Below are 115,343 nucleotides of genomic sequence, written 5' to 3'. Positions count from 1 at the left end.
ATGTCGGGCGCCCGTCATTAACAGGAGCCGTATACAAAGGCGGCAGGTGTGCTGATGTGCCGCGCCGGACGGGGGGGGAATTCCGGCAATCCATCGCGCCGAATTCCTGTGGAACGGCCGCTGAGTGGTGGACCTGAATTCCGTGCGCTCATTTCCGTGCACCTGCTCTCCCCCCGGCACGGCGAAGCACTCCCTGGCCGGGCGGAGCGCAACGACGAAGCCGCGCCCCCGTCCGGACGGGGGCGCGGCTTCGTCGTCGTGGGGAGAACCCGGGGATCAGACCGTCTCGGGAAGCTCTTCGAGCCCCTCGGCGACGAGCTTCGCGAGACGGTCCAGGGCGACCTCGGCGCCCTCGGCGTCGGAGGCGAGGACGATCTCCTCGCCGCCCTGGGCGCCCAGGCCCAGCACCGCCAGCATGGAGGCGGCGTTGACGGGGTCGCCGCCGGACTTCGCGATGGTCACCGGGACGCCGGAAGCGGTCGTCGCACGGACGAAGATCGAGGCGGGACGAGCGTGCAGGCCCTCGGCCCAACCGACGTTGACGCGGCGCTCTGCCATGGTGATGCCCTTCAGGTTCTACGGTTGTCTAGACCAGTCTCTCACGGCGCCCTGAGTGCTCGCACCGGCCCTCGGTCACGATCCCGAGGTCCGCCGCCGTGCGAGCTTCCCCAGCTTGCACCGGTTCGTCCGGCTTGCCTACTGCGCCGCGCGAACGCTGTCCGGCCCGGTCCGGCCGTAAGGTATGCGCATGACCATAGAGTCGGACCCGTCCTACCCGGCCCACTGGGAAGCCGACGTCGTCCTGCGCGACGGCGGCACCGCCCGGATCAGGCCCATCACCACCGAGGACGCCGGCCGGCTCGTCAGCTTCTACGAGCAGGTCTCGGACGAGTCGAAGTACTACCGCTTCTTCGCCCCCTACCCCCGCCTCTCCGACCGCGACGTGCACCGCTTCACGCACCACGACTACGTGGACCGGGTGGGCCTGGCCGCGACCATCGGCGAGGAGTTCATCGGCACCGTCCGCTACGACCGCATCGGCCCCGACGGGCGGCCCGCCTCCGCTCCCGCCGACGAGGCCGAGGTCGCCTTCCTCGTCCAGGACGCCCACCAGGGGCGGGGGGTCGCCTCCGCCCTCCTCGAACACATCGGGGCGGTGGCCCGCGAGCGAGGCATCCGCCGGTTCGCTGCCGAGGTGCTGCCCGCCAACACCAAGATGATCAAGGTGTTCACGGACGTCGGCTACCAGCAGAAGCGCAGCTTCGAGGACGGCTCCGTCCACCTCACCCTCGACCTCGAACCCACCGCCGAGTCCCTGGCCGTCCAACGCGCCCGCGAGCAGCGCGCCGAAGCCCGGTCCGTGCAGCGCCTGCTGGCTCCCGGCTCGGTGGCCGTCGTCGGCGTCAGCCGCTCCGGCGCCGGCGTGGGGGCGGCCGCCCTGCGCAACCTGCGCGACAGCGGCTTCCACGGCCACCTCTACGCCGTCAACGAGGCCGTCACCCGCGACCTCCTCGACGGGGTCCGGGCCTACCGCACCGTCGAGGACATCGGCGCCCCCGTCGACCTCGCCGTGATCGCGGTCCCGGCCGAGCGGGTCCCCGACGCGGTGGCCGCGTGCGGCGAGCACGGCGTGCAGGGGCTCGTCGTGCTCTCTGCCGGATACGGGGACAGCGGCCCGGCCGGCCTCGCCCGCCAGCGCGAGCTGCTGCGACAGGTGCGCTCGTACGGGATGCGCCTCATCGGGCCCAACGCCTACGGGGTGATCAACACCGCTCCGGATGTGGAGCTCAACGCCTCCCTGACCCCGCCGCCGATGCCCGTGCGCGGCCGGACCGGCCTCTTCACGCAGTCCGGGGCGATCGGGATCGCCCTGCTCTCGGCGCTGGTGCGGCGCGGCGAGGGCCTGTCGTCCTTCGTCTCGGCGGGGAACCGGGCCGACGTCTCCGGCAACGACATCCTCCAGTACTGGTACGAGGACGAGGCGACCGACGTCGCCCTGATGTACCTGGAAACCCTCGGCAACCCGCGGAAGTTCACCCGCCTCGCCCGCCGCACGGCGGCCGTCAAGCCCGTGGTCGTCGCCAAGGGCGGCCGCCACACCCCCGCCGGGCACGTCGTGCCCGGCACCCGGCTGTCGGAGGACACCGTCTCCGCGCTGCTGCGGCAGGCCGGCGTCATCCGTGTCGACACGGTCACCGAGCTGGTGGACGTGGGCCTGCTGCTGGCGTCGCAGCCACTGCCCGCAGGACCCAGGATCGCGATCCTCGGCAACTCCGAGTCCCTCGGTGTCCTCACCTACGACGCCTGCCTGGCCCAGGGCCTGCGACCGCTGCCGCCCCTGGACCTGACGACCGCCGCCTCCCCGGAGGACTTCCGTACCGCCCTCGGGGCCGCCCTCGCCTCCGACGACTGCGACGCGGTGATCGTGACCGCCATCCCGTGGGTCAGCGAGCACGCCCTGGCCGACGACCTCGCCGACGCGTTGCGCGGGGCCGTCGCCGGGAGCCCCGGCAAGCCGGTGGCCGTCGTCCACGTGGAACTGGCCGAGCTGGTGCAGGCCCTGTCCGCGACGCGCCGCCCGGCCGCGACGCGCGAGCCCTCCGCCTCGGAGCCCGGCACGTGCGAGCCCGCCGCCCACGGGCAGACCGCTACCCGGGGGCCCGCCGGCGAGCCCCCCGTCCCTCCCGGCGCGGGCGCCGCCTCGACCCCGGCCGCCCCCGCGGCGAACGGCACCCCGGCCTCCATCCCCGGTCCGGACCGGATCCCCGGCTACCCCGCCGCCGAGCGCGCCGTCAAAGCCGTCGCGGAGGCGGTGCGCTACGGGCAGTGGCGCCGCGCCCTCGCCGACGCCGGGCAGGTGCCCGAGTACGAGGACATCGACGAGGCGGGCGCCGCGGCCCAGCTCGCCGGGCTGCTCGCCGACGTGGACACCGGCGCCGTCCTGACCCTCACCGACTGGGACGCCCGCGAGCTCCTCGCCCGCTACGGGATCCGCGTCCTGCCCACCCTCCCCGCGCCCAGCCCCGACGCCGCCGTCCGGGCCGCGGAGGTCCTCGGCTACCCGGTCGCCCTCAAGACCACCGCCCCCCACCTGCGCCACCGCGCGGACCTGGGCGGCGTACGGCTCGACCTCACGAACGAGGCCGAGCTGAGGCGCTCCTACGAGGAGCTCACCGACGCGCTGGGCAAGCCCGCCGAGCTCCAGCCGGTGGTGCAGCCCATGATGGCGCGGGGCGTCGACACCGTCGTCCGGTCCGTCATCGATCCGGCCGCCGGCGCCGTCCTCTCCTTCGGCCTCGCCGGGGTCGCCTCCGAGCTGCTCGGCGACACCGCCCACCGGCTCGTGCCCGCGACGGACCGGGACGCCGCCGCGCTGGTCCGCTCCATCCGGGCGGCCCCCCTCCTCTTCGGCTGGCGCGGCAGCGACCCCGTCGACACCCCCGCCCTGGAGCAGGTGCTCCTGCGGCTGTCCCGGCTCGTCGACGACCACCCCGAGGTGATCGGCGTCACCCTGGAGCCCGTCGTCGTCGCGGTCGAGGGCGTCTGCGCCCTCAGCGCGACCGTCCGCATCGCCCATCCGCCCGCCCGCGGCGACCTCGGGCCCCGCACCCTCCCCAGTTACTGAGCGGGTACGGCGCGGTAGGAGGGCACCCGGGGGGCCTTACCATTGACCCCATGGCGAAATCCGGTACGACGACCCAGGGGCTGCGCACGGCGATCGAGCGCAGCGGCTACTACCCGGCCCTCGTGGCCGAGGCGGTGGAGGCCGCGGTGGGCGGCGAGCCGATCTCGTCGTACCTGGTCCACCAGGAGACGACCTTCGACTCCAACGAGGTGCGCCGCCACGTCACCGTGCTGGTCCTGACGGGCAACCGCTTCATCGTCAGCCACACCGACGAGCAGGCCGCCGACGCCGGGTCCCCGTCCCCGTACGCGACGACCTCCACCGAGTCGGTCAAGCTCTCCAGCATCTCCTCCGTGGTGCTGAGCCGTGTCGTGGCCAACCCGGAGTCCTACACCCCGGGCACCCTGCCCCGCGAGGTCGTCCTGACCATCGGCTGGGGCGCGGTCTCGCGGATCGACCTGGAGCCGGCCGCCTGCGGCGACCCCAACTGCGACTCCGACCACGGGTACACCGGCAACTCCACCGCCGACGACCTCAGCCTGCGGGTCAGCGAGGCGGGCGACGGCCCGGAGGCGGTGCGCCAGACCCTGGTCTTCGCGCAGGCGCTCAGCGAGGCGACGGCCGCCACGTCCTCGGCGTCCGCCCGCTGATGGCGTACTCCGCGCCGCAGGACTGGACCGAGCCGGAGCTGCTGGACCTGGCGGGCGCCCCCGTCCCGGAGTACGGTTCCGGCTCCCTCGCCGACCTGCTGCCGACGCTCGTGGCCGGACAGGGAGTGCCCGGCTACAGCGCCGCGATCGCAGAGCTGACGCCGGCCGACCGCAACTGCGTGTTCCTCGTCGACGGCATGGGCTGGGAGCAGATCAAGGCCCACCCGGACGAGGCCCCGTACCTGGCCTCCCTCCTCGGCACCTCGCGCGGCGGCACCGGGCGCCCGATCACCTCGGGCTTCCCGGCGACCACCGCCACCTCCCTGGCCTCCGTCGGTACCGGCCTGCCGCCGGCCCGTCACGGGCTGCCCGGCTACGCCGTGCGCAACCCCGCCAGCGGTGAGCTGATGAACCAGCTCCGCTGGCACCCGTGGGCGCCGCCGAAACCGTGGCAGCCGTACCCGACGGTCTTCCAGGAGGCCGACCGGGCCGGGGTGGCGACCGCACAGGTCTCCTCGCCCGCCTTCCAGACCACCCCGCTCACCAAGGTCGCCCTGAGCGGCGGCACCTTCCTCGGCCGGATGACCGGCGAGGAGCGGATGGACGTGGCCGCCGAACGGCTCGCCGCCGGTGACCGCTCGCTCGTCTACACGTACTACAGCGAGCTCGACGGGGCCGGCCACCGGCACGGCGTGGACTCCGACGCCTGGCGCGGCCAGCTCATGTACGTCGACCGGCTCGTCCAGCGGCTCGCCGAGCAACTGCCGCCGCGCACCGCGCTGTACGTGACCGCCGACCACGGCATGGTCGACGTCCCCTTCGAGGAGGACGCGCGGATCGACTTCGACGACGACTGGGAGCTCGGCGCCGGCGTCGCCCTGCTGGGCGGTGAGGGCCGGGCCCGGCACGTGTACGCGGTGCCCGGCGCGGAGGCCGACGTACTGACCGTGTGGCGCGAGGTGCTCGGCGACCGCTTCTGGGTCGCCGGCCGCGAAGAGGCCCTGGAACTGGGCTGGTTCGGCCCGCCGGGGGAGTGCGACGAGCGCGTGCTCGGGCGCATCGGCGACGTGGTCGCCGCGGCCCAGGCCGATGTGGCGATCACCGCTTCGCGCAACGAGCCGAACGAATCGGCCCTCGCCGGAATGCACGGTTCCATGACCGCGGCGGAGCAGCTCGTCCCGCTGCTCGAAGTCCGCACCTGATCCCTCGCGCCGCCCCGGCCACCCACCCACTCCGAAAGGCCCCGTACCTCCCATGCCCGAGCTGGTGTTCTTCTCCGGAACGATGGACTGCGGAAAGAGCACTCTGGCGCTCCAGATCACGCACAACCGGTCGGCCCGGGGCCTGCAGGGCGTGATCTTCACCCGCCAGGACCGTGCCGGCGAGGGCAAGCTGTCCTCCCGCCTGGGCCTGGTCACGGAAGCGGTCGAGGTCGCCGACGGGATGGACCTCTACGCCCACCTCGTGGGCCAGCTCTCCCAGGGCGGCAGGGCGGACTACGTCATCGTCGACGAGGCCCAGTTCCTCACCCCGGAGCAGATCGACCAGCTCGCCCGGATCGTCGACGACCTCGACATGGACGTCTTCGCCTTCGGCATCACCACGGACTTCCGCACGAAGCTCTTCCCTGGCTCGCAGCGCCTGATCGAACTCGCCGACCGCATAGAGCAGCTCCAGGTGGAGGCCCTGTGCTGGTGCGGCGCCCGCGCCACGCACAACGCCCGCACGGTCGGCGGCGTGATGGTCGTCGACGGCGAGCAGGTGGTGGTCGGGGACGTGAACCGCCCGGCCGAGGAGATCGGCTACGAAGTCCTCTGCCGCCGCCACCACCGCCGCCGCCTGACCTCCGCCGCGGCCCACGCAGCCGCCCTCTCCCCGGACGTCCTCCCCGTCACCGGCCCCTGACGGACCAGCCGTTCCCACGGGCGCACGGCGAGCTGGAGGCGGTCCTCCCCGCCCTGCCACGGACCTCAGGGCCACCGGCGCCGACGGTGCCCGCAGCCGGTCGCCGTTGCCCGCGGGGCGGCTCCGAGCGTCGGTGCGGCACGGGGCGACCTCCCGTGCGCGGCGCGCGACGGCCTTCAGCGCCAGGGTAAGGCCGCTCACCGCCCTGCGCACGCCGCCGGCGGTCCGGCGCCGTACGCCGCCGACGGCCTCCGGGGCCGCCATCGCTCCGCAGGACCTTCCGGACATTCCTGCCTAAGCTGACCGTGTGACATCGGATCGGCCTTCTTCCGTCCGCATGCCGGCCGGGCCGTACCCGCGGACCGAAAGGTGTCCCCGATGGACGAGTACCCCCTGATCGAGAACCACGGCCTGATCGGCGACCTCCAGACCGCGGCCCTGGTGACCACCGACGGGACCATCGACTGGTTCTGCTGTCCGCGCTTCGACTCGCCGAGCGTGTTCGGTGCCCTGCTGGACCGGGAGAAGGGCGGGCACTTCAGCGTCGCCCCGCTCAACACCACCTACACCACCAAGCAGTTGTACCTTCCCGACACGGCCGTTCTCGTGACGCGCTTCATGACCGAATCGGGTGCCGGAGAGGTCATCGACTTCATGCCGCCCACCGGGAAGACGGCCACGGACCGGCACAGGATCGTCCGCATGCTGCGGTGCGTGCGCGGCAGTATGACCTTCGAGGTCGAGATCGCCCCGCGGTTCGACTACGGCCGGGCCTCCCACACGCTGCACACGACCGAGCACGGCGCGGTGTTCGCGTCGGACGGAATGCAGCTGACGGTCCACGCCGTGCGCGAGCAGCAGGACGAGCGGCTGTTGACCGGCCTGTGCGACGAGCACGACCTGCGCTTCTCGCTGACCCTCCCGGCAGGCCGCCAGCGCGGCCTGGTACTGGAGTCGGCGGGCGACGGGCCGCCGCGCGACATCCGGCCCGCCGACTTCGACCTGATGTTCGCCGACGCCGTGGAGCACTGGCGCAGGTGGCTGCACCAGTCCCGCTACACCGGCCGCTGGCGGGAGGCCGTCGAGCGTTCCGCCATCACCCTGAAGCTGATGACGTACGCGCCGAGCGGCGCCCTCGTCGCCGCGCCCACGGCCGGCCTGCCCGAGCAACTGGGCGGCGAGCGCAACTGGGACTACCGCTTCACCTGGATCCGGGACGCCTCCTTCTCCGTGTACGCCCTGCTGGGCCTGGGCTTCACGGAGGAGGCGACGGCGTTCATCGGCTGGCTGCGCGACCGGGTCAGGGAGAAGGCCGGCAGCGACGGGGACACCGGGCCGATGAACATCATGTACCGGGTCGACGGCTCGTCCGACCTCGGCGAGGAGACGCTGGAGCACTGGGAGGGCTATCAGGGCTCCCGCCCCGTCCGCATCGGCAACGGCGCGGCCACCCAGCTCCAACTGGACATCTACGGCGAGGCGCTGGACAGCATCTTCTTCGCCCACCAGCGCGGCATCCAGCTGGACCACCGGGCCTGGACCTCCCTGCGCACCCTCCTCGACTGGCTGACCGACCACTGGGACCAGCCCGACGAAGGCCTGTGGGAGACGAGGGGAGGCCGTCAGGACTTCACCTACGGCCGCGTGATGTCCTGGGTCGCCTTCGACCGCGCCCTGCGCCTGGCGGCCTCCAGCGGCCGGCCCGCGGCCGGCGTGCGCTGGGTCGAGGCCCGCGACGCGATCTACGAGCAGGTCCTGGAACGGGGCTGGGACCCGCGGCGCAAGGCGTTCGTGCAGCACTACGGCAGCGACGTCCTCGACTCGGCGCTGCTGCGGATGCCGACGGTGGGCATCATCACCCCCGACGACCCGATGTGGACGTCCACCCTGGAGGCGATGGACCGGGAACTGGTCACGGACAGCCTCGTCTACCGGTACAACCCCGAGGCATCGCCGGACGGGCTGCGCGGCTCCGAAGGGACCTTCTCCCTGTGCACCTTCATGTACGTCGACGCCCTCGCCCGGGCCGGGCGCATGGACCAGGCGCGGCTGGTGCTGGAGAAGATGCTCACCTACGCCAACCACCTGGGCCTGTACTCGGAGGAGATCGACCTGACCGGGCGCCAGCTGGGCAACTTCCCGCAGGCGTTCACCCACCTGGCGTTCATCGACGCGGCCATCACCCTGGACGCGAACCTCAACCGCGCCCGGGCGCGTGCGGCGTGAGCGGTACGGTACCGAGCAGGACGAGGACGTCGGTCAGCGCCCCCCGCGACGAAGCCGGCGGGCAGCAGCAGGAGCCGCACGGGCACATGCGGCCCGCTCGCATGATCTGCGGCCGTCACCCCCCGTCCGTGTCCCCGCCGGGTTCGGCGCCGGGCCGCAGGTCTGCGTCGGTGAGGGACTGCAGTTCGCCGTGCGTGTCCAGCCAGTACAGCAGGACCACGGCCGGGGCGACGATCACCAGGGCGACCAGCGTGACGAACGCCAGCCACGTCAGGCTGGAGGGCGCCCCCGCGGCCTCGGCGACGGTCAGCGAGGTGGGGATGAGGTACGGCCGCTGGGCCGTGCCCCAGGCGAGGACGGCCGCCGCGACGACCCCCACCGCGGTGACGCGCACCCAGGTGCCCGGCGGGCGCAGCAGCAGCCATGCGGTGGCGAAGGTGAACGCCAGGGCCAGGAGGACGAGGGCCAGCCCCGGGCCGCGGGTGAGGCCGTGCCACACGTGCTGGGCGTCCGCGCGCGTGACGAACAGGGCGACCACGGCGAGCACGGCGACCGCGGCCAGCGCGGCCAGTGCCCGCCCCCGGAAGTGGTCCACCAGGTCGGGCGCGTCGAAGCGGCGGGCGTCCCCGGAGAGGAACACCGCACCGAGGAAGGCCGTCGTCGCGATGGCCAGCAGCCCGAACACCAGTGAGGTCGGATTGGACCAGGCCCGCGCCGAGGCCTCCGTACCGAGTGCGACCCGGCCGCTGGCCACCCCGCCGACGGCCGCGCCGAGGAAGAAGGGCGTCACCAGCGAGGACAGGGCGAACAGCGCCCCGAACAGGCGCCGCGCGGCGGTCCGCCGGGAGGCCTTGCGGAAGGCGAAGCCGGCGCCGCGCAGGACCATGCCGACGGCGGCCAGGGCGAGCGGAACCCACATCGCGGAGAACACCGTCTGGAAGAAGACCGGGAAGCCGGTCCACATGGTGACGAAGATGAAGATCAGCCAGACGTTGTTGACCTCCCACACCGGGGCCATGGCGTGGTCGATGAGCCACCGCGGCCGCTTGCCCCGCTCCGCCCCTCCGGCGGTCAGATCCCAGAAGCCGGCGCCGTAGTCGGTGCCGCCGGCGCAGGTGTACGCGGTCACGGCGAGCAGCAGCACGAAGGCGATGAGGTCGGCGGTCACGGGCGGCCTTCCCCGGGCGCCGACGGGACGGACGAGCGCGGTCCGTACGGCGTGTCCGTCTCCGGCGCCTCGCCCGGACCTGCCGCATCCTGCCGGGCGTCGGCGAGCCGCCATCGGTTGCGCATCGTCAGGAGGACGGCGAGAAACGCCCCGAAGACGAACACGTACACCACGACCACCAGCACGAGCATGATCCACAGGGTCGTCGAGCGGGTCGCCGTGACCGCCTCGGCGACCCGCATGTTCTGGTAGACGATCCACGGCTGGCGCCCCACCTCGGTGGCGATCCAGCCGCACTCCACGGCCACGACGGACGCGACGCCCGCGCAGGCCGCGCTGCGCCAGAACCACTGGGAGGCGGGCAGGCTGCGACGGCGCCACCGGGCGAGTGCGTACCAGAGGGCGAGCAGGATCAGCGCCGAGCCGATCAGGACCATGATGTCGAAGGCCCAGTGGGCGATGGTCGCCTGGAGTGCGTTCGGCCGGTCGCCCGCCGGGACGGAGGACAGCCCGATCACCTTGGTGTCGGTGCTGAAACCGGCCAGCAGGGAGTCGAGCTGCGGGATCTTGATACCGCCGGACACCGTCCCGTCGGGATGCAGACGGCCGAACACGTATTCCGGCACGTGAGTGTCCGTCTCCCAGACGATCTCCATGGCGGCGAACTTCACCGGCTGCTCGCGGAACACCTTCCGGGCGATGCAGTCGCCCAGGAAGAACTGGATCGGGGTGGCCACGGCGGCGACGGTGAAGGGGACGGTGAAGCCGAGCCGGTGGTAGTGGTCCCGGCGCCCGCGCAGCCAGCCGACGGCGTAGACCCCGGCCACCACATAGCCGGCGGTCAGCAGCATCGCCACGACGAAGTGCCAGTACTGCGGCCCGAACATCGGGGTGAAGATCGCCTTCCAGATGTTCACGTCGACCGGGTTGCCGGCGGAGTCGAGGGAGAAGCCGCGCGGGGTGTTCATCCACGAGTTGGCGGCCAGGATGCCGAACGCCCCCATCAGCGCGGCCGCCGGGAGCGGCAGCCCGAGCAGGAAGTGCGTACGCGGGTCCAGGCGGCGCCAGCCGTACAGGTAGACGGCGATGAGCACCGCTTCGAGGAAGAAGGCCCACGCCTCGACCCCGAAGCCGATGCCGAACACGTCACCCCACTTGCCCATGAGTCCCGGCCAGAGCAGGCCGAACTCGAAGGAGAGCACGGTGCCGGTGACGACTCCGACGGCGAACTGCACCGCCATGACGGCCGACCAGCGCCGTGCCAGCAGCAGGGCGGTGGGGTCGTTGCGGCGGATCCCCCGGTAGTGCATCAGCAGGGTGATGAACGGCAGGGCCACGCCCATCGGCACGAGGATGATGTGCGAGGCGAGGGTGAAGGCCATGAGCTGCCGGGCCGGGAGCAGCTGGGCCGGGGCGTCCGCCGCCAGCAGGAGAACCGTGGTGTGCATGCGTGCCTTCGCTGCTAGGGGGCGTCTCGTCGATCGGGCCGGATCAGGGAGCGGGGTCCGGGGCCCAGGGCCCGGCGGGATCGGCGAGGCACCCCCTGGGAACGGCGGACGGGGTCAGCCGCCGGTGGCGAAGCCGGGGAAGAGGGTCATGCCGCCGTCGACGTAGAGGGTGGTGCCCACCACGTAGTCCATGAGGTCGGAGGCGAGGGCGACGACCGCGCCGGCGATGTCGTCGGGGTCGCCGATCCGGTCGTACGGGATCAGCTTCAGCAGCTCCTCGCGGGCCTGCGGGGTCTCCCAGGCACTGCGGTTGATCGGCGTTCTGATGGCGCCGGGGGCGACCGCGTTCACACGGATCTTCTGCGGTGCGAGCTCCTGGGCCAGGGTCTGCATCAGCATGTGCACGCCGCCCTTGGAGGAGGCGTAGTTGACGTGCCCCGCCCACGGAATGACCTGGTGCACCGAGCTCATGCAGATGATCTTGCCCGCCGCGCGGGACACCTCGGGCACGACGCCGCGGCGCAGGAACTCCTTGGTGGCTTCCCGGGCGCACAGGAACTGCCCGGTCAGATTGACGTCCAGGACCTTCTGCCACTGCGCGAGGGTCATGTCGGTGAACCGGGCGTCGCGCTGGAGGCCGGCGTTGGCGACCATGATGTCGATCGTCCCGAACTCCGCGACCATCCGGTCCACCATGGCGACGACCTGGTCCTCCTGGGACACGTCCGCCTCGTACGCCGCCGCGCGCACCCCGAAGGAGGCGATCTCCCGGACCACCTCGTCGGCGGACTCGCGGTCCGCCACGTAGTTCACGACCACGTCGGCACCCGCCCGGCCGAGCGCGAGGGCGGTCGCCCTGCCGATACCGGAGTTGGCGCCGGTGACGAGCGCCTTCTGGCCCTTCAGCAGGTGAGCCGTCATCACTCCCTGCGGTGCGCCCACGGTGGAATCCACGTTGTTGCTGCCTCCTCGACGAGCGGGCCCCCGGCGCGCCGGCCGCCGCCGGCCGGACCGACCGCCCACGTAATCACCGGCCGTGCCGGGGGGCGGGCCGGGCGGGTCCCGGTTGGGCCGTTCGGCGGACGATCTTCCTTCGGTCGGCGCAGATGACGCCGGCGGCGCAGGCGGTGTACGTCGCGCGGGGCCGCCACATCGCGCGGGTCGGGCGCGGCGGCCCCGGGGGTCAGGTCAGCCGGGACAGCAGGTGGTCGCCCACCCGCAGGGCGTTGGCCATGGCCGTCAGGGACGGGTTGACCGCTCCGATGCTCGGGAAGAAACTCGTGTCGACGACGTAGAGGTTGTCGAGGTCGTGGGCCTTGCAGTTGACGTCCAGGGCGGAGGTGGCCGGGTCCGTCCCGAAGCGGACGGTCCCCGCCTGGTGCGCCGTCGCCCCGATCGGCATCCCCTTGTGCAGGTAGATGCTGTGCGGCAACAGGTGGTGCTCGTGCATCCCCAAGTGGCCGAGCATGCCCTGGAGCTTGTGCCTGAGCCGCCCCAGGCCCTCGATGTTGTTCTTCTCGTCGAGGGCCAGGTGGATGGCACCGCCGGCGTCCACGGTGACCCGGTTGTCGGGCAGGGGCAGGTCCTCACCGCACAGCCAGAAGTCCACCGCGTGGTGCGCCAGCACCTCGAAGGGCATGTCCGGGGTGACCGCGCCGGCCCAGCGCGGGGCCTCCCCGTGGATCTGCTCGGCGTCCGACTTGCCCAGCATCTGGATGCCGCCCAGCGGGAAGTCCCAGTCGTCGGCGCCCAGGTACCAGTCGTGCAGCGCGAGGGTCTTCTGGAACTGCGTGGGGTTGGGCTCCTTCGAGACCGCCATCAGCGCCAGGTTGTTGTGCCGCATGTAGTGCCGGCCCACCACGTCCGAGCTGTTGGCCAGCCCCCGGGGATGGCGGTCGTCGGCCGAGGCCAGCAGCAGGGCCGCGGAGTTGACCGCCCCGCAGGAGACGACCACGACGTCCCCGCGGAAGCGGGTCTCGGAACCGTCCGCGAGCCGCACCACGGCGGCGGTGACGCTGCGCCCGGAGGCGTCCGTCTCCAGCCGGACCACGTGGGCGTGGGTGACCAGCTCGACGCCGGGGTGTTCCAGGGCGGGCTCCACGCAGACCACCTGCGCGTCGGACTTGCCGCGCACCAGGCAGGGGAAGCCGTCCACCCGGTTGCAGCGGATGCACACGCTGGAGGGGACGGCCCGCCCGTCGGCGTCCTGGACGAGGTCGACCCCGATGGGCAGGTGGAAGGGGTGCAGCCCTCTCTTCTCCAGGTCGTCGCTCAACTGCTGGATGCGCGGCTCGTGTTGCACGGGAGGGTGGGCGTACTGCGCGCTCACCGGGCCCTCGCCGGGGTCCTCGCCGTGCCGTCCATGGACCCGGTAGAGGTGCTCGGCCTGCGTGTAGTAGGGCTCCAGATCCTCGTACTGCAGGGGCCAGGCGGGGGAGATGCCGCCGTGGTGGCGGATCTCGCCGAAGTCCTCCGGCCGCAGCCGGAAGAGCGCGGCCCCGTAGAACTTGGTGTTGCCGCCGACGTAGTAGTTGACTTCGGGCGGGAAGGCGTTGCCGTGCTGGTCGAACCAGAACTCGGGCGCCCGGTACTTGCCCTTGACGAACACGGCGGTGGACTCCCAGTTGTCCCGCTCCCGCGGCAGGTGGCCGCCGCGCTCGAGGAGGAGTACGCGTTTGCCGGAGGGGGCCAGCCGGTGGGCGAGGGTGCCGCCCCCGGCGCCCGTGCCGATGATGATGACGTCGTAGTGGGAAGAGCCGCCCACGTCGACCACCGTCCTTGGGGTCGTGGCCCCGGCCCGCCGGGACCTGTCACTCCGCGCAGCGGAGGCCAAGCAGTGCCACCCATTCGAAGCTAACCGCCCCGCCGGCGCACGGCGACCCGGCAGGACAGCGCCCGGGCGCGGGCGCCCTTCACAGCACAGCGAGCGGGTTCACGGGGGAGCCGGTGGCGCCCGGCAGGCGCAGTGGTGCGACCGCGCACAGAAAGCTCCAGCGGCCGGTCTGCGCGCAGACCGCCGCCAGCTCCTCGAACTGCAGGTAGTCCATGAGGTGCACGCCCATTGCCTGCACCGCCAGCACGTGCACGGGAAAGGCGATGTCCGCCACCGCGCTGGGCGCGGTGTCGTTGTTCCCGTCACCGCCGAGGACGGCCACCTCCCGCTCGGCCAGGAACGGCATCGCCTCGGGGTGCAGTCCCGCCCTGCCCCGGGCCGCGTCCCACGCCCCGAACTCCCTGCGGCGGCGCCGGTGTCCCACCCGGACGAGCAGCACGTCGCCCGGGCCGACCCGGACCCCCTGGGCCGTCTCGGCGGCCGCCAGGTCCTCCGCCGTCACGTGCTCCCCCGGCTCCAGCCAGGGCACGCCCCGCAGCCCCGGGACGTCGAGCAGCACGCCCCGTCCGACGATGCCCTCCCGGACCAGGTCCACGGAGAGCGAGCGGACCTCCGCGGCGGTCGCGTCCCCGGCCGGGACGCCGCCGTGGAGCTCGCCGTCGTACAGCACGTGGTTCAGGGCGTCGAGGTGGCTGTCCGCGTCCCCGTGGACGTTCATGGCGAACCGGTCGCGCGCGAAGTGCAGCCCCTCGGCCCCGGCCTCCCCGGGTGCGGGCCCGGTCATCCGGTGCTGCGCCGGATCCTGGTTGTCCGGTCCCGGCCGGGTCTCGATCGGAGCGGCCAGGGACACCGTGCGGCCGAGCCGGACCTCGGCCGCGGCCGCCGCGACCCGGGCGGGCGTCAGATGGCGCAGCGCCCCGCGCCGGCCGCCGTCCGCGCCGCCCCCGGTCCGTGCACGCCGCAGCCGCCCGTACAGCGCCCGGAAGTCGTCCCCGCTCATGGGACGCGCGCCGGGCGCGGCCCCGGCGTGCCGGGTCACCGGACCGCCGTTCCGTCGCCGGCCGCCCACGGCCGCAGGCCCCACCGCAGCACATGGCCGCCGCCCGGTTCGAGCACGGTGAGGCCGGTGCCGGTGCGGAAGGCGTCCGCCGGGCAGGACATGGCCTCCACCGCCACACCGCGCCGGCGCCGGTCGGGCTGACTCAGGGTGTCGCCCGTGTAGACCTGCACGTACCGGGTGCCCTCGCCGAGCCAGAGGTCGGTGCCGCGCAGCCCCGACGGATGCGCCAGCCGGACCACGGCCCGGCCGGTTCCGTCCCGGTCGAGTCCCGTGAAGGCGGTGTCCAGTGCCTGCGTACCTATGGGACGCGCCCGGCGGAAGTCGTAGGCGGTGCCCTCCACCGGCACCTCGCCGGTCGGCAGGCCCTCGTCGTCGGTGGTCAGCCGGCGGCGGGCGGGCACCGTCAGCAGCGCCGTGTCGACGAAGCCCGTGCCGACCGTCAGGTAGGGGTGCTGCCCCACGCCGTACGGGGCCCTCGTACGGCCGGCGTTGACGGCGCGGACCAGCACCTCCAGGCCGTCGTCGGCCAGCCGGTACTCGGCGTGCACCTCCAGCAGGAAGGGGTACCCCGGCTGCGGGTGGAGGGTGGTTCCGACCCGCACGGCGTCGCCGGAGTGGGCCCGCAGCCGCCACGGGGTCCAGCGCAGCAGTCCGTGGATCGCGTTGTGCCTCTCCGGTTCGCTCAGGGGCAGTTGCAGCTCCGCGCCGTCGAAGCGGTAGCGGCCGCCACCGACCCGGTTGGGCCAGGGCACGAGCAACTGCCCGCGCCCCGAGGTGACGGGCTCGTCGGCGGCGAACCCGTCCAGCACGGGCACTGCGTCCACCTCGTACTGGCGCAGGGCGCCGCCGAGTTCGACCACGACGGCGCGCTGCCCACCGCGCCGCAGCTCCCACTGCTCACCCGTCGGGCCCGCGGACCGGGGCGTCTGCTCGGGCATGTCGGCCTCCTGGGTCGGTGGGCACGGGGCGGCGAGGCCCGGCGGACGACGCGGCCGCCGACGGCGGCGGACTCAGCCGTCCATGAGGCCGGGTGCCGTGCACAGCGCCCAGACGATCAGGCCGTCGATCGCCAGCAGCACCAGGGCCCAGAACGGCGTGTACGGCAGCCACATGAAGCTCGCCACCATGCTGAGGCCCGCCAGCGCCAGGCCGACGATGCGGGCCCACACCGCGCCCCTGATCACGGCCAGGCCGGCGACGAGGATCACGACGCCCAGGACGAGGTGGATCCATCCCCAGCCCGCCAGGTCGAACTCGTAGGCGTAGTGCGGCGTGGGGATGAAGACGTCGTCCCTGGCGATCGCGGAGATCCCGGAGAACAGCATCATCAGCCCGCCGAAGACCATCAGGAAGCCGGCGAAGACGAGCCAGCCGTTCCGGGCGGTGAATCCGCCCCTGCGTGCGGCCGCACCGTCCGGGCGGGCTCCGCCCACGTGACCGGTCATGACACGCTCCTTCCCCTCCGGATTCGGCCGGCGCGGGCGCCGGTCACTTGGCGGCCGTGGCCGGGACGCCGACGGCCCTGCCCACCGGCGGGACCTGCGGCCCCGGCGGCAGCAGTTCGGTGACCACGAAGGCCACCACGGCCGAGAGGACGACCACGGGGATCATGGCTCCGCTGCCCAGCAGCAGGACGACGAGCACCACGCTGCTGACCGGCAGCCGCAGCGCGCACACCGCCGCGGCGGCCATGCCGGCCGCGAGGCCGGGTACGACTCCCAGCCCGGGCAGCGGCGCGAACAGCAGGCCTGCGGCGGCGCCCAGGAACAGCGCCGGGAAGATGGGGCCACCGCGCAGGCTGCCCAGGCAGAGCGCGTAGGCGGCGCCCTTGCACAGCAGGACGGCGATCAGCGCCCCGATGCCCCACGCCTGCGGATCGGCGGCCATGCTGCCCATCACGGCCTGCCCCGACGAAGCCACGTCGACCGGGGAGTTGCCGGTGACCAGCGCGTACAGCGCCCCGAAGGCACCGGCCGCCACGGCGCAGACGGCCGTGTGCGCGACGGGCCGCCGGGCCACGTACACGGAGGCGTACCGGCCGCCGGCCAGCACCCCGTGCATGAAGACGCCCAACACGGCCGCCAGGACCACCGACCACAGCACGTCACCGGCGTCGAGGCGGGGGAAGGGGGCGTTCAGCTCCAGTGCCAGGCTGCCCGTCGACAGGCCCGTCCAGCGGCCGAAGCCGGTGAACACGAGCTCGCCGATCCCGCTGGAGAGCAGCGCCGGCAGCATGATCGCGAAGAGCTGCGGTCCGCCCACGCCGGCCACCTCCATCAGCAGCACGGCTCCGACCAGCGGATTGCCGAAGATCGCGGAGATGGCCGCGGCCGCTCCGGCCGCGGCCAGGATGACCGTGCTCTGCGGGGTCGCGGGCGCCTGCGCCAGGTCCCGGAACAGCAGCGCCAGGCCCCCGCCGAGGGCGATCAGCGGGGCCTCCGGGCCGAGGGTCGCCCCGAGCGGGAGGCTGAACACCGCCGCGAGGACGACGCCCGGCAGCGCGGCGGAGGTGGCTCCTCCGGCGTGCAGCCCGGAGGCGGGGATGTGGCCGCCCGCACCGGGCAGCCGGGTCACCACCAGCCCGACCAGGACGCCGGCCGCCAGCAGCAGCGGAAGCGGCCACCACCAGGGCGGGCCGCTCCAGCCGAACACCTCCGGCAGGTCCGTCCACACCAGGTGCTCCAGCTGGTGGAGTGCCACCAGGAACCAGAACGCCGCGAGGGAGACGGGGATGCCGACGAGGGCGCACAGGACGAGGAGCTTCAGGTAGCCCGGCGTGCGCAGCATGTCCCGCAACCGGTCGCCCTCCGCAGGCTCCTCGGCCGGTGGCGGTGCAGGGGTGCGCGGTGCCGTCATGGGGTCATCCCCTTCCGTCCGCCGTGACCGACCGGCCCCTCAGCCGAGGAGTTTGGCCTTCTGCGCCGCGAACTCCTCCTCGGTGAGCAGCCCCTGCGCCTTCAGCTCGCCCAGCTTCTGCAACTGGTCGAGCTTGCTGCCCATGTCGTCGGCCGCGGCCGGGGCGGCGGCCGGCGGGGGCGGCGGCGCCGCGGCCGCCTGCTGCTGTGCGTACGCCTGCTGCTGTTCGTATTCCTGCTGCGACCAGCGGCCCGCCTGGCGCCGTGACACGCGGTTGGACACCGCGGTGGCGGTTCCGGCCACGACGGCGGTACGGGCGACACCGCGAAGGAGTCCGGGCATGGAGCGTCATCTCCCAGGTTGCCGAGGGGCGGACGGCCGCAGCACGCGTCCGGTCCGCGGGTCTCGTGAGGTTGCAGGTGGGCGGGCGGCTGCCCGCAGCTCACGACGGGCTCACGCCTCCATCGCGTCGAGTGAGGCCAGCAGTGCCTGGACCGGGATCCGGCCGCCGGCCACCAGCTGTGCGCCGCCGCGCCGCAGGGCCCGGGCGAACGGCGCCGCCCAGACGTTCTCGTACACCAGGATCCCGGCGGAGCTGTTCGCCTCCAGGGCGGCACCGGCTTCGTCGAGGTCGTCCTGGCCGAGCAGGCCCGAGGCGGCGCCCTCGAAGACCGACAGGTCCATCTCACCGCCGCCGACGTCCTTGAGTTCCAGAGCGACCACCGACCCGTCGGCGTCCTTGCGGACGAACACCAGGTCGAGGATGCGGATGATGCCGCGGTCCACCAGATCGACGAGCAGGGGCAAACCCTCACCGGTCATCCTGTTGCCCGGGAACTCGACGACCAGGTAGTCGACAGGTCCCATCGCTTCGATGTCGTCGCTCATCACCACTCCTCTTGTGCGATGCGGCGTTCGGGCGGCCCACCAGCTCATTGCAGCACCGCCACGACGCCTTCGCACCTTCGGCCACCTGGCTGCGCACGCCCCGGGGAAGCGGTCCGTGAACGCCGTGTGGCAGTCGTGTTGCGGCCCGCGGCGATCCCTTCACCCCGGCCGGGCGGGGCCCTACGGTCGTACCCGAAGCGCCACCACGACCGTGTGCCCGAGTGGCCCAGGGGCCGGACTGCAAATCCGGTGACGCGGGTTCGAATCCCGCCACGGTCTCTACGCCGGAGGGTCCGCCCGGTTCCAGTCCATACGGGACCAGGGCAGGGCGAGTCCGTCCCGGTCCACGGCCTGCCGCGGCGCGAGCGAGTCGATCGGCACCGCCTCGCGGTGCCGCGCGAACACGGTGTCCACGTAGCGGTGGCCGGTGTCGGCCGCGACGAAGAGGACCGTGCGCCGCGGTGACCGGTCGCGCTCCCAGCGGGCGGCGAGGTAGCCCGCACCGGTGGACAGCCCCGCGAAGACCGCGTGCCGGCGCAGCAGGTCGACGCTGCCGGCCAGAGCCGCGTCGAACGAGATCCAGTGGAGCGTGTCGTACGCCGCGTGACGGACGTTGCCGAAGGGGATGGAGCTGCCGATCCCGGCGATGATGATCTCCGGGTCGGCGACGTGCTCCGCCCCGAAGGTGACGCTGCCGAAGGGCTGGACCCCGACCAGCCCGGTGCCGGGTGCGTCCGCGCGCAGGTAGTGGGCGAGGGCCCCGGTGGACGCGCCCGAGCCGACGCCGCCGACCAGGGTGAGGTGTTCCCCGGGCGTGCCGTCGCGGACCATGGCGGCCACGGCCCGGTAGCCGAGGTAGTGGACGTCGTCGTGGTACTGCCGCATCCAGTGGTGGCCGGGGTGCTCGGCGAGGATCTCGTGGACGCGTTCGACCCGCCGCTTCTGGTCCAGCTTCAGGTCGCTGCACGGCTCCATCTGCTCCAGCGTCGCCCCGAGCACGGCGAGTTGGGTGCGCAGGGTGTGGTCGACGGTGGTCGAGCCGACGATGTGGCAGCGCATGCCGTACCGGTGGCAGGCGAGGGCGAGGGCGTACGCGTAGATCCCGCTGGAGCTGTCCAGCAGGGTGTCGCCGCGCCGCACCACTCCCGTGTCGAGGAGGTGGCGGACCGCAGCCAGGGCGGAGACCACCTTCATGGTCTCAAAGCGCAGGCAGACGAGCCGGTCGTCGAGGCGTATCAGATCCGGTCGGCCGATGGCCTCGGCGATGTGCTGGTCCATGCGGCGGCTCCTTGGGTGTCGGGACGGGCGGAAGGATCGGAGGAGGCGGGACGGCGGTGAGGTCGGGGAGGCCGGGAAGGCCGGGGAGGCCGGGGGAGCCCGGGAGGGTCGTGAACGTGCGCGTGGCGGGAATGCCCTCCCTCTCCAGGGCCCGTACGCAGCCGCCGACCCGGTGGCCCAGCCCCGGTGCGGCCGGGTCCAGGAGCAGACCGGCCACCGCACCGCTGTGCGCGATCTGGACGCCCGCCGCCCCGAACCGCCGGGCTATGGCGACGAGCGCGTCGAACTCGGGGTGGCGCAGCACCCGCTGCCCGCGCCGGGCGCTGGCGGTCGCCACCCGGCCGAGCAGCCCGGCGTCGCCCGTGGCCACGGCGCGTCGCAGCAGCACGCGCAGCCGCTCGAAGACGCGCACGTCGTGGTCGCCGTGGCCGGGGGACGGGAGGGAGAGCGTGTCCACGGGCGCGCCCCCGCCCAGCGCGCAGCCCACGACGACCAGGGGCGGCAGGCGACGGCCGAGCACCTCCAGCACCCGGCCCTCGCGCTGGGCGAACAGCACCGGCCGGGCGTCGAGCATCAGCGGATCGCAGGCCAGCTCGGCACGGACGGCGAGCCGGGCGACGGCGTCCGGCGGGAGCCGCAGCCCGTACGAGTCCGCGACGGCGCGGACCACGGCGATGACGTCACTGGTGGAGCTGCCCATGCCCAGGCCGACCGGGATGTCGCCAAAGAGCCGCAGTTCCCCGCCGCAGGGCGGCTCCCCGCACCGCCGGGCGCACTCCGCGACGGCCAGGGCCGCCGCACGGGCGGCCTTCGTCCGGTCTCCCGGCCGTACGGTGAGCTGCTCCGGCGGGCTGCCGGGCCGCCGGGTGAACTCGGCGCGGCTGCCCGGGCCACCCATCGGCAGGGTGACCAGGCCGGCGCACCGGCGCCCGGCGGCATCGAGGAAGACGCCCTGGAGGATCTCGCCGTGGTGGCAGGGGGCGTGCCCGGAGCCGGGGCGGCCGGTGGCGGGGGAGTCCCCGCGGGCCGCCGCGATCACGCCGGCCCCGCCGTCCGGTACCGGTAGAGCATGGTCGGGTCGGCGCTGAACTGGGAGAAGGGGAAGGGCTCCGCGGACACGGCGGTCACCCCGGAGCCGAGGAAGGCGCGGGCCACGGCACTGCCGCTCTGCGCGTAGACGACGAGCGGGATCGCCCTGGCGCGGCAGCGGTCGAGGATGGTGTCGAAGGAGCCGTTGCTCAGGGTCATGCCGGTGGCGACGACGGCGTCGGCGCGCTCCAACACCTCGTGCATGTCGCTGGTGACGGGGTCGCCCCACTGGGTGGCCGTGAGGTTGAAGTCGCACGGCAGCGGTACGCCGCCGCGTTCGCGGATCGCTGCGACCAGCGGGTTCACCACGCCGATGAGGCCGACCTCGGCGCCGTCGGCGATGTCCAGCAGTCCGGCGATCGCGGCATCCCTGGCCCTGGCACGGACCTCGGGGGTGCCGGCGGGCAGGACGACCGGTTCGGCCCCCGCGTCGCGGTGCGGGAGCCGCCCGGCCAGGTAGGCGTCGAGGGCGGCGATCCGCAGCGGACGCGGCCCTTCGCGCAGCAGGTGGTCGAGGGGGGCGCCGGAGGACGTGCGGCAGATCGCGGGGTCGATCTCGCCGGCCTCGAAGGCGCAGCCGCCGAAGGAGTCGCCGAGGCGGACCAGGACGTACTGGTTGAGGTAGGTGGTGTCGCCGCCGGCCAGCCGGGTGCCGTGGTGGATCCAGAACACGCTGGTCGCCGTCAGCCCGGAGGGCGACGGGCCGTGCTCACCGGCCCGTACGGATGCGATCAGGGCGTCGACGGTCGCGGCGGGAGCCGTGGTGGCTCGGGTTCGGTGGGTCATCGGGTTCCTTGTCATGGAGCGGACCGGGGGTCGGGCCGGGTCGGGCAGGGGATCGGAGAGGGTGCGGGGGAGGAGACCGGTGACGGGGCCGGGGCGCTGCTGAGGGGCCCTCGGAAGGAGACCGCCGCCCGGCCCAGGGCATCGGTGGACAACTCGGCGTCCACCTCGAAGATCCGGGCGAGGTTCTCCCGGGTGAGGACCTCGGCAGGGGGGCCGGAGGCGACCAGCAGACCTTCGTGCATCAGCAGCAGCCGGTCGCAGTGGCGGGCGGCCAGGGTCAGGTCGTGCAGCGCGACGAGGACGGTCTGGTCGGCGCCGGCGAGGAGCTCCATCAGCTCCCACTGGTGCTTGACGTCGAGATGGTTGGTCGGCTCGTCGAGGAGCAGCCCGTACGGCTGCTGCGCGAACGCACGGGCGATGTGCGCGCGTTGGCGTTCGCCGCCGGACAGGTCGGACCAGGCCCGCCCCGCCAGCGCGGTGAGTCCGACCCGCTCCAGCGCCGCGGCGACGACCGCCCGGTCGTACGCGTCCGGGCCGCGCCAGCGATCGCGGAAGGGGGTCCGCCCCAGCCCGACGACGTCGGCGACGCGCAGGTCGGTGTCGAGGGCGGAGTCCTGTGCGACGAAGGCGACCCGGCGGGCGATCCCGCGGGCTCCCAGCTCCCGTACGGGCACGCCGTCGTAGCGCACCGTGCCGGTGTCGGGCACGCGCAGTCCGGCGAGGCAGCGCAGCAGGGAGGACTTGCCCGAACCGTTGGGACCGAGCAGCCCGACGGTCTCACCCGGTGCGATGTCCAGACGGACCCGGCGCACGACGGGAGTGCCCGCCGCCGACCAGGTCAACTCCTCGGCGGTGATCCTCACAGCTCCCCCCTCCTGCGCAGGACGAGGAGGAAGAGGGGAACGCCGATCAGTGCGGTGATGACACCGACGGGCACCTCCCGGGGTGCGAAGGCGACCCGCGCCAGGGCGTCGGTCCACACCAGGAACACCGCACCGGCGAGCGCCGCGAGGGGCAGCAGTGTCCGGTGCAGCGGGCCGGCGAGGAAGCGCACGCCGTGCGGGACGATCAGCCCGACGAACCCGATGGCGCCGACGGTGGCCACCGCCACGGAGGTCAGCACGGCGGTCACCACGAGCAGCAGCATCCGGGTCCGTCGTACGCCGATCCCCAGGGATGCGGCGGTGTCCGCGCCGAAGGCGAGCGCGTCGAGGGCGTTCGCGCACAGCAGGGCGGCGGCCAGCCCGAGGGGCGTGACGACCGCGCAGACCACGACGGCGTCCCAGCGCGCCGGGGCCATCGAACCCAGCAGCCAGTGCGTGACGGCCCGCGTGGTGTCCGCGTCGGCCGAGGCCATCAGGGCCAGGGAGGTCAGCGCGGTGAAGAGCTGGCCGACGACCACCCCGGTCAGCACGACGCGGACCGAGTCCAGCCCGGTGCGGCGCAGCAGGAGCAGCAGGACCGCGAAGGCGAGCAGCGCCCCGGCGAGCGCGCCGCCGGTGACGCCCACGGCGCCGGCGCCGGCGCCGAGGACGACCACGGCGACCGCGCCCGCCCCGGCGCCCGAGGAGACCCCGAGCAGATAGGGGTCGGCGAGGGCGTTGCGCGTGACGGCCTGCAGCACCGTGCCGCACACCGCGAGGGCTGCGCCGACCAGGGCGGCCATCAGGACCCTGGGCAGGCGCAGGTCCCAGACGAGCGAGTCGAGCAGCGGCGGCAGCGGTTCGGTGCCCAGTCCGAGCCGCGCCCCGGCCACCCGGCCGAGGTCGCTCCATCCGACGTCGGCGGTGCCGATCCGGGTGGCGGCCGCCACCGACGCGGCCAGGACGAGCACCAGGGCGACCAGCGTCCCGGCCCGCGCCCGGGGTGGCGCGGACGGAACGGGTGGAGCGGACGCCGCGGCGGCCGCCCCCGGGGCGCGCGCCGCGGGGTGCAGCAGGTCAGCGGACATGGCCGAGGTCCTTCATCCCGGCTGCCAGCAGTCCCAGCGCGTGCACGGAGCGCACCGAGGGGTCCAGCTCGATCCCGGGCACCTCGATGATCCGGTTGTCGCGCACCGCCGCCAGCCGGGAGACCACCGGGTCCTCGGCCATCGCCCGGCGCTTCTCCGCAGCGCTGTCGCCGGGCCGGCCGCGTTCGGAGAGGTCGCCGATCACGATGAAGTCCGGGTTCCGCCGCGCGACTTCCTCCCAGGACACCTCCGGCCAGTCCTCCTGCACGTCGTCGAAGGCGTTGCGCGCGCCGACGATCCGGCTCATCTCGCTGGGCAGCCCGGTCCGGCCGGCGACGTACGGCATGCCGTTGAAGACGGAGTAGAGGTAGACGACGGTGGGCTGCTCGCCGTCCCGGGCCGTGCGGGCCGCGCCCTCGCCGGCCTTGGCGACGGCGGCGCGCTGCTCCCGGGCGAGCGCGGCGGCCCGCTCGCCGGCGCCGAAGACCCGGCCCAGCTGTTCGTAGTCGGAGAAGAGCAGTTCGAAGGGGGACGTCCCGGCGGCGCTGTGCTCCGGGCAGTCCACGGCGCTGACGAAGGCGGGCACCTTGAGCGCCGCGAGTTCCTCGCGGGTGCCCGCCCGGTCCTTCGTGTAGAGGTCGGTGGAACCGGCCACCACGAAGTCGGGTGTGGCGCCGCGCAGTTGCTCGCCGGTCGCGATCTTCGGTGCGATCACCGGGACCTTCGCGTACGCGGCCTGGTACTGCGCCGGGATCTTCGTCTTCAGGTTGGCCGTCCCGGCCATCCGGTCCTGCAGGCCCAGCTCCAGCAGGGTTTCGGTCGAGGTCTGGTCCAGGGCGACGGCGCGCTGCGGGGGCCGGTCGAAGGAGAGCCGGCTGCCGCAGCTGGTGATCTCCGTGCGGGTGGCGGCGGTGCTCCGGGGTCCGCGGTCGGCGGGGGTCGAGCAGCCCGCGGCGGTCGCCGTGCAGGCGAGAACGAGGGTCAGGGCGAGGCCGGTTCGGACGCGAGGGCGCATGGGTTCTCCGGTCGGGGAGGGCGTGGGGCGGGCACGCGGGGGCGGATGGGCGTGGTCGAGCACGGGGCGGGAGTGCCGCGCCCACAGAGTACTGTAATGGTTATCGTTTTCATTAATAGAGTGAGGAGCACCCTTTCGTGGCGACCACACCTGCCCCCACGGACTCCATGTCCCGTCCGCCCGGCACGCGTTCCGTCCTGCGCGACAGCGCCTTCCTGCGTCTGTGGGCCGGCACCACCGCCTCCGGGCTCGCGACCTGGGCCCTGCCCTTCGTGCTCGGCCTCGCGGTCCTGCAACGCGAACTCGGCGCGGCGGGCCTCGGCCTCGTCCTCGCGGCGCGCACCGCCGGCTTCCTCGCCGCCGTGGCCGTCGGCGGAGTGCTGGCCGACCGCCATACCCGGCGGGCCGTCGTCCTGTGGTCCGCGCTCGCCGCCGCGGCCGCGGCACCCCTCCTCGCCGTCGGGCTCGGCCGCTCCCTCCTGCTGATGACGGCGGCCGCCGCCCTCGCCGGCGCGGGCCAGGGCGCCTGCCGCCCCGCCTTCCAGGCCCTGACGGCCGAGGTCGTCGACCCCGGCCGCAGGCAGCAGGCGAACGCCGCCACGACCCTCGCGGTACGCGGGTCGACCCTGGCCGGGCCCGCCCTGACCGCGCTGCTCGCGGCGTTCACCGACGTCGCGACCCTGCTGCTGGGGATCGGTCTGCTCTGGCTGGTCGCCGCACTCCTGCCGGGCCGGGGCGCCGCGGCCGGCGCCCAGGGTGCGCCGCGGCCGCAGCGCGCCTCGTTCCGCGCCGAGTTCGTCGACGGGATACGCGAGGCCCGCCGCCACCCCTGGTTCCTCGCCGGGCTCGGCGCCCTGACCGCCGTGATCGCGCTGGGCTACTCCGCCACCAGCGTCGCCCTGCCCCTGATCAGCCGGGACCGCTACGCCACCGAGTGGGTCCTGGCCGCCGCCATGACCGCGTACACCGTGGGCGCTCTCGGCGGCGCGCTGGTCACGGCGCGCCTGCGACCGCGCTCCCAGGGCTGGGCGGCCCTCGCCGGCCTGGCCGCCTACGGCTGCGCGCCGTTGAGCCTGATGCTCCCGGTGCACCCGGTCGTGGTGATCGGCGCCTACGTGGTCGCGGGCGTCGGGATCGAACTGTTCAACGTGCCGTGGTTCACCGCCACCCAGCGCGAGGTCGCCCCCGACAAGCTCGCCAGGGTCTCCTCACTGGACTTCCTCGTCTCCTACGGCCTCGCTCCCGTCGGCCTCGCCCTCATCGCCCCGGCCATCCAGGCCTTCGGGGTCACCCCGGTCCTCGCCGTCTGCGCCGCGGCCTGCTTCCTCGTTCCCGCGGCGGCCGCGCTCGTTCCCACCGCCCGGCACTTCGGGCGGCCGCCCGCGCCGCACGACGCCTGAACCCCTGCGGCGTTCAGCGTCGCGACCGTACGAGGGCGAACACCGCGCCCTCCGGGTCCGCCACGGTGGCCTGGCGTCCGCGCAGGCCCTCGCGGGGCGGATCGACGACGCGCCCGCCGAGTTCCCGGACCCGGAGCGCGGCCGCGTCGGTGTCCTCCACCTCGAAGTGGGTCAGCCAGTGCGGCCCGCGGTCGTGCGGCAGTGAACGGCCGACGCCGTGCACGGCGGCGACGGGGCGGTCCGCCAGGTTCAGGGTGAGGTGGTCGAAGTCGTCCGAGGCGGTGACGTGCGCCTGCGCCTCGTGGCCGAAAACGTGCTCGTAGAACTTGCCCACCGTCGAGGCCTCCTGGGTGACCAGCTCGTGCCAGACGGGGGCACCCGGCCCGTGCGGCCGGGTGCCCAGGCGCGTCTGCGCCTGCCACAAGCCGAAGACGGCTCCCAGAGGGTCGGAGCAGATCGCCACCCGCCCCGCCGCGCCGGCGTCCAGCGGTCCCACCGCGACCGTGCCGCCGCAGGCCCGGACCGACTCGGCCGTCGCGTCGGCGTCGTCCGTGGCCAGGTACGTGGTCCACGCCGTCGCCAGGTGTGCGTCGGGCGGCAGCTCGCCGATCCCGGCCACCTCGTGGCCGTCCAGCACGGCGCGGACGTAGCGCCCGAGCTGCTCGGGTCCCGGTACGTACTCCCATCCGAACAGGTCGGCGTAGAAGTCCTCGGTGCTCCCCAGGCCGTGCACCATGAGACTCACCCAGCAGGGGGTGCCGGGCGTGCACCGGGATGCTTCCGCTGCCTCGGTCATGTCAGCCGTCTCCTCCGTCGAGCCGTCACCGGTGCTGATGGTTCCACTCCGGCGGACGCGGCGCGCCCCGGCCGCGCCGCATTCCGGTGGTCCGGAACGGAGTTGACCGGAACCGGGTGCCCCGTCGCGGAGCACCCTGTGACGGGGGTGCCGGACGGGGAGGAAGATGGCCGCCATGAGTGCGAAAACTGCGATTCTCTCCGCCGCCGAACTCAGGGACGAGCTGGCGGGAGCCCGGCCGCCGGTCCTGCTGGACGTCCGCTGGCAGCTGGGCGGCCCCGACCAGCGGCCCGCCTACGAGGCCGGGCACCTGCCGGGCGCCGTGTACGTCGACCTCGACCGCGAACTGGCAGGTCCGGCCGGGTCCGGGGGACGCCACCCGCTGCCGGACCCGGAGGCCTTCGGTGCGGCCATGCGCGAGGCCGGGGTCCGGGCGGACGTACCGGTGGTCGTGTACGACGGCGGACAGGGCTGGGCGGCGGCCCGCGCGTGGTGGCTGTTGCGCTGGACAGGTCACCCGAACGTGCGAGTCCTGGACGGCGGACTGGCTGCGTGGACCGCGGCGGGCGGACCCGTCACGGCTGAACGAGTGGTTCCGGCTGAGGGTGATTTCAAGCCAAACCCGGGCGGGCGCGGGCTGCTCGACGCCGACGCGGCGGCCGCACGGGCGCGCGAGGGCGTCCTGCTGGACGCCCGGGCGGGGGAGCGGTACCGCGGCGAGGTGGAGCCGATCGACCCGGTGGGCGGCCACATCCCGGGCGCGCTGTCGGCCCCGACCACCGAGAACGTGGGGCCCGACGGCCGTTTCCTGCCGGCACACGCCCTGCGGGCCCGGTTCGAGGCGCTCGGCGCGTCGGAGGGCACCCCGGTCGGCGTGTACTGCGGATCCGGGGTGTCGGGAGCGCACGAGGTGCTGGCCCTGGAAGTGGCCGGTATCGCGTCCGACCTCTATGCGGGCAGTTGGTCGCACTGGTGCACGGACCCGGCCCGTCCGGTGGCCACCGGTCCGGACCCGCAGTAGGGGCGCGGCGACGGGGCGGGCGGCATGCCGGTGCGCTCCCCGAGGGGAGCCGACGCCGTGCCGCCCCGCGCTACTCCTGCTTCTTGCGGCGCGTGCCGAAGACGATCTCGTCCCAGCTGGGCACCGCCGCACGGCGCCCGGGGCGGACCCCGTCGGCCTCGGCCTGGCGATCGGTGGTGCCCGTCAACCGGTCGCGGTGGCCCCCCACCGTGCGGGGCATGAGCACGTCCGCGTACGCGGCGCCCGCGCCCGCCGACGCGGCGGGCGCCGGCGGCTCCTCCACCTCGGCTTCCGTCTCCGTCGCTTCGGTGCGCTCCGGCACGACCATGTCGCCGCGGAAGCTCGGTACCGCCTCCAGCAGGCTGGTCAGCGTGTCCCGTTCCTCCTCCGGCTCCGGTACGGGCGTGGGCCGGGGCTCGACCCGCTCCAGCTGCCGGTCCAGGGCGCGGTCCAGCGGCCGGTCGCGGGGCAGGCGCGCGATCCTCGGTACGAAGGGGAAGCTCGGCTCCGGTGCCGCCGGCAGGTCCTCGGACTCGCCGATGAGGGAGCGCGCCTCGTCGTCCACGGCCACGACCAGCCGGCGCGGCGGGTCGTAGGTCCAGCTCGCCGAGTGCGGCTCGCCGACGACCCGGTAGACCAGGAGGACTTCCCAGGTGCCGTCGTCGCGGCGCCACGAGTCCCACTGGACGGAGTCCTTCTCGGCCCCGCGCAGGGTCAGTCGTTCCTGTACGGCCTCGCCGAGCTGCGGCCCGGTGTTCTCGCCGGGTCGGCGCACCGGTGTCTTGCGGGCGCGCTCGGCCATGAAGGCGCGCTCGGCGAGCACGGGGCCCTCGAAGCGGCGGACGCGGTCGACGGGGATGCCGGCGAGTTGGGCGACCTCCTCCGCGGAGGCACCGGCTCGTATGCGCGCCTGGATGTCACGGGGGCGGAGGTGGCTCTCCACCTCGATCTCGATCTGGTTCAGGCGTGCGCGGTCGTTGCGTACCGCAGCCCGAAGCCGCTCGTCGATCGGAAGCGTGTACTCCGTGCTGTCCGCAGCCTTGAGCACCAGTCGTGTGCCGTCATTGGAGACGGCCACGACACGCAGTTCGGGCATGGGGACCTCCCGGGTGGTGCCTGCCGACGTCACGTGCGTCGCTGCTTCCGCTAGTCGAGTGTGGCCTGCCCGGGTGCAGCCTGCCACAACCTTGCCGAGTTAAACCGGCGTGTCGGGCATGCGCCCTTGATCGCCGTTATGGCACGGTTACCTGTTGAGCACGCATAGTGACCGGACGGTTACTGTGCGCAGCAGGACCCGTGCAATGCCGCGGCATCGCCGGTCTTCGAGTGCCGCTTTCCGTCAGCCGGCCCCCTCTCCCGGATCCGGACATCCGAAAGGAAGGACAGACCCAGGGCTCGCCACAGTACTCCATTCGGGCCACCTGGGTGGACCGCCGCGCCGCCGGAGTTTTGCCGGACGGCGGGAGTTGGCCTGCCCGCTGTCGGGTCCCACCTGCATCCGCGGCCCGAACGGCGGGTGTTGCGCTGCACGGAATCACCCGAAACGGAACTATCGCCTTCGCCGGGCTGTCACCAACTGCCGAAAGAGGACAAGCGCGAGAGGTGCGGCACACGTCGCGCCTGTCCACTTCCGGTTCGGCCGGCCTCAGGCCCCCAGGACGCGCCGGAGGTAGTCGTTGCCGAAGACCCGGTCGGGGTCGAGTCGGTCGCGCAGCGCGGTGAACTCGCCGAAGCGCGGGTAGACCCGGGAGAGGTACTCCGCGTCCCGCGTGTGCACCTTGCCCCAGTGCGGGCGCCCCCCGTGGGCGGTGAAGATGCGCTCCGCCGCGGTGAAGTAGGCCCGGTAGGGGGTGCCGCGGTACATGTGCACCGCGATGTAGGCCGTGTCGCGCCCCGAGGCCGTGGACAGCGGGATGTCGTCCGCCGGGGCGGTCCGCACCTCCACCGGGAAGCTGATCCGCAGCCGGGAGCGGTCGACCGTCGTCCGCAGCTCCCGCAGGGCCTCGACCACCGCCTCGCGGGGGAGGGCGTACTCCATCTCCACGAACCGCACCCGGCGGGGGCTGGTGAACACCCGGTACGGGATGTCGGTGTAGGTGCGGGCCGACAGCGCGCGACTGGCCACGCGGGCGATGGCGGGGATGGTGGCGGGCACCGCACGGCCCAGGGTGTTGACCGCCTGGAAGAGGCCGTTGGAGAGCAGCTCGTCCTCGATCCAGCCGCTGACCGGTCCGGGCGGGGCGGCGGGGCCCTGGCTGCGGTTGTTGCGCTTGGTGTTGCAGTTGCCGGTGTGCGGGAACCAGTAGAACTCGAAGTGCTCGTTCTCCGCGAAGTGCTCCTCGAACTCCGCGGTCACCCGCTCGAAGCCCATGGGCTCCTCACGGGCGGTCAGGAAGAAGAGCGGCTCCACGGCGAAGGTGATCGCGGTGACGATGCCGAGCGCACCGATGCCCACCCGGGCCGCCGAGAACACCTCGGAATTCTCCTTCTGCGAGCACGTCAGCAGCCGGCCGTCCGCCGTGACCAGCTCCAGGGCGCGGATCTGGGCGGCGATGGAGGCGGAGTCGCGGCCGGTGCCGTGGGTGCCGGTGCTGGTGGCGCCGGAGACCGTCTGCTCCATGATGTCGCCCATGTTGGTGAGCGAGAGCCCCTCGGCGGCGAGGGCCCGGTTGAGGTCCTTCAGGGCCGTGCCCGCCGCCACCGTCACGGTGCCGGCCGCACGGTCGATCGACCGGATCCCCGCCAGCGCCTGCGGCCGGACGAGGACGCCGTCGGTCGCGGCGGCCGCGGTGAAGGAGTGGCCGGTGCCGACCGCCTTCACCCGCAGCCCGTCCTCGGCGGCCCTGCGGACCGCCTCCTGGAGCTCCCCGACCGAGGCCGGGGTCACCACGCGGGTGGGCGTGGCGGTGACGTTGCCCGCCCAGTTACGCCACGCGGTCGCCGTGCTGCCGTTCCGTGCTGTCGCCGTCGCCATCGGATGCAGGCTCCTCCCCTTGCGCCGGCCTCGTCAGCCGGCGGTATCCCGCGAACGCCACCGCCGCCGCGGCCGCCCCCGCCGAGAGGGAGACGACGTACCCGCTCCGCGCGCCGGCCGCGTCCACGACCCAGCCGGTCACGGACGAGCCGAGCGCGATACCGACCGCGAGGCCGGTGCTGATCCAGGTCATGCCCTCGGTCAGCTTCGCGTGGGGTACGTGCGCCTCGATCAGGGCCATCGTGGTGATCATCGTGGGAGCGATGGCGAGGCCCGAGACGAAGAGCGCCACGGCCAGAAACGGAAGGTTCCCGGCCAGTAGGAGGGGGATCATACTCACGGCCATCGCACATACGCCCAGTACCCACCGCAGTTCGGTCCGGCCCTTGAGATGGAGCAGACCGAAGACGATGCCCGCCAGGCAGGATCCGGCCGCCCAGATGGCCAGGATGAAGCTTGCGGCGGACTTCTGCCCCTGCTCGTCGGCGAAGGCCAGCGTGGACACGTCGATGGAGCCGAAGATCGCGCCGGTCGCCACGAACGTGGCCGTCAGGACCTGCAGTCCCGGGGAGCGCAGGGCCGAGGCCCGGTCGCCGCCCTGCGTGCGCGGGTGCGGCGCGGGCTCGGTGGAGCGCTGGGCCGTGAGCAGCCACACGCCGACGAGCAGGCAGACGGCGGCGATCAGCGGGCCCGCCTCGGGGAACCAGGTGGTGGACAGCCCGATCGCGAGGATCGGGCCGAAGATGAAGCACACCTCGTCCACGACGGATTCGAAGGAGTACGCGGTGTGCAGTTCGCGCGGGGAGTCGCGGTAGATGACGGTCCACCGGGCGCGGACCATCGAGCCGACGCTGGGCACGCAACCCGCCACGGCCGCGCAGACGAAGAGGGTCCAGTCGGGCCAGCCGTTCGCCGCGGCCACCAGCAGGAGGGCGACGGCGCCCACGCAGATCAGGGTGGCGGGGCGCAGGACCGCCCGCTGCCCGTGCTGGTCGACCAGCCGGGACACCTGCGGGCCGACCACGGCCGCGGCGAGGGCGAGGGTGCCGGTCAGCGCGCTCGCCATGGCGTACCGGCCGGTGATCTCGGAGATCATCGTCAGGATGCCGACGCCGACCATGGATATCGGCAGGCGGCCTATCAGGCCGGCGGCACTGAACCCCTTGGTGCCGGGGGCCGCGAAGATCGCGCGGTAGGGACTGGGCAAGGGGGCCCTCCGTAAGGGACGATATCGGCCCGTACAGGTTACGACGGCCGACCGGGCACCGCACGGGAGGAGTTTCCGCGAATCAGAAGTTAGGTTCACCTTACCTGTTCCGCTGTCCGCCTCGCGGACGGGGCGGTTCTCTCCGGAGCGGCCCGAGTGGCAGGATTCGAGGCATGTCAGACCAGCTCCCCCCGCCCGCCGGCGGGCCCGCCGCCCCGTACGACGCCCTGCTGCTGCTCTCCTTCGGCGGCCCCGAGGGGCCCGAAGACGTCGTGCCCTTCCTGGAGAACGTCACGCGCGGGCGCGGGATCCCGCGCGAGCGTCTCAAGGAGGTCGGACAGCACTACTTCGGCTTCGGCGGGGTCAGCCCGATCAACGCGCAGAACCGCGCGCTGCTGGACGCGCTGCGCAAGGACTTCGCCGAGCACGGGGTGGACCTGCCCGTCTACTGGGGCAACCGCAACTGGGCCCCCTACCTGACCGACGTCGTGCGGGAGATGGCCGCCGACGGGCGCCGCCGCATCGCCGTCCTCGCGACCAGCGCCTACGCCTCGTACTCGGGCTGCCGGCAGTACCGGGAGAACCTCGCCGACGCGCTGGCCGCCCTGGCCGAGGAGGGCGTGGAGCCGCCGAGGGTCGACAAGCTGCGGCACTACTTCAACCACCCCGGTTTCGTCGAGCCCATGATCGACGGTGTGGTGGCCGCGCTCGACGCGCTGCCGGAGGAGGTGCGCGCCGGGGCGCACCTCGCCTTCACCACGCACTCCATTCCGACCGCCGCCGCGGACACCTCCGGCCCCGTCGAGGACCACACGGAGGGCGGGGAGGGCGGCGCGTACGTCAAGCAGCACCTCGACGTCGCCCGGGTGATCGCGGACGAGGTGGCGGTGCGGACCGGTGTCGCGCGCCCCTGGAAGCTCGTCTACCAGTCCCGCAGCGGCGCCCCGCACATCCCGTGGCTGGAGCCGGACATCTGCGACCACCTGGAGGCCCTGCACGCCGAGGGCGCGCCGGCCGCGGTCATGGTGCCCATCGGCTTCGTCTCCGACCACATGGAGGTCCTGTACGACCTCGACACCGAGGCGACCGCGAAGGCCGCGGAACTGGGCCTGCCGGTGGCGCGGTCGGCGACCGTCGGTGCCGACCCGGCGTTCGCCGGGGCCGTACGGGAACTCGTGCTGGAGCGCGCCGCCAAGGAGCGCGGCGAGGCGGCCGAGGAGTGCTGGGTGGGCCTGCTGGGCCAGAGCCACGACGTGTGCGCGGTGGGCTGCTGCCCGGCGCGCAGCCCCCGGCCGGCCGCCGCGGGCGCGGACAGCCCGTACTAGGAAGAGGAACCTGATGTCCGAAGAGCTGATGGCACACCTGCTGGACGTGGGCATGGAGGCCGCCCGGCAGGCCGGGGCTCTGCTGCGCGACGGCCGGCCGGCCGACCTGGCGGTGGCGGCGACGAAGACCAGCCCCATCGACGTGGTGACCGAGATGGACATCGCGGCGGAGAAGCTGATCACCGGCATCCTCGCCGAGCGGCGGCCCGAGGACGGGCTGCTCGGCGAGGAGGGTGCCGACACCCCGGGGACGAGCGGCGTGCGCTGGGTCGTCGACCCGCTGGACGGCACCGTCAACTACCTCTACGGGCTCCCCAGCTGGGGCGTGTCCATCGCCGCCGAGTACGAGGGCGAGACCGTGGTCGGCGTCGTCGCGGCGCCGATGCGCGGGGAGGTCTACCACGCGGTCCGCGGCGGCGGCGCCTGGCTGGGCACGGCCCGCCTCGCCTGCCGGCCGGCGGCCCCGCTGGACCAGGCCCTGGTCGGGACCGGATTCGCCTACGTCCAGGCCCGCCGGGCGCACCAGGCCGACGTCGCGCAGCGGATCATCCCGCTGGTGCGGGACATCCGGCGGGGCGGCTCGGCGGCGTTGGACCTGTGCGACGTGGCCGCGGGACGGCTGGACGGCTACTACGAGCGCGGGCTGAACCCGTGGGACCTGGCCGCCGGTGAGCTGATCGCCCGGGAGGCCGGGGCCGTGACCGGAGGCCGCCCGGGTCGGCCGGCCTCCGGGGAGCTGGCACTGGCCGCCACCCCGGCCGTCTTCGCCTCGCTCCAGCCGCTGCTGGAGGAGTCCGGGGCCTGGCACGACTGAGCGGGGCCGGGCGGACGTACGTGGACCCCGGCCGCCCCTTCGGGCGGCCGGGGTCCACGTACGTCCCGGATCGGCGCTCGGCAGCCGGTCAGCAGGCGGGAACGGCGGCCGTGACCGGCACGCCGTGCTCGGCGGCCAGGCGCTGGAGGTCCTCCAGCTCCGCCAGTTCCACTTCCGCGAGGAAGTCGTCGCCCGTCTCACGGGCGTGCCTGAGATCCGACTGCGTGGCCCTGATGCGCTGCAGGAGACCCGCGGTGAATGCGTCCATGATGGGTTCGCCCCCTCTTCGTGGGTCGGCGGCGGCACGTGGCGATACCGCCGTCAGGGAGTGGATGGGGTGTTCTCACGTCCTCCCCGGCACCCTGGGCCCAGAAACCTCCGGAAGCGAAGGAATCCCCACTTCCGCCCCGCGGGCCCCTCCCTGACCCGTCTTACAGCCGGTTTACGGCCGAAACGGGCAGGATGTACGACGCAATACACGTGTGCCCTTCTGGGCTCGGAGGAAGGAAACGACGTGCGCGTACTCGTCGTCGAGGACGAGCAGCTGCTCGCCGATGCGGTGGCCACCGGCCTGCGCCGGGAGGCCATGGCCGTGGACGTCGTGTACGACGGCGCCGCCGCCCTGGAGCGGGTCGGCGTGAACGACTACGACGTGGTCGTGCTCGACCGGGACCTCCCGCTGGTCCATGGTGACGACGTGTGCCGGAAGATCGTCGAGCTCGGCATGCCGACCCGCGTACTGATGCTGACCGCCTCCGGTGACGTGAGCGACCGCGTGGAGGGCCTGGAGCTCGGGGCGGACGACTACCTGCCCAAGCCGTTCGCCTTCACCGAGCTGACCGCCCGCGTGCGGGCGCTGGGCCGGCGCACCACCGTCGCGCTGCCGCCCGTGCTGGAGCGGGCCGGCATCAAGCTGGACCCCAACCGGCGCGAGGTGTTCCGCGAGGGCAAGGAGGTGCAGCTGGCCCCGAAGGAGTTCGCGGTGCTGGAGGTCCTCATGCGCAGCGAGGGGACCGTCGTCTCGGCCGAGCAGCTGCTGGAGAAGGCCTGGGACGAGAACACCGACCCGTTCACCAACGTGGTGCGCGTGACGGTGATGACCCTGCGCCGCAAGCTGGGCGAGCCGCCCGTCATCGTGACGGTGCCCGGCTCCGGATACCGGATCTGACCGCGTGGCGACCACCCCGGCGCCACCGGCGGCGCCCCCGAAACCGACCTGGGACCCCGGCCAGCCCGAGGGTCCCTTCCCGTGGCTGAGGCCGACCATCCGGATACGCCTCACCCTGCTCTACGGCGGCATGTTCCTGATCGCGGGCATCCTGCTGCTGTCGATCATCTACCTGCTGGCGGCCCAGGCCCTGCGCCAGGGCAACGCCCTGCCGTTCCAGATCGTCGGCGGCCAGGTCAAGGTCACGAGCAGTTCCTGCCCCGGAGTGGTGGGACTCGAACTGCCACCCGACCAGTTCAACGCCGCGATCGGCCAGTGCATCCTCGAACAGCGCCGACACGCCCTGGACGACCTGCTGAGCCGCTCGCTGATGGCCCTGCTGGGCCTGAGCATCATCGCCTTCGCCTTCGGCTACGCGATGGCCGGCCGGGTGCTCTCGCCCCTGGGCAAGATCACCCGTACCGCCCGCCGGGTGGTCGGCTCCGACCTGACCCGGCGGATCGAGCTGGACGGCCCGGACGACGAGCTCAAGGAGCTCGCCGACACCTTCGACGAGATGCTCGACCGGCTGGAGCGGGCCTTCACCGCCCAGCAGCGGTTCGTCGCCAACGCCTCGCACGAGCTGCGGACACCGCTGGCGATCAACCGGACCCTGCTGGAGGTGCACCTGTCCGACCCGGGTGCCCCGGTGGAGCTCCAGCAGCTCGGCAAGACCCTGCTCGCCACCAACGAGCGCAGCGAGCAGCTGGTCGAGGGCCTGCTGCTGCTGGCCCGCAGCGAGAACCAGATCGTCGAGCGCAAGCCCGTGGACATGGCGGAGGTCGCCTCGCGCGCCGTCGACCAGGTCCGTGGCGAGGCCGACGCCAAGGGCGTGGAGCTCCGCGGCGAGCGCGCTCCCGCGGTCGTCCAGGGCAACGGCGTCCTGCTGGAGCGGATCGCCCTCAACCTGGTGCAGAACGCCGTCCGGTACAACGTGCCGGAGGACGGCTGGGTGGAGGTCACCACCGAGGCGCAGCACGGCCAGGCGGTGCTTCTGGTGTCGAACACGGGTCCCGTGGTTCCCGCGTACGAGGTGGACAACCTCTTCGAGCCGTTCAGGCGGCTGCGTACGGAGCGCACGGGCAGCGACAAGGGTGTCGGGCTGGGGCTGTCGATCGCACGCTCCGTGGCGCGCGCCCACGGCGGCAGGATCCAGGCGATGCCCCGGGAGGGCGGTGGCCTCGTGATGCGTGTCACTCTGCCGTTGTGAGACGCCCCACCCGGTGTTCGCTGAAGGCTGAATGTGTGGCCGATGAAGGCATTCGCCCCTGTGTGATCGATCACAGTCGGCGGTGTCCGGCCCTGCGCGTTCGGTGACTCGGGGGCGGCCGGAACGCCCGGGAAGTCCGGGTTTCCGGCCCCCCGAATGGCGGGAAATACACCGGGTGGCGTTTGTGCAAGACGGCGCCCGGACCGTGTACGGTCCCGGTCGTCATCCCAGCCGATCGCCCCTTCAGGTGGGCGGCTGGGTGTCGATTGAGTAACAGACCTTGATGTGAGGCAAAATCTCCGCCTCAGGTCGGGCACAAGTCCGGCCTCTCGTGCGTTACGTGCGCTGAGACACCGCTAACACCCAGAGGGGGAGAGCGAACAATGGCAACGGACTACGACACCCCGCGCAAGACCGACGACGACGTCGACAACGACAGCATCGAGGAGCTGAAGGCTCGACGCAACGAGAAGTCGTCCTCGTCCGTCGACATGGACGAATTCGACTCGGCCGAGAGCCTGGAGCTTCCCGGCGCCGACCTCTCCAACGAGGAGCTGGCCGTCCGGGTCCTGCCCAAGCAGGCCGACGAGTTCACCTGCATGAGCTGCTTCCTGGTGCACCACCGCAGCCAGCTGGCGCGCGAGAAGAACGGCCAGCCGATCTGTCGCGACTGCGACTGAGAGGCGTCGGCCGTGGCTGGCTCGACACCCTTCCGGAAGCGCCCCTTCCGGAAGAAAGGTGATCCGGCGGAGACGCAGGTGGTGACCACGGGCCCGGAGACGGGTCCCGACGCCCCCGGCGGCTCCGCCAGTGCGGCGCCCGCCGTGCCCTCGGGCGCCGACGCGGCGGTGTCGGCCGCGGAGTCCGGCGAGGGATCCCGGCGCGGCCCCGGGGCCCGTGGGCTGCACGCCGTCAGGAACGGCGTGCGCAAGGGCGGCGAAGGCGTGCGCGGCGCCGCCCTGTACATCACCGACAGGATCATCGAGAACGCCCCGCGCATCCCGGTCCGGGACCTCGCGACCCTGCGGGCGCAGTTCCCCGGCCTCGGCCCCGAACAACTGGCCGACAAGCTGGTCTCCGGCGCCACCGCCGCCTCGGCGACCGTGGGGGCCGGCATCGGAGCGGCGGCCATGCTGCCCGTGCCGCCCGCGATGCCCGCCGAGCTCGCCGCGGAGATCACCGGCGTCGCGGCGATCGAGCTGAAGCTCATCGCGGAACTCCACGAGGTCTACGGCCAGCGGCCGCACGGCAACCTCAAGGAGCGCACCTTCGCCTACCTGACTGCGTGGACCGAGGAGCGCGGCGTCGACCTGACCAGGCCGACGACGCTCAACGCCGCCCTCGGCGGTCAGATGAAGCGCGAACTGCGCCAGCAGATCGTGAAGCGGATGATCCGCAGCCTGCCGAACCTCATGCCGTTCATGGTCGGCGCGGCGGTCGGCGCGGTCATGAACCGCCGCGACACCCGCAAGCTCGCCGAGAAGGTCCGTGCAGACCTGCGCAAGCAGGCGGTGGCCTGGGAGGCCCTGCGCACCCTGCCGCCCCTGGAACGGCCTGTGGAGCCCCTTCCCGAGGCCACCAGGGCCGCCCTGGAGGGGCCGGAGTACTTCACGCGCGACTGATGCCGCCCGCGGCCCCCGAGGAAGGAGCCGCGGGGCGCCGCGAGACCGCGCGTGCTCAGGCGGCCCGCGCCGCCCGCAGGGCCGAGACCAGTGCCTGCGGCTCGCGGGTGGAGACGTACACGTAGGGCGTCGGGTCGGCCGGATCGGTGACCTCGATGCGGACCGCCGTCGGCACGTAGCTGCGCATCAGCATGAAGGCCCGGGTGTCCGCCTTGTACGTCCGCCAGGCGCGGGCCTCCTCGGCGTCCAGGACTTCCGGCTCGCCCAGCGCCGACACCGGGATCCGCGCGTCACCGACGGCCAGCGCACCGTTCACCACGCGCACGCGCGCGGAGCCGTACGAACTCACCAGCAGACCGGCCAGCGCGGTGCCGCCGACGAGGCCGGCGAGCAGCGGCAGCGTGCCCAGGGGCAGCAGCATCAGTGCGCCCGCGAGGCCGGTCATGACGGCGATGGCCCACCAGGAGCGGGGGGCGGTCAGGCGTTCGTCGTGGTGCGCGGTGGAGAGCTGCATGCGCTCAAGCCTGCCACGAGGCGACCGGTGGGTAGCCGCGCGGGTAAGGTCTGCGGCTGTGAGTGGACGAAACACAGCGCTGACGCCGCCGGCCGATGCCGCCGCACCGGTCCGGCATCCCGACGCGCCGGCCCCCGGCGAACTCCTCGGTGCCCACTACGAGCACTGCTTCGGCTGCGGCGGTGGCCAGCCGCACGGCCTGCACCTGGAGGCCCGGGCCGGCGACGGCGTCCGCGTGAGCGCCGAGTTCACCGTCAGGCCCGCCCACCAGGGCGCTCCCGGCCTCGCCCACGGCGGGGTGCTCGCCACCGCACTCGACGAGACGCTGGGCTCGCTGAACTGGCTGCTGCGCGTCATCGCCGTGACGGGACGGCTGGAGACGGACTTCGTGCGCCCGGTGCCCGTGGGCACCCTGCTGCACCTGGAGGCCGAGGTCACCGCCGTCGCCGGCCGGAAGATCTTCTGCACGGCCGTCGGCCGGATAGGCGGGCCGCAGGGCCCGGTCGCGGTCCGCGCCGACGCGCTCTTCATCGAAGTGAAGGTCGACCACTTCATCGACAACGGACGGCCCGAGGAGATCCAGGCGGCCATGGCCGACCCGGACCAGGTCAGGCGCGCACGCGCCTTCGAGGTGAACCCCTGATGCCCCTGAACGACAACGCATCCCGCCACGGGGTCGACGTGCTGATCCGCCGCGTCGACCCGGAAGTCCCCATTCCGGCGTACGGGCACCCCGGGGACGCCGGCTGCGACCTGGTGACCACCGAGGCCGCCGAACTGGAGCCCGGCGAGCGTGCGGTACTGCCCACCGGGGTGTCCATCGCCCTGCCCGACGGGTACGCCGCCTTCGTGCACCCTCGGTCGGGTCTTGCCGCCCGCTGCGGGCTCGCGCTCGTGAATGCCCCGGGGACGGTGGATGCCGGGTACCGTGGAGAGATCAAGGTGATCGTGGTCAATCTCGACCCTCGCGAGAGCGTCCGGTTCGAGCGTTTCGACCGCATTGCCCAGCTGGTTGTCCAGCGGGTCGAGAAGGTGCGCTTCCACGAGGTGGCGGAACTTCCCGGCTCGGCCCGGGCCGAGGGGGGTTTCGGCTCCACCGGCGGTCATGCGGCCGTGGCCGGATCCGGGGCTGGTCAGCAGGGTGGGAATGGCTACGCTTCGGTCGTAACCGACCGGGAAGGACAGTGACGTGTTCGGACGTCGCAAGAAGAACGACTCCGCCAAGGACGGCGGCGCGGCCGAGCAGGTCGTAGACGGCGTCGCCGACGCCGAGCAGGACGACGCGGGCGAGCCGGAGGGCGCCGCCGCGCCGCGCCGGATCAACCTGCCCCCCGCCCCGCGGCCCGACGGCCCCTGGGACGTCTCCGAGGTGCTCGGCAACCCGGCCGACGGCCGGGTCGACCTGGGCGGCATCTTCGTACCCGGTGTCGACGGCATGGAACTGCGCGTCGAGGTCGCCGGGGACGCGATCGTCGCCGCCACCGTCGTCCTGGGCGACAGCGCCGTGCAGCTGCAGGCGTTCGCCGCGCCCAAGAAGGAGGGCATCTGGGGCGAGGTCCGCGACGAGATCGCCGCGGGCATCACCCAGCAGGGCGGCATCATCGAAGAGGTCCAGGGCGCGCTGGGCTGGGAGCTGCGCGCGCAGGTGCCCGTCCCGCTGCCGGACGGCCAGACCGGAGCCCAGCTGGTCCGCTTCGTCGGCGTCGACGGCCCGCGCTGGTTCCTGCGCGGCGTCATCTCCGGCCAGGGCGCGGTGCGCCCCGAGTCGGCGGGCGTGCTGGAGCAGATCTTCCGGGACACGGTCGTCGTCCGCGGTGACGGCCCGATGGCCCCCCGGGACCCGATCGTTCTGAAGCTGCCGAACGACGCCCAGATGGTGCCGGACGGCGTGCAGACGGACGATCAGGAGGGCTCCCGCTTCGGCGGCGGCATGGGTCAGCTGGAGCGCGGCCCGGAGATCACCGAGGTCCGCTGACCCGGACGGCCTCCGGCCGGCCCCCGCGCACCGGGGGACGCATCGTGAACCGCGGCCGGTGGGTCCCGCTCCCCCAGGGGCGGACCCGCCGGCTCCCGCATGCCCGGCCGCCCCGGCCCGGCGGCGTCAGGGATCCGTCAGGATCGGGCCCGGCGCTCCGATCGGTGCGTGCGCGACCCGCACGTCCCCGAGAATGAGCCCATGGGACGCGGCAGGCTCAGGATCTACCTCGGCGCGGCACCCGGTGTGGGCAAGACCTACGCGATGCTCTCCGAGGGCCACCGCAGGGTGGAGCGGGGCGCGGACTGCGTCGTCGGCTTCGCCGAGCACCACGGGCGGCCGCGCACGGAGGCCATGCTGCACGGCCTCGAACGGGTGGAGCGCCGGATCCTGACCCACCGTGGCGCCTCCTTCACCGAGATGGACGTGGACGCCGTCCTCGCCCGCGGGCCGGCCATAGCGCTCGTGGACGAGCTCGCGCACACCAACGTCCCCGGCTCGCGCAACGCCAAGCGCTGGCAGGACGTGGAGGAGCTGCTGCGGGCCGGCATCGACGTCGTGTCGACCGTCAACATCCAGCACCTGGAGTCCCTCGGCGACGTCGTCGAGTCGATCACCGGGGTGCGGCAGCGGGAGACCGTGCCCGACGAGGTCGTCCGCCGTGCCGACCAGGTGGAGCTGGTCGACATGTCCCCGCAGGCGCTGCGCCGGCGCATGGCGCACGGGAACATATACAAGCCCGAGAAGGTCGACGCGGCCCTCTCCAACTACTTCCGGCCCGGCAACCTCACGGCCCTGCGCGAGCTCGCGCTGCTGTGGGTGGCCGACCGCGCGGACGAGTACCTCCAGCAGTACCGCGGCGAGCACGGCATCCGCTCGACCTGGCAGGCGCGGGAGCGGATCGTCGTCGGGCTGACGGGCGGGCCCGAGGGGCGCACCCTCATCCGGCGCGCCTCGCGCATGGCGGCCAAGGGCTCCGGCAGCGAGATCCTCGCCGTCTACATCGCCCGCAGCGACGGCCTGACCGCAGCCTCGCCGAAAGAACTCGCGGTCCAGCGGACGCTGGTCGAGGACCTTGGCGGAACGTTTCACCATGTCATCGGCGACGACATCCCCGACGCCCTGCTCGCCTTCGCCCGCGGCGTCAACGCCACCCAGATCGTGCTCGGCTCCAGCCGCCGCCGCTCCTGGCAGTACGTCTTCGGCCCCGGCGTCGGCGCGAGCGTGGCCCGCGACTCCGGACCCGACCTCGACGTCCACATCGTGACGCACGAGGAGGTCGCCAAGGGCCGCGGCCTGCCCATGGCCCCCTCCGCCGCCCGCCTCGGGCGCAGTCGGATCCTCGCCGGGTGGGTCGTCGGGACCCTGCTCCCGGTCCTGCTGTGTCTCCTGCTCACGCACATCGCCGCGGACCTCGGCATCGCCAACGACATGCTGCTCTTCCTGGCCCTGACGGTGGCGGCCGCCCTGCTGGGCGGGCTCTGGCCGGCCCTGGCCTCCGCCGCCGTGGGCTCGCTGCTCCTGAACTACTACTTCGCGCCGCCGCTGCACCGGTTCACCGTCTCCGACCCCAGGAACATCGTCGCCATCGCCGTCTTCTTCGGCGTGGCCGTCGCCGTGGCCTCGGTGGTGGACCTGGCCGCCCGGCGCACCCACCAGGCGGCCAGGCTGCGCGCCGAGTCGGAGATCCTCTCCTTCCTCGCCGGGAGCGTGCTGCGCGGCCAGACCACCCTGGACGCGCTGTTGGAGCGCGTGCGCGAGACCTTCGCCATGGAGTCGGTGGCCCTGCTGGAACGGGCCGACGACCGGGATCCCTGGAAACGGGCCGGCAGCGTCGGCCCCCGCCCGGTCGCCCGGCCCGAGGACGCCGACGTCGACATGCCCATCGGCGACCACATGGCGCTGGCCCTGTCCGGACGGGTCCTGCCCGCCGAGGACCGCCGGGTGCTCGGCGCCTTCGCCGCCCAGGCCGCCGTGGTCCTGGACCGCCAGCGGCTGGTCGGCGAGGCCGAGGAGGCCCGCCGGCTGGCCGAGGGCAACCGGATCCGGACGGCCCTGCTGGCCGCCGTCAGCCATGACCTGCGTACGCCGCTGGCTTCCATCAAGGCATCCGTGAGCTCGCTGCGCTCCGACGACGTGCAGTGGTCCGAGGAGGACCGCGCCGAGCTGCTGGAGGGCATCGAGGACGGCGCCGACCGCCTCGACCACCTCGTGGGCAACCTGCTCGACATGTCCCGGCTGCAGACCGGGACCGTCACCCCGCTGATCCGGGAGATCGACCTCGACGAGGTGGTCCCGATGGCGCTGGGCGGCGTACCCGAGGACAGCGTGCTGCTGGACGTGCCCGAGTCGCTGCCGATGGTGGCGGTGGACCCCGGACTGCTGGAACGGGCCGTGGCCAACGTCGTGGAGAACGCCGTCAAGTACAGTCCGGCCGGCACGCCGGTGCTGGTGGCCGCCAGCACCCTCGGCGACCGCGTGGAGGTACGGGTCGTCGACCGCGGCCCGGGGGTGCCCGACGAGGCCAAGGACCGGATCTTCGCCCCCTTCCAGCGCTACGGGGACGCCCCGCGCGGCGCCGGGGTGGGCCTCGGGCTCGCCGTCGCCCGCGGATTCACCGAGTCCATGGACGGCACGCTCGCGGCCGAGGACACCCCGGGCGGCGGGCTGACCATGGTGCTGAGGCTGCGCGCGGTCCCCCGCGGCGGCGCGCCCACCCCCTCCGGCGCGGTGGACGCCGGCGCAGGCGGGGGCGACGACGATCTCGCAGCCACCGGCGCGGATGCACTGCAGCCCGGTCACGACCGTGACCGGCGGACGAAGACGCGACAGAAGGCAGGACCCCAATGACCCGGGTGCTCGTGGTGGACGACGAGCCGCAGATCGTCCGAGCCCTCGTGATCAATCTGAAGGCACGCAGGTACGAGGTCGACGCCGCCGCCGACGGTGCCGGCGCCCTGGAGCTCGCGGCGGCCCGCCACCCCGACGTGGTCGTCCTCGACCTCGGGCTGCCGGACATGGACGGGGTCGAGGTGATCAAGGGCCTGCGCGGCTGGACCCGCGTCCCCATCCTGGTCCTCTCCGCCCGGCACAGCTCCGACGAGAAGGTCGAGGCACTGGACGCCGGCGCCGACGACTACGTGACCAAGCCCTTCGGCATGGACGAACTGCTGGCCAGGCTGCGCGCCGCCGTCCGCCGCGCGGAGCCGGCCGCCGGCGCCGGCGGGGGCGAGGTCGTCGTCTCGACCGAGGGCTTCACCGTGGACCTGGCCGCGAAGAAGGCGGTGCGCGAGGGGCGCGACGTACGGCTCACGCCCACCGAGTGGCACCTGCTGGAGGTCCTGGTCCGCAACGGCGGCAAGCTGGTCAGCCAGAAGCAGCTGCTCCAGGAGGTCTGGGGGCCGTCGTACGGCACCGAGACCAACTACCTGCGGGTCTACATGGCCCAGTTGCGGCGCAAGCTGGAGGCCGACCCCTCGCATCCGCGGCACTTCATCACCGAACCGGGCATGGGATACCGCTTCGAGAGGTAGTGGGCGGGCCGGTAGGCTTTCTCGTATGAGTGCTGAACCGCGTCCCGAGAAGCCCGCGAAGCCGGCCAGGCCGGCGGGCCGGTTCCGCCGGATGATCGAGCGGCTGTCGACCTCGCAGGAGGACCTGCACTCCGCGGAGCTGCAGGAGGACGCAGAGGCCGCGGGGTGCACGCGGATCTGCGACTGCGACGACCGTCAGATAGTCAAGGTGACCGGCACCCTGCGTACGGTCACCCTCCGCCCGAGGGCCGGCGTCCCCGCCCTGGAGGCCGAGCTCTTCGACGGCTCCGGCGCGGTGGACGTGGTGTGGCTCGGGCGTCGCTCGATCGTGGGAATCGAGCCCGGGCGACGCATGATCGCCTCCGGGCGGATCTCGCTGAGCCACGGCCGTCGGGTGCTGTTCAACCCGAAGTACGAACTCCGACCGCTCGGACAGGAGCAGTAACCGGCGATGTCACTCGACGAACCGACCAACCCGGAGCCCGGCGCCGGGCCGCCCGCTTCCGCCGACCGGTCCGCGGATCGGGCCGCCGACCGGGCAGCGGACCCGTCCGCCGCCGCGTCCGCGGACCAGAAGGCCGTGACGCAGGCGGCACTCTTCGACGCGTTCGGAGGTGTCCGGGGCACGATCGAGACGATGCTCCCCGGGCTGCTCTTCGTCATGATCTACACGGTCAACAAGGACGTGAAGATGTCCGCCCTCGCGGCGGGCGCGGTCGCTGTGCTGCTGGTCATCGTGCGGCTGCTGCGCAAGGACACGGTGAAGCACGCCTTCAGCGGCGTCTTCGGCGTGGGCGTGGGCGTGGCCTTCGCCCTCTTCACGGGCAGCGCGAAGGGCTTCTACCTGCCGGGCATGATCTACGGCGTCGGCCTGGGCGTCGCCTTCACGGTCTCGGCGCTGGTTGGCTTCCCACTGCTGGGCGTGATCCTCGGCCCGGTGTTCAAGGAGAACCTCTCCTGGCGCACGCGCAACCCTGGGCGCAAGAAGGCGTACACCAAGGCCAGCCTGGCCTGGGGGCTGATCTTCCTCGCCAAGTACGCGATCCTCTTCCCGCTGTACTGGTGGGGCGACGCGACGCAGCTGGGCTGGGTCCTGATCGCGCTGAAGCTCCCGCCGATGGTGCTCGCGGTGTACTTCACCTGGGTGTTCCTGGCGAAGGCGCCGCCGCCGATCGACGTGATCGCGGAGTGGGAGGCGAAGGAAGCCGCCGAGGAGGCCCGTAAGGCACCGTCCCACCGCAAGGCGTAGCGCCGGGCGGACGGACGTGAGGGTGTGAGGACGTCACAAGGGGGCGGGGACGGCCGCGCGGCCGTCCCCGCCCCCTTGTCACGTCCCCGCGTCGTGAGCGCCCGGGCGGCCCCGTGCGGCGGCTCCTGCTGGGGCCGCCGCCCCGGGGGAGAGGGCGCCGGGGGCGCACCCCGCGCAGGGTGCCGCTCCCGGCGTCCGTCGTGCGTGCCCGCAGGGCGCCTAGCGGCGGGCCTGGAGGAGGTCCTCCAGCTGCTCCTCGCGGGCCTGGGCCGCCACGAAGAGCAGTTCGTCGCCCGGCTCCAGGGTCTCTTCCCCGTGCGGGGTGAGGACCCGGTTGCCCCGGATGATGGTGACCAGCGAGGTGTCCTCGGGCCAGCTGATCTCGCTGATCTGCGTACCCGCGACCGAGGAGTCCGGCGGCAGGGTCAGCTCGACGAGGTTCGCGTCGCCGTGGCTGAAGCGCAGCAGCCGTACCAGGTCGCCGACGCTCACGGCCTCCTCGACCAGGGCCGACATCAGGCGCGGCGTGGAGACGGCGACGTCCACGCCCCAGGACTCGTTGAAGAGCCACTCGTTCTTCGGGTTGTTGACGCGGGCCACCACGCGCGGCACCCCGTACTCGGTCTTCGCGAGCAGTGAGACGACCAGGTTCACCTTGTCGTCGCCGGTCGCCGCGATGACCACGTTGCAGCGCTGCAGCGCCGCCTCGTCCAGCGAGGTGATCTCGCAGGCGTCGGCCAGCAGCCACTCCGCCTGCGGCACCCGCTCCACCGAGATGGCGGTCGGGGCCTTGTCGACCAGGAGCACCTCGTGGCCGTTCTCCAGCAGCTCACCCGCGATGGAGCGGCCCACCGCGCCCGCCCCGGCGATCGCGACCCTCATGCGTGTGCCTCCTCGGGCCCCTCGGCGAAAGCCGCCTCGACCTTCTCGATCTCGTCCGTGCGCATCATCACGTGGACGAGGTCGCCCTCCTGCAGCACGGTCTGCGACGTCGGGAGCATCGCCTCGCCGAGCCGGGTGAGGAACGCGACACGCACGCCCGTCTCGTCCTGGATCTTGCTGACCTTGTGGCCGATCCAGGCGGGTGAGGTGTGCACCTCGGCGAGCTGGACGCCGCCGCTCGGGTCCCGCCACAGCGGCTCCGCACCCGAGGGCAGCAGCCGGCGCAGCATCTGGTCGGCGGTCCACCGCACGGTGGCGACGGTGGGGATGCCCAGGCGCTGGTAGACCTCGGCGCGCTTGGGGTCGTAGATGCGCGCGGCGACGTTCTCGACGCCGAACATCTCCCGGGCCACCCGCGCGGCGATGATGTTGGAATTGTCACCACTGCTGACGGCGGCGAACGCACCCGCGTCCTCGATTCCCGCCTCCCGCAGGGTGTCCTGGTCGAAGCCGACCCCGGTGACGCGGCGGCCGCCGAAACCGGCGCCGAGCCGGCGGAATGCGGTCGGGTCCTGGTCGACGACTGCGACCGTATGACCCTGCTGTTCCAGGGTTTGCGCAAGGGCGGAGCCCACTCTTCCGCAACCCATGATGACGATGTGCACGGCCGTCCTTCCGGCTGTCAGCGACTCGCTGGTTCCCAGCCTCATTGCATCTCTGGTTTAACAGGGTCTCAGACCATGGCCCAAGCTACACACGGGCGGTCACAGGTGAGGCCTCTTGTTCGCCACTCGGGACGGGCCGGGGTCCGGCCGGGCCACTCCGGGGCACACCTGCGGCATATCCACGGCGCGTTCGCGGCGCGTTCACGGCACATCCGCGGGGTGCGCGCGGCGCGCCCGTGACGCGTCCGTGGTGCGCTCGGGGAGGAAATGCGGCGGGATTGCGGTGTGCGGGGGTGGGGGTTCGTCAGTCCGTTTTCGAACGCTTACGATCCTGTGCGTGTCCAAACTGACCGACGTGCCCAAACGGATCCTGATCGGCCGGGCGCTACGCAGCGACCGCCTCGGGGAAACACTCCTTCCCAAGCGGATCGCCCTTCCCGTCTTCGCGTCCGACCCTCTCTCCTCGGTGGCCTACGCCCCGGGCGAGGTCCTGCTGGTCCTGTCGATCGCGGGCGTCTCCGCGTACCAGTACAGTCCCTGGATCGCCCTCGCGGTCGTCGTGCTGATGTTCACCGTGGTCGCCTCCTACCGGCAGAACGTCCACGCCTACCCCAGCGGTGGCGGCGACTACGAGGTGGCCAACACCAACCTCGGACCCCAGGCCGGCCTGACCGTGGCGAGCGCGCTGCTCGTCGACTACGTTCTCACCGTCGCCGTGTCGATCTCCTCCGGGGTCGAGAACCTCGGCGCCGCGGTGCATTTCGTGATCGAGCACAAGGTGCTCTCGGCGATCGTCATGATCCTTCTGCTGACGCTGATGAACCTGCGCGGCGTGAAGGAGTCCGGCAAGCTCTTCGCGATCCCGACCTACGTCTTCGTCGCCGCCGTCTTCATCATGATCGGCTGGGGTGCCTGGAAGGGCATCGTCCTCGGCGAGAGCATGTCGGCGCCGACGGCGGACTTCGAGATCGAACCCGAGCAGAAGGGCCTCGCCGGCTTCGCGATGGTCTTCCTGCTGCTGCGCGCCTTCTCCTCCGGCTGTGCCGCCCTGACCGGCGTCGAGGCCATCAGCAACGGCGTCCCCGCCTTCCGCAAGCCCAAGAGCAAGAACGCCGCGACCACCCTCGCCCTCATGGGCGGCCTGGCGGTCACCATGTTCTGCGGCATCATCGGCCTCGCCATGGCCACCGACGTGCGGATGGCGGAGAACCCCGCCGTGGACCTGCTGGACAACGGCGTCCCGGTCGGCCCCGAGTACGTCCAGGACCCGGTGATCTCCCAGGTCGGCGAAGCCGTCTTCGGCCACGGCAGCATCTTCTTCATCGTGCTCGCCACGGCCACCGCGCTCGTCCTCTTCCTGGCCGCGAACACCGCGTACAACGGCTTCCCGCTGCTCGGCTCGATCCTCGCGCAGGACCGCTACCTGCCGCGCCAGCTGCACACGCGCGGCGACCGGCTCGCCTTCTCCAACGGCATTGTGCTCCTCGCCGGCGCGGCCATACTGCTCGTCTGGATCTACGACGCCGACTCCACGAAACTGATCCAGCTCTACATCGTCGGCGTGTTCGTGTCCTTCACGCTCAGCCAGATCGGCATGGTCCGGCACTGGAACCGGCACCTGAAGACGGAACGCGACGTGGCCGCCCGCCGGCGCATGCACCGCTCCCGGGCGATCAACACCTTCGGCGCCTTCTTCACCGGCATGGTCCTGGTCGTCGTCCTGGCCACCAAGTTCACCCACGGCGCCTGGGTCGCGCTGCTCGGCATGGTGATCTTCTACGGCACGATGACCGCGATCCGGAAGCACTACGACCGGGTCTCCGCCGAGATCGCCGCCGCCGACGGCCCCAGCGACGACAGCGTGCGCCCCTCCCGGGTCCACTCCATCGTCCTGGTCTCCAAGGTGCACAAGCCCACCCTGCGCGCCCTCGCCTTCGCCAAGCTCACCCGCTCCGACACCCTGGAAGCGGTCAGCATCAGCGTCGACCCCGCCGAGACCAAGGCACTGCGCGCGGAGTGGGACCGGCGCGGGATCAACGTCCCGCTCAAGATCCTCGACTCGCCGTACCGGGAGATCACCCGCCCCGTGGTCGAGTACGTCAAGGGCCTGCGCAGCGAGAACCCGCGCGACGCCGTCAGCGTGTACATCCCCGAGTACGTCGTCGGCCGCTGGTGGGAGCACGTGCTGCACAACCAGAGCGCACTGCGCCTCAAGGGCCGGCTGCTCTTCACCCCCGGTGTGATGGTCACCTCGGTGCCCTACCAGCTGGAATCCTCGGAACTGGCCAAACGGCGGGCGAAGAAGCGCCAGGACTGGAACGCCCCCGGATCCGTCCGACGCGGCCCGGTGGACACCCCGCGACCGCCGAAGGCGCCGAGCGGCAAGGGCTGAACGGGGTGGTGAACGGCCGGACGGGATCCACGTAAACTGGTGGGTCGGTCGTCCGGCCGTTTCCCTTTTTTGGTCTTCCCCAATCCCTTGGAGCCTCCCCGCCATGACGGAGCAGAACGAGAAGCAGTCACTGGTCGGGGAGGAGTACGAGGTCGAGGTCGGCCCCGTCGCGCACGGCGGCCACTGCATCGCCCGCACCGCCGAGGGCCGCGTCCTGTTCGTGCGCCACACCCTGCCCGGCGAGAAGGTCGTCGCGAAGGTCACCGAGGGCGACACGGACTCCCGCTTCCTGCGCGCCGACGCGATCACCGTGCTCGACGTCTCCAAGGACCGCGTCGAGGCCCCCTGCCCGTACGCCGGCCCCGGCAAGTGCGGCGGCTGCGACTGGCAGCACGCCAAGCCGGGCGCGCAGCGCCGGCTCAAGGGCGAGGTCGTCGCCGAGCAGCTGAAGCGGCTCGCCGGCCTCACCGCGGAGGAGGCCGGCTGGGACGGCACCGTGATGCCGGCCGAGGGCGACAAGCTCCCGGCCGGGCAGGTGCCGCAGTGGCGCACCCGCGTCCAGTACGCCGTCGACGAGGACGGCACCGTCGGCCTGCGCAAGCACCGCTCGCACGACATCGAGCCGATCGACCACTGCATGATCGCGGCGCCGGGCGTCAGCGAACTGGGCATCGAGAAGCAGGACTGGCCCCAGATGGCCACCGTCGAGGCCATCGCCGCCTCCGGCTCCCAGGACCGCCAGGTCGTCCTCACGCCGCGCCCCGGCGGCCGCCTGCCGCTCGTCGAGCTCGACAAGCCCGTCTCCGTCCTGCGCGTGGAGGAGAAGGACGGCGGGGTCCACCGGGTCCACGGCCGCCCCTTCGTCCGCGAGCGCGCCGACGGCCGTACGTACCGCGTGGGCATGGGCGGCTTCTGGCAGGTCCACCCGCAGGCCGCGGACACCCTGATCAAGGCCGTCATGCAGGGCCTGATGCCGCGCAAGGGCGAGATGGCCCTCGACCTGTACTGCGGCGTCGGCATCTTCGCGGGCGCGCTGGCCGAACGCCTGGGCGAGACGGGCGCCGTCCTCGGCATCGAGTCCACGAAGCGCGCCGTGGAGGATGCCCGGCACAACCTGGCGGACTTCCCCCGGGTCCGCATCGAACAGGGCAAGGTCGAGACGGTCCTCCCGAAGACCGGCATCACGGAGTGCGACCTCGTCGTCCTGGACCCCCCGCGCGCCGGCGCCGGCAAGCAGACGGTCCGCCACGTCGCCGGCCTCTCGGCCCGCCGCATCGCGTACGTGGCCTGCGACCCGGCAGCCCTGGCCCGCGACCTGGCGTACTTCGCGGAGGCCGGCTACAAGCCCCGCACCCTCCGCGTCTTCGACCTCTTCCCGATGACCCATCATGTCGAGTGCGTGGCGATCCTTGAGCCGGTGCGGGAAGGGTCCTGACCTGCGGTTTCTTAGCCTTCACTCCTTGCTCGACGTGTTTCCAGCCAAGCAAGGAGTGAAGCGGTCCGCAGACTGCTGCAAGCCGCTTGACCTGCGGACTCAGCAGGAACGCGGTCGCCCTTCGCCGGCAGCACCCATGCAGTCTTCGGGATGCTGACGCTCAAACGACGCTCGTCCTGAAGACCCGTCACATCGACCCGGCCGTGTCCCCTGCCCACTGCTGCGGACGACGGCCTTCCAGGAGCAAGTGCGCCGCGAGTCGATCTGGATGACGCGGTCCAGGTCGCCCACGTCGATGCCCAGCTCCAGTATGGAGGTGGAGACGATGACGCAGTCGCGTGCTTCGGCGAAGGCCTGTTCCGAACGGGCTCTTTCCTCGGCCGAGAGGGAGGCGTGCGAGAGGAACACTGTCACTCCGCGTGCCCGCAGGGCTGCTCCTAGCTCCTCCACCTGGCGCCTGGACTCGCAGAACACCAGCCGCTTCTCCCCCCCGGTGCAGGGCCGCGATCAACTTGGACGCGTTGTCGAGGGACCCTACGTAGTCCAATTCCACCTCGCCCGGCGGCCGAAGACTCTCGCCCGTGGCGGCCGCGGTCGGGGCCGCAGCGGGCGTCAGGGTGAGGTCGGGGGCGACGACCCGCCCCGGACGCTTACCCGCACCGGACCCCTGGAGCCAGGTGAGCAGTTGCCGAGGGTTTCCGACCGTCGCAGAGAGGCCGATCCGCTGGATGGGGCGCCCCGTGACCGGCCATCCGGCGGAGGGGAAGCTCTCGGCAGATCCTAACGGCGGGCAGTGGCATCCGGGGCAGCTGCGACGAAGCGGGCAGGGAGCTGCAGGGCGGTGGCCAGGTGCGATCCGGCCACCATGGCCGTGGTTCCGGCCGCGGGCCGGGGCGGTGCCACGTCGCAGCCGACGCCTTCTCTAAGATCACCGAACAGATTGCGGCCCGACGGGCTTCCCCACGAGGACATGCCCCCACCCGCACGAGCTACTCGTGCCCTGGGGGAACCACCTCGTGTCCATGCTCCTGCTGAAGCTTTCGGCGCAGGATCTGCTCACCCTGCATGCGCGCCGCCACATGGTGCCGCACCTCGCTGCGCGCTGGCGGTACTTCCGCGGCGCAGACGCCTCGCTCACGGAGCGCTCGGCCTGGGCGGAGAGTCTGATCAGCCTTGCGAACGATCTGGTCGCCGCCGACCGCGGAAACGTGGAATTGGTCGTGGAGTGCGCCGCCACCATGGATGAGTCCGGCCGCCCGGAACCCCGGCTGATCGACGTCGTATTGGTCGGCCGCCACCCGCACGAGCACCGGCCCTCCGTGCAACTCGTCGAATTGAAGCGCTGGTCGACGGTGACCAGGATCGAACAGGCAACCGCGGACTGGGTGCACGTGTCGGGGATGGGGGCGAAGAAGCATCCCGCGCTGCAGTTGCGTGAGTACTACGAGGCGTTCACGAGCGACAGGGGACCCTTCAGGAACACCGAATTCGAGTGCGGGGGATTCGCCTACCTGCACAACGCCACGGACGACTCGGTGCGTCCGCTGATCGGTGTGGACTCGCCCACGGGCGCGTACGCACGCGTGTACACGGCTGATCGGCGGGCCCAGCTTCTCGATGACCTCAGGGCGAGCTTCGACGCCGAGGGCGGCGCGGCCGAGGCCGTGACCATGTTGGAGACTATGGGGTTGCGCAACACACCGCTGCTCGATGCGATGAACTGGTCCCGAGGCGATGACACCGTCTTCGTCCTCCGCGGGCGCCAGAAGGTGGTCGCGGACCAGATTCTCGAAGCAGCGGCCAAGGTGCTGCCCGACCCGGAGCATCCCGCGCTGGTCCCCGACGAGAGGCGTGTGGTCTTCCTGGTCACAGGCGGCGCCGGCACCGGCAAGAGTGCCATCGGCCTGCAGGTCAAGGCACAGCTCGAGGCGCATGGGCGCACCGTGAAGTACGCCAGCGGGAGCAGGGCCTTCAACGCGGCAATCCAGGAGCACGTCGGATACGGGGACAAGGAGTTCAGGGAGACCTTCACCTACTTCAGCAACTTCGTCGACACCTCGGCGCCCCCGGTGGACGTGCTGATCTGCGACGAGGCGCATCGACTGAGGGATCGCTCGACGAACCGGTTCTGGACGCCGGAGCAGCGGGAGATCTGGGGGAAGGGACCGCAGGTGGACGAGCTCCTCGACGCGTCACGCCTGACGGTGTTCTTCCTGGACGAAGGCCAGTCCGTGCGTCCGAAAGAGGTCGGAACCGTCGCGCTGATCAAGGATGCGGCCGTGCGCCGCGGTGCGGACCTGCTCGAATACGGACTGCGCGAGCAGTTCCGCTGTGGTGGCAGTGGCTCGTACATCAGCTGGGTGCGCGAAGTCCTGGGCGTGACGGACAAGAAGCCGGAGCCCTGGAGGCCGGACGGACTGATGCACGTCGAGGTGGTGGAGACCCCGGAGGAGCTCGAACGGATCATCCTGACGGAGGCCCGGGCCGGCGCGTCCGCGCGCATGGTTGCGGGGTACTGCTGGCCCTGGACGGAGCCCGCGGGCGAGGAGAAACGCCTGGAGGCCGATGTCCGCATCGGGGACTGGCACCGGCCGTGGAACGCGAAGAGCGAGAGCTACTGCGCGGACGGGGTGCCGCCGTCGGACATCTGGTCCGTACACCCCGAGGGCCTCGGCCAGATCGGCTGCGTCTACACGGCGCAGGGCCTGGAATGGGACTGGTGCGGGGTGATCATGGGCGACGACATGGTGCGCCGTGGCGATCAGTGGGTGTTCCAGCGCGGAAAGGAGCGGAAGGAAGGCCCGGATTCGGACATCAAGCGTGTTGATGTGGCGGGTTCGCTGGATCCGAAGGTCAGCGCGTCGAGCGTGGCCGACGACGACTTCGCGCGGCTGGTCCGACAGGCGTACCACGTGCTGTTGACCCGGGCGAGCCGTGCGACGGTGCTGTACTCCACGGACGAGGAAACCCGCAGGTATCTGAAGAAACTGGTCGGTCAGGTGGAGATCCACGGGCTTCGACCCACCTGGCTGAACCTTCCGAAGGAGGCTCGCACACCGCACCTGCCGCGCGCCAACGGGAGACGCAACAAGCGCAAGCGGGGGAAGTCGTCGGGCTCCGATCTCCGACTGTTCTGACAGCGGACCGGGCTGTGGGGTGGCGGGCTCTCCGGGCCCGCCACGTACCTGCTCAGAAGAACAGGTCTGCCACCGCGGTCAGTGCCGTCACCAGAAGACTGGAGACGGCTCCGGCAGCGATGTCGATCAGGATTCCGCGAATCCGCTCACGACGCGCAGGCTTGCACTCGACGGGGGTCATACGGCCACTCCAGGTTGTGAGTTCGGAATGGCAGGGGGCGCCCTACCGGGCAGCCACGCTCGCGTCGTGTGTCGCCACACGACGGGCGCAACCATTCGTCACCGACAGCCTGTTCGGCCTCTCGCATGAACCGCAGCCTCGTACCCTCCGGGAAGGTGCGCAGCGGGATCATGCTATCCGCTGAACGGGGTCGCGGCTCAGGGAATGAGCGAACGGAGCTTCTCGCGTGTTTCAGGGTCCGTCGAGTAGACGACCGTTCCGATCATGCCGCGGGTCAGGAGTACCTTGTACGTGTTGCGGATCAGGCGGTCGATGTCCTCGTCAGGCGTCGCCTTCGTGAAGGAGGGGTCCTTCGAGGCGGTGCGGTCGACCACCCAGCGGTCTGTCCGCCAGACCAGGTCCGGGCCCATGATCACGCCCGACCAGTCGTACTCGAAGCCCTGGGCGGTGTAGACACAGCCGACCTGGCCGAAGCCCGCGGGATCAGTTGCCCAGAGCGGAGCCGGCGGTGCGCCCAGCAGAGATCGGTCCCCGTACAGGTTCCACGGCTTCGACCAGTCGCCGATGACCACGTCCGCGGGCAGCGTCGTCATCGCCGGAGTGATCTTGGTGGTCCACTTCCAGCAGTAGCCGGCGGAAAGCCGGGCGCCGTACCCCTGGGCTCGTTTGTCGCCGAGGAAGTCCTCCAGTTCCTGCGGGGTGTCCACCGTCAGCAGTTGCACCTTGCCGTCCGGTTCCCACACGATCGGTTCCTCGCCCTCGAGGCTCAGGAGACTGGTCACCCAGAGCACGTACGCGTCGCTGCCTCCGCACCGGAACTGGCTGTCCAACTCCACCAGTGTGAAATCCACTTCCTGCTCGGCTGCGGCCCGCCTGATCTGCTCGACGGTGCCCATCTCGCCGGGACGCACCACCTGGTGCTGGTCGAGGAGGAACACCGGGACCCGGGCCGCGTCGATCAGCTCCGCCACCTGTGGGCGTCCGGTGCGCAGAGCGGCCTTCGTGTAGCGGTTGGCGGAGGTCTTGCGGAGCCGGTGTGCCTCGTCGCAGACGAGCACGTCGATGTCGTTGGGCTCGGCCTCCATGAAGCTGTTGAAGTAGCGGAACAGACGCTGGACCTCGGGCTTGCGGGCGCCCGCGACCTTGCGCATGGTCTTCGTGAACGACTGCGAGCCGGTGGCGTGGAGGGCAGACACACCGCGCCGGTACAGGTCGCCGAGTACGGACAGGGCGATCACGCTCTTGCCGGACCCGGGCCCGCCGGTCACAACGACCACCTGCTTGCGGTTGGACCGGCGGGCCTTGCGGACTGCTGCCATCACCGTCTCGTAGGCGAGCCGCTGCTCGTCCAGCAGCACGAACTGCTCCCGGTCGCGGACCTCGTCGGCGGCCACGGCCATCAGCTGCCTGGACGGCCGCACCCGGGCCTGCAGGAGGTCGTCGGCGGCGGCAGCGCCCGGCTTGGCGGCCAGCCGCGAGCGCAGGTAGTCGAGGAACGCACCGCGCTGATCGGCGGTGTACATGCGACCGCGGTGGTCCTCTTCGACCTCCCGCAGCCCGGCGACCCTGGCTTCAACGGCATTGTGCAGGAAGGCCACTCCGGTGACGGAGTCGGGATTCTGCTCGAGAGCCCCGTTGAACGAGACGAGGTAGTCGCAGTAGCCCCGTACCTGCTCGATGGGGTTCAGTACCGGCTCGCGGTAGGAGGGGACGCTGCACCGCAGCGGATCCTCGTCCACTGGCTGCGCCTCGGTCCACTGCTTGAGTTCCACGACGACGTACGAGGGCTCGCCGGAAACCGGATGCATTCCGGCCAGTATCACGTCCGCGCGCTTGCTCGTCAGCGGCAGCCCGTACTCCAGCAGCATCTCGACCTCACCGAGACCCGCTTCGACCAGAGCGTGGGTGAGCGTGGGGATGCTCCGCTCCCAGGAGCGGACCTCCGCAGCGTGCGGCTTGTGGCCGTTCCTGTGGAGGAAGTTCTCGCTCAGCAGCTCCGCCAGCCGCCCCTCGAGGCGGGTGCGGTTGGCCAAGGACGCCGCGGACTCACGGAACAGCAAGAAATCGCCCCCAGGCAGCACGGAGTAGCTCGTGCGGGTGGGGGCATGTCCTTCGGTTCCACATGACGTGGAGCGGAAGCCCGGCGGGCCGCTGAGATTGTCCCTTTCATCTTATGACAGCGCGTGATCAAGCAGGCAGGTCGAAAATCACGATACGGACCGAGGCTTCAGGGTTGCTCACGGCATTCCGGAAGGTTGGCACGCTGGATCAGGCACTTCTATGGCGGCAGCCTTTGGGGTTCTCGCGTCTTCTGAGCAGGTACGTGGCGGGCCCGGAGAGGAGAAGCGGCGGTGACCCGTGACGCTCGTATGACGCCCAGGGCCGGGGCGAGGCCGTTCGGGGAGTTGGTAAACCGCCTCTGACCAGCTGTTTCCCGAGGGTGCACCTCTCCGACGTATAGACGATGACCCATCATGTGGAGTGCGTCGCGATACTGGAGCCCATCGCGAAGGGGCTGATGGCCTGTCCCGGGCGGCTCCGGGGGGCTGTTGACGGGAGACGGCACGGGCGGCCGCGCAGCAGACCGGCGTTCCCGGTACACGCACCGAGCAGCTTGTCGGCCGAATGCGCGGCAATGGACGGCGAGGGGCGCGTTGACCGGCGCACCTCGTCGTCCGTTACTGGCCGAGGGATGACGTGTCCCGCCGGGACACCGTCCGCGGCCGAGGCAGGGAGTTCATCGGTTGGCCTCGTCGACTCGATTCCACCGGTGACTTCGTGGGCACGCGCACGCCTCGCGCCGGGCGGGCGACGGGTACGCGGTCTGCCCGGGTGGGGGGATTGCGGCTTATGATCGCCGCTCCGTGGATGAGGGGGGTCGGCATGGGTGAAGTGCGGCGGCAGGAGCGGTTACTGCGGGAGCAGTGGGAGGACGCTCGGCGGCAGGTAGGGGCGTGGGGCGGGGTCGGGGACGGGCAGCGGCGGGTGCTGGCGCAGTTGCTGGTGTTGACCGCGCGCGGGTGGCGGATGCTCGGCGGGCGTTACTGGAGCGGGGACGTGGTGTTGGTCGGGCCCGGTGGGGTGTCCGTCGTCGGCGTCGCCGTCGTCGACGAGGTGCGGGACGAGGACGCGGCCGGGTTGCTCACCGCCACGAAGGTTGCCGAGAGCGCCGTCGCGTCGCTCGGGATGTCGCCCGTGGCGGTCCAGCCGGTCCTCGTGGTGGCCGGGCGGAGCGCCGACCGCGGGCACGGGCGGATACGCGTGCTCGGGGAGCAGGAGGTCGGGCGGGTGCTGGTGGCGCAGCCGCGCCGGCTGCGGGCGGAGTCGGTACGGGCCATCGCGGACCATCTGGAGAGGGTGCTGCCGGATCGGGAGGGCCTGGCGCTGGAGGAGGGGGTCCGGCGGCCGGACCAGGGCTCTCCCGACGGGCTGTTCGATCTGGACGGGCTGCGGGAGGCGGCCCTGGAGGGGGCGCGGCAGGCGCCGATCGAGCAGTGGATGACCTTCCTCCACCCCGACCAGGTGGCACTCGTACGCCGCAACTGGGCGGGTCCGGCGAGGATCAGCGGGCCGGCCGGGACCGGCAAGACCGTCGTCGCCCTGCACCGGGCGGCCCACCTGGCCCGGCGTACGACCGGTCGCATCCTCTACGTCACCTTCGCCAACAACCTGCCCCGCGTGCAGAGCACCTTCCTGCGCACCATGGCTCCGGCCGTCGCCGACCGGGTCGACTTCCGCAGCCTGCACTCCTGGGCCCAGGAGTTCCTGCAGGCGCGGGGCGTACCGGTGCGGTTGAGCGGGGGCAAGGCCGAGACCGCTTTCAGCCTGGCCTGGAAGAACGTCGGACGCGAGAGCAGGCTGGCGCAGATCGACCCGGGGCCGGGCTACTGGCGGGAGGAGATCGACTACGTCATCAAGGGGCGCGGCCTCACGCGCTTCGAGGACTACGCGGTCGTCGTCAGGAAGCGGCGCAGGGCGGGCCTTCACCGTACGCACCGGCAGGCCGTGTGGGAGTTGTACGAGGAGTACGAGGCGCGCCGCCGGGAGCGCGGCGTGCACGACTTCAACGACGTGCTGGCCATGGCCCTCGCCGAGGCGTCCGCGGAGGGCGGGCCGGCCCCGTACGCCGCAGTCGTCGTGGACGAGGTGCAGGACCTGACGCTCGTCGGGGTGCGGCTCCTGCACGCGCTCGTCGGCGACGCGCCCAACGGCCTGCTGCTCGTCGGCGACGGCCAGCAGACCGTGTACCCGGGCGGCTTCCGCCTCGCCGACGCGGGCATCGACATCCGCGGTGACCGCGGACAGGTGCTGCGCACCAACTACCGCAACAGCGAACAGATCCTGGACGCGGCTCTCGCCGTCGTGGCCGACGACGCGTTCGAGGACCTCGACGGGGAGCGCACGCCGGGGCGCCGCGACGTCGACCTCACCTACCACGAGGGGAGCGTCGTACGGGTGACCGAGCCCACGGTGGACGCCCACGACCGGGAGCTCGTGGGCGCGTTGCGGGCCCTGCCCGACGGCGCGGCGGCCGACACCGCCCTGCTGTGCCCCTCCAAGTGGGCCCTCGGCCACTACCAGCGCGTGCTCACTGAAGCGGGCGTCCCGGTCTGCCAGTTGGAGCAGTACGACGGCCGTCCCGTCGGCGCCGTCAAGCTGGGCACCTACCGCCGGGCGAAGGGGCTGGAGTTCAAGAACGTCTTCCTTCCCCGGCACGACGCCGTGTTCTCGGACGCCTCGGCGGACACGGAGACGGCGCGGGAGCGCGCGGAGCTGTGGCGCAGCCAGCTCTTCGTGGCCATGACCCGGGCCCGGGACCTGCTCTGGCTCGGCAGCGTCGAGGACCCGTCGAACCGGCATGGGTGAGGATGCCACGTCCCGGACGGGGGCGGCCCGGCCGGGTTCCCGACCTGGCGTGACACCCTGGTGTCCGGTCCGCGACGGGTGATCGCGGGACTTCGGATCGGGGGGGAAAGGTGGCGGACCTGCGGGTGGTGGAGGAGTTCCTGGGGGACTACCGGCGGATGCTGGGCGACGCGTCCGCGACGGGCCGCCGGCTCACGCGCGACGAACTGGAGGCGCGCCGCCGGGAGGGGGAGCGGGCGGCGCAGGCCGGTGCCCGGTTGCGGCTCCTGATACGCGCCCATCTCGCCGCGGCCCATGAGGCGCAGTCGCAGGTGGCGCCCGCGCCGGCGGTGCACATGTTCGCGGGCGTGGAGCAGGCCGTGGACGCCTTCATCGAGGGTTACGAGCGGGCTCAGAGCAACGCCGTGCGCCAGGAGGAGGCCGAGCGGCGGGAGTTCATCGACGACCTGCTGTATGGCCGCAGCGACCTGGGACGGCTGGCCGAGCGGGCCGCCCGCTTCGGGCTGCGCCTGTCGCAGGCGCACGCGGTGGCCGTCGCGGAGGGGCGGGAACCCTACGGCGACGGGTACCCGGTGGCCCGCGGCATCGAGGAGGCGGTCCTCGCCCGCTTCGGGAACCGGCACATCCTGGTGGCCACCAAGGACGGCCGGCTGGTCTGCGTGGCGTCCGGCGACCAGCCGGAGGTCCTGACCTACTTCGCGAAGCGGGCGTACGCGGCGACCGACGGGGGCCGGGTGGGCGTCGGGCGGCCGCGTCCCGGACCGGGCGGGGTGGTCCAGTCGTACGAGGAGGCGCTGGGCGCCCTCGACCTCGCCGGGCGGATCGCGCTGGACGGCCCGGTGCTGTACGCGGCCGACCTGCTGGTCTACCCGGTCCTGGCCCGCGACCGGCAGGCCATGGAGGACCTGGTGGAGAGCACCCTCGGCCCGCTGCGCCGGGCCCGCGGCGGGCCGGGGCCGCTGCTGGAGACCCTCCACGCCTACTTCGACACCGGCTGCGTGGCGACCGAGGCCGCCCGCCTGCTGTCCCTCAGCGTGCGGGCACTGACGTACCGACTGCAGCGCATCCACACCCTCACCCGGCACGACCCGGCCGACCCGCGCCACCGCTACACCCTGCAGACCGCGGCGATCGGGGCCCGCCTGCTCGGCTGGCCCGCCGGCTCCCGCGGCTGAGCCCCGCCCCCGCGCCCCGGCCCCCGCCCCCGCGCCCCGGCCCGTCCCCCTACGTGTCGCGCCCGCGCGAGTTCGTGGCGTAGGCGGCCAGGACGCCGGCCAGGCAGGCCCAGACCAGGCCCTGGCCGCCGCCCAGCTTCCAGCCCAGCGAGCCGAGCGCGACCATCAGGAACGCCCCCGCCGCCAGGGCCCGCCGGTCCTTCAGGAACGCCCACCGGGCGCGACCGCGGCCGGGTTCCCGCAGTTCCTCGACCGCCGTCCGGATCACCAGGGCCGCCAGGACGACAACGGCGAGGAGCAGGGTCGCTTCCACCGGGGGCCTCCTCTCGGCTGCAGCCGTACGACCAGTGCGAGCAGTACAAGCCGTACCTGCAGTCTGCGTCAAAGACGCGTAAAGATTGCCGACGGCAGGCAATGTGCGACGGCACGGCCCCCCGGCATTCTGTCGGTGTTCGGCGGAAACGGCGGCCAGACGGGGGAGGTGTCCGATGGGCTGGTTTCTCGGCCTCGGCATCGGGGGAGTCGTGGCGCTGGCCGCCGCGCTGGTGTTCGACGGAGTGCTGGAGGGGGCGTTCCACGGCGCTCTGGGCGGACTGTTCGACGGGTGGCTGTCGCTTCCGGTGGTCGCGGGCTTCGTCTCGATGCTCGGTTTCACGGGGGCGATCGTGCTCGGGTCCACGGGACTCGGGCCCGGAGCGGCGGCCGCCGCGGGGGCCGCGGCCGGAGCGGGCACGGGCTGGGCGACGTACCGCCTGGGCCGGGCCCTGCTCCGGGACGGCAGCGGGCGCGCCCCGCAGCGGGCGGACGTGGTCGGGGTCGCCGGACGCGTGATCACCGCCATTCCGCACGCCGGCTACGGGGAGGTGCTGCTGTCGCTGGCGGGACAGCCGGTCAAGTACGCCGCCACCGCCGACGCACCGCTGGAACGCGGTGCCGAGGTCTGGGTGACGGCGACCCCGTCGGCCACCTCGGTCGCCGTCCGCGCCGTCGAGCGCTGACCCGTCCGGCCGTCCGCGACGCACCGGTCCGTCCGTGACCCGTCCGCTCACGGCCCATCATCGACATGCCTCTTCGGGAGGCAGGGGGAAATCATCATGAGTCCAGTCGCCGTCGCAGCCGTCGGAGTCGTCGTACTCCTGGTCCTGCTGGCCCTCGTCGTCGTCACCCGGTACAAGGTCGCCGGCCCCAGTGAGGCGTTCATCATCACCGGCCGCCGCGGGAAGGAGTCCACCGATCCGGCCACCGGGCAGGTCTTCACCGACAACAGCGGCCAGAAGGTCGTGGTCGGCGGCGGCGTGTTCGTCGTCCCCTTCGTCCAGCAGCGCTACAGCCTGGACCTGTCCAGCCGGCACATCCCCGTCGCGGTGCGGGGCGCGGTCACCCTGCGCGGCATCAAGGCCAACCTCGAAGGGGTGGCCATCGTCAAGGTCGGCGGGACCGAGGACGCCATCAGGGCCGCCGCCCAGCGCTTCCTGCAGCAGCAGGACGGGATCGTCGGCTTCACCCAGGAGGTCCTCTCCGGCGCGCTGCGGGCCATCGTCGGCCGCATGTCGGTGGAGGACGTCATCCGCGACCGGGCCGCCTTCGCCGGGCAGGTCGCCGAGGAGGCGGAGGCCAGCCTCTCCGGGCAGGGCCTCGTGCTGGACGCCTTCCAGATCCAGGACATCACCACCGAGGGCTCGTACCTGGAGGACCTGGGCCGGCCCGAGGCCGCCCGCGCGCGGCAGGAGGCCGACATCGCGGAGGCCAACGCCCGGCGGGCCGCGGAGCAGGCCCGGCTCAAGGCGGAGGAGGAGATCGCGCTCGCGCAGCGTACGCTCCACCTGCGCCAGGCGGAGATCAAGGCCGAGACCGACGCGGCCGCCGCCCGGGCGAGCGCGGCCGGACCGCTCGCCGACGCCGACCGCCAGCAGCAGATCCTCACCGAGCAGGAGAAGGTGGCCGAACGCCAGGCCGCGCTGACGGACCGGCAGCTCGACACTCAGGTACGCAAGCCCGCCGACGCCAAGCGGTACGAGGCGGAACAGCAGGCGGAGGCGCAGCGCATCGCCCGGGTCAAGCAGGCGGAGGGCGAGCGCCTGGCCGGCATCGCGGCAGCCGAGGCGGAGGCCGAGCGCGCCCGTCTGACCGGTGAGGGCGAGAAGCAGCGCCGACAGGCCCTCGCGGAGGCGGAGGCCATCGAGGGCGCCAAGCGCGGCGAGGCCGAGCGGGCACGCCGGGCCGCCATCGCCGAGGCCGTCCGCCTGGAGGGCGACGCCGAGGCTGCGGCGATCGCCGCGAAGGGCGCGGCGGAGGCCGAGGCCATGCAGAAGCGGGCCGACGCCTTCGATGCGTACGGGGAGGCGGCCATGCTGCAGATGATGGTCGAGGCCCTGCCGCAGATCGTCGCCAAGGCCGCCGAACCGCTGGGCGCCATCGACAGGATGACCGTCATCTCCACCGACGGTGCTTCCAAGCTGTCCCGGACGGTCACCGACAACGTGGCCCAAGGGGTGGAACTGCTGGGCTCCGCCACCGGGATCGACCTGGGCGCGATGCTCCGCGGTCTGGCCGCGGACCGGGCCGGGACGGCGGGCGAGGAGGTCGTCGCCCGTCCCGCCGCGAGCGCGCAGTGAGCGCCCCGGACGACCGGGACGGCCCGCTCCGCCGGCTGCGGGTGCCGGAGGACGACACGCGCTGCGCGGACTCCCGGTCCGGGGGTGGCGGGCGCTGGACGTCGAGGACCGGGCCCGCCCGTACGGGGAGTCGCACCGGCCGGTGAGGAGGCCGTGTGCGGACGGGGCCGGCCGGGCGGCGGGCGCAGCCGGTGCAGGACGGCGCGGTGCTCACGGGGCCGTTCAGCCGCCGACAATGGGTGCATTCCCCAACGATGCGCGAAGCGAGGAACGTTCATGGAGTCGTACGCCCACCCGCTGCTGGAGGACCCGCTGTTCGGGACAGTCACCGTCGCACTCGACCACGGGGCGGGGACGCTCGTCGTGGACGGCGACCGTATCCCGCGGGTCCGGGTGCGGCGGGCCGACGGCGCGGAGGTGGACGTCCAGGTGCCGATCGGCACGCGCGACCCCGAACGCCTGGCGATGGACGTCGGCGGGACGGAGGTGGGGCTGCGGCCGGCCAAGGGGTTCCTCACGCGCAGGTCCTACCGGGTCGACGTCGGCGACCACCGGTTCGTGCCCGTCTCGGTCGACGGCAGCCGGCTCTCGCGCGGCGGTGCCGTCCTCGGCCTCTTCGTGTCGAGCGGAGACGGGCGGGTGAGCGCCCAGTGGGAGGGCGGGCGGCCCGAGGCGTACGACGCGGCCGTCGGGTACGCGCTCGCCGCGGCGTTCGGGACCGGCGCCGAGCCGATGTGGAAGCTCACCCTGGACGCGGTGCTGGAGTTGTGGCCCTGAAAAACCTGAAATTGGCCACCTGTTCACCCGCTCCTCTTGAGCGGGGCGGCGGCGCGGATATCGTGGCACGAGGTATCCGTGAACCGACTCCGCATCGAGGAAAACCATGAGCCAATCAGGGCGAACGGCAAGGCCGCGGCATTATCTGATGTGTCGTCCGCACTACTTCGACGTACGGTATTCGATCAATCCGTGGATGGACCCCACGAAACCCACGGTGACGGAGACCAGCCTTTCCCAGTGGAAGCGGCTGCACGACCTGTTCGTGGAGCTGGGGCACCGGATCGACCTCATAGAGCCGGTGCCCGACCTGCCGGACATGGTGTTCGCCGCCAACGGCGCGACCGTGCTGGACGGACGGGTGCTGGTGGCCCGGTTCCGGCACAGCTACCGGACCGGCGAGTCCCCGGCGTACCTGGACTGGTTCACGCAGCAGGGGTGGGGCGAGGTCCGGCAGGCGGAGTACGTGAACGAGGGCGAGGGGGACTTCCTGCTGGTCGGCGACACCCTGCTGGCGGGCAGCGGGTTCCGCAGCGACCCGCGCTCGCACCAGGAGGCGCAGGAGTTCCTCGGCCGGCCGGTCATCGGGCTGACGCTGGTCGACCCGCGGTTCTACCACCTCGACACCGCGCTCTCGGTGCTCGACCGGGACGAGATCATGTACTACCCGGCGGCCTTCTCCCCGGAGAGCCGCGAGCTGCTCGCCGAGCGGTACCCCGACGCGATCCTGGCCGAGGAGGCCGACGCGGTGGCGTTCGGCCTGAACGCCGTCTCCGACGGCCTGCACGTGGTGCTGCCCGAGCAGGCGCGGGGGCTGGCCGCCCAGCTCGCGGAACGCGGTTTCGAACCGATCGGGGTCGACCTCTCCGAGCTGCTCAAGGCCGGCGGCAGCGCCAAGTGCTGCACGCTGGAACTGCGTCCCGCCCCGAGCGCCGACTGACCGACCGGGCGCATACGCCCTCGGCGCCGGTCGGTCGGCGGTGTCTGCTCAGGGTGCCTTTTCCCTGCGGGTGCTCAAGCTCCTGTCCCCGCCCTTATTCGGCTTCCGCCTATTGGGTGCACGCCGCCGCGGGGTCGTCCTGTCGGCAGGACGACCCCGGGGTTACCTGTCACGTGGGTCCGGTGAATTCTTATGCGGTTCGCCGGATAATCACCGTGCGCGCGGTGGCTCATCGAGCGGGAATTCCCTTATATCGCCGCGGTCGGCTCGGCGGCCGCCTCCCGTGGCCCGGGTGAGGGGGCCGGGGAAAGTGCAGGCGATGCCCGGGAGTGCGGAAGCGGCGGCGCCGGTTCGGGAACGGCACCGGCGCCGACCGGGAACCGGCGGCATCGGCACTCGACCCGGGCACCGGCGCCACGGGTGACCTGAGCGGCCCCGGTGGTGCCCGGATGGGCCAATGGTGCCACCTGGCTCACTTTGGCTCAGCAGTGGCACTCCTTCTGACCTGCGATTTCAGGGGTGGTGACAACTGTGGTGCCAAATTGGCTCGCCATGGCGCCATCCATGTGTCATGATGAGGACATGGACCTCAGCCCCTATGTCGCACGTCTTCGGCACGAACTCGCGGTGGCCGCCGAGGCGGGCGGCGAAGAAGCCCGCGCTCTCGCCGAGCGCATCACCGCCCCACTGGAGTCGGCAGCCAGACTCACCCTCCTGAGCGCCCTGTCGGACGCCATGGGCGAGGTCACACGGGAGCTCGCTCCCGGCTCGGTCGACGTACGACTGCGCGGGCTCGAACCCGAGTTCGTCGTGACCGCTCCGCCGAAGGAGGAACCCTTCGTGACGGGCGGCTTCGCCGAAGCCCCCGCCGCCCTGCCCGCCGTACCGCTCGCGCCGGAAGGCGAGGACGGCGGCACCGCACGCATCAACCTCCGGCTCCCCGGCCACGTCAAGGCGCGCGCCGAGCAGGCCGCGGCGCGCGAGGGCCTTTCCCTCAACGCGTGGCTCGTCCGGGCGGTCTCCGGCGCCCTGGAGGCCGGCGGGGGACGGCCGGCGGCCGAGGCGCAGGCACCGCAACGCGGCAGCGGCCGGCGGAGCTTCACCGGCTGGGTGAGCTAGGCCGACCGGGCCGCCGGGATCGCAGGGCGGCACCGGCAGGCATCGCACGACACCGGCGTACGGGAGCGGACCACTCCCGCGTCGTCTTCACGTCCCCGGAGCGGGGGCGATCACCAGACCCACGAGGACGGGACAGCCATGCCTTCTTTCACGACCGAGGGACCCATCACCGCGACCATCCACGTCGAGGTCGGAGTCGCCCGGATCAGCGCCACGGACCGCACCGAGACGGTGGTCGAGATCCACCCCCGCACCGCCGGCGACAAGGACGACCAGCGCGCCGCCGAGGAGACCAGGGTCGACTTCACCGACGGCAACCTGACCGTCCGCACCCCGAAGGCTCGCGGCCTGTTCAGTGCCCGCGGTGCGGTCATCGTCGACGTAGCGCTGCCCGAGGGCTCGCGCCTCCTGGGGACCCTGGAGATGGGCGACATCACCTGCAAGGGGAGGCTGGGCGAATGCGAGGTCCGCACCAGCGCCGGCTACATCCGCCTCGACCAGGCCGGCCCGGTGAGGCTCAGGACCCACCACGGCGACATCCAGCTCGACTCGGCGGCGGGTGACGTCGACATCACCACCGGATCGGGCGAGGTCCGGGTCCGTGCCGTCGGCGGCGACGCCGACATCAAGAACTCCAACGGCAACACGTGGCTGGACGACGTGGCCGGCGATCTGCGACTGAAGGTCGCCAATGGAAACATCACCGTGGGCCGGGCGCAAGGGTCCGTGACGTCAAAGAGCTCGAACGGCAACGTACGCATCGAGGAAGTGGCGCGGGGCACGGTCGAGCTCCAGACTAAAGCCGGCAACCTCGAAGTCGGGATCCGCCAGGGGACCGCCGCCTGGCTCGACATCAACTCCCAGTCCGGGACGGTCTACAGCACCCTCGGATCCGCCGAAGGCCCCACCGAGGGCGCGGAGACCGTCAAGGTGCACGCGAGGACCAGCCTCGGCGACATCACCATCCAGCGTGCGCACGGCGCCTGACGTCAGAGCTCTGCCTCGCAACAGCTACGAAATGGAGGGGGCACGATGAGTGCCGCGACCGAACAGATGGCCCCGCCCAGGGGAATCAGCGCAGTCGGCCTGCGCAAGTCGTACGGCGAGAAGCTCGTACTCGACGGGATTGACCTGCACGTGCAGGCGGGCACGATCTTCGCGCTCCTCGGTCCGAACGGCGCGGGGAAGACCACCACCGTCCAGATCCTCTCGACGCTCATCTCCGCCGACGGCGGCGAAGCCACCGTCGTGGGCCACTCGCTGGAGCGGAGCGCGGACGAGATTCGTGCCAAGATCGGTGTCACCGGACAGTTCGCCGCGGTGGACGGGCTGCTGACCGCCGAGGAGAACATGCTCCTCATGGCGGACCTGCACCACCTCGACCGGGCGGAGGGCAGGCGCCGCACCGCCGAGTTACTCCGACAGTTCGAACTGACCGAAGTGGCCGGCAAGATGGCCTCCACCTTCTCCGGCGGCATGCGCCGCAAGCTGGACCTGGCGATGACCCTCGTCGGCAATCCAAGCCTGATCTTCCTCGACGAGCCGACCACCGGCCTCGACCCCCGCAGCCGCCGCACCATGTGGCACCTGATCCAGCAGCTCACCGCCCAGGGCGTCACGATCTTCCTCACCACGCAGTACCTGGAGGAGGCCGACCAGCTCGCCGACCGGATCGCCGTCCTCGACAAGGGCAAGATCGTCGCCGAGGGCACGGCGGACGAGCTCAAGCGCCGGATCCCCGGCGGCCACATCCGCCTCCAGTTCTCCGACCTGCTGAGCCTGGACGCCGCCGCCCGCCGCCTCGCGCTCGGCCCCGGCGCCCGCGACGAGGAGAAGCTCACCCTGCAGATCCCGAGCGACGGCAGCATCCCGGCGCTCCGCTCCGTACTCGACCTGCTGGAGAGCGCCGGAGTCGAGGCGGACGCGCTGACCGTCCACACGCCCGACCTGGACGACGTCTTCCTCGCCCTCACCGGCGACGGCTCCCGCCACCACGCCACCACCGTTCCCAGCCCCGCCGACACGGTGAAGGAGGCCCGGCGATGAGCACGACGTACGCGATGCGCGACTCGATGACGATGCTGCGCCGCAACCTCAAGCACGCCCAGCGCTACCCCTCGATGACCATCTCGATCGTCGCGATGCCGATCCTGATGCTCCTGCTGTTCGTCTACGTCTTCGGCGGCGCGCTCGGCGCCGGCATCGAACTGCCGGGCGGCGGTACCGGCGACCGCGGCGACTACACCAACTTCGTCGCCCCCGGCATCCTGCTGATGGCCGCCACCGCCGGCGCCGTCTCGACGGCCGTCTCCGTCTGCACCGACATGACCGAAGGCATCATCAACCGCTTCCGGACCATGTCCATCTCGAAGTCCTCCGTGCTGACCGGGCACGTCGTCGGCAACGTCATCCAGACCATGATCAGCCTGGTCCTGGTCATCGGCGTCGCCCTCCTGGTGGGCTTCCGCCCCAACGCCACCGCCGTCGAGTGGCTCGCCGCCCTGGGCATCCTCGCCCTGCTCGCCTTCGGCCTCAGCTGGCTGTCCGCGGCCATCGGCCTCGGCTCCAGCAGCGTCGAGGCGGCGAGCAACGCCCCCATGCCGCTGACCTTCCTGCCCTTCCTCGGCAGTGCCATCGTCCCGCCGGAGTCCATGCCGGTCGGCCTGCGCTGGTTCGCCGAGTACCAGCCCTTCACCCCGATGACCGACACCCTGCGCGGCCTGCTCATGGGCACCGAGATCGGCAACAGCGCCTGGCTCGCCCTCGGTTGGGGCGTCGTCCTCAGCCTCCTCGGCTTCCTGTGGGCCCGCTCGGCCTTCAAGCGCGAGGCGAAGATCTAGCACCCCCTGCCCGCACCACGACGTGAACGGGGCCGCCCGGCCGCAAGGCCGGGCGGCCCCGTTCTGCGTGCTGCTCCGTGCTGCGGCCGTCCCGTCGACGGGACACCGGAAAGCCGCGGGGACACCGAAAGGACGCGGGAGACCGAAAAGCAGCGGGACCCGAAAAGCAACGGGACACGATGGCCGGAAGGGAACGCAAACGCAAGGAGGAATCGCTCGCCAGTGCCCACCCGGCAGAGCTGTGCGGGCATTCCTTGCCCCGCCCACGGGCCACTCCTACGATCAATCCCGAAGAGCGGGGAAACAATTTCACGGCTGATTCCTGTCAGACCCCGTGCCGCCCACATCCGGCACCGCATTCCCTATTCCGTTTCCCTCTTCGTGCTTCCCGCTTCCGCCCGCCGAACGCAGAGGGGTATGGCCATGCAGACGCAGAGCCACGCAACGGAAACCACCGCCGGACTCGTCGTCGAAAGCCCCTTCGTCTGGCGGGCCCGCCGCCCCGGGCACCGCCACCAGCTCGTCTGCTTCCCCCAGGCCGGAGGGGGCGCCGGCGCCTTCGGCGACTGGGTGCACCGGCTCCCCGCCGACATCGAGGTCGTCGCCGTTCAGCTGCCCGGCCGGCAGAACCGGATCCTGGAGGACCCCGCCACCGAGGTCGGCCCCCTCGTACGGGCGCTGGCCCAAGCCCTGCGGCCCGTACTGGACGGCCCCTTCTCCTTCTTCGGCCACTCCTGCGGCGCCCTGCTGGCCTTCGAGCTGGCCCTGGCCCTGCAGGCCCGGGGCGGCCCCCGACCCGCCCACCTGTTCGTCTCCGGACAGGCCTCGCCCGTGCCCTTCCGTGACCGTCCCCAGCTGCACGGCCTCTCCGACGAGGAGTTCCGGGCCGAGGTGCTGCGCCTGGGCGGCTTCGACGAGGAACTCGCCGAGGACGAGGACGCCATGGAGGCGCTGCTGCCGCCCGTCATGGACGACTTCACGCTCTGGGAGCGGCACGCCATGCCTGTCGACGCCCGCCTCGACGTGCCCCTCACCGCCCTCGTCGGCGCCTGCGACAGCAGGGCGCCGCGCGCCGAGATGGAGACCTGGGGCGCCCACACCGATGCCGCGTTCGATCTGCGCGTCTACCCCAGCGGGCATTTCTACCTCTTCGAGCCCGCCTTGGTCCCCGAACTCCTCGCATTCATCGCCGACACGGTCCTGGAGCCCTAGGCTCCCGACGGGAAATACCTGAACGGCAGCTTTTTCGGCTTGCCGCGCCACCGGTCCGGCTGCGCTTAATCGGTACATCAAATCCACGAGAATCCGGTCTTCATGTCCAACCATTGGGGGATGGTCGCTTTGTGCTCGTTCCATGACGCGGCGGTGCCGGTGGCGACGATTCCTGACATGTTCGAGAAGCAGGTCGTCGCCTCCCCGGACGCCGTCGCCCTCGTCTTCGGGGGGACGTCGCTGACCTACCGCGAACTCGACGCACGGGCCAACCGCCTGGCCCGGTTCCTGGTGGCCCGCGGGGTCGGCCCGGAAACCGTCGTCGGCGTGGCCCTCAGGCGGTCGCCGGACCTGTGGACGGCCGTCCTCGCGGTCCTCAAGGCGGGCGGCGCCTACCTCCCGATGGACGCCGCGTACCCGGCCGAACGCCTGCGGTACATGGCACAGGACTCCGCGACCCGCCTGGTCCTGGCGGACACCCCGACGGGCGGCGAACTGCCCGAACTGCCCGCCCCCGTACTGCTCCTGGACACCCCCGAGACCCTCGCCGCGGTCGCCCGCGAGGCAGCCGGCCCGCTCACCGACGCCGACCGGGTCCGCCCCCTGCGTGCCGCCCAGACCGCGTACGTCATCTACACCTCCGGCTCCACCGGCCGGCCCAAGGGCGTCGCCGTGACCCACCACGGCCTGGCCCCACTCCTCGCCACCCATGTCGAGCAGCTCAAGGTGGGCCCCACGAGCCGCGTGCTGCAGTTCGCCTCCCCGAGCTTCGACGCCTCGGTGTGGGAGATGTGCATGGGCCTGCTCTCAGGAGCCGCCTTCGTCCTCGCGGACAAGGACGCACTGGCCCCCGGCGACCCGCTGGCCGCCACCATCGCCCGGCACGGCGTGACCCACGTGACGCTGCCGCCCCCGGTCCTCGCCGCGATCCCGGCCGGCGCACTGGCCGGCGTCGAGACCCTGGTGGTCGCCGGGGACGCCACCACGCCCGAGCTGGTCGCCACCTGGTCGGCCGGCCGCCGCATGATCAACGCGTACGGGCCCACCGAGACCACCGTGTGCGCCACCATGAGCGCCCCGCTCGCCGGTGACGGCCGCACACCCCCCATCGGGGGCCCCATCACCGACACCCGGGTCCACGTCCTCGACGACGCGCTGCGCCCCGTGGACACCGGGGTGATCGGCGAACTGTACGTCTCCGGCGCCTCCCTGGCCCGCGGTTACCTGGGCCGCCCCGACCTGTCCGCCCAGCGCTTCGTGGCCTGCCCCTTCGGCGGGCCCGGTGCGCGCATGTACCGCACCGGCGACCTCGTGGAGCGGACCGCCGACGGCACGCTGGTCTTCCACGGCCGCGCCGACACCCAGGTCAAGATCCGCGGCATCCGGATCGAACCCCTGGAGATCGAAGCCGTCCTCAGCGCCCACCCCGGCGTCGCCGACGCCGCCGTCCTCCCGTACGAGCGGTCCGGCGGCCGCCGGCTGGTGGCCTACGTCGTACCCGCCGCCTCCGGCCGCCCCGGCCACGACGCCCCGCAGGGCAGCGCCTACGGCAGCATCGCCCTCGACTCCGGCTTCGGCGCCGGCGAACTGCGCGCGTACGCCGGCCGCCACCTGCCCGACCACATGGTCCCCGCGGCCTTCGTCCTGCTGGACCGGCTGCCCCTGACCCCGAACGGCAAGCTCGACAAGGCCCGCCTGCCGGAGCCCGAGTTCAAGGGAGGGACCTACCGGGCACCGCGCACCCCGCAGGAAGAGGTCCTCGCCGAGCTGTACGCGAAAGCCCTCGGCGTCGGCCAGGTCGGCATCGACGACGACTTCTTCACCCTCGGCGGCGACAGCATCCAGTCGCTCCAGGTCGTCTCCTGGGCGCGGGCCCGCGGCCTGGTGGTCACCGCCCGCCAGGCCGCCGAGCACCGCACCGTCGCGCGCCTCGCCGAGATCGCCGTCGCGGGCGGCCGGGGCGACGCCGCCGGACCGGTCCTGGAGGAACTCGACGGGGGCGGCACCGGCTGGATGCCGCTGCTGCCCGTGGCCCGCTGGATCCGCGACTGGGGCCCCGGCTTCGACCGCTTCCTCCAAGCGATGGTGCTGGAGCTGCCCGAGGACATCGACGCCGCCGGCCTGGCCGCCACCCTGACGGCCGTCCTCGACCACCACGACCTGCTGCGAGCCCGCCTCGTGCCCGAGGGCGACGGCGACGCCGACGGCCCCGGCCTGCGGGTGGCGCCCCCCGGTTCCGTGGCCGTGACCCCGCTGCTGCACCGCGTCGCCTGCGACGGCCGCTGGGAGGACGATTCCTGGCGCGGCCTGCTCCTCGGCGAACTCGACCGGGCCGCCGACCGGCTGGACCCGGCCGCAGGCGTGATGGCGCAGTTCGTGTGGTTCGCGCCCGAGCGCGGCCCGGGCCGACTCCTGCTCGCCCTGCACCACCTCGTCGTGGACGGCGTGTCCTGGCGCATCCTGATGCCCGACCTCGCCACCGCCTGGCAGCAGGTCCGCGCCGGAGGCACCCCCGCACTGCCGCCCGTCGCCACCTCGATGCGCCGCTGGGCGCACGCCCTCGCGGACGAGGCCCGGCGCCCCGGCCGGGTCGCCGAACTCGACCTGTGGCGGTCGGTCGTCGAGGGCCCCGACCCGCTGCTCGGTACCCGCCGGCTGGATCCGGCCATCGACGTCCGGGCCCGCGTGCACACCACCCACGTACAGCTCCCGGTGCCCGCCACCGAAGCCCTGCTGACCGACCTGCCCGCCGCGTTCCGCGGCAGTGTCAACGACGGGCTGCTCGCAGCGCTCGCCCTGGCCCTCGCGCAGTGGCGGCGCGGCCGCTCCGCCGATGACGCCGGGACGTCGGCGCTGATCCGCCTCGAAGGGCACGGCCGCGAGGAGGCCGCCGCGCCCGGCGCGAGCCTCGCCCGCACCCTGGGCTGGTTCACGACCGCCTTCCCCGTGCGCCTCGACCTCGCCGGAGTGGACCTCGACGAGGCCCTCACGGGCGGCCCGGCCGCCGGCCTGGCCGTGAAGAAGGTCAAGGAACAGCTCCTGGCGCTCCCCGACAAGGGCATCGGCTACGGCCTGCTGCGCCACCTGAACCCGCAGACGGCCGCGGTCCTGGAGCACCACCCCGTCGGCCAGGTCGGCTTCAACTACCTGGGCCGGTTCTCGCCGGCCGCCGACCTGCCCGGAGAGCGGCGCGGACCGGGCTTCACCCGGGCCCCGGAGGCGGCGGCCATCCCCGAACTGGCCGAGCTCGATGCCGCCCAGGACCCGCGGATGCCGGCCTCCGCCGAGCTGGACATCAATGCCAGTGTCGAGGACCGGGCCGCCGGACCCGTGCTGACCGCAGCGTTCAGCGCCCCCGAGGGAGTACTCACCCCGGCGGAGGTACGGGAGATCGCCGACCTGTGGCGCACCGCCCTGGAAGCACTCGCCCGGTACACGGCCGCGCCCGGAGCCGGCGGTCTGACCCCCTCGGACCTGCCGCTGGTGACGGCGAGCCAGCACGACATCGACGGCTGGGAGCGGCGCTTCCCCGGCCTGGTCGACGTCTGGCCCACCACCGCCCTCCAGTCGGGCCTGCTCTTCCACTCGGTCTTCGAGGACTCCTCCTTCGACGCCTACCAGGTCCAGTACGCGCTCCACCTGGCCGGGGAGGTCGACCCCGCCCGGCTGCGCGCCGCAGGGCAGGCGCTGCTGGACCGGCACGCGGGCCTGCGGACCGCCTTCGTGCACAACGCCTACGGCGACCTCGTCCAACTCGTCCTCGCCGCCGCCACCCTGCCCTGGCAGGAGCTCGACCTGTCGGCCCTGGACGAGGCGGAGCGCACGGAGGCCTTCGAACGGTTCCTCGCGCAGGACCTGACGACGCCCTTCGACCAGACCGCCCCGCCGATGCTGCGGATGAGCCTCGTGCGCACCGGCGCCCGCACCCACGAGCTCGTACTGACCGCCCACCACGTGCTGTTCGACGGCTGGTCGGTGCCCCTGCTCATGCAGGACCTGCTCACCCTCTACGGGGCGGACGGCCGGGCCACCGGGCTGGAGCCGGCCCGCACCCACCGCGACTTCCTCGCCTGGCTCGCCCGCCAGGACCGCGAGGAGTCCGCACGGGTCTGGCGCGAGGAACTGCGCGGCGTGGGGGAACCGACCCTGCTCGCCCCGCTGCTCCCCGCACCGCAGACGGCCACCGGCGGGTCCGCGCAGCCGGCGCACGACATCGCCATGCGGCAGGCGGAGGTGCCGCTGCCCGCGGACACCTCCCGCGACCTCCAGCGGCGGGCCGCGGCCCTTGGCGTCACCCTGAACACGGTGGTCCAGGGCGCCTGGGCGATGCTGCTGGCCCAGCTCACCGGCCGGCAGGACGTCGTCTTCGCCTCCACGGTCGCCGGCCGGCCGCCCGCCCTGCCGGGCGTGGACTCCACGGTCGGCATGTTCCTCAACACCCTCCCGGTACGGGTGCGGTGCGCGCCCGCCGACACCGTCGCCGAGCTGCTCACCTCGCTCCAGGGCCGGCAGGCCGCACTGATGGACCACCACCACGTCGGCCTCGGCGAGATCCAGCAGGCCGCCGGCGTCGACGCCCTCTTCGACACCATCATCGGCTTCGAGTCCTTCCCGATGGACCGGGCCGGCATCGTCGAAGCCAGCCGGCTCGCCGGGATCTCGATCACCGGCATCCGCTCCTTCACCGCCAGCCACTACCCCGTGACGGTGCTCGCCTTCATCGAACCTGACCGGCTGCGCCTGGCGGTGCAGTACCCGCGCACGGTGCTGGACCCGGCCGCCGCCGAGACCCTCGCCGCCCGCTTCGGGACGGTCCTGCGCCAGGTGGCCGAGGACCCCTCCCGCCGGGTCGGCACCGTGGAGGTGCTCCAGCCGGCCGAGCGCGACCGGCTCCTGCACGGCTGCGCCACCACCGCGGCAGCCGGAGCCGGCACGGACCCCCGGGCGGGCACGGACACCGTCCCCGCGCTCTTCGCGCGGCGCGCCGCCGCCACCCCCGACGCCGTGGCGGTGGCCGACGGCGGGCGGTCCCTGACCTACCGCGAGCTCGACGAGCGGGCCGACCGGCTCGCGCGGGCCCTGGCCGAGCGCGGCGCCCGCCCCGAGACGCCGGTCGCCGTGGCCCTTCCCCGGTCCGCCGAGCTGGTCGTCGCGCTGCTCGGCGTCCTGAAGTCCGGGGCCGCCGTCCTGCCCCTGGACCCCCGGCACCCGGCCGGCCGCCTCGCGCGGATCCTCGCCGACGCGCGGCCGCTGCTGCTGCTCGCCGACGCCGACACGGCGGCCGCCCTCTCGGACACCGGCGTCCCCGTCGTCACGCCCGAGGAAGCGGTGCCGGGGGACGGACCCGTCCAGGCCGCCGCCCTCCCGCAGGCCGGTACGCTCGCGCACCTCTCGTACGCCTGCGGGAGCTCGGGCGGGCCGACGGGCGTGGAGAGCACCCACGGCGACCTGGCCGGCCGGGTGGCCGGGCTGCTCGCGCGGCTCGGCTGCGCGGCGGGGCGGCCCCTGCTCCTCGCCACGACGGCGGACGGCGAACCGCCCGTCCCGGAGATCGTCGCCGCGCTGTGCGCGGGAGGCGGCATCGAAGTGCTCCGGGCCGGCGCGGCGGCCGCGGGCGGGGTGCTCGCCCTCAGCCCCTCCGCGTGCGCCGACCTCCTCGACGAGGCGGCCGACGACATCCGCGCGGACACCCTCGTGTTCTCGGGCGAACCGCTCCCGGCCGCCCTGGCCGCGCGGGCGGCCGCATCGGCCCCCGGCGCCCGCCTGGTCAACCTCCACGGGCACCCCGAGACCGGCCCCGCCACGGCGTACGCACCGTCCGACGGCGAACAGCCGCCCGGGACCGGCACCGTCCCCGCCGGCACACCGCTGGCCGGCGTGCGCGCCTACGTCCTCGGCGCGGGCCTGACCCCCGTACCGCACGGCGCCGTCGGGGAGCTGTACCTCGGCGGTGAGGCACCGGCCCGGGGCTACCGCGGCCGCCCGGCCCTGACGTCCCGGCGGTTCGTCGCCGACCCCTACGGGCCGCCCGGATCGCGGATGTTCCGCACCGGCGACCTGGTCCGCCGGACCGCCGACGACCGGCTGGAGATCCTCGGCCGCACCGGTCCGGAGGCGGCCGTCCGCGGCACGCGGATCACCCCGGCCGAGGTCGAGGCCGTCCTCACCGGGCACCCCGGTGTGCAGCGGGCCGTCGTCGTCGTCCGCGAGGGCCACGGCCCGGGCGGGACCTCCCAGTCGGTGGGCTACGTCGAGCCCCCCGACGGCCACGACGTGCCCGACCCCGCGGCCCACGCCGACCAGGTGCGGGCCCACGTGGCGCGCGAGCTGCCCCCGGCCCTGGTCCCGGCGGTCCTCGTCACCCTGGACCGGCTGCCGCTGACCCCCGACGGCGCCGTCGACCGGGCGGCCCTGCCCGAGCCGGAACCACCCGCCCGCCCCTACCGGGCGCCGCGCACACCGCAGGAGGCGGCCCTCTGCGAGCTGCTGGCGGAGGTGCTCGGCGTCGAACGGGTCGGCATGAACGACGACTTCTTCGCACTCGGCGGCAACTCCCTGCTGGCGACGCGGCTCACCAGCCGCATCCGCAAGGTGCTCGGAGTGAGCGTGCCCCTGCGGTCGGTCTTCGAGTCCCACGCAATCTCAGAACTTTCGCGCACGGTCAAGAACGCAGGCACGTCGAGCCGGCCTCGACTGCGCAAGATGGACAGGAGTGGACAGTAAAATGATCCCGTTGTCGTTCGCACAGCGTCGGTTGTGGTTCATCGACCGGTTCGAGGGGCCGTCGGCCACGTACAACGTCCCCTTCCTCGTGCGGTTGACGGGCGAGCTCGACCGGACTGCCCTGCAGTCGGCGGTGCGCGATGTCGTGGCCCGGCACGAGAGCCTCCGTACGCTCATCGTCGTCGACGAGCAGGGCGTGCCCTCCCAGCAGGTGCTGCCGGTGGACGGCGCGCTGCTCGACGTACCCCTCGTGGAGGTCGCCCCCGACGGGGTCGACGAGGCCGTCCGCCGGGCCGCCGGGTACGCCTTCGACCTGTCGGCGGAGATACCCGTACGCGCCACCCTGATCCGCTCCGGCGAACGCGAGCACGTCCTGCTCCTGCTGGTCCACCACATCGCCAGCGACGGCGAGTCCATGGAGCCGCTCTCCCGCGACCTGGCCGCCGCCTACACCGCCCGCCTGCGCGGCGAGGCCCCGCAGTGGCCCGCCCTGCCGGTGCAGTACGTCGACTACACGCTGTGGCAGCGCGAGCTGCTCGGCGACGAGAACGACCCCGACAGCGTGATCTCCACCCAGGTCGCCTACTGGAAGGACGAGCTCCAGGGCGTACCGACGCCGCTGCGCCTGTCCACGGACCGTCCCCGCCCGCCGGTGGCCGGCCACCGCGGTGACACGGTCGGCTTCCCCATCGACGCCGACCTGCTCGCCGCCGTGGAAGCCCTCGGCCGCGAGCGCGACATGACCGTCCCCATGGTGCTCCAGGCCGCCCTCGCCGTGGCGCTCCAGCACCTGGGCGCCGGCCACGACATCGCCATCGGCTCCACCGTCGCCGGCCGCACCGACGACGAACTCGCCGATCTCGTCGGCTTCTTCGTCAACACCTGGGTGCTGCGCACGGACCTCTCCGGCACCCCCACCTTCGACCGGGTGCTGGAACAGGTGCGCCAGAAGGCGCTGACGGCCTACGACAACCAGGACGCCCCCTTCGAGCGCCTCGTGGAGGTCCTCAACCCGGAGCGGTCCACCGCCTACCACCCGCTCTTCCAGGTCATGTTCACCTGGGAGAACGACGCCTGGATCGACCTGGAACTGCCGGGCCTGGAACGGGCGCGCTTCGAGGTGCTCGCCACCTCGACCGCCAAGTTCGACCTGGAGTTCAACTACTTCTCGGACCCCGAGGGCCCGGGCATGCTCTGCTACCTGGAGTACGCCACCGACCTGTTCGACCGCTCCACGGCCCAGTCCGTCGTGGACCGCTACCTCCGCGTGATCCGGGAGGTCGTCGCCCGCCCGGACCGCCCGGTGGCGCTGGCCGCCGTACTGGACCGGGCGGAGCTGGACGCCGTGATCGGCGGGCCCGCCGACACCGCCGTCGAGCGTCCGCCGGTGTCGGTGGGCGAGCTCTTCGCACGGCAGGCCGCGGCCACCCCCGAGGCGGTCGCGCTGGAGGCCGGCGAGGAGACCCTCACCTACCGCGAACTCGACGAGCGGGCCGACCGGATCGCCCGGGAGCTCGCCGCGCGCGGCGTGGGCGCCGAGACCCTCGTCGGCGTCGCCCTGCCGCGCACCGCGGACCTGGTGGCGGGCCTGCTCGGCGTGCTCAAGGCCGGCGGCGCCTACCTGCCCATCGACCCCCGGTACCCGAGCCGCCGCCTCGACTTCATCCTCGACGACGCCGCGCCCGCGCTGATCCTCACCGACCCGCAGACCGCCGGCGTCCTGCCGCGCACGCAGGTCCCGCAGCTGTTCGTCGCGGACATCGGCCCCGCCGCCGCGCACGACGCGGGGGCCGCCGACGCCGTCCGGCCGGGCCAGACGGCCTACGTCATCTACACGTCCGGCTCCACCGGCACGCCCAAGGGCGTCGCGATCACCCACGCCACCGTGGTCAACGACGTCCTCGGGCTGGCCCAGGCGATCGGCGTCGGCACCGGCACCCGCGTCCTGGCCGCCACCTCGGTCAACTTCGACGTGTCCGTCTTCGAGATCTTCGCGACCCTCTGCTCCGGCGGCACCGTCGAACTGGTGCGTGACGCCCTGGTGATCGGCGAGCGCGGCGGCTGGAGCGGCGGCGTGATCAGCACCGTGCCGTCCGTCTTCGCGGAACTGCTCGGCCAGGTGGGCGGCGACGGCATCCGCGCCGACACCGTGGTCTTCGCGGGCGAGGCGCTCCCCGGCTCCCTGGTGCGGCGCGTCCGCGAAGCCGTCCCCGGCATCCGCGTGGTCAACGCCTACGGACAGAGCGAGTCGTTCTACGCCACCACCTTCGCCCTGCCCGCCGACGAGGAGTGGGACGGCGCCGGCAGCGCGCCCATCGGCTCCCCGCTCGGCAACGTCCGCACCTACGTCCTCGGACCCGGCCTGCTGCCCGTCCCGGAGGGAGTGGTCGGCGAGCTGTACGTCGCCGGTGAGATCGGCCGCGGCTACTTCGGCCGGAGCGCCCTGACCGCCGACCGGTTCGTCGCCGACCCCTACGGTGCGCCCGGATCGCGCATGTACCGCACCGGCGACCTGGCCCGCCGCAACACCTCCGGGCAGCTGGAGTACGCGGGCCGCGACGACGCACAGATGAAGGTGCGCGGCTTCCGCATCGAGCCCGGCGAGATCGAGGCCGTCCTGACCGCCCACCCCGGCGTGGCCCAGGCCGTGGTCACCGTCCGCGAGGGCCGCGGCAGCAAGCAGCTGGTGTGCCACGTCGTCCCGCTCGACGCCGACCAGGGCGGCTTCGGCACCGTCGCCAGCCTCGGCGACCTCGACGTGGACCTCACCACCAACGTGTCGGTGCGCGAGCTGCGGCGGTTCGCCGCCGGCCGGCTGCCCGAGTTCATGGTCCCCTCCGTGTTCGTCATGGTCGGCAGGCTGCCGCTGACCGCCAACGGCAAGCTCGACCTGGCGGCGCTGCCCGAGCCCGACTTCAGCGGCGGCGAGTACCGCGCCCCGCGCGACCGGACCGAGGAGGTCCTCGCCGCCGTCTACGCCGAGGTCCTCGGCCTCGACCGGGTCGGCATCGACGACGACTTCTTCGCCGTCGGCGGCGACAGCATCCGCTCCATCCAGGTCGTCTCCCGCGCCCGCAGCGGCGGTGTGGAGGTCAGCCCCCGCCAGATCTTCGACCACCGCACCGTCGCCGAACTGGCCGCGGTCGCCACCCTCGGTGCCGCGGCCGACGCCGCGCCCCGGCTCACCGAACTCGACGGCGGCGGCACCGGCTCGATGCCGCTGCTGCCGATCGGCGCCTACCTGCTGGAACTGGGCACGGACACCGACCGCTTCGCCATGTCCCAGGCCGTCGAGCTGCCCGAGGGCATCGACCGCTCCGCGCTCGCCGCCACCCTCGGCGCCGTCCTCGACCGGCACGACATGCTGCGTTCACGGCTGGTCACCGGGGAGGACGGCACCGCCCACCTGGAGGTCCGCGCGCCCGGCACGATCGACGCCGACGCGCTGATCCACCGCGTCGAGTGCGACGGCCGCTGGGACGAGCGGTGGTTCGAGCGGGCCACCGCCGAACTGGACGCCGCCACCGGACGGCTGGACGCCGCGGCCGGCACCATGGCGCAGTGCGTCTGGTTCGCCCCGCAGGAGGGCGCCGGCCGGCTGCTGCTGGTCCTGCACCACTTCGTGGTCGACGGCGTGTCCTGGCGCATCCTGCTGCCGGACCTCGCGGCCGCCTGGGAGCAGGTCCGCGCGGGCCGCACCCCCGAGCTGCCCGCCACGGGCACCTCGGCCCGCCGCTGGGCGCACGCCCTCGCCGACGAGGCGCACACCCCCGAACGCGTCGCCGAACTCGGCCTGTGGCGCTCGGTCGTCGCCGGCCCCGACCCTCTCCTCGGCACCCGCGCCCTCGACCCCGCCGTCGACGTTATGTCCACGGTGGACCACACCTGGCTCACGCTTCCCGTGCCGGTCACCGAGACCCTGCTGACCACCCTCCCGGCCGCCTTCCACGGCGGCGTCAACGACGGGCTGCTCGCCGCGCTGACCCTGGCCGTCGCCCGCTGGCGCCGGGCCCGCGGCGTCGAGGAGTCCTCCGCCCTGATCCGCGTCGAGGGCCACGGCCGCGAGGAGGACGCCGTCCCCGGCGCCGACCTGTCACGCACCGTGGGCTGGTTCACCACCATGTTCCCCGTCCGCCTCGACCTCGCCGGCATCGACCTCGACGACGCGTTCGCCGGCGGCGCCGCCGCCGGCGCCGCGGTCAAGGCCGTCAAGGAGCAGCTGCTGTCCCTCCCGGACAAGGGCCTCGGCTACGGCCTGCTGCGCCACCTCAACCCGCAGACCGCCGACGTGCTGCGCCGCTACCCCACCGGCCAGATCGGCTTCAACTACCTCGGCCGCTTCTCCTCCTCCGACGTACCCGAGCACCTGCGTGGGCTCGGCTGGACCCTCGCCGAGGGCACCACCGAACTGATCGCGCAGCCCGGCGGCCGGATGCCTGCCCTCTCCACCCTGGACGTGGGCGCGCTCGTCACCGACACCGCCGAGGGACCGCAGCTCACCGCCCGCCTCGCCTTCCCCGCGGGCCTGCTCGCCAAGGAGGACGTCGAAGAGCTGGCCGAGCTGTGGAGCACCGCCCTGCAGGCCCTGGCCCGGCACGCCGCCGCGCCCGGCGCGGGCGGCCTCACCCCTTCGGACGTCCCGCTGGTCCGGGTGGGCCAGGCGGAGCTCGAAGCATGGGAGGAGAGCCACCCCGGCCTCGCCGACGTGTGGCCGCTGACCACCATGCAGTCGGGTCTGCTCTTCCACGCCCAGCTCGCCGGGTCCACTTTCGACGCCTACCAGATGCAGCTCGTCCTCCACCTCGCCGGCGAGGTCGAACCGGCCCGCCTGCGGGCCGCCGGGCAGGCGCTCCTCGACCGGTACGCCAACCTCCGCACCGCCTTCGTCCACGACGCGGCGGGGGACCGGGTGCAGGTGGTACGGGACCGCGTGGAGCTGCCCTGGCAGTACCTCGACCTCTCCGGATTCGGCGCGGAGGGCCGCGAGGAGGCACTGAAGCGGTTCCTCGCCGAGGACCACGCCTCCCACTTCGACCTCTCCCGGGCCCCCCTCGTGCGGATGTCGCTGGTCATGATGGCCGCCGACCGCTGGGAACTCGTCCTCACCGCCCACCACGTCCTCTTCGACGGCTGGTCGATCCCCGTCCTCATGCAGGACCTGCTGCGGCTGTACGCCTCCGAGGGCGACGCCTCCGCGCTGCCGCGGGTGCCCGGCTACCGCGACTTCCTGGTGTGGCAGGCCGGCCAGGACCACGAGGCCTCCGCCCGTGCCTGGGCCGCCGAGCTCGCCGGCGTCGAGTCGCCGACCCTGATCGCGCCCGACGCGGCAGCGGCGGCGGACCCGGCCGGCATCGGGCAGATCGACATCCCGCTGTCCGCCGACGACGCCCGCGAACTGGGCCGGCGCGCCGCCGAACTGGGCCTCACCCTCAACACCCTCGTCCAGGGCACCTGGGCGCTCGTCCTCGCCGGACTGACCGGCCGCCGGGACGTCGTCTTCGGCGCCACCGTCTCCGGCCGCCCGCCCGTCGTCCCCGGCGTCGACGCCATGGTCGGCCTGTTCATCAACACCCTGCCCGTCCGGGTGGAGTGCACCCCCGGCGCCACCCTCGGCAGCCTCCTGCGGGACCTGCAGGACCGGCAGAGCGCCCTCCTCGACCACCACCACCACGGGCTGCTGGACATCCACCGCTCGGTGGGGCTCAACGTCCTCTTCGACACCCTCGTCGGCTTCGAGTCGTACCCGATCGACGGTGTCGCCATCGAGGAGGCCAACTCCGCCGCCGGCATATCGATCACAGGCATCAGCCCGCTCAGCGGAGCCCACTACCCGCTGGTCGTGATGGCCTTCGCCGACCCGCACCTGCGCGTCGCCCTCCAGTACCAGCACCACCTCTTCGACCCGGCCGCCGTCGAGGGCATCGCCGCCCGCTTCGCGCGGATCCTCCAGGACCTCGTGGCGGACCCCGACGCCCGCGTCGGCTCGGTGCACGTCCTGGAGCCCGCGGAGCGCGCCCGCGTCCTGGACGAGTTCAACGACACCGCCACCGCCGTGCCCGGCAGCACCGTCCCCGCGCTGTTCGAGGAGCGGGCCGCCGCCGGGCCGGACGCCATCGCCGTCGCCTCGGGCAGCCGTACCCTGACCTACCGTGAGCTGGACACCCGCGCGAACCGGCTGGCCCGTGTCCTGGCCGCCCGCGGCGTCGGACAGGAGTCGGTCGTGGGCGTCGCCCTGCCCCGCTCGCCCGAGCTGGTCGTCGCCCTGCTGGCCGTCCTCAAGGCAGGCGGCGCCTACCTGCCGGTGGACCCCGACTACCCGGCCGAGCGCATCGGCTTCATGCTGGCCGACGCCGCCCCGGCGCTGCTCCTGACGGACTCCGAGATCGCCGCCGGGCTGCCCGACGGCCCCTGCCCGTACCTGGTCCTGGACGACGCGGACACCGCCGCGGCCGTCGACGCGGCCTCCGGCCGGGCCCCGGCCGCCGCCGCCCACGAGCGCGTCGACCAGCTCGCGTACGTGATGTACACCTCCGGCTCCACGGGTCTGCCCAAGGGAGTCGGCGTCACCCACCGGGCCGTCGCCGGCCTGGCGCTGGACCGCCGCTACCGCGGCGGCGCCCACCAGCGGGTCCTCGTCCACTCCGCGCAGTCCTTCGACGCCTCCACCTACGAACTGTGGGTCCCGCTGCTCGGCGGAGGCACCGCCGTCGTGGCGCCCGTCGGCAAGCTCGACGCCGCGGCCCTGGCCGCCGTCGTCACCGAGCAGCGGGTCACCGCCCTGTGGCTGACCGCCGGCCTGTTCAAGGTCGTCGCCGACGAGAACCCGGAGTGCTTCGCCGGCGTGGCCGAGGTGTGGACCGGCGGCGACGTCGTCTCCCCGGCCTCGGTGACCCGCGCCCTGCGGGCCTGCCCCGGCCTGAAGGTCGTCGACGGCTACGGCCCGACCGAGACCACCACCTTCGCCACCAGCCACCCCATGCCCGACCCGGAGCGGGTCGGCGAGCCGATCCCGATCGGCCGCCCCATGGACAACATGCGGGTCTACGTCCTCGACGCGGGCCTGCGCCCCACCCTCCCCGGCGTCCCCGGCGAGCTGTACATCGCCGGTGCGGGCCTGGCCCGCGGCTACGCCCACCGCCCCGCCCTGACCTCCGAGCGGTTCGTGGCCTGCCCCTTCGGCGCCCCCGGCGAGCGCATGTACCGCACCGGCGACGTCGTGGCCTGGACCCAGGACGGCGAGCTCGTCTTCCAGGGCCGCGCCGACAGCCAGGTCAAGATCCGCGGCTTCCGCATCGAACCCGCCGAGGTGGAGGCCGCCCTGGCCGCCCACCCCGACGTCGCCCAGGCCGTCGTCACCTGGAACGAGGACCGGGCCGGCGAACGCCGCCTCGTCGGGTACGTCGTCCCGCGCGTCGACGGCACCGACACCTCCGGTGCGAAGGAGCAGGTCGACGAGTGGGAGGAGATCTACGACGACCTGTACGCCGTCTCCGACGCCGCCTGGGGCGAGGACTTCACCGGCTGGAACTCCAGCTACACCGGCGGAGCCCCCATCCCGCTCGACGAGATGGCCGTGTGGCGCGACGCCGCCGTCGAGCAGATCACCCACTGGGCGCCGCGCCGCGTGATGGAGATCGGCGTCGGCACCGGCCTGCTCATGTCGCAGACCCTCGGGCAGGTGGAGGAGTACTGGGGGACCGACATGTCGGCCGCCGTCGTCGACCGGCTGCTCGTGCAGGTCGGGCAGACCGGCTTCGGCGACCGCGTCCACCTGCGCCACCAGAACGGCGACGACGTCCGCGGGCTGCCGCGCGAGCACTTCGACCTCGTCGTCATCAACTCGGTCGTGCAGTACTTCCCCGACGCCGAGTACATGGACCGGGTCCTGGCCGGCGCGATGGACCTGCTGGCCCCCGGCGGCCGGATCCTCGTCGGCGACGTCCGCAACGCCGCCACCCTGCGGCTCTTCCGCAGCGGGGTGCAGCGCGCACTGCACCCGGAGGCCTCCGCCCCGGTCGGCCGCGCCGCCGTGGCCCGCGCGATCCTGATGGAGAAGGAGCTCGTCCTCGACCCCGAGTGGTTCACCCGCTGGGCCGAGCGGCACGGAGCGGGCGGCGTCGACATCCGCCTGAAGGCCGGCCGTCCGCACAACGAGCTGACCCGCCACCGCTACGAGGTCCTGCTGCACAAGGCGCCGGTGGCCGCCACCGACCTGCAGGACGTGCCGGCGCTGCGCTGGGGCCGCCAGGTCGAGGACTTCCTCGGCCTGGAGGAGTTCCTCCGCGCCCACGGCGAGCAGCCCGTACGCGTCACCCGCATCCCCAATGCCCGGCTCGCCGACGAGGTCGAGTCCGCCACCGCGCTCGGCGTGATCGAGGCCCCCGCCACTGCGGGCCCCGTCCTCGACCCGCAGGACCTGCGGGAATGGGCCGCCGCGCGCGGCTGGGGCGTCCTGCTCACCTGGTCGGCCGCCGCGGCCGAGTGCTTCGACGCGGTGATCGTCCCCGCCGGCCCCGTCACCGACCAGGTCTTCACCGGCGGCTTCACCCCCTCGGGCCGCGCCGACCGGGTCCTGGCCAACGAGCCGGCCGCCGCCGGCCGGATCGGCACGCTCGTCGGCGCCCTGCGCGGCTACCTCCAGGACCGGCTGCCGGACCACCTGGTGCCGTCCTCCGTCGTCGCCATCGCCGAGGTGCCGCTGACCCCCAACGGCAAGCTGGACCAGCGGGCCCTGCCCGCGCCGGACTTCGCGGCGGCGGCCACCGGGCGGGCGCCGCGCACCCCGCAGGAAGAGGTCCTGTGCGGCCTGTTCGCCGCCGTGCTGGGCCTGGACCGGGTCGGCATCGACGACGACTTCTTCGCCCTGGGCGGCCACTCCCTGCTCGCCACCCGCCTCGTCAGCCGGATCCGGCAGGCCCTCGGCGTCGAACTGCCCATCAAGGTCGTCTTCGAGGCGCCGACCGTCGTCGAGCTGGTGGAGCACCTCTCGGCCGGCGCGCCGGTCCGCGCCCCGCTGCGGCGCACCGCCGAGCGCCCGGACCGTGTACCGCTGTCGTTCGCCCAGCGGCGCCTGTGGTTCATCGACCGGTTCGAGGGCCCCTCGGCCACCTACAACGCCCCCTTCCCGCTCCGCCTGACCGGCGAGCTGGATCTGGCGGCACTCCGGGCGGCGCTGGGCGACGTCGTGGCCCGCCACGAGAGCCTGCGCACCCTGGTCGTCGAGGACGCCGACGGCGTGCCGGCGCAGGTCGTGCTGCCGGCCGACGAGGCGCAGGTGCAGGTCCCGCTCGTCGAGGTGGCGGACGGCGGCCTGGCCGATGCCATGGCCGAGGCCTCCGCGTACCTGTTCGACCTGGCCACGGAGATCCCCGTACGCGCCCCCGTGCTCCGCCTCGGGGAGCAGGAGCACGTCCTGGTCCTGCTCATCCACCACATCGCCAGCGACGGCTCCTCCATGGCCCCGCTGGCCCGCGACCTCGCCACCGCCTACGCGGCCCGCAAGGACGGCGCCGCCCCGCAGTGGGCGGAACTCCCCGTCCAGTACGTCGACTACACGCTGTGGCAGCGTGAAGTCCTCGGGGACGAGGAGGACCCGGCCAGCGCCCTCGCCGCGCAGGTGGGCTACTGGCGCCAGGAGCTCGCGGGCGTACCGCAGCCGCTGCAGCTCGCCTCCGACCGCCCGCGCCCGGCCAAGGCCTCCCACCGCGGCGGGTCGGTCGAGTTCGCCCTCGCCCCCGAGGTGGCGGCCGCGGTCGACGACCTCGCCCGCCGGTCCGGGGCCACCTCCTCGATGGTGCTCCAGGCCGCCCTGGCCGTCCTGCTGCACGGACTCGGCGGCGGCGACGACCTGACGATCGGCTCGCCGATCGCCAACCGCACCGACGAGGCCCTCGCCGAACTCGTGGGCTTCTTCGTCAACACCTGGGTGCTGCGCGTCGACCTGTCCGGCAACCCGGCGTTCACGGAGCTGCTGGAGCGGGTCCGGGCCAAGTCCCTGGCCGCTTACGACAACCAGGACGTCCCCTTCGAGCGGCTGGTGGAGGTCCTCAACCCCGAGCGGTCCACGGCCTACTCGCCGCTGTTCCAGGTGATGTTCGCCTGGCAGAACTTCGCCCGGAAGGACTTCGCCCTGCCGGGGCTGAAGGTGGAGTTCGAGCGGGTCCGCACCGAGACCGCCAAGTTCGACCTGTTCTTCAACATGGCCGACCTGCCCGGCATGGGGGTCGTGGGCCTGCTGGAGTACGCCACCGACCTGTTCGACCGGGAGACGGCCCAGGCCGTCGCCGACCGCTTCGTACGCGTCGTGGGCCTGCTGGCCGCCGCCCCCGAGCAGCGGGTGGCCTCCGTGGAGCTGGTGGACGGAGCCGAGCGCGAGCTCGTGCTGCACGGCTTCAACGCCACGCAGGAGCCGACCCCCGACGCCACCGTGCCCGCCCTGTTCGAGCTCCAGGCCGCCCGGCGGCCCGACGCGGTCGCGCTGGTCTGCGGCGAGGAGTCGCTGACCTACCGCGAGCTGGACGAGCGGGCCGAGCGGCTGGCCCGGGCCCTGCGCCGGCACGGCGTGGGCGCGGAGAGCGTGGTCGGCGTCGCCCTGCCGCGCACCGCGGACCTGGTCGCGGCCCTGCTGGGCGTGCTGAAGGCCGGCGGCGCCTACCTGCCGATCGACCCGAAGTACCCGAGCCGGCGCCTGGAGCACATCCTGGCCGACGCCCGGCCCACGCTGGTCCTGACCGACGCGGCCACCGCCGGCGTCCTGCCGGATTCGGCGACCACCCGCCTGTACCTCGGCGACCTCGCCCTCGGCGCCCCGGGCGACCCGGCAGCCGAACCGCCCGCGGCCGCGGCGGCACGGCCCGGCAACGCCGCGTACGTGATGTACACCTCCGGCTCCACCGGCGTGCCCAAGGGCGTGACCGTCACCCACGCCAACGTCGTCAACGGCCTGCTGCGGCTGGCCGCCACGATCGGCGTCGACTGCGGCACCCGTACCCTCGCCGCCGCGTCGGTCAACTTCGACGTGTCCGTCTTCGAGGTCTTCACCACGCTGACGGCGGGCGGCACGGTCGAACTGGCCCGCGACGTCCTCGTCATCGGCGAACGCGGCGGCTGGACCGGCGGCGTCATCAGCACCGTTCCCTCCGTCTTCGCCGAGCTCCTGGACCAGGTCGACGGGAAGATCACCGCGGACGCCGTGGTGTTCGCCGGCGAGGCGCTGCCCGCCTCCCTGGCCGCCCGGGTCCGCGAGGCCGTCCCGGGCGTCCGGGTGGTCAACGCCTACGGGCAGACCGAGAGCTTCTACGCCAGCACCTTCGTGCTCCCGGCCGACGGCGCCTGGGACGCCGGGCACACCGCCCCCATCGGCGCGCCCCTGGGCAACATGCGGGCGTACGTCCTCGGCGCGGGCCTCGCGCCGGTGCCCGTGGGCGCCGTCGGCGAGCTGTACGTCGCCGGCAACATCTCCCGCGGCTACCACGGCCGGGCCGCGCTGACCGCCGAGCGCTTCGTCGCCGACCCGTACGGCGAACCCGGCGCGCGGATGTACCGCACCGGCGACCTGGCCCGCCGGCGGGCCGACGGGCAGCTGGAGTACGTCGGCCGCGGTGACGCCCAGCTCAAGATCCGCGGGTTCCGCATCGAGCCCGGAGAGATCGAGGCGGCCCTGACCGCCCACCCCGGCGTCGAGCACGCCGTGGTCACCGCCCAGAGCGCCCCCGACGGCTCCAAGCGCCTCGTCGCCCACGTGGTCGGCTCGCCGGACTCCGGCGGCCAGGTCGACGCGCAGGGCCGCTTCGAGGCCGACATGACCTCCGGCCTGTCCATGCGGGAGCTGCGCCGCTTCATCACCGGCCGGCTGCCCGAGTTCATGGTCCCCGCGGTGCTCGTACCGCTGGACCGGCTGCCGCTGGCCCCCAACGGCAAGCTGGACCGCGCGGCCCTGCCCGAGCCGGACTTCACCGGCGAGAGCTACCGGGCCCCGCGCACCCGCGCCGAGGAGGTGCTCGCCGCGGTCTACGCCGAGGTCCTCGGCCTGGAGCGGGTCGGCATCGACGACGACTTCTTCGCCATCGGCGGCGACAGCATCCGCTCCATCCAGATCGTCTCCCGGGCCAAGGCCCAGGGCGTCGTCGTCAACCCGCGGCAGATCTTCGAGCTGCGGACGGTCGCCGAGCTGGCCGCCGCCGCGGGCGCCCAGGACCTCGGCCCGGCCCTCGCGGAACTGGAGGGCGGCGGCACCGGCCCCATGCCGCTCGCGCCCATCGCGCGGCACATGCTCGAAGTCGGCGGCGGCTTCGGCCGGTTCTCGATGTCCGCGGCGCTCGAACTGCCCGACGGCATCGACGGGGACGGGCTGAGGGCCGTACTGAACGCGGTCCTCGACCACCACGACGTCCTGCGCTCCCGCCTCGTCCTCGACGCCGGAGGCAGCCTGGACGTCGCCGCTCCCGGCACGGTCGACGCGGCCGCCCTGATCCGGCGGGTGCCCTGCACGGGCACCTGGGACGAGGCCTGGCTGGAGGCGGCCCGGGCCGAGCTGGACGCCGCGACCGGCCGGCTGGACCCGGCCGCCGGCACCATGGCCCAGTTCGTGTGGTTCGCGCCCGAGGAAGGCGCCGGCCGGCTGCTGGTGGTCCTGCACCACCTCGTCGTCGACGGCGTGTCCTGGCGCATCCTCCTGCCGGACCTCGCCACGGCCTGGGAGCAGATCGAGGCCGGCTCCACCCCGGTCCTGCCGCCGGTCGGCACCTCCGCCCGGCGCTGGGCGCACGCACTCCTCGACGAGGCGTCCGACCCCGACCGCATCGCCGAACTCGCCCAGTGGTCCGAGCTGCTCGACTGCGACGACCCGGCCCTCGGCGCCCGGCCGCTGGACCCGGCGGTGGACGTCATGTCGACCGTGGAGGCCCTGTCCCTGGAGCTGCCGGAGCAGGTCACCGAGGCGCTCCTGACGACCCTGCCCACCGCCTTCCACGGCGGCGTCAACGACGGCCTGCTGGCCGCGCTCGCCCTCGCCGTGACCCAGTGGCGCGCCGACCGCGGCGTCGAGGCCTCCTCGACGCTGATCCGGCTGGAGGGCCACGGCCGCGAGGAGCAGGTCGTGCCCGGCGCCGACCTCTCCCGCACGGTCGGCTGGTTCACCAGCATGTTCCCCGTACGGCTCGACCTCGCCGGACACGACGTGCCGGAGGCGATCGCCGGCGGCGCCGCCGCGGGCGGCGTCCTGAAGGCCGTCAAGGAACAGCTCCTGGCCGTCCCCGACAAGGGCGTCGGCTTCGGCCTGCTGCGCCACCTGAACCCGTCCACCGCCGCCGAGCTCGACTGGCGCCCCACCCCGCAGATCTCCTTCAACTACCTGGGGCGGGTCGCCGCCGGCACCCCGGTCGCCGGGCAGCAGGGCTCCGGCTGGACCCTGGCCGCCGACGCCCTCGGCCTCGCCGCCGACCTGGACGCCGACATGCCCGCGCTGGCCACCGTCGAGATCAGCGCCTACGTCACCGACACCGCCGACGGCCCCCGTTTCAACGCCCGCGTCTCCTACCCGGCGGGCGTCCTCGACCGGGCCGCGGTGCGGGACCTGGCCGACCTGTGGGTGCGCGCCCTGGAGGGCTTCGCCCACCACGCCACCACCCCCGGCGCGGGCGGCCTGACCCCTTCCGACGTCCCGCTCGTCCGGCTCACCCAGAGCGAGATCGAGGGCTGGGAGGAGCAGTACCCGGGCCTGGCCGACGTCTGGCCGCTGACCGCGCTCCAGTTCGGTCTGCTCTTCGAGACCATGCGCCTGGAGGAGGACGCCTTCGACCCGCACATCGTGCAGGTGGCCTTCCACGTCCGGGGCCGGGTCGACGCGGACCGCATGCACACCGCGGCCCAGGCCCTCCTGGACCGGTACGCCAACCTGCGCACCGCCTTCGTCACCGACGCCGGCGGAGACCTCACCCAGCTGGTCCTCGACCGGGTCGAACTGCCCTGGCGGGTCGCCGACCTGCGCGACCTCGACGACACGGCCCGTGAGCAGGCACTGGAGCGGATCCTCGCCGAGGACCACTACGCGCAGTTCGACCCGGCCAGGCCGCCGATGCTGCGGGCCTCGCTGGTCCGGCTCGCCGAGGAGACCTCCGAGCTGGTGCTGACCGTCCACCACGCCCTCTTCGACGGCTGGTCCTTCCCCCTCCTCGTACGGGACCTCGCGTACCTGTACGCCTCCGAAGGCGACGCCTCCGGGCAGCCGCGGGTGCCCGAGTACCGGGAGTTCCTGCGCTGGCTGTCCCGCCGGGACGACAAGGCCGCCGCGGCGGCCTGGGCCAAGGAGATGGAGGGCGTCGCCGAGCCCACCCTGCTCGCCGCCGAGACCCCCGCGGACGGCGGAGACGACGCCCGCGTCGGACAGGTCGACGTCCCGCTTCCGCTGGAGGAGGCCCGCGCTCTGAAGAAGCGCGCCGCCGAACTGGGCGTGTCCATGGGCACCCTGGTCCAGGGCGTCTGGGCGCTGATGCTCGGGCAGCTCACCGGCCGGCGCGACGTCATCTTCGGAACGACCGTCTCCGGCCGCCCCGCGGAGGTGCCCGGCGTCGACCAGATGGTGGGCCTCTTCGTCAACTCGCTGCCCATCCGGGCGGAGTTCGCGCCGAGCGACACGCTCGGCCAGGTCCTGAGGAACCTCCAGGAGCGCCAGACGGCCCTGCTGGACCACCACCACTTCGGGCTGCACCGCATCCAGCGGGAGGCCGGCCTGAAGGAGCTCTTCAACACCATCGTCCTCTTCCAGTCCTTCCCCGTCGACAAGGAGGCACTGGGCGCGGCCAACACCGCCGCGGGCGTGTCCTTCACGGGGATCCGGCCCTCCGCGGGCGCCGCCTACCTCGTCGGCCTGGCCGCCGACGCCGAACCCCACCTGCGGATGATCCTCCAGTACCAGCGGCAGGCCATCGGCGCGGGGACGGTGGAGCGGATCGCCGAGCGGGTGCTGCACATCCTGCGGCAGCTCATCGCCGACCCGGAGATCCCGGTGGGTGCGCTGGACGTACTGCACGAGGCCGAACGCGAGCGGCTGCTGCTCGACTTCAACCGGACGCGCACCCAGGAGCCCGCGCTCACCCTGCCCGCCCTGTTCGAGCGGAAGGCCGCCGAGGCACCGGACGGGACCGCGGTCCTCTTCGAGGACCGGAAGGTGACCTACGGAGAACTGGACGCGCAGGCCGACCGGCTGGCGCGGGTCCTCGTCGAGCGCGGGGTCGGACCGGAGACGGTCGTCGGCGTGGCCCTGCGGCGCTCGCCGCAGTGGCCGGTGGCGGTCCTCGCCGTGATGAAGGCGGGCGGCGCCTACCTGCCGCTCGACCCGGCCTACCCGGCCGACCGGCTCACGTACATGGTCGAGGACTCCGGGACCGGACTGATCCTCGTGGACCGGGCGACGTCCGACCGGCTGCCCGACCTGCCGTCGGAGCTGCTGACCCTGGACGCGCCGGAGTTCGAGGAGGTCCTCGACGGCGTGGACGGCCGACCGCTGACCGACGCGCAGCGGCTCGGCCCGCTCGCGGTCGCCAACACCGCGTACGTCATCTACACCTCCGGGTCCACCGGCCGCCCCAAGGGCGTGGCCGTCACCCACACCGGTTTCGCCAACATGGTCGCCGAGGTGACCGGGCTGCTGGGCATCACCGCCCGCAGCCGGGTCCTGCAGTTCGCCTCGCCGAGCTTCGACATCTCCGTCGGCGAGATGTGCATGTCCCTCTTCGCCGGCGGAACCCTGGTCATGGCGGACCCGGACCGGCTCGCCCCCGGGGCGCCGCTCGCCGAGACCGCCGACGCGTTCCGGGTGACGCACGCGATCCTGACGCCCACGGTCCTCGCCGCCATGCCGGCCGGCTCGCTGTCCACCGTCGAGGCGCTGATGGTGGCCGGCGAGGCCGCCTCGCCGGAACTGGTCGCCACCTGGTCGGCCGGACGGCGGATGTTCAACGGCTACGGACCGACGGAGACCACCATCGGTGCGACGGCGGGCGAGCTCACCGCCGGCTCCGCCGTCACGATCGGCCGCCCCATCCGCAACACCCGCGTCTACGTCCTGGACTCCGCGCTGCGGCCGGTCCTTCCGGGCGTGCCCGGCGAGCTGTACATCGCCGGCGCGGGACTGACCCGGGGCTACGTCGGCCGGCCGGACCTCACCGCCCAGCGCTTCGTGGCCTGCCCCTTCGGGGAGTCCGGCGAGCGCATGTACCGCACCGGCGACCTGGTCGAGTGGACCCACGACGGCGAACTCGTCTTCCGCGGCCGCACCGACAGCCAGATCAAGGTGCGCGGCTACCGCATCGAACTCGGCGAGATCGAGGCGGCCCTCGCGGCCCACCCGGCGGTGGACCACGGCGTCGTGACCGCCCGCGACAACCTGGCCGGCGACAAGCAGCTCGTCGCCTACGTCATCCCCGCACCCGGCGAGAACGTGGTGGCCGAGGACCTGCGCAAGCACCTCACCAGCCGCATGCCGGAGTACATGGTCCCGTCCGCCTTCGTCACCCTGGAGCAGCTGCCGCTCACCCCGAACGGCAAGCTCGACCGGGACGCCCTGCCGGACCCGGAATACACCGGAGGAGTCGACTACCGCGCCCCGCGCAACCCCCTGGAGACCACCCTGGCGAAGCTGTTCGCCGAGGCGCTCGAACTGGAGCGGGTCGGCATCGACGACGACTTCTTCGACCTGGGCGGCCACTCGCTGCGCCTGACCAAGCTCATCAGCCGCATCCGCGCCGTCCTCGGGGCCAAGGTCCCCATCCGTGTGATGTTCGGGGCGACCACGGTGGCGAAACTGGCCGAGTACCTGCAGTCCCAGGTCAAGACGGCCCAGGCGCCCGTCTTCGCGGACCCCTTCGCGGTGGTCCTGCCGATGCGGACCGAGGGGTCCGGGGCTCCCCTGTGGTTCGTCCACCCGGGCGTCGGACTGTGCTGGTCCTACGTGGGCCTCGCCCAGCTCCTCGGGGACCGGCCGGTGTACGGCATCCAGGGCCGCGGCTTCGACGGCACGGGACGGGCCGAGTCCACGCAGGTGATGCTCGACGACTACCTGGAGCAGATCCTCGCGGTCCAGCCGGAGGGCCCCTACCACCTGGTGGGCCACTCCACGGGCGGCACCTACGCCCACGCCCTCGCCGCCGAACTGGAGCGGCGCGGCCACGAGGTGGCGCTGCTGGCCCTCATGGACAGCCCGCCCAGCGGCTGGTTCCGGCACATCGAGGACCCGGTGAACATGCCGGAGGTCCGGGAGTTCTTCAAGGAGTTCTTCATCGGCTCCGGCGTGGACGAGGACCGCGAGGCGCTGGTGGAGAACGGCAGCCACCTCTTCAAGTCGCACGCCGAGATGCTCCTGGAGTGGGACTCGCCCGTCTACGACGGCGACGCGGTCTTCTTCAACGCCACCCAGAACCCGGACGAGTCCTACGCCGCCCTCTGGGCCCCGCACATCGGCGGCACGGTCCACGAGTACGACATCGACGCCACGCACATGGGCATGCCGAAGGCCCAGCCCGCGGCCGAGATCGCCCGCATCATCAACCAGCACCTCGGGGGGAACTGACCATGACCGGGACACCAGCCGGCGCGCAGGAGCGGGAGGCGGCGGCCTTCGTCGACCGCCTGGGCATCAATCCGGAGTTCTTCTGGCTGCGCGGCCGGCAGCCCGAGCACCCGGTCGAGGTCAACGACTACGGCATCGTCGACGTCTACGGGTACAAGGAGGTGCTGGAGGTCGTCGGCGACCCCAAGACGTTCTCCAGCGACGTCGCCGAACTCATCGCGGGCGACGTGGAGATCGACCCCGAGTTCAGCGACGGCACCCTGCTCCAGTCCGACCCGCCGGACCACACCAAACTGCGCAAGATCATCAGCAAGGCGTTCACCCGCGGGATGGTCGCGGCCCTGGAGCCGCGGATGGTCGAGATCACCCACGAACTGCTCGATGCCGTGGACGGCCAGGACAGCATCGAGATGGTGAACGACCTGGCCTATCCGATGCCGATCATCGTGATCTCCGAGCTGCTCGGCGTCCCGCAGAGCGACCGCGACCTGTTCAAGACGTGGGTGGACCGGATGGCCCACAGCGCGGTCGCCCTCACTTCGGGCGAACGCGACCTCGACGAGGACGTCGACGCCCAGGCCGCCATGCGCGTGGTCCCGGAGATGTTCCAGTACCTGCGCGAACACGCCGCCGAGCGCCGCACCAAGCCCCGCGAGGACCTGCTGACCAAGCTCGTCGAGGCGGAGGTCGACGGCGAGCGGCTCAGCGACAACGCGGTGGTCAACTTCGCCAACGAGCTCCTCGTCGTCGGGCACGCCACCACCAGCGCGCTCCTCGGCAACACCCTGCTGTGCCTGGACGCCCACCCGGAGCACCTGGCCGCCGTACGCGGGAACCCGGACCTCACCCCCGGCCTGATCGAGGAGTCCCTGCGCTACCTCAGCCCCATCGCCACCGCGTACAAGGCGTGCGTCGCCGAGGGCGAGCTGGCCGGCGTCCCGGTCCACCCGGGCCAGCTCGTGGCGATCTCGCTCTCGGCGGCCAACCGGGACGAGCGCGTGTTCGCCCGCCCGCACGTCTTCGACCCCCACCGCGACCCCAACCCGCACATCGGCTTCGGCCGGGGCATCCACTTCTGCCTCGGCGCGCCGCTGGCCCGGATGGAAGGCCGGATCGCCACCGACATCCTGCTGGACCGCTTCCCGAAGATGCGGACGGACCCGGACAACCCGCCGTCCTTCCTGCCGCTGCCCCACGTCATCTCGACCTCGGAGCTCCCGCTCCTCGTCCGATGAGGCGCCGCCCCGAGGCCCCCGGCCGGGCCACCGAAGGAGACCCCCGATGACCACCACGAGCACCCCCCTCGCCAAGTGGGAGATGCACCCACGGCACTTCTGGCTGCGCGGCATCCGGCCGGAGAAGCCGGTCGAGTACGACCCCGGGGTCGGGATGTGGCACGTCTACGGCTACCCGGAGACCCTGGAGATCCTCAGCGACCCGGCGACGTACTCCTCGGAGGTCGCCGCCCGCTACGTCAGCCCCGAACAGGCCGCCGTCGCCTTCGACGGCAACCTCACCCAGGCCGACCCGCCCGAGCACCAGAAACTCCGCAAGCTGGTCGGACGCACCTTCACCCTGAAGATGGTCGCCGAGCTCGAATCGCGCATCGCCGCCCTCACCCACGAACTGCTCGACCGGATCGAGGGCGACACCTTCGACCTGGCGGAGGCCCTGGCCTACCCGCTGCCCGTGATCGTCATCTGCGACATGCTGGGCATCCCCCGCGAGGACCGCGAACTCCTCAAGGAATGGGCCGACCAGTCGCTCATGGCGAGCACCCAGCTCACCACCCACCAGGGCGACAAGGCGCAGGAGGAGTCCCTCGACACCCAGGCCGAGGCGGCCATGGCCATGGGCTTCTACATCCTCGAACTGGTCACGCAGCGGCGCGCCGAGCCCCGGGACGACCTGCTGTCCCGGCTCGTCGAGGCGGAGGTCGACGGCGAACGGCTCACCGACCGGCAGATCGTCAACTTCGCCAACCTGCTGATCTCGGCCGGCCACATCACCACCACCATGCTGCTCGGCAACACCATCCTGTGCCTGGACGCCTTCCCCGACGTCGACGCACGGGTCCGCGCCGACCGGTCGCTGGTGCCGACCCTGCTGGAGGAGTCCCTGCGCTACCTCAGCCCGCTGGCCGCCGGCTACCGGGTCACCACGCGCGACGTGGAGATCGGCGGGGTGCGGATCCCCGAGGGCGACGTGCTGGAGGTCTGGTTCTCGGCCGCCAACCGCGACGCCCGGGTCTTCGAGGACCCGGACGTCTTCGACCCGGCCCGCACCCCCAACCCGCAGATCGGCTTCGGCCGGGGCATCCACTTCTGCCTCGGCGCACCCCTCGCGCGGCTGGAGGGCCGCGTGGCCATGAACATCCTCTTCGACCGCTTCCCGAAGCTGCGCGTGGACCCGGACGACAGGCCGACCTTCCTCAGCTCCCCGGAGTTCACCGGGGTCTGGCGGCTCCCGATCCGCGTCGACTGACGGCCGTCCGGCCCGAGCCGCCGAACCCCCCGGCCGGCCTGCGGCCCGGACCCGTACCCCCGCGGGTCCGGGCCGCAGGCCCCACACCCCCGCTCGATCCCGTGAGGCGCACACCGGCCGCGTGACCGGCTGCGCCCCACGGGCGGTCTCCACTGGGCACCACGACCCCGGCCACCGGAGCCGGCGCAGGACAAGGAGCATCTCTTGACCCACTACGACGTGATTGTGGTCGGCGCGCGCTGCGCCGGGGCTCCGGCCGCGATGCTGCTCGCGCGCGCCGGCTACCGGGTGCTCATGGTCGAGCGCGGCACCTTCCCCAAGGACACCCTCTCCACGCTCTACATCCACCAGCCGGGCGTCGCCGCCCTCGCCCGGTGGGGGCTGCTGCCCGCGGTGCGCGACACCGGCGCCCCCGCCCTCGACCACGTCCGCTACACCCACGGCGACATCCTGCTCGAAGGCTGCTCCTGGGCGGCCGACGGACAGCGCGCCGCCTACGCCCCGCGCCGCTACCTCCTCGACCCGATCCTCGCCCGCGGCGCCGTCGAGGCGGGGGTGGAGTTCCGCGAGAACTGCCCCGTCGGCGACCTCGTCTTCGACGGCGACCGCGTCGTCGGCGTCCGGCTCGGCGCCACCGCGGGCGGCGCCGTGGAGCGGGCCACCCTCGTCATCGGCGCCGACGGCATGCGTTCGACCGTCGCGGCGAAGGTCCGCGCGCCGATGATCGCGGAGGACCCCGTCTCGACCTGCGCCTACTACTCGTACTGGTCGGGCCTGCGGCCCGGCTTCCGGCTGTACGACACCCCCGGCCACTGGGTCGGCACGGTCCCCACCAACGACGGCGCGACGCTCGTCGCCGGCTACTTCCCGCAGGAGCAGTTCGCGAGCGTCCGCGGCGATGCCCTGAACGCCCTGCTCACCAACGTCGAGAAGACGGCCCCCGAGCTGCGGGAGGAGATGGCCGCGGGCACCCGGCTCGAACGCGTCTACGGCACCGGCGACCAGCGCAACTTCTTCCGGCAGGCCGCCGGGCCCGGCTGGGCGCTCATCGGGGACGCCGGCCACCACAAGGACTCCATCACCGCACGCGGCATCACCGACGGCTTCTTCCAGGCCCAGTTGCTCGCCGACTGCATCGGCGACGGCCTCCACGACCCCGACCGGCTGCGGGCGGCCCTGCACTCCTTCGCCGAACAGCGGCTGGAAGCCCTCATGCCCGAATACCACGCCACCTTGAAGACGGCCCGGCTCGACCCGCCGCCGCACCACGTCGACCTGCTGCGCGCCGTCGCCACCAGCGGCGACCTGACCGACCGGTACTTCTCGACGCTGTCCGGTGTCTGCCCGATCGACGAGTTCGTCACCCCCGCACTGCTCGACCTGATGGAAGAGATGGACATGAAAGGACTGAACGGATGACCGACGGGACGTGTGACGGGACCACCGGCGGGACGGCCGGAGCGTCGCCCGGCAGGGCGCCCGGCGACGACCGGACGCCGCTCACCTTCGGGCAGGAGCTCATCCTCGCCGGGCAGGCGGCCGGACAGGAGAGCGCATACGGCCGGCACCCGGTCACCGCCCTCCGCATGACCGGCACGCTCGACCGGACCGCGCTCACCACCGCCCTGCGGGGCCTGGTCGCCCGGCACGAACCGCTGCGCACCACGTTCACCGGCAGCGGCGCCGCGTCGGGCGCACGGATCTGGCCGGCCGGCCCGGTCGAGCTGGAGTACGCCGACCTCAGCGCCGGCCTCAGCGCCCCCGGCGAGCCGGCGGGCCGGCTCGAAGCCCGCGTCGCGGAGCTCGCGGCCCGCCCCCACGACCTCGCCTCCGGCCCGCTGCTGCGCTCGCTCCTGATCCGCCTCGGCGCCGAGGAGCACCTCCTGGTGCTGACCGTCCACCGGATCGCCGCGGACACCCGCTCCCGTACGATCATCACCACCGAGCTGGCCGAGCTGTACGCCGCCGCCGTCACCGGACGCACCGCCCGGCTCCCCGAACTCCCGGTCCGCTATGCGCAGTTCGCCGCCGAGCAGCGCGCCCGCCGCACCGACGCCGAACTCGCCGCGCAGCTCGACCACTGGCGCGGCCGCCTCGCCGGCCTGCCCGCGCTGCGGCTGCCCACCGACCGGCCCCGCACCCGGGCCCGCGGCCGCGCCGCCGCCCGCCACCCCTTCCGGGTCCCCGCCCGGACCGTACGCGGACTCGCCGACGCCGCCCGCACCCAGGGCGGCACCCTCTTCGCGGGCCTCTTCGCCGCCTGCCAGGTGCTGTTCTCCCGGCACACCGGCCAGGAGGACCTGGCCCTCGGCACCCTGGCCGCCGGCCGGCCCCGGCCCGTACTCGACGGCCTCGTCGGCGCCTTCGACAACCCGCTGCTCGTACGCGCCCACCTGCGCGCCGACGCGCCGTTCACGGAGGTCCTCGCGCGCAGCTGCACCGCCCTCGCCGAGGCCCACGCCCACCAGGACGTCCCCTTCGAACGAGTGCGCACGGCCCTCGGCGAGGGCAAGGACGCCGGGGACACCCCCGAGGTCCAGGTGATGGTGCTGCTCCGAGGCGCCGACGAGGCCGCCGGGCCGGCGCAGAGCCCCGCCCTGGCCGTGCGCGCCGTCCCGCCGCCCGGCCTGCCCGCCGCCCACGACCTCACCGTGGAGTTCACCCCGACCGGGACCGGAGACCTGGCCGGCGTACTGGAGTACGACGCCGCGCTCTTCGACGCGGTCACCGTGCAGGTGCTGGCCCGCCATCTGGAGGTGCTGCTCGACGCCGCCGCGGCCGACCCGGCCCGGTCCGTGGCGGAGCTGCCCCTCGCCGACGAGGCGGAACTGCGCCTGCTCACCACCGACTGGGCCGTCAACCGCGCCGACTTCCCCGCCGACCGGTGCGTGCACGAACTCGTCGCCGAACAGGCGCGGCTGCGCCCCGAAGCGGTCGCCGTCACCGCCGGCCCGCAGAGCCTGAGCTACGCGGAGCTCGACGCCCGCGCCGACCGCCTCGCCCACCTGCTCGTCGCCGACGGCGTCCGCCCCGGCACCTTCGTCGCCGTCTGCCTGCCCCGCGGCCCCGAACTGATCACCGCGCTGCTCGCCGTGCTCAAGGCCGGCTGCGCCTACCTGCCGCTCAACCCCGACTACCCGCAGGACCGCCTCGCGTTCATGCTCTCCGACGCCGCGGTCCCGCTCTGCCTCACCGAGTCCCGGCTGACCGGCAGGCTCCCGGCCGCCGGCACCCGGACGATCTGCCTCGACGAGCAGGACGAGGCGCTCGCCGCCCAGCCCGCAGGGGCCCCGGCCGTCGACGTCACCGCCGACGACCCCGCCTACCTCATGTACACCTCCGGCTCCACGGGCACCCCCAAGGGGGCCGTGATCGGCCACCGGTCGGTCGTCCGGCTCTTCCGCAACGCCGACTGGGTGCGGCTCGGCCCCGACGACGTCATGGCCCAGGGCTCCGATGTCACCTTCGACGCGGCCACCCTGGAGATCTGGGGGCCGCTGCTCGCCGGCGGCCGGATGGCCGTCATCGACAAGGACACCCTCCTGGACCCGGCCGCCCTCACCGCCGCACTGCGCCGCGACGGCGTCACGACCCTCTTCGTGACCACCGCCGTGTTCAACCAGATCGTCGCCGCCGACCCGTACGCCTTCGGCGCGCTGCGCCACGTCCTGTTCGGCGGCGAGGCGGCCAACTCCGTACGCGTGGCGGAGGTCCTGGCGGCCGCCCCGCCCCGGCGGCTCGTGAACCTCTACGGGCCCACCGAGACCGCCGTCCTCGGCACCTGGCACCTGATCCGCGAGGCGGACGAGCACATGCCCGTCCCCATCGGCCGGGCCGTCGCCAACACCACCGCCTACGTCCTCGACGACCGGCTCCGGCCCGTGCCGATCGGGGTGCCGGGCGAGCTGTTCATCGCCGGGCCCGGCGTGGCCGCCGGCTACCTCAACCGGCCCGCGCTCACCGCCGAACGCTTCCTGGACAACCCGCACGGCGAAGCCCCCGACCACCGCATGTACCGGACCGGGGACCTCGTGCGCTGGACGAGCGCGGGCGTCCTCGAGTACGTCGGACGGGCCGACCACCAGGTCAAGGTGCGCGGCTACCGCATCGAGCCCGGCGAGATCGAACTCGTCCTGCAGCAGCACCCCGACGTCGGTGTCGCCCTCGTCGTGGCCCTCGCCGACGGCGACCACAAGCGCCTCGTCGGCTACGTGACCCCCGGTGCGTCCGGACGCCGGCCGCACCCCGCGGAGCTGCGGGAGTTCGTCTCCGCCCGGCTGCCCGTCCACATGGTGCCGTCCGCCGTGGTGTGCCTGGAGCAGTTCCCGCTCACCCCGAGCGGCAAGGTGGACCGCAGGGCCCTGCCCGCCCCGGAGCACACCGCCGCGCCCGCACCGGCCCAGGAGCCCCGCACCGGCGCCGAGCGGCTGCTCGCCCAGATCTGGTCCGACGTCCTCGGCGTGCCCACGGTCGGGATCACCGACAACTTCTACGAGCTGGGCGGCGACTCCATCCTCGGCATCAGGGTGGTCGCCCGGGCCAAGAAGGCCGGCCTGGTGATCTCCGCCAAGGACGTCTTCCGCAAGCAGACGATCGCCGAACTCGCCACCACCGCCGTCGCGGCGGACGCCGCCTGAGGCACGCACACCGGAGGAGACACCCACCCATGACCGCCCCCACCCTGCAGGCCGCCGCGCCCGCCGCCGCGGCCGAGGCGGCCGACCCGGCAGCCTTCGACCTCACCGACCCGCAGACCTTCGACGACAACGACCCGCACGAGATGTGGCGGCCGTTCCGCGCGCACAACCCCGTCTTCTGGCACGCGCCGCGCGACGGCAAGCCCGGCTTCTGGGTCCTCACCAAGTACGACGACATCATGGCGGCCTACCGCGACAACAAGCGGTACACCTCCGAGCGCGGCAACGTCCTCAGCACCCTCCTGCTGGGCGAGGACTCCGCCGCCGGCAAGATGCTCGCCGTCACCGACGGCCCGCGCCACCGCGAGATCCGCAACCTGATGATGAAGTCCTTCTCGCCGCGCGTCCTGGCCCCGGTCGTCGAGAACGTCCAGCAGCTCACCGACCGCCTGGTGTCCGAGGCCGTCGAGGAGGGCGAGGTCGACTTCGTCACCGCCGTCGCCGACCGGATCCCCATCCACACCATCGGCGACCTCATGGGCATCCCCGCCGGGGACCGCGAACAACTCGTCGACTGGAACGCGCAGACCCTGTCCCGGTACAGCGCCGACGACGGAGAGGAGGTCTCGCTGATGGCGCGCAACGAGATCATCCTCTACATCTCCGGCCTGATGGCCGAGCGCCGCCGCAACCCGGGCGAGGACGTCCTCAGCACGCTGGCCACCGCCACCGTCGACGGTGAGCCGCTCACCGAAGAGGAGATCATCTACAACGCGTACAGCCTGATCCTGGGCGGCGACGAGTCGAGCCGGGCCACCGCCTCGGGCATCGTCCACGCCTTCAGCCAGTACGAAGACCAGTGGCGCCGGCTGAAGAACGCCGAGGTCACCCTGGAGAGCGCCACCGAGGAGGTGATGCGCTGGACCACCCCGACGATGCACTTCGGCCGGCACGCCCTGGTCGACATCCCCCTCCGCGACCACGTCGTCAGGGCCGGCGAGATCGTCACCCTGTGGAACAGCTCCGCCAACTTCGACGAGGACGTCTTCACCGACCCCTACACCTTCGACCTGGGCCGCACCCCCAACAAGCACGTCAGCTTCGGCCACGGGCCGCACTTCTGCCTCGGCGCCTACCTGGGCCGCGTCCACATGATCTCCATGCTGGAGTCGCTCCGCTCCCGGGTCGCCGGCATCGAACTCCTCGCCCCGCCCACCCGCCTCTTCTCCAACTTCGCCAACGGCCACGCCACCCTCAAGGTCCGCCTCACCCCCGAACCCGCCGCCTGACGCCCCTGCGGCACGGTGAAGGCCCTCCCGGTCGGACCGGGAGGGCCTTGCGCATGCGGGGCGGCGGTCAGGGGGCGGGGCTCAGGAGGGCGGTGTCCGTGAAGGTGCGGAGGTCGGCGCACAGGGTGCGGGCCACCTCCGGCTCCTGGGACTGGAGGTAGAAGTGGCCGCCCTCGAAGAAGCGGGCCGTGAACTCCGCGGACGTGTGCGCGCGCCAGCGCAGCAGGCCCTCGCGCGGCACGTTGTGGTCCTGGGCCCCCGCATACGCGTACAGCGGGCAGGTGACGCGGGAGTCCGCCGCACCCCGGTAGCTCTCCGCGGCCTTGAAGTCCGCGCGCAGGGACGGAAGGACGGCGGACATCAGGTCCTTGTCGGCGAGCAGTTCCGGCGGGGTGCCGGACAGGTCGGAGATCGAGGACGCGAGGTCCTCGTCGGCGAGCCGGGACAGGCCGCGGCTGAGATGGATCGAGGCCGCCGGCCGGCCCGAGACGACCACACCGACCGGCGCACGGTCCGGGTGCCGGCTCTCCAGGCGCAGGGCCACCTCGTACGCGACGATCGAGCCCAGGCTGTGCCCGAACAGGACCAGCGGCCGCCCCCCGCCGGGCAGCAGCGCCTCGACGACCCGGTCCGCCATCTCCCCGATGTCCTCCACGCACGCCTCGCCGAGCCGGTCCTGACGGCCCGGATACTGCACGGTGAGCACCTCGGCGGAGCCGGACAGGGCCTGCGCCAGGGTGTAGTAGCCCGTCGCCGAGCCGCCCGCATGGGGGAAGAGGACCAGCGTCGGGCCCTGCACCGGCGGCCGGTGGTAGCGGCGCAGCCAGCCCGTCGGGTCGGAGCCGGGCCCGTAGCGTCGTGTCATCGTCCGTCTCCGTCCACGAGGAGGTGCGGGCCGGCGTCCGCGAGGGACGCACAGCCGGTGAGAGCCAGGGCCAGCCCGAGATCGGTGAGCAGGCAGCGCAGTACGTGCCGCACGCCGCGCTCGCCGTCGAGGCCCAGCCCGTACACGTAGGGCCGGCCGTACAGCACCGCGTCGGCACCCAGGGCCAGTGCCTTGACCACGTCACTGCCGGTGCGGACCCCGGAGTCCATGAGCACCGGCACGTCCGGGCCGACGGCCGCCCGCACCGCCGCGAGCGCGTCCAGGGCGGCCACGGCGCCGTCGAGCTGGCGGCCGCCGTGCGTGGAGACCACCACGCCGTCCGCGCCGTGCTCCAGCGCCAGCCGGGCGTCCTCGGGGTGCAGGATCCCCTTCACGACCAGCGGCAGCCGCGTCAGCCTGCGCAGCCAGGCCAGATCCTCCCAGGTCAGAGTGGGATCGGTGGAGATCTGAGCCCACCGCAGCACGGTGGCGGTGGTGTCCGCGTCCGCCGGCAGCCCGGCCCGGAACGCGGGGTCGCTCGTGAAGTTGGCGATGCCCGTCCCGCGCAGGAACGGCGAGTAGCCACTGTCGAGTTCCGCCGGGCGGAAGCCGAGGTGCGTGGCGTCCACGGTGACGACGATCGCCCCGTAGCCGCTCGCCTCGGCCCGCCGCACCAGCGACTCGCCCACCGCCCGGTCCGACGGCAGGTACAGCTGGAACCACCGCGGACCGTCGCCCGCGGCCCGGGCCACCTCCTCCAGCGTGCGCGACGCGAAGGTCGACACGACCATCGGCACCCCGGTGGCCGCCGCCGCCCGCGCGGTGGCCGACTCGCCCTCGGGGTGGGCCACTTGCTGCGCGGCCAGCGGAGCCAGCAGGACGGGCACCGGCAGCCGCTGCCCGAACAGGGTCACCGAGGTGTCGGCCCGGCGCGTACCGCGCAGCATCCGCGGCACCAGCGCCCGCCGGTCGAAGGCGGCGCGGCCGGCGCGGCCGGTCGCCCCGGACCCCGCGGTGCCCGACACGTACGCGAAGGCCTCGGGGGCCATCACCGCGCGGGCCGCGGCCTCCAGGGCGGTCAGGTCGGTCGGCAGCCCCGGGGTACGGCCCGCGAGGCCCGCCAGCATGAGTTCCCGCACCAGGTCGGGGAGCGGCTCGGGACCAGCCGTCCCGGCCCGGGCGGACACGGCGGCCCCGACCAGGTCCTCGCGGATGCGCCCGGTCAGCAGCGGCGCGCTCTCGCCGGGCCGTTCCAGGAGCGCGAAGTGGCCGCCGGCCAGTGCGGCGATCTCGTGGCCGCCCGCCGTGTGGCGGGCCCAGCCGCCCATCTGCTCCCGCGTGTTCTTCGGGTCCGCCGACGCCAGCAGCACCGTGAGGGGGGCTGCCACCCGGGCGTCCGGCGCACCGTGGTGGCGCAGCAGCGCCCGGTGGTCGGCGCGCAGCAGCCGCAGGATCTCCCCGGCGGTCTCCGGGTCGGCCAGCAGCGGTTCGGGTATGCCGCCGAGCCGCCGCAGTCCTGCGGTCAGCTCCTCGTCCCCGACGCCGGTGAGGTCGGGTTCCTCCCAGTCCTGTGCCGGCGGCCGGGCCGCCGACACGAACAGGCGCTGCACGCCGCCGTGCTCCTCCAGCAGGCGGGCCGTCTCGAAGGCGACGAGGGCCCCCATGCTGTGGCCCAGGAGGAACAGCGGCCGGCCGTCGGCACGGCCGGCGAGGGCGCCGGCGACTTCCGAGGCCAGCTCGCAGAGGTCCTGCGCGCAGGGTTCGCGGCGCCGGTCCTGGCGGCCGGGGTACTGGACGGCGGCCAGCTCGATGTCCTCGGGCAGCGCGGCCGACAGCGCCGTGAAGGCGTTCGCGGTGCCGCCCGCGTGCGGGAAGCACACCAGGCGGGCGGCCGCGGACCCGCGGGGGTGCGGGGTGCGCAGCCACCGTGACGGGTCGGCGGCGGGGCGGGCCGGCGGAACCGGCGCGGCCGTCGGGGTGTTGGTCATGCCCACGCGGAGTGATCCTCCTTCATAGAACCCAGTTCGGTCAGCAGCTCGCGCAGCCGCTCGCTCACCGCGGCGCCCTGCGCCTCGCTCAGCGGCCGGTCGGCCACCGCCGCCTCCAGCCGGGCGATGTCCGCGAGCAGCGCCACGGTCACCCCCGCGTCGTCGCCGCAGGCCGGCGCAGCCGCGGGGCCCGGGTCCGGTGCGGGGGCCGGCTCCGCGGCCGGCTGCGGGAGCTGCTCCCGGAGGTGGACGACGAGCTCGACCGGGGTCGGCCAGTCGTAGATGAACGTGGCGGGCAGCCGGACACCCGTCGCCGCGGCCAGCCGGTTGCGCAGCTCCACCGCGGTGAGCGAGTCGAAGCCGAGCCGGTCGAACGCCCCGTCCCGGTCCACGGCCGCGCCGGACGTGTGCCCGAGGACGGCGGCCACCTCGTGCAGCACGGTGTCCAGCAGCCGGTCGCCGGTCGGCGAGGCCGCCTCGGCCGGCTCCGAAGTGAGCTCCGGGGCCCGCTGCGACACCTGCGCCGGTGCGGTGGCCGTCGCCGCAGCGCGCCCGGGCCCGGCGGCCGGCACCAGCCCCCGCAGCAGCGGCGGCACCGCCGCGCCCTGCGCGACCGCCGCCCGCAGCCCGTCGAGGTCCCAGCGTGCGGCCACCGCCACCGGCCGGTCGCGGCGCACGGCGGCGTCCAGCAGTTCCAGCCCCTCCTGCGAGGTGATCGGGGCGACGCCCACCCGCGCCATGCGGGCGACGTCGGCGCCGGTCAGGCCGGCGCCCATGCCACCGGCCCCCTCCCACAGTCCCCACACGACGGAGACCCCGGGCCGGCCGGCCGCGCGCCGCCGCTCCATCAGCCCGTCGAGGAAGGCGTTGCCGGCCGCGTACCCGGCCTGCCCGGGAGCGCTGAGCGTGCCCGCGAGGGAGGAGAAGGCCACGAACGCGTCGAGGCCGAGCGGTTCGGTGAGTTCGTGCAGGTTCAGTGCCGCGTCCACCTTCGGACGCAGGGTCCGCTCCAGGCTGTCGGGAGTCAGTGAGGTGATCAGGCCGTCGTCCAGGACGCCTGCCGCGTGCACGACCCCGCCGATGCGGACCCCGTCGCGGGCCAGCCCGGCCAGGGCGGCGGCCAGCGCGTCCCGGTCGGCCGCGTCGCAGGCCACCGTACGGACGTCTGCGCCCCGTTCGCGCAGGTCGTCGACGGACCGGGCGGCGTCCTCGCCCGGCAGGCCCCGGCCCATCAGGACCAGCTGCCGTATCCCGTGGCGCGCCACGAGGTGGTGCGCGGCGAGCCGGCCCAGCCAGCCGAGACCGCCGGTGATCAGGACGGCCCGGGAGGTGTCCCAGCGCTCGTCCTCGTCCACCAGGTCCAGGACCACCTTGCCGACGTGCCGGGCCTCGCTCAGGTGCCGGAAGGCGTCCGGCGCGCTGCGCAGGTCCCAGGCCGCCACCGGCGGGGCCTGGAGCGCACCCCGCTCGAACAGGGCGAGGAGTTCGGCGAAGATCTCCTGGATCCGGTCCGGCCCGGGGTCGCGCACGTCGTACGTGCGGTAGGCGACCCCCGGGTGCGCGGCCGCGACCTCCGCGGGCGCGCGCCGGTCGGTCTTGCCCATCTCCAGGAACCGTCCACCGCGCGGCAGCAGCCGCAGCGAGGCGTCCGCGAACTCCCCGGCGAGGGAGTTCAGCACCACGTCGACGCCGCGGCCGCCGGTGGCGGCGAGGAAGGACCGCTCGAAGTCCAGGGTGCGGGAGGAGGCGATGCGCCCGTCCGCGATCCCGGCGGCGCGCAGAGCGTGCCACTTGGCGGGGCTCGCGGTCGCGTACACCTCGGCGCCCAGGTGGCGGGCGATCTGGATCGCCGCCGTGCCGACGCCGCCGGCGCCCGCGTGCACGAGCACCGACTCGCCCGCGCGCAGGCCCGCCAGGTCCACCAGGCCGTAGTAGGCCGTCAGGTAGGTGACGGGGACGGCGGCCGCCTGCCGGAAGGACCAGCCCTCCGGGATCCGGGACACGAACCGGCGGTCGGTGACCGACGTCGGGCCGATGCCGTGGAACAGGCCCATCACCCGGTCGCCGGGCTGCAGGTCGGTGACGCCGGGTCCCACCTCCAGGACCGTGCCGGCGCCCTCACCGCCCTGCCCCGAACCGCCCGCGTGCCCGTCGACGGACGCCGGGATCACCCCGAGGGAGAGCAGCACGTCGCGGAAGTTCAGGCCGGCCACCCGCATCCGGACCCGCACCTGTCCCGCCTCCAGCGGTGCGGCCGCCTCCGGCCAGGGCCTCAGGGCCAGGTCCGCGAAGGTGCCCTTGGCGACGTAGTCGAGGTGCCAGTGCGGAGTGTCGGCGGGCGGCGTGAGCAGCGGCTCCGCGTCGTCCGCGGTGAGGGTGGGACGGTAGGCGGCGCCGCCCCGCAGCGCGAGCTGCGGCTCTCCGGTGGCCAGGGCCGCGGCGACGGACCGCCGGGAGGCGGGGCTGCCGTCCTCGTCGAGGACCGTGAACCGGTCGGGGTGCTCGGCCTGCGCGGAGCGCAGCAGGCCCCATACGGCGCGGTGGGACAGTTCGCAGGGCTGCTGCTCGCCGCCCAGCGTGACGGCGCCCCGGGTGAGGACCGCCAGCCCGGTGCCGGCCAGCCGCTCGTCGGTGGCGAGGAGCCCGACGGTGTCGAGGACCCCGTGGAGCGCCGTACGCACCGCGGCCGCGGCCGCGGCCGCGGCCGCGGCCGCGGCCGTCGAGCCGTCGCCGGTGTCCGGTACGCCACCGGCCGCGGGGAGCGGGCAGGGCAGCACGAGCAGCGCGGGGGCGTCGGCGCCGGCGTCCAGCGCCGCCGTCAGCGCGGCGGTGTCGGGCACGGCGCCGCCGAGCCCCAAGTCGTGGCCGTCCTCGGGCGGGCCCAGCAGTGTCCAGCGGTGGGTCGCGGGAGCGGCGGGCAGCTCGGCCAGTTCCTCCCACACCGGCAGCAGCAGGCCGTCGCCCGGCCCGGCGGCGGCGGCCGTGGCTGCCGCCGGGAGCGGGCGCAGCACCAGCGAACCGATCGAGGCCACCGGGCGGCCCGAGGTGTCCGCGACCTCGATGCCCACGGCGTTCGCCCCGGCGGGCGCGAGCCGGACGCGGAGCACCGGCCCGCCGGCGCCGTGCGTGCGGACGCCGGACCAGGCGTACGGCAGGAAGGTCCGCCCGTCACCGCCCTCGCCGCCGTCGTTCCCGTCGACCGCGGCGATCAGGCCGCCGAGTGCGATCGGGTGCAGGGCCGCGTCCAGCAGCGCCGGGTGCAGTGCGTAGCGGTCCGTGGCCGGCCCGGCGCCGGCGGGCAGGGCCACCTCGGCGAACACCTCCGGCCCGCGCCGCCAGACGGCGCGCACCCCGCGGAAGGCGGGTCCGTAGGCCAGGCCCTGGGCGCCGAGGGCCGCGTAGAGGTCCGCGACCGGTCCGGGGAGCGCCTCCGCGCCGCGCGGCGGCCACACCCCGGCGAGGTCCCCGCCGGTTCCGGCGGCCGGTGCCGGTGCCGTACCCGCGCCGTCCGGCAGGAGCGTTCCGTGGGCGTTGCGGACCCAGCCCCGCCCGTCGGCACCGTCCTGCGACCGGGAGTGCACGGCGACCGCTCGGCGGCCCGAACCGTCGGCGGTGTCCGGGGCGCCCACCGACACCCGGAGCCGGACCTCGCCCTCCTCCGGCACCACCAGGGGTGCCTCCAGGACCAGTTCCTCCACCAGGGGGGAGCCCGCCTCGCGGGCGGCGCACGCCACCAGGTCGAGCAGCCCGGTGCCCGGCAGCAGGACCCGGCCGCCGACGCGGTGGTCGGCCAGCCACGGATGACGCGCCAGGGACAACCGACCCGTCAGCAACAGGCCTCCGCTGTCCGGCAGTTCGGCCGAGGCGTGCAGCACCGGGTGGCCGACCGCGGTCAGCCCGGCGGACCCCACGTCCCCGGTCGGCGCCGGCCGGTCGATCCAGTACCGCCGGTGCTGGAAGGCGTACGTGGGCAGCTCCACCCGGCGGGCCCCGCGATCTGCGAACACCGCGGCCCAGTCCACGCCCCCGCCGCAGGCGTGCAGTCGGGAGACCGCCGTCAGCAGCGCCGTCACCTCCGGCAGGCGCCGGCGCAGCGAGGCGACCAGCGTAGGGCCGGCCGCCGGGCGCCCGCGCCCGGTGTCCTCAAGGCACTCCGCGGCCATCGAGGTGAGGTCGGTGCCCGGCCCCAGCTCAACGAAGCGGGTGCAGCCCAGCTCGGCCAGGGCTGCGACGCCGTCCTGGAAGCGGACGGCGTGCCGGGCGTGCCGCACCCAGTACTCCGGGTCGGCGAGCTCGTCCGCTCCCGCCACCCGGCCCGTCAGGTCCGAAACGAAGGCGAGCTGCGGTTCGGCGAAGGCCAGCCGTGCGACCACGGCCCGCAACTCCGCCAAGGCCGGTTCCATCAGCGGCGAGTGAAAGGCGTGGCTGACGCGCAGCCAGGTGGCCTTCCCGCCCGCCGCCTCGAACGCCGCGACCACGCCGGCCAGCGCGTCGCGCTCGCCGGAGAGCACCGTGGCGGCCGGCCCGTTCACCGCCGCCAGGGAGATGAACCGCTCCTGGCCCGCGATCAGGGCGGCCGCCTCCGCCTCCGAGGCGCGCAGCGCCACCATCGCACCGCCCGCCGGCAGTCCCTGCATGATCCGGCCCCGTACGGCGGCCAGCTCGGCCGCGTCCGCCAGCGACAGGGCGCCCGCCGTGTGCACGGCCGCGAGTGCGCCGACGGAGTGCCCGAGGACGGCGTCCGGCCGCATGCCCCAGGACTCCAACAGCCGGAACAGGGCCACCTCGAAGGCGAACACCGCCGGCTGGGTGAAGCAGGTGCGGTGCAGCAGGGCGCCCTCGGGGCTGTCCTCGGCCGCGAGGACCACCTCCCGCAGCGGCCGTTCCAGGTGCGGTTCCAGGGCGGCGCACGCCTCGTCGAACGCGGCCGCGTACACCGGGAACGCCTCGTACAGCTCCTGCCCCATGCGGGCGCGCTGCGAGCCCTGTCCCGCGAAGAGGAACGCGGTGCGGCCCTCGCCGGCGGTCGCCCGGACCACATCGGCCCCGGGCACGCCGTCGGCCAGCGCCCGCAGCCCGTCCAGGAGCTCGTCCCGGCTCCCGGGCAGGAGTACGGCGCGGTGCGGCAGGTGCCCGCGGGTCGTGGCGAGGGAGAAGCCGATGTCCGCGAGCCCGTCGCCGTCGGCCCCGGTCAGGTGCTCGTACAGCCGGTCGGCCTGCGCGCGCAGCGCCGGCTCGCCGGCCGCCGACAGCACCACCGGTACGACCGCCGGGGCGGCCGGACGAACGCCCGGCGCGGGCGCCGGTGCTTCCGGCTCCGGCGCCTGCTCCAGGACGACGTGGGCGTTGGTACCGCTGATGCCGAAGGAGGACACCGCCGCCCGGCGCGGCCGGTCGCCGTGCGCGGGCCACGGGACCGTCTCGGTGAGGAGGGACACGGTGCCCTCCGACCAGTCCACGTGCGGGGTGGCCTCCTCCACGTGCAGGGTCCGCGGCAGCACCCCCTCGCGCAGCGCCATCGCCATCTTGATGACCCCGCCGACGCCGGCGGCGGCCTGGGTGTGCCCGATGTTCGACTTCAGGGAGCCCAGGCGCAGCGGCCGGTCCGCCGGGCGCCCGGCGCCGTAGGCGGCCAGCAGCGCCTGCGCCTCGATCGGGTCGCCCAGCGAGGTGCCCGTGCCGTGCGCCTCCACCGCGTCGACGTCGCCCGGCGCGAGCCCGGCCGCGGCCAGGGCCTGCCGGATCAACTGCTCCTGCGCGGGGCCGCTGGGCGCGGTCAGCCCGTTGCTCGCGCCGTCCTGGTTGACGGCCGAGCCGCGGACGACGGCCCAGACCCGGTGCCCGTTGCGGCGGGCGTCGGAGAGCCGCTCGACCAGCAGCAGACCGGCGCCCTCGGCCCAGCCGGTGCCGTCCGCGGACGCCGAGAACGCCTTGCAGCGGCCGTCGGCGGCCAGCCCGCGCTGCCGGCTGAACTCCACGAACGGCATCGGCGTCGCCATCACCGTGGCGCCGCCGACCAGGGCCATCGAGGACTCGCCGCTGCGCAGCGAGGCGCACGCCAGGTGCAGGGCGACGAGGGAGGAGGAGCAGGCCGTGTCGACGGTGAGGGCCGGCCCCTGCAGCCCGAAGGTGTAGGACAGCCGCCCGGAGGCCACGCTGGCGGCGCCGCCGACGCTCAGGAAGCCCTCGTACTCCTGCGGAGCGGGGGAGAAGCGGTTCATGTAGTCGGTGTACATCGTGCCGACGAACACTCCGGTACGGCTGCCGCGCAGGCCGGCCGGGTCGATGCCCGCGTGCTCGAAGGCCTCCCACGCGGTCTCCAGCAGCAGCCGCTGCTGCGGGTCGATGCTGTGCGCCTCGCGCGGCGGTATCCCGAAGAACTCGGCGTCGAACTCGGCGGCCCCGTGGAGGAAGCCGCCCTCCCGCGCGTACGAGGTGTGCGGCCGCTCCGGGTCGGGGTCGTACAGCTCCGCCAGGTTCCAGCCCCGGTCGGTGGGGAACGGGCCGACGGCGTCCACCTCGTCGGTGGTCAGCCGCCACAGGTCTTGCGGGGAACGGACGCCACCCGGGTAGCGGCAGGCCATCCCCACGATGGCGATCGGCTCCTGCTCGCGTTCCGTGCCGTGGGCGTGGTCGGCCCTGAGCCGCTCGTTCTCCTTCAGCGCGGCCCGCAGCGCCTCGACGACCTGCTGCTGGGTTGTGGAAGCCATCCTGTTCTCTCCGTACTGCCCCGTCGGGGTCTGGGTCTGGGTGTGGTCTGCGGGCCCGGGTCCGCAACGCGTGCGGACCCGGGCGGTGGGTGTCTTCCTCAGCTCTGGCCCAGGGCCAGGCGGACGAGGTCGTCCGCGCTCATCGCATCCAGCGCGCTCTCGTCCCCGTCCCCGCTCCCGCCGTCGGCGGTCTGGGCCGGAGTGTCCTGCGGCGCGGACTCGGCGGGTGCGAGGGCCGACCGCAGCCGCTCGGCCAGGGCGCCCGGCGTCGGGTGGTCGAAGACGAGCGTGGGCGGCAGCTTGACGCCGGTCGCGGCCGCCAGGCGGTTGCGCAGCTCGACCGCCGTCAGCGAGTCGAAGCCGAGGTCCTGGAACCTGCGGTCGGCCGGTACCCGGTCGCCGTCCGAGTGGCCCAGGACGGCCGCCACCTCGGTCCTTACGGTTCCGAGCAGGATGTGGTGGTGCTCCCGGCGGGGTGCCCGGGCGAGCCGGTCGCGCAGAGCGGCCGCGGTGTCACGGGCCGCCGCCTGCGCGGATGCCTGGCGGGGGCGGGCCGGCAGGAGCGCCCGCAGCGGGAACGCGACGGCCTCCGGGTCGGCCGTCCGCAGGTCCAGGTGGGCGGCCGCCAGGACCGCGGCGCCGGAGGCGACGGCCGCGTCGAACAGCGCCAGGCCGTCCGGCGCGGACAGCGCCCCGACCCCGGAGCGGGCCAGCCGCTTCAGGTCGGCCGCACCCAGGTCGCCGGTCAGCGTGCTCTCCTGCGCCCACAGGCCCCAGGCCAGCGACACGGCCGGCAGCCCTTCGGCGCGGCGGCGGTGGGCCAGGGCGTCCAGGGAGGCGTTGGCCGCCGCATAGTTGCCCTGTCCCGCCGAGCCCAGCGTCCCGGCGAGGGACGAGAAGAGGACGAACGCCGACAGGTCCAGGTCCCGGGTGAGCTCGTGCAGGTGGCGGGCCGCGTCCGCCTTGGCCCGCAGCACCCCCTCCATCCGCTGCGGGGTGAGCCCGGCCAGCACCGTGTCGTCGGTGATGCCGGCCGCGTGGACGACCGCGGTCAGCGGGCGGTCCGCGGGTACGGCGGCCAGCAGCGCGGCGAGCGCCGTCCGGTCGCCGGTGTCGCACGCGGCGACGCTCACCTCGGCGTCGAGTGAGGCCAGTTCGGCCGTGAACTCCTCCGCGCCAGGTGTCGCGGCGCCGCGTCGGCCGGTCAGCAGCAGCCGTCCCACTCCGTGCTGCTTGACCAGGTGCCGCGCCAGCAGCCGGCCCAGGGTCCCCAGACCGCCCGTGACCAGCACGTGGTCGCCCGCCCCGAAGACCGCCGAGCCGTCCTCCGAAGGACCGGCGGGACCGGTGGGCAGGGCGGTGTCGGTGGGCCGGTGTCCGCGCAGGGCCGGCGCCGAGGCCCGGCCCGCCCGCAGCGCGAGCTGCGGCTGCGTCGAGGTGAGCGCCAGGGCCCGGGCGAGAGCGCGTACGGACTCCGGCCGGCCGTCGGTGTCGACCAGCGCGAACCGGCCGGGCTGCTCCGACTGCGCGGAGCGGATCAGGCCCCACACCGCGGCCAGGGCCGGGTCCGGGCGTTCGGAGTCCGTCACGGCGACCGCTCCCCGGGTGAGGACGGCGAGCCGGGCGTCCGCGAACCGGTCGTCCGCCGTCCAGTCCTGGGCCAGTTCGAGGACGGCGAGCAGGGCGTGGCGGTCGGCGCCCGGTCCGGCGGGACCGGCGGGACCGGCCGGTGCGGCCGCCAGGACCACGGCGGGTGCCGGAGCACCGCCGTCGACCGCCGCCCGCAGCGCGGCCAGGTCCTGATGGGTACGGACGGCCACCCCGGCGGCGCGGACGGCCTCGACGGCGTCCGCGAGGTCGGCGCCGTCCCCGCCGAGGACGGCCCAGGGACCGGCCGGCACCGGGGCGGCCTCCCGCAGCGGCGACCAGTGCAGGTCGAACAGTCCGGCCCGGTGGACCGGCTCGGCCGGGGCCGCCGGGTCCGCCCGCAGCTCGCGGACCGCCAGGCCGCCCGCCGTGCACACCGGGACACCGTCCTCGTCCGCGATCAGCAGGGACCGGACGTCGCCCGGGCCCTGCCGCAGGCGGACCCGCAGCCGTGCCTGCCCGGACGCCCGCAGGGTCAGGGCGCTCCAGGCGAAGGGCACCACCAGCCGGTCACCGGCGCCGGGTCCGACCAGGGCCGTGTGCAGGGCGGCGTCGAGGGCGGCGGGGTGCAGGGCGAAACCGTCCGCCTCGGCGGTCTCGGGCAGGATGATCTCGGCGTAGCGGTCGCTGCCCCGATGCCAGGCCCTGCGCAGGCCCTGGAAGGTGGGCCCGTAGTCGTAACCGAGCCCGGCGAGACGGGAGTAGAGCCCCTCGACGGGGATCTCGGCGGCGTCCCGGGGCGGCCAGACGGTGAGGCCGGTGTCCTCGCCGGTCGCGTCGGGCACCTCGTCGGCCAGCACCCCGCCGGCGTGCCGCACCCATACGGCGTCCGGACTGTCCTGCGGCCGGGAGTGCAGGGAGAGGGGTCGGGTCCCGTCGTCGCCGGCCGGGCCCACCAGGAGCTGCAGGGCGACAGGGCCGTCGAGGTGGAGCGGCTGCTCCAGGGTGAGCTCGGCGACCTCCACCGCCCCGGTGCGCCGCGCCGCGTACAGGGCGAGCTCGGCGACGGCCGCACCGGGCAGCAGCGGCCGACCCATGATGGTGTGCTCCGAGAGCCACGGGCGGTCTTCCACGTCGAGGGTGCCGGTGAACAACCAGCCCTGCCCGGCGGCGAGTTCGACCGAGGTGTCCAGCAGTGGATGCCCGCCGGCCGGCTTCTGCGCGGCCGGCGCCGCGGGAGCGCTCAGCCAGTAGCCCTCGCGCTGGTACGGGTACGTGGGAAGGGCGACGGCCCGCCCGCCGGGCAGGAAGCCGTCCCATCGGACGTCCCGGCCCCGTACGTGGGCCTCCGCGAGCGCCGCCGCCAGGGTTCGCCCCTCGGGGCGGCCCGCCCGCAGCAGGGGGACCGCGGTGACCGCCGGCCCGGGCTCGGTGTCGCCGGAGCCCGGTAGCGCACGGACCATCGCGCTGAGCACCCCGTCCGGCCCCAGTTCCAGGAAGGTGGTGACGTCGTGCTGTCGCAGGTACCGGATGCCGTCGTTGAAGCGGACGGTGTGGCGGAGGTGTTGGACCCAGTAGTGGGGGTCGGTGAGTTGTTCGGTGGTGGCGGGTCGTCCGGTGAGGTTGGAGATGA

At 73.4% G+C, this 115,343-nt stretch carries 73 protein-coding genes, 1 tRNA gene and 2 pseudogenes (1 of these 76 running past the window's edge); 43 read left to right on the top strand and 33 right to left on the bottom strand.

Features of this window, described 5'->3' with window-relative positions:
* A protein-coding gene (locus IF89_RS0113965; protein WP_030766394.1) for a GntR family transcriptional regulator crosses the window boundary here: on the top strand, positions 1-21 show its final stretch. It extends 654 nt beyond the left edge of the window; 21 of the gene's 675 nt are visible here — the last part of the coding sequence; the start codon falls outside the window, past its left edge; it ends in the stop codon at positions 19-21.
* Positions 22-276: 255 nt separating this feature from the next.
* Here the strand turns inward: IF89_RS0113965 and IF89_RS0113960 are convergent, their stop codons facing one another.
* Positions 277-558 (bottom strand): HPr family phosphocarrier protein, encoded by a 282-nt coding sequence (locus tag IF89_RS0113960; protein WP_030766390.1) that lies wholly within the window; start codon positions 556-558, stop codon positions 277-279.
* A 184-nt stretch (positions 559-742) separates the two neighbouring features.
* Between IF89_RS0113960 and IF89_RS0113955 the strand changes: the two genes are divergently transcribed.
* The 5 genes from IF89_RS0113955 to IF89_RS0113935 all read left to right on the top strand — a co-directional run bounded on the left by IF89_RS0113955 (position 743) and on the right by IF89_RS0113935 (position 8,406).
* Complete coding sequence (locus IF89_RS0113955; RefSeq protein ID WP_030766388.1) at positions 743-3,625, top strand: GNAT family N-acetyltransferase; 2,883 nt, start codon at positions 743-745, stop codon at positions 3,623-3,625.
* Between the two features lie 50 nt (positions 3,626-3,675).
* Positions 3,676-4,275 carry a DUF5998 family protein gene (locus IF89_RS0113950; protein WP_030766385.1) on the top strand — a complete coding sequence of 200 codons (600 nt, stop codon included), beginning with the start codon at positions 3,676-3,678 and terminating at the stop codon, positions 4,273-4,275.
* Positions 4,275-5,477 (top strand): alkaline phosphatase family protein, encoded by a 1,203-nt coding sequence (locus IF89_RS0113945; protein ID WP_030766382.1) that lies wholly within the window; start codon positions 4,275-4,277, stop codon positions 5,475-5,477. The genes IF89_RS0113950 and IF89_RS0113945 overlap by 1 nt, the downstream gene beginning before the upstream one ends.
* Positions 5,478-5,529: 52 nt before the next feature.
* Complete coding sequence (locus IF89_RS0113940; RefSeq protein WP_030766379.1) at positions 5,530-6,180, top strand: thymidine kinase; 651 nt, start codon at positions 5,530-5,532, stop codon at positions 6,178-6,180.
* A gap of 378 nt (positions 6,181-6,558) precedes the next feature.
* Positions 6,559-8,406 (top strand): glycoside hydrolase family 15 protein, encoded by a 1,848-nt coding sequence (locus IF89_RS0113935; protein ID WP_030766377.1) that lies wholly within the window; start codon positions 6,559-6,561, stop codon positions 8,404-8,406.
* Positions 8,407-8,521: 115 nt separating this feature from the next.
* On the opposite strand, the gene IF89_RS0113930 is transcribed toward IF89_RS0113935, so the two are convergent.
* The 10 genes from IF89_RS0113930 to IF89_RS0113885 all read right to left on the bottom strand — a co-directional run bounded on the left by IF89_RS0113930 (position 8,522) and on the right by IF89_RS0113885 (position 18,659).
* Positions 8,522-9,574, bottom strand: a complete 1,053-nt coding sequence (locus tag IF89_RS0113930) for a cytochrome d ubiquinol oxidase subunit II (protein ID WP_030766375.1) — start codon at positions 9,572-9,574, stop codon at positions 8,522-8,524.
* Positions 9,571-11,022 carry a cytochrome ubiquinol oxidase subunit I gene (locus IF89_RS0113925; protein WP_030766372.1) on the bottom strand — a complete coding sequence of 484 codons (1,452 nt, stop codon included), beginning with the start codon at positions 11,020-11,022 and terminating at the stop codon, positions 9,571-9,573. Before IF89_RS0113925 ends, IF89_RS0113930 begins: the two co-directional genes overlap by 4 nt.
* Positions 11,023-11,136: 114 nt before the next feature.
* The gene (locus tag IF89_RS0113920) at positions 11,137-11,943 is read right to left on the bottom strand and encodes an SDR family oxidoreductase (RefSeq protein ID WP_030766369.1); all 807 of its coding nucleotides are present in this window, start codon (positions 11,941-11,943) and stop codon (positions 11,137-11,139) included.
* Between the two features lie 262 nt (positions 11,944-12,205).
* Entirely contained in the window at positions 12,206-13,795 is a 1,590-nt protein-coding gene (locus IF89_RS0113915; protein ID WP_030766364.1) for a GMC family oxidoreductase, read from the bottom strand.
* Positions 13,796-13,934: 139 nt separating this feature from the next.
* A complete protein-coding gene (locus IF89_RS0113910; RefSeq protein WP_030766361.1) occupies positions 13,935-14,855 on the bottom strand; it encodes a cyclase family protein in 921 nt (306 codons plus the stop codon).
* 35 nt (positions 14,856-14,890) lie between these two features.
* Positions 14,891-15,853: an aldose 1-epimerase family protein gene (locus IF89_RS0113905; protein WP_030766358.1), complete on the bottom strand. Its 963-nt coding sequence runs from the start codon at positions 15,851-15,853 to the stop codon at positions 14,891-14,893.
* A 72-nt stretch (positions 15,854-15,925) separates the two neighbouring features.
* A complete protein-coding gene (locus tag IF89_RS0113900; RefSeq protein ID WP_030766354.1) occupies positions 15,926-16,360 on the bottom strand; it encodes a DUF7144 family membrane protein in 435 nt (144 codons plus the stop codon).
* A 43-nt stretch (positions 16,361-16,403) separates the two neighbouring features.
* Positions 16,404-17,771 carry a chloride channel protein gene (locus tag IF89_RS0113895; RefSeq protein ID WP_030766351.1) on the bottom strand — a complete coding sequence of 456 codons (1,368 nt, stop codon included), beginning with the start codon at positions 17,769-17,771 and terminating at the stop codon, positions 16,404-16,406.
* 39 nt (positions 17,772-17,810) lie between these two features.
* Positions 17,811-18,113: an SHOCT domain-containing protein gene (locus IF89_RS0113890; RefSeq protein WP_030766349.1), complete on the bottom strand. Its 303-nt coding sequence runs from the start codon at positions 18,111-18,113 to the stop codon at positions 17,811-17,813.
* A gap of 111 nt (positions 18,114-18,224) precedes the next feature.
* Entirely contained in the window at positions 18,225-18,659 is a 435-nt protein-coding gene (locus IF89_RS0113885; protein ID WP_030766346.1) for a DUF6325 family protein, read from the bottom strand.
* A 207-nt stretch (positions 18,660-18,866) separates the two neighbouring features.
* Here IF89_RS0113885 and IF89_RS0113880 point away from each other — a divergent pair.
* A tRNA-Cys gene (locus IF89_RS0113880) sits at positions 18,867-18,938 on the top strand.
* Here the strand turns inward: IF89_RS0113880 and IF89_RS0113875 are convergent.
* From IF89_RS0113875 to IF89_RS0113850, 6 genes are read right to left on the bottom strand one after another with little or no spacing between them, the layout of a single operon-like run.
* Positions 18,939-19,937 carry a pyridoxal-phosphate dependent enzyme gene (locus IF89_RS0113875; RefSeq protein WP_030766342.1) on the bottom strand — a complete coding sequence of 333 codons (999 nt, stop codon included), beginning with the start codon at positions 19,935-19,937 and terminating at the stop codon, positions 18,939-18,941.
* Entirely contained in the window at positions 19,858-20,976 is a 1,119-nt protein-coding gene (locus IF89_RS0113870; RefSeq protein ID WP_043193913.1) for a GHMP kinase, read from the bottom strand. The genes IF89_RS0113875 and IF89_RS0113870 overlap by 80 nt, the downstream gene beginning before the upstream one ends.
* The gene (locus IF89_RS0113865; RefSeq protein WP_051807055.1) at positions 20,973-21,812 is read right to left on the bottom strand and encodes a Rossmann-like domain-containing protein; all 840 of its coding nucleotides are present in this window, start codon (positions 21,810-21,812) and stop codon (positions 20,973-20,975) included. Before IF89_RS0113865 ends, IF89_RS0113870 begins: the two co-directional genes overlap by 4 nt.
* Before the next feature lie 11 nt (positions 21,813-21,823).
* The gene (locus IF89_RS0113860) at positions 21,824-22,675 is read right to left on the bottom strand and encodes an ABC transporter ATP-binding protein (RefSeq protein WP_051807054.1); all 852 of its coding nucleotides are present in this window, start codon (positions 22,673-22,675) and stop codon (positions 21,824-21,826) included.
* The gene (locus tag IF89_RS0113855; protein WP_051807053.1) at positions 22,672-23,763 is read right to left on the bottom strand and encodes an iron chelate uptake ABC transporter family permease subunit; all 1,092 of its coding nucleotides are present in this window, start codon (positions 23,761-23,763) and stop codon (positions 22,672-22,674) included. The genes IF89_RS0113860 and IF89_RS0113855 overlap by 4 nt, the downstream gene beginning before the upstream one ends.
* Positions 23,753-24,778 carry an ABC transporter substrate-binding protein gene (locus IF89_RS0113850; RefSeq protein ID WP_030766328.1) on the bottom strand — a complete coding sequence of 342 codons (1,026 nt, stop codon included), beginning with the start codon at positions 24,776-24,778 and terminating at the stop codon, positions 23,753-23,755. The genes IF89_RS0113855 and IF89_RS0113850 overlap by 11 nt, the downstream gene beginning before the upstream one ends.
* 137 nt (positions 24,779-24,915) lie before the next feature.
* Here IF89_RS0113850 and IF89_RS0113845 point away from each other — a divergent pair, with 137 nt between their 5' ends.
* On the top strand, positions 24,916-26,178 hold the full coding sequence (locus tag IF89_RS0113845; RefSeq protein WP_078628287.1) for an MFS transporter: 1,263 nt from the start codon (positions 24,916-24,918) through the stop codon (positions 26,176-26,178).
* 13 nt (positions 26,179-26,191) lie between these two features.
* Here the strand turns inward: IF89_RS0113845 and IF89_RS0113840 are convergent, their stop codons facing one another.
* A complete protein-coding gene (locus tag IF89_RS0113840) occupies positions 26,192-26,974 on the bottom strand; it encodes a VOC family protein (RefSeq protein WP_030766323.1) in 783 nt (260 codons plus the stop codon).
* Between the two features lie 175 nt (positions 26,975-27,149).
* Here IF89_RS0113840 and IF89_RS0113835 point away from each other — a divergent pair, with 175 nt between their 5' ends.
* Positions 27,150-27,995 carry a sulfurtransferase gene (locus IF89_RS0113835; protein ID WP_030766322.1) on the top strand — a complete coding sequence of 282 codons (846 nt, stop codon included), beginning with the start codon at positions 27,150-27,152 and terminating at the stop codon, positions 27,993-27,995.
* 70 nt (positions 27,996-28,065) lie between these two features.
* Here IF89_RS0113835 and sepH read toward each other — a convergent pair whose 3' ends face one another.
* The 3 genes from sepH to IF89_RS0113820 all read right to left on the bottom strand — a co-directional run bounded on the left by sepH (position 28,066) and on the right by IF89_RS0113820 (position 32,176).
* Positions 28,066-29,091 (bottom strand): septation protein SepH, encoded by a 1,026-nt coding sequence (sepH, locus tag IF89_RS0113830; RefSeq protein ID WP_030766319.1) that lies wholly within the window; start codon positions 29,089-29,091, stop codon positions 28,066-28,068.
* Positions 29,092-29,640: 549 nt separating this feature from the next.
* A complete protein-coding gene (locus tag IF89_RS0113825) occupies positions 29,641-30,969 on the bottom strand; it encodes a D-arabinono-1,4-lactone oxidase (RefSeq protein WP_030766317.1) in 1,329 nt (442 codons plus the stop codon).
* Positions 30,920-32,176 (bottom strand): MFS transporter, encoded by a 1,257-nt coding sequence (locus IF89_RS0113820; protein WP_030766314.1) that lies wholly within the window; start codon positions 32,174-32,176, stop codon positions 30,920-30,922. Before IF89_RS0113820 ends, IF89_RS0113825 begins: the two co-directional genes overlap by 50 nt.
* 173 nt (positions 32,177-32,349) lie before the next feature.
* Between IF89_RS0113820 and IF89_RS0113815 the strand changes: the two genes are divergently transcribed.
* Complete coding sequence (locus IF89_RS0113815) at positions 32,350-33,501, top strand: ferrochelatase (RefSeq protein ID WP_030766311.1); 1,152 nt, start codon at positions 32,350-32,352, stop codon at positions 33,499-33,501.
* A gap of 13 nt (positions 33,502-33,514) precedes the next feature.
* Entirely contained in the window at positions 33,515-34,315 is an 801-nt protein-coding gene (locus IF89_RS0113810) for an inositol monophosphatase family protein (RefSeq protein WP_030766309.1), read from the top strand.
* A gap of 88 nt (positions 34,316-34,403) precedes the next feature.
* Here IF89_RS0113810 and IF89_RS0113805 read toward each other — a convergent pair whose 3' ends face one another.
* On the bottom strand, positions 34,404-34,583 hold the full coding sequence (locus IF89_RS0113805) for a hypothetical protein (protein ID WP_030766306.1): 180 nt from the start codon (positions 34,581-34,583) through the stop codon (positions 34,404-34,406).
* A gap of 246 nt (positions 34,584-34,829) precedes the next feature.
* Between IF89_RS0113805 and IF89_RS0113800 the strand changes: the two genes are divergently transcribed.
* The 4 genes from IF89_RS0113800 (at position 34,830) to IF89_RS0113785 (ending at position 38,354) form a co-directional block, all read left to right on the top strand.
* A complete protein-coding gene (locus IF89_RS0113800) occupies positions 34,830-35,483 on the top strand; it encodes a response regulator transcription factor (protein ID WP_030008767.1) in 654 nt (217 codons plus the stop codon).
* Positions 35,484-35,487: 4 nt separating this feature from the next.
* Positions 35,488-36,732 carry a sensor histidine kinase gene (locus IF89_RS0113795; protein ID WP_030766303.1) on the top strand — a complete coding sequence of 415 codons (1,245 nt, stop codon included), beginning with the start codon at positions 35,488-35,490 and terminating at the stop codon, positions 36,730-36,732.
* Positions 36,733-37,115: 383 nt separating this feature from the next.
* Entirely contained in the window at positions 37,116-37,412 is a 297-nt protein-coding gene (locus IF89_RS0113790) for a DUF4193 domain-containing protein (protein ID WP_030036261.1), read from the top strand.
* Positions 37,413-37,424: 12 nt separating this feature from the next.
* The gene (locus IF89_RS0113785) at positions 37,425-38,354 is read left to right on the top strand and encodes a hypothetical protein (RefSeq protein ID WP_030766301.1); all 930 of its coding nucleotides are present in this window, start codon (positions 37,425-37,427) and stop codon (positions 38,352-38,354) included.
* Between the two features lie 55 nt (positions 38,355-38,409).
* Here the strand turns inward: IF89_RS0113785 and IF89_RS0113780 are convergent, their stop codons facing one another.
* Positions 38,410-38,868, bottom strand: a complete 459-nt coding sequence (locus IF89_RS0113780; RefSeq protein ID WP_030766298.1) for a DUF3093 domain-containing protein — start codon at positions 38,866-38,868, stop codon at positions 38,410-38,412.
* Positions 38,869-38,926: 58 nt separating this feature from the next.
* On the opposite strand from IF89_RS0113780, the gene IF89_RS0113775 reads away from it, so the two are divergent.
* From IF89_RS0113775 to IF89_RS0113745, 7 genes are all read left to right on the top strand, one after another.
* Entirely contained in the window at positions 38,927-39,511 is a 585-nt protein-coding gene (locus IF89_RS0113775) for a PaaI family thioesterase (RefSeq protein WP_030766295.1), read from the top strand.
* Entirely contained in the window at positions 39,511-40,056 is a 546-nt protein-coding gene (dut, locus tag IF89_RS0113770) for a dUTP diphosphatase (protein WP_030766292.1), read from the top strand. The genes IF89_RS0113775 and dut overlap by 1 nt, the downstream gene beginning before the upstream one ends.
* Position 40,057: 1 nt before the next feature.
* Complete coding sequence (locus IF89_RS0113765) at positions 40,058-40,843, top strand: DUF3710 domain-containing protein (protein ID WP_030766290.1); 786 nt, start codon at positions 40,058-40,060, stop codon at positions 40,841-40,843.
* 201 nt (positions 40,844-41,044) lie between these two features.
* On the top strand, positions 41,045-43,693 hold the full coding sequence (locus IF89_RS0113760) for a sensor histidine kinase (protein ID WP_078628286.1): 2,649 nt from the start codon (positions 41,045-41,047) through the stop codon (positions 43,691-43,693).
* Positions 43,690-44,376 (top strand): response regulator, encoded by a 687-nt coding sequence (locus IF89_RS0113755; protein WP_030766273.1) that lies wholly within the window; start codon positions 43,690-43,692, stop codon positions 44,374-44,376. Before IF89_RS0113760 ends, IF89_RS0113755 begins: the two co-directional genes overlap by 4 nt.
* 25 nt (positions 44,377-44,401) lie before the next feature.
* Entirely contained in the window at positions 44,402-44,821 is a 420-nt protein-coding gene (locus IF89_RS0113750) for an OB-fold nucleic acid binding domain-containing protein (protein WP_078628285.1), read from the top strand.
* Between the two features lie 6 nt (positions 44,822-44,827).
* Positions 44,828-45,625, top strand: a complete 798-nt coding sequence (locus IF89_RS0113745; protein WP_043193912.1) for a DUF3159 domain-containing protein — start codon at positions 44,828-44,830, stop codon at positions 45,623-45,625.
* Between the two features lie 219 nt (positions 45,626-45,844).
* Here the strand turns inward: IF89_RS0113745 and IF89_RS0113740 are convergent, their stop codons facing one another.
* Both IF89_RS0113740 and IF89_RS0113735 read right to left on the bottom strand, forming a co-directional pair.
* Positions 45,845-46,507: a potassium channel family protein gene (locus IF89_RS0113740; protein WP_030766264.1), complete on the bottom strand. Its 663-nt coding sequence runs from the start codon at positions 46,505-46,507 to the stop codon at positions 45,845-45,847.
* A complete protein-coding gene (locus IF89_RS0113735) occupies positions 46,504-47,172 on the bottom strand; it encodes a potassium channel family protein (RefSeq protein ID WP_030766261.1) in 669 nt (222 codons plus the stop codon). The genes IF89_RS0113740 and IF89_RS0113735 overlap by 4 nt, the downstream gene beginning before the upstream one ends.
* Positions 47,173-47,509: 337 nt before the next feature.
* Here IF89_RS0113735 and IF89_RS0113730 point away from each other — a divergent pair, with 337 nt between their 5' ends.
* Both IF89_RS0113730 and IF89_RS0113725 read left to right on the top strand, forming a co-directional pair.
* Complete coding sequence (locus tag IF89_RS0113730; RefSeq protein WP_030766258.1) at positions 47,510-49,564, top strand: APC family permease; 2,055 nt, start codon at positions 47,510-47,512, stop codon at positions 49,562-49,564.
* Between the two features lie 103 nt (positions 49,565-49,667).
* Positions 49,668-50,999 carry a class I SAM-dependent RNA methyltransferase gene (locus IF89_RS0113725; protein ID WP_030766254.1) on the top strand — a complete coding sequence of 444 codons (1,332 nt, stop codon included), beginning with the start codon at positions 49,668-49,670 and terminating at the stop codon, positions 50,997-50,999.
* Positions 51,000-51,122: 123 nt separating this feature from the next.
* Here IF89_RS0113725 and IF89_RS44590 read toward each other — a convergent pair.
* A pseudogene (locus tag IF89_RS44590) lies at positions 51,123-51,744 on the bottom strand (helicase-related protein); the annotation flags it as partial.
* Positions 51,745-52,021: 277 nt separating this feature from the next.
* On the opposite strand from IF89_RS44590, the gene IF89_RS0113720 reads away from it, so the two are divergent.
* Positions 52,022-54,136 (top strand): DUF2075 domain-containing protein, encoded by a 2,115-nt coding sequence (locus IF89_RS0113720; protein ID WP_030766251.1) that lies wholly within the window; start codon positions 52,022-52,024, stop codon positions 54,134-54,136.
* Between the two features lie 52 nt (positions 54,137-54,188).
* On the opposite strand, the gene IF89_RS47620 is transcribed toward IF89_RS0113720, so the two are convergent.
* Entirely contained in the window at positions 54,189-54,317 is a 129-nt protein-coding gene (locus IF89_RS47620; protein ID WP_234327755.1) for a DUF6408 family protein, read from the bottom strand.
* 197 nt (positions 54,318-54,514) lie between these two features.
* Complete coding sequence (locus IF89_RS0113710) at positions 54,515-56,377, bottom strand: DUF2075 domain-containing protein (protein ID WP_030766249.1); 1,863 nt, start codon at positions 56,375-56,377, stop codon at positions 54,515-54,517.
* A gap of 823 nt (positions 56,378-57,200) precedes the next feature.
* Between IF89_RS0113710 and IF89_RS0113705 the strand changes: the two genes are divergently transcribed.
* Together IF89_RS0113705 and IF89_RS0113700 are read left to right on the top strand one after the other, a co-directional pair.
* Positions 57,201-59,183 (top strand): UvrD-helicase domain-containing protein, encoded by a 1,983-nt coding sequence (locus IF89_RS0113705; protein WP_078628284.1) that lies wholly within the window; start codon positions 57,201-57,203, stop codon positions 59,181-59,183.
* A 158-nt stretch (positions 59,184-59,341) separates the two neighbouring features.
* Positions 59,342-60,358: a PucR family transcriptional regulator gene (locus IF89_RS0113700; RefSeq protein WP_051807066.1), complete on the top strand. Its 1,017-nt coding sequence runs from the start codon at positions 59,342-59,344 to the stop codon at positions 60,356-60,358.
* A gap of 49 nt (positions 60,359-60,407) precedes the next feature.
* Here the strand turns inward: IF89_RS0113700 and IF89_RS0113695 are convergent, their stop codons facing one another.
* Positions 60,408-60,671, bottom strand: coding sequence for a hypothetical protein (locus tag IF89_RS0113695; RefSeq protein WP_030766241.1), 264 nt, complete (start codon positions 60,669-60,671; stop codon positions 60,408-60,410).
* Positions 60,672-60,846: 175 nt separating this feature from the next.
* On the opposite strand from IF89_RS0113695, the gene IF89_RS0113690 reads away from it, so the two are divergent.
* The 16 genes from IF89_RS0113690 to IF89_RS0113605 all read left to right on the top strand — a co-directional run bounded on the left by IF89_RS0113690 (position 60,847) and on the right by IF89_RS0113605 (position 102,560).
* A complete protein-coding gene (locus tag IF89_RS0113690; RefSeq protein ID WP_030766239.1) occupies positions 60,847-61,356 on the top strand; it encodes a hypothetical protein in 510 nt (169 codons plus the stop codon).
* Between the two features lie 96 nt (positions 61,357-61,452).
* Complete coding sequence (locus IF89_RS0113685) at positions 61,453-62,973, top strand: SPFH domain-containing protein (protein ID WP_030766235.1); 1,521 nt, start codon at positions 61,453-61,455, stop codon at positions 62,971-62,973.
* Positions 62,974-63,249: 276 nt separating this feature from the next.
* A complete protein-coding gene (locus tag IF89_RS0113680; RefSeq protein WP_030766231.1) occupies positions 63,250-63,750 on the top strand; it encodes a hypothetical protein in 501 nt (166 codons plus the stop codon).
* Between the two features lie 106 nt (positions 63,751-63,856).
* Entirely contained in the window at positions 63,857-64,690 is an 834-nt protein-coding gene (ddaH, locus tag IF89_RS0113675) for a dimethylargininase (RefSeq protein ID WP_030766228.1), read from the top strand.
* Between the two features lie 582 nt (positions 64,691-65,272).
* Positions 65,273-65,809 (top strand): toxin-antitoxin system HicB family antitoxin, encoded by a 537-nt coding sequence (locus tag IF89_RS0113670; RefSeq protein WP_030766225.1) that lies wholly within the window; start codon positions 65,273-65,275, stop codon positions 65,807-65,809.
* Positions 65,810-65,947: 138 nt separating this feature from the next.
* Positions 65,948-66,796 (top strand): DUF4097 family beta strand repeat-containing protein, encoded by an 849-nt coding sequence (locus IF89_RS0113665; RefSeq protein WP_030766223.1) that lies wholly within the window; start codon positions 65,948-65,950, stop codon positions 66,794-66,796.
* A gap of 45 nt (positions 66,797-66,841) precedes the next feature.
* Complete coding sequence (locus IF89_RS0113660; protein WP_030766221.1) at positions 66,842-67,855, top strand: ATP-binding cassette domain-containing protein; 1,014 nt, start codon at positions 66,842-66,844, stop codon at positions 67,853-67,855.
* Entirely contained in the window at positions 67,852-68,649 is a 798-nt protein-coding gene (locus tag IF89_RS0113655; protein ID WP_030766219.1) for an ABC transporter permease, read from the top strand. Before IF89_RS0113660 ends, IF89_RS0113655 begins: the two co-directional genes overlap by 4 nt.
* 423 nt (positions 68,650-69,072) lie before the next feature.
* Positions 69,073-69,861 (top strand): thioesterase II family protein, encoded by a 789-nt coding sequence (locus IF89_RS0113650; RefSeq protein ID WP_063831292.1) that lies wholly within the window; start codon positions 69,073-69,075, stop codon positions 69,859-69,861.
* A 177-nt stretch (positions 69,862-70,038) separates the two neighbouring features.
* Positions 70,039-76,584, top strand: coding sequence for a non-ribosomal peptide synthetase (locus IF89_RS0113645; protein WP_051807052.1), 6,546 nt, complete (start codon positions 70,039-70,041; stop codon positions 76,582-76,584).
* Positions 76,585-76,594: 10 nt separating this feature from the next.
* On the top strand, positions 76,595-94,150 hold the full coding sequence (locus IF89_RS44580; protein WP_158717863.1) for a non-ribosomal peptide synthetase: 17,556 nt from the start codon (positions 76,595-76,597) through the stop codon (positions 94,148-94,150).
* A gap of 2 nt (positions 94,151-94,152) precedes the next feature.
* Positions 94,153-95,385: a cytochrome P450 gene (locus IF89_RS0113625; RefSeq protein ID WP_051807051.1), complete on the top strand. Its 1,233-nt coding sequence runs from the start codon at positions 94,153-94,155 to the stop codon at positions 95,383-95,385.
* 46 nt (positions 95,386-95,431) lie between these two features.
* On the top strand, positions 95,432-96,634 hold the full coding sequence (locus IF89_RS0113620; RefSeq protein ID WP_030766207.1) for a cytochrome P450: 1,203 nt from the start codon (positions 95,432-95,434) through the stop codon (positions 96,632-96,634).
* A 204-nt stretch (positions 96,635-96,838) separates the two neighbouring features.
* Positions 96,839-98,053: an NAD(P)/FAD-dependent oxidoreductase gene (locus IF89_RS0113615; RefSeq protein ID WP_030766205.1), complete on the top strand. Its 1,215-nt coding sequence runs from the start codon at positions 96,839-96,841 to the stop codon at positions 98,051-98,053.
* On the top strand, positions 98,050-101,271 hold the full coding sequence (locus IF89_RS0113610; protein ID WP_051807050.1) for a non-ribosomal peptide synthetase: 3,222 nt from the start codon (positions 98,050-98,052) through the stop codon (positions 101,269-101,271). Before IF89_RS0113615 ends, IF89_RS0113610 begins: the two co-directional genes overlap by 4 nt.
* A gap of 29 nt (positions 101,272-101,300) precedes the next feature.
* Positions 101,301-102,560, top strand: coding sequence for a cytochrome P450 (locus IF89_RS0113605; RefSeq protein ID WP_030766199.1), 1,260 nt, complete (start codon positions 101,301-101,303; stop codon positions 102,558-102,560).
* Positions 102,561-102,627: 67 nt separating this feature from the next.
* On the opposite strand, the gene IF89_RS0113600 is transcribed toward IF89_RS0113605, so the two are convergent.
* From IF89_RS0113600 to IF89_RS0113585, 4 genes and pseudogenes are all read right to left on the bottom strand, one after another.
* Positions 102,628-103,425: a thioesterase II family protein gene (locus IF89_RS0113600; RefSeq protein ID WP_043193911.1), complete on the bottom strand. Its 798-nt coding sequence runs from the start codon at positions 103,423-103,425 to the stop codon at positions 102,628-102,630.
* The gene (locus IF89_RS49335) at positions 103,422-105,413 is read right to left on the bottom strand and encodes an alpha/beta fold hydrolase (RefSeq protein ID WP_324605334.1); all 1,992 of its coding nucleotides are present in this window, start codon (positions 105,411-105,413) and stop codon (positions 103,422-103,424) included. Before IF89_RS49335 ends, IF89_RS0113600 begins: the two co-directional genes overlap by 4 nt.
* Positions 105,410-112,087, bottom strand: a pseudogene (locus IF89_RS0113590) (SDR family NAD(P)-dependent oxidoreductase); the annotation flags it as partial. The pseudogene IF89_RS0113590 and the gene IF89_RS49335, both read right to left, overlap by 4 nt.
* Before the next feature lie 134 nt (positions 112,088-112,221).
* Positions 112,222-115,343, bottom strand: a 3,122-nt coding sequence (locus IF89_RS0113585; RefSeq protein WP_043193910.1) for a type I polyketide synthase, incomplete at its 5' end; no start/stop codon positions are given.

This window comes from Streptomyces sp. NRRL F-2664 (assembly GCF_000719345.1).
In the GTDB taxonomy this organism is placed as follows: domain Bacteria; phylum Actinomycetota; class Actinomycetes; order Streptomycetales; family Streptomycetaceae; genus Streptomyces.
This window is presented reverse-complemented; position numbering and strand designations above follow the sequence as displayed.

What these genes read in the sequence shown, in the direction of transcription:
- IF89_RS0113960 (WP_030766390.1), bottom strand. Translation starts at nt 558, where the DNA reads ATGGCAGAGCGCCGCGTCAACGTCGGTTGGGCCGAGGGCCTGCACGCT.
- IF89_RS0113955 (WP_030766388.1), top strand. Translation starts at nt 743, where the DNA reads ATGCGCATGACCATAGAGTCGGACCCGTCCTACCCGGCCCACTGGGAA.
- IF89_RS0113950 (WP_030766385.1), top strand. Translation starts at nt 3,676, where the DNA reads ATGGCGAAATCCGGTACGACGACCCAGGGGCTGCGCACGGCGATCGAG.
- IF89_RS0113945 (WP_030766382.1), top strand. Translation starts at nt 4,275, where the DNA reads ATGGCGTACTCCGCGCCGCAGGACTGGACCGAGCCGGAGCTGCTGGAC.
- IF89_RS0113940 (WP_030766379.1), top strand. Translation starts at nt 5,530, where the DNA reads ATGCCCGAGCTGGTGTTCTTCTCCGGAACGATGGACTGCGGAAAGAGC.
- IF89_RS0113935 (WP_030766377.1), top strand. Translation starts at nt 6,559, where the DNA reads ATGGACGAGTACCCCCTGATCGAGAACCACGGCCTGATCGGCGACCTC.
- IF89_RS0113925 (WP_030766372.1), bottom strand. Translation starts at nt 11,022, where the DNA reads ATGCACACCACGGTTCTCCTGCTGGCGGCGGACGCCCCGGCCCAGCTG.
- IF89_RS0113920 (WP_030766369.1), bottom strand. Translation starts at nt 11,943, where the DNA reads ATGACGGCTCACCTGCTGAAGGGCCAGAAGGCGCTCGTCACCGGCGCC.
- IF89_RS0113910 (WP_030766361.1), bottom strand. Translation starts at nt 14,855, where the DNA reads ATGAGCGGGGACGACTTCCGGGCGCTGTACGGGCGGCTGCGGCGTGCA.
- IF89_RS0113905 (WP_030766358.1), bottom strand. Translation starts at nt 15,853, where the DNA reads ATGCCCGAGCAGACGCCCCGGTCCGCGGGCCCGACGGGTGAGCAGTGG.
- IF89_RS0113900 (WP_030766354.1), bottom strand. Translation starts at nt 16,360, where the DNA reads ATGACCGGTCACGTGGGCGGAGCCCGCCCGGACGGTGCGGCCGCACGC.
- IF89_RS0113895 (WP_030766351.1), bottom strand. Translation starts at nt 17,771, where the DNA reads ATGACGGCACCGCGCACCCCTGCACCGCCACCGGCCGAGGAGCCTGCG.
- IF89_RS0113890 (WP_030766349.1), bottom strand. Translation starts at nt 18,113, where the DNA reads ATGCCCGGACTCCTTCGCGGTGTCGCCCGTACCGCCGTCGTGGCCGGA.
- IF89_RS0113885 (WP_030766346.1), bottom strand. Translation starts at nt 18,659, where the DNA reads ATGAGCGACGACATCGAAGCGATGGGACCTGTCGACTACCTGGTCGTC.
- IF89_RS0113875 (WP_030766342.1), bottom strand. Translation starts at nt 19,937, where the DNA reads ATGGACCAGCACATCGCCGAGGCCATCGGCCGACCGGATCTGATACGC.
- IF89_RS0113865 (WP_051807055.1), bottom strand. Translation starts at nt 21,812, where the DNA reads ATGACCCACCGAACCCGAGCCACCACGGCTCCCGCCGCGACCGTCGAC.
- IF89_RS0113855 (WP_051807053.1), bottom strand. Translation starts at nt 23,763, where the DNA reads ATGTCCGCTGACCTGCTGCACCCCGCGGCGCGCGCCCCGGGGGCGGCC.
- IF89_RS0113850 (WP_030766328.1), bottom strand. Translation starts at nt 24,778, where the DNA reads ATGCGCCCTCGCGTCCGAACCGGCCTCGCCCTGACCCTCGTTCTCGCC.
- IF89_RS0113840 (WP_030766323.1), bottom strand. Translation starts at nt 26,974, where the DNA reads ATGACCGAGGCAGCGGAAGCATCCCGGTGCACGCCCGGCACCCCCTGC.
- IF89_RS0113835 (WP_030766322.1), top strand. Translation starts at nt 27,150, where the DNA reads ATGAGTGCGAAAACTGCGATTCTCTCCGCCGCCGAACTCAGGGACGAG.
- sepH (WP_030766319.1), bottom strand. Translation starts at nt 29,091, where the DNA reads ATGCCCGAACTGCGTGTCGTGGCCGTCTCCAATGACGGCACACGACTG.
- IF89_RS0113825 (WP_030766317.1), bottom strand. Translation starts at nt 30,969, where the DNA reads ATGGCGACGGCGACAGCACGGAACGGCAGCACGGCGACCGCGTGGCGT.
- IF89_RS0113815 (WP_030766311.1), top strand. Translation starts at nt 32,350, where the DNA reads ATGTCAGACCAGCTCCCCCCGCCCGCCGGCGGGCCCGCCGCCCCGTAC.
- IF89_RS0113810 (WP_030766309.1), top strand. Translation starts at nt 33,515, where the DNA reads ATGTCCGAAGAGCTGATGGCACACCTGCTGGACGTGGGCATGGAGGCC.
- IF89_RS0113805 (WP_030766306.1), bottom strand. Translation starts at nt 34,583, where the DNA reads ATGGACGCATTCACCGCGGGTCTCCTGCAGCGCATCAGGGCCACGCAG.
- IF89_RS0113790 (WP_030036261.1), top strand. Translation starts at nt 37,116, where the DNA reads ATGGCAACGGACTACGACACCCCGCGCAAGACCGACGACGACGTCGAC.
- IF89_RS0113780 (WP_030766298.1), bottom strand. Translation starts at nt 38,868, where the DNA reads ATGCAGCTCTCCACCGCGCACCACGACGAACGCCTGACCGCCCCCCGC.
- dut (WP_030766292.1), top strand. Translation starts at nt 39,511, where the DNA reads ATGCCCCTGAACGACAACGCATCCCGCCACGGGGTCGACGTGCTGATC.
- IF89_RS0113760 (WP_078628286.1), top strand. Translation starts at nt 41,045, where the DNA reads ATGGGACGCGGCAGGCTCAGGATCTACCTCGGCGCGGCACCCGGTGTG.
- IF89_RS0113755 (WP_030766273.1), top strand. Translation starts at nt 43,690, where the DNA reads ATGACCCGGGTGCTCGTGGTGGACGACGAGCCGCAGATCGTCCGAGCC.
- IF89_RS0113750 (WP_078628285.1), top strand. Translation starts at nt 44,402, where the DNA reads ATGAGTGCTGAACCGCGTCCCGAGAAGCCCGCGAAGCCGGCCAGGCCG.
- IF89_RS0113745 (WP_043193912.1), top strand. Translation starts at nt 44,828, where the DNA reads ATGTCACTCGACGAACCGACCAACCCGGAGCCCGGCGCCGGGCCGCCC.
- IF89_RS0113740 (WP_030766264.1), bottom strand. Translation starts at nt 46,507, where the DNA reads ATGAGGGTCGCGATCGCCGGGGCGGGCGCGGTGGGCCGCTCCATCGCG.
- IF89_RS0113725 (WP_030766254.1), top strand. Translation starts at nt 49,668, where the DNA reads ATGACGGAGCAGAACGAGAAGCAGTCACTGGTCGGGGAGGAGTACGAG.
- IF89_RS0113720 (WP_030766251.1), top strand. Translation starts at nt 52,022, where the DNA reads ATGCTCCTGCTGAAGCTTTCGGCGCAGGATCTGCTCACCCTGCATGCG.
- IF89_RS47620 (WP_234327755.1), bottom strand. Translation starts at nt 54,317, where the DNA reads ATGACCCCCGTCGAGTGCAAGCCTGCGCGTCGTGAGCGGATTCGCGGA.
- IF89_RS0113705 (WP_078628284.1), top strand. Translation starts at nt 57,201, where the DNA reads ATGGGTGAAGTGCGGCGGCAGGAGCGGTTACTGCGGGAGCAGTGGGAG.
- IF89_RS0113700 (WP_051807066.1), top strand. Translation starts at nt 59,342, where the DNA reads ATGCTGGGCGACGCGTCCGCGACGGGCCGCCGGCTCACGCGCGACGAA.
- IF89_RS0113690 (WP_030766239.1), top strand. Translation starts at nt 60,847, where the DNA reads ATGGGCTGGTTTCTCGGCCTCGGCATCGGGGGAGTCGTGGCGCTGGCC.
- IF89_RS0113685 (WP_030766235.1), top strand. Translation starts at nt 61,453, where the DNA reads ATGAGTCCAGTCGCCGTCGCAGCCGTCGGAGTCGTCGTACTCCTGGTC.
- IF89_RS0113680 (WP_030766231.1), top strand. Translation starts at nt 63,250, where the DNA reads ATGGAGTCGTACGCCCACCCGCTGCTGGAGGACCCGCTGTTCGGGACA.
- ddaH (WP_030766228.1), top strand. Translation starts at nt 63,857, where the DNA reads ATGAGCCAATCAGGGCGAACGGCAAGGCCGCGGCATTATCTGATGTGT.
- IF89_RS0113670 (WP_030766225.1), top strand. Translation starts at nt 65,273, where the DNA reads ATGGACCTCAGCCCCTATGTCGCACGTCTTCGGCACGAACTCGCGGTG.
- IF89_RS0113665 (WP_030766223.1), top strand. Translation starts at nt 65,948, where the DNA reads ATGCCTTCTTTCACGACCGAGGGACCCATCACCGCGACCATCCACGTC.
- IF89_RS0113660 (WP_030766221.1), top strand. Translation starts at nt 66,842, where the DNA reads ATGAGTGCCGCGACCGAACAGATGGCCCCGCCCAGGGGAATCAGCGCA.
- IF89_RS0113655 (WP_030766219.1), top strand. Translation starts at nt 67,852, where the DNA reads ATGAGCACGACGTACGCGATGCGCGACTCGATGACGATGCTGCGCCGC.
- IF89_RS0113650 (WP_063831292.1), top strand. Translation starts at nt 69,073, where the DNA reads ATGCAGACGCAGAGCCACGCAACGGAAACCACCGCCGGACTCGTCGTC.
- IF89_RS0113645 (WP_051807052.1), top strand. Translation starts at nt 70,039, where the DNA reads ATGTTCGAGAAGCAGGTCGTCGCCTCCCCGGACGCCGTCGCCCTCGTC.
- IF89_RS0113625 (WP_051807051.1), top strand. Translation starts at nt 94,153, where the DNA reads ATGACCGGGACACCAGCCGGCGCGCAGGAGCGGGAGGCGGCGGCCTTC.
- IF89_RS0113620 (WP_030766207.1), top strand. Translation starts at nt 95,432, where the DNA reads ATGACCACCACGAGCACCCCCCTCGCCAAGTGGGAGATGCACCCACGG.
- IF89_RS0113610 (WP_051807050.1), top strand. Translation starts at nt 98,050, where the DNA reads ATGACCGACGGGACGTGTGACGGGACCACCGGCGGGACGGCCGGAGCG.
- IF89_RS0113605 (WP_030766199.1), top strand. Translation starts at nt 101,301, where the DNA reads ATGACCGCCCCCACCCTGCAGGCCGCCGCGCCCGCCGCCGCGGCCGAG.
- IF89_RS0113600 (WP_043193911.1), bottom strand. Translation starts at nt 103,425, where the DNA reads ATGACACGACGCTACGGGCCCGGCTCCGACCCGACGGGCTGGCTGCGC.
- IF89_RS49335 (WP_324605334.1), bottom strand. Translation starts at nt 105,413, where the DNA reads ATGACCAACACCCCGACGGCCGCGCCGGTTCCGCCGGCCCGCCCCGCC.